This window comes from Streptomyces yokosukanensis, from assembly GCF_001514035.1.
In the GTDB taxonomy this organism is placed as follows: Bacteria; Actinomycetota; Actinomycetes; order Streptomycetales; family Streptomycetaceae; genus Streptomyces; species Streptomyces yokosukanensis.
Genome location: NZ_KQ948209.1, coordinates 152,142 through 256,644, shown reverse-complemented (window position 1 = coordinate 256,644; position 104,503 = coordinate 152,142). Strand labels below are relative to the sequence as shown.

Below are 104,503 nucleotides of genomic sequence, written 5' to 3'. Positions count from 1 at the left end.
CCGAGACCGCGCGGCTGGACGCCCTGCTGCAGGACTTCGGGGACGCCGAGTGGCATGCGCCGGTGCGGCTGCGGTGGTTCGAGGACGACACGGCGAGAAACCGGCGTACGACGGTGGCCGGGGTGATCGCGCATCTGCTCTCCGTGGACGGGCTGATCGCGACCGCGCTCGGCCTGGAGGACCCGCTGGCCGAGGTCGCCGGGGCGACGGCGGAGCAGCGGGCGCTGGGCCCGGCCGGACGTACCGAGGCGTTCTGGCGGACCTCCCGCTTCCCGCCCACCCGCTCGGTGCGGGGGCCCTGGCGGGAGCAGAGCCACAGCCTGGTGCGGACGGTGTCCTTCACCGGCGGCCACGCGGGCGGACTCGCCGTGTCGTACGGCGACTTCGAGCTGTCGCTGCACGACGCGATGCTGGACCGGGCCTTCGCCTGCTGGGTGCACGCCGACGACATCGCGGACGCGGTGGACTATCCGTACCGGCCGCCCGCGCCACGGCACCTGAACAAGATGATCGACCTCGCGGCCCGGATGCTGCCGGGCGCGCTCGCCGAGCGGCGCCGGGCCGGGCTGTCCGCGCCGCAGTCCCGGATCCCGCACCTGGTGGCGGCGGGCGCGCCGGGCCGCAGCCTGCGCCTGGAGATCGAGGGCGCGGCGGGCGGCGAGTGGCTGATCCCGCTGGACTCACCGGCGGCGGTGGGCTCCGCGGACTTCGAGGTGGCCCATGTGGCCCTGGACGACACGGAGTTCTGCCAGTTGGCCGCGGGCCACATCCCCCCGGAGGAGGCCGCGGTGGGACAGGTCGGCGACCGGGAGGCGATCAGGGACGTGCTGTTCGCCGCGGCGGGGTTGAGCCGGATGTAGGGATGGGCCGCGACCGCCGACAGGACCTGTGCCCTGGGGCCTGCCCGATGGGTCCTGCCGGGCACGCGGGGTCCGGCACGCCGAGAAGGCACCGCTCCGACACCCGGCCGGACCCATCGGACAGACCCTAGGCGAACACGACCGTCCGTCGGCCGTTGAGCAGGATGCGCCGCTCCGCGTGCCACTTCACGGCCCGCGCCAGCGCCTGGCACTCCACGTCCCGCCCGATCGCGACCAGCTGGTCCGGGGTGACGTCGTGCCCCACCCGCTCGACCTCCTGCTCGATGATCGGCCCCTCGTCCAGGTCGGCGGTCACGTAGTGCGCGGTCGCCCCGATGAGCTTGACGCCCCTGGCGTGCGCCTGGTGATACGGCTTCGCGCCCTTGAAGCTCGGCAGGAAGGAGTGGTGGATGTTGATGATCCGGCCGCTGAGCTGCTTGCACAGGTCGTCCGAGAGGACCTGCATGTAGCGGGCGAGGACGACCAGTTCGACGCCCTCCTCGCGGACGATCTCCAGCAGCTTCGTCTCGGCCTCCGACTTCGTGTCCCTCGTCACCGGAATGCGATGGAAAGGAATGTTGTAGGAGCCCACCAGCTCCTCGAAGTCGGTGTGGTTCGAGACCACGCCCACGATCTCCACCGGGAGCGCGCCGATCCGGGCCCGGAACAGCAGGTCGTTCAGGCAGTGCCCGAACTTGCTGACCATCAGCAGGATCCGCATCTTCTCGTCGGCCCGGTTGATCTGCCAGTCCATGTGGAAGGAGTCACCGATCGCCGCGAAGCTCGCCCGCAGCTTCTCCACGGTCACCGGCGCCTCGGCCGAGAAGTGGACGCGCATGAAGAACAGACCCGTGTCGTGGTCGCCGAACTGCTGGCTGTCCTCGATGTTGCAGCCGGTCATGAAGAGGTAGCTCGACACGGCGTGCACGATGCCCTTTTTGTCGGGGCAGGAGAGGGTGAGGACGTACTGGTCGGCCGGTGCGGCGGCGGGCGCGGACTGCTCGTTCATGCACCACAGGGTCTCATGTCCGCACCGCCCCAGCGCTGAACGTCCGCTACGCGGACCTGGTCATGATGCGCAGCACTTCCAGGCTCCGGGGCGGTGTGTCCGGGTCCTCGCCGTCGCTCGCCGCCATCCGCACATGCGCGTCCCGCGCCGCCCGCACCGCGTCCGGCCACCCCTGGTGCTCGAGATACGCGGCGACCGGCGCGTCGGGGCCGACCTGGTGCACGATCCGCAGCACCCGCAGCACGGCGGTGTCCACGAGCGCCGCTTCCTGCGAGTCGCGGAAGATCGTGCCGACGTATTTCTCCGCGGACCAGTTGTCCAGCCAGGTGTCCTCCACCAGTCGGTAGACGGCGTCGGTGACGTCGCCGTATCCGTCCACGCCGACCAGCCAGACGTCCCGCTGGAACGCCGGGTCGGAGAGCATGTGCAGCGCCGAGCGCACATTGCTGCGCCAGCGCCACCACGGCATGTCGCTTAGAGGCATGCCGCCCATGGTGGAGGAGCGACGGCCGCGACGGGAAGAGTTCTCCGAACCTTGCACGGTCATCGATCGTACGATCTCTTCTTCACAGATCCCACCCGCCCCCGCAATTCACCTGGGCGTCACCTTTGGTTGAACTCAGATCACTCCCCGGTTAGTGGTGTGAGGGAATCGTGCGTGTCCATGACCGGCAGGCGACGCACCATGAGTACGCTCTTCCACGCCACCCCCCGCCCCGGCAGAGCCACCGCCCTGACCGCGGGCGCCGTGGCCCTCTGTGCGTCGCTCACCGCCGGATGCGGGGCCATCCCGGGTGTGACGGCGGGCTCCGGGGACGACACGGTCAAGGTCATGACCTGGGCCCCGCAGGACACCGACGCCACCAACAAGCCGGGCATGCCCGCGATGGCCCTCGCCTACGCCAAGTGGGTCAACGCGCACGGCGGCATCCACGGCCACAAGCTCCAGGTCCTGACCTGCAACGACCACAACGACGCCGTGGGCGCCGCCAAGTGCGCCCGGCGCGCGGCCGACGAGGACGTGGTCGCGGTCGTCGGCTCCTACAGCCAGTTCGGCGACTCCTACCTCGCCCCGCTGGAAGGCGCCGGGATCCCCTACATAGGCGGCTACGGCGTCACCAACGACGAGTTCACCGGCCAGATGTCCTACCCGGTCAACGGCGGCCAGCCCGCCCTGCTGGCCGGTCTCGGCAAGGCCCTCGCCGCCACCTGCGGCAACATCTCCCTGGTCCGCCCGGACAGCATCGCCGGCGACGAGCTGCCGGTGCTGCTCGACTCCGGGCTGAAGGCGGGCGGGCACGTCGACGCGGACGACCACCTCGCCGCCGAGGACGCCACCGAGTACAGCGTCCAGGCCGACCAGGCGCTCCAGTTCGCCGCCAAGGGCCTGCTGAAGAAGGGCTGCGTGGTGCCCGCGCTCGGGGACCGTACCGACACCTTCATGGACTCCTTCCGACGGGCCCGCGAGAACTACCCCGCCGTTCGACTCGGGACCGTGCTCGGCAATGTCGACCAGACTGTGATCAACGCCACAGGCGGCGCGTCCGGGCCGTACGAGGGGGCGTACATCAGCGGCTGGTACCCGCCGGCCTCCGACGCCCGCTGGAGCGCGATGAAGAAGGTGATCAACGAGGAGGCCTTCGGCGACAACCGCATCGACCCCGCGGACGCCGGAGTGCAGACCACCTGGATCGCCTACACCGTGCTGAAGGCCGCCCTGGAGAAGATCGGCGACGGCGAGGTGACCGCCGACAGCGTGCGGCACACCCTCGACGACGGTCTGCGGGTCTCCACCGGCGGACTCACCCCGACCCTGCACTGGCCCTACGAGGGCGCGCTCGCCGGGGTCGGCTTCCCGCGCATGGTCAACGCCGACGTCACCCTCCAGGTGGTCCAGGACGGCCAGCTGGTCTCGGCCCGCAAGGGCATCGGCGGCCTCAACGGCATCACCGACATGACGCAGACGCTGGAGAACGCCGACGTGCAGTGACGCCGGCGTGCGGTGACGCCGGCGCCGTACCGCCTCAGAGCTGGGTGGGCTGGCGCTGGGTCAGACCGTACTTCTGCGCGATCGTGTTCCACAGCGCCGCCGCCTTCACCTTCTGCGCGCTGGCGTTGCCGCTCTCCCGGTTGCCCGCCTGCGCCTCGTTCGTGGTGCGGGCGTGGCCCTTGCGGCAGACCTTGTGCGCCTTGGCCTGGCCGGCCCAGGCCGCGTAGTGGTTGTCGGCCGCGGCGGACGCCTGCCAGGCCTTGGTCAGCGCGGCGGTCAGGTCGCCGCTGCTCGGCAGCTTGTCGACGGACAGCTTGCCGAGCCGGGTGACCAGCTGGTTGCGTTGCTTGGCCGCGTCGCGCAGGTTCGAGCCGGCCTCGTCGAGGTTGTCGCAGCCCTTGACGTCGGCCACCGCCTTGATCACCGAGGCGCGGCTGCTGCCGCTGTCGGCGAGCAGCTTGTCCAGCTCGACCGCCTGCGCGCGGGCCGGGTCGGCGGCCGCGGAGGAGCCCTGGCCGGGGGCCGGGGACGCGGCCGCGACGGTCTTGCCGTCGTCGCCCGGGCTCTTGCCACCGCCGTCGCTGAGCAGCACGCCGGCACCCACACCGATGACGACGATGCCGACACCGACGGCGGCGATCAGCGGCACCCGCGAGCGGCGGGGCGGCTCGTCGTCGTAGCCGTGGTCGTACGACGGCTGGGGCGCGCCGTAGGAGGGCTGCTGCCGGTTGTACGACGGCTGGGCGGCGCCGGGGTGGGCGTCCGGCTGCGGGACGCGCGGCATCTGCTGGGTGGACCCGGCCGGGCCGTCACCGCCCGCCGGGCCGCCCCGGAAGAGGTTGTCGAACTCGGCCGGCGGCTGCCGGTCCCCGCCCTGCGCCTGCGCGGTGTACGGCGGGATGTACTGGGTGGCCTCCGCGTCCGGCGACACGGGCGCCGGCGCCTGCCGGTGCGGCGCGTGGCCGAGGTAGCGCGTCTCCTCGCCGGCCGACTCGGGCGGCAGCGCGCCGGGCGCCACCGGCGGGATGTACTGGGTCGCGCCCTCGTCGGCCGGGGCGGCGGCCGGCACCGGCGGAAGGTACTGCGTCGCACCCTCGTCGGCCGGGGCGGCCGGAACCGGCGGAAGGTACTGGGTGGCTCCGTCGGCGGACGGGGGCAGCGGGGCGGCGGCCGGATAGGCGTCCGGCAGGGCCGGCGGCAGCGGCGCGGCGGAGCCTGCCGGCTGCGCGTACTGCTGCTGGTGGGCCTGCGGCTGATGCGGATGCTGCGGCTGATGATGCTGCGGCTGCTGCTGGTACAGCTCGGGTGCCGTGGCGTACCCGGGCTGCTGGGCGGCGCCGTAGCCACCGCCGAGGTCGCCGGGCTGGTCGTACGACGACGCCTGGCCGTACGCCGGAGGCTGACCGTACGACGGGGCAGGGGCGCCCTCCGGCGGCAGCGGGCCGGGGTTCGCGGCGGGCGGCTGCTGGTTCGGGGCGTCCGGGGTGTGCCACTGCTGGGCCGCCGCCGGCGGCCAGCCCTGGCCCGACTGCGGCGGCTGCTGCTCGGGCCCCCACGAGCCGCCCCAGGCCTGCCCGCCGGTCGGGGCCGCGGGGGCGGGCGCGCCGGTCATGCCCGGCAGCAAGGGCTCGCCTCCGTCGGAGGGCAGCACGATGCCTTCGCGCGCGGGCTGCGCCGAGGGCTCCTCGCCCTGTCCACTCTGCGTCACCGGGACTCCTACTAATGGGGGACCTTGTGAATCGGGCTCACGCTACCGGGTCCCCCGAGCCGGGTGCCACGCAGCTCAGGGCACTGCCTTCCGCTCTGTGACAGCGGTAACAAAACCGCCCCGCGGCACGCTGGTATATGGCACCCTCGCGCCTCCGGGTGCCGTTCGCCGTGCGTTCACGCAACCGCGGGGCAGGTGTTCAGGCTGCCTGCTGGAGATCGAGGCGCGCCCCGAACTCCCTCACCACCGCCTCCTCCCGGAAGGGTTCCAGGCGTTGCTGCAGGTCCTCCAGATATTCGGCGCCCCGGTTGGAGCGGAGCGTCTCCAGCAACTCCACCGCTTTCAGGCCGGTGTTGCAGGCCTGCTCGACCTCGCGCTGCTGCACCTGGGCCGTGGCGAGCAGCACATAGCCGATGGCGCGGCGGCGGGCCCGGGTCTCGGGGTGTCCGGCCAGCGACTGCTCGGCGTACCGGGCCGCCTGCTCGGGCTGCCCGAGATCGCGGGCGCAGTGCGCCAACTCGTCCGCCAGATAGGCCTCGTCGAAGTGCCGGATCCACACCGGGTCGTCGCCGCTGGAGTCGTCGGCCCGCTCCATGGCCGTGACCGCCCGCCCGGTGGACGCCTGCGCGGAGCGCGCGTCGCCGAGCAGGGCGTGCCCGCGCGCCTCCGCCGCGTGGAACATCGCCTCGACACGCGGGGTCACCTGGCCGCGCGCCCCCTCCTGCGCCGCCCGCGCCAACTGGGCGATCTCGCGCGGGTTTCCGAGCTGCGCCGCGAGGTGGCTCATGGACGCGGCCAGGACGTAGCCGCCGTATCCGCGGTCCCCGGCGGCCTGTGCGAGCCGCAGCGACTGGATGTAGTACCGCTGGGCCAGGCCGGGTTGCCCGGTGTCCACGGCCATGTAGCCCGCCAGCTCGGTCAACCGGGCGACCGCGGCGAACAGTTCCCGCCCGACCGTCTCCCGGTACGAACCCGCGAGCAGCCCGGAGACGACGCTGTTGAGGTAGTGCACGACCACCGGGCGGACGTGCCCGCTGCCGAACTGGTGGTCCAGGTCGGTCAGCGCCTGCGTCATGGACCGTACGGCCGCCACGTCGGCCTGGCCCACGCGCGGGCCCGCCTGCCGGGCCACCTGGGCGTCCGGCGCCGAGATCAGCCAGTCGCGGCTGGGCTCGACCAGCGCGGAGGCGGCGACGGAGGAGCCGGACAGGAAGTCCCGCCGGCCCACGTCGCTGCGCCACAGCTCGCAGACCTGCTCGATGGCCCCCAGTACCGTCGGCGAGAACTGGAGACCGACCCCCGAGGCGAGGTTCTTGCCGTTGGCCATGCCGATCTCGTCGATCGTGACCGCACGGCCGAGCTTGCGCCCGAGCGCCTCCGCGATGATCGCCGGGGCGCGGCCCCGCGGCTGCTGTCCGCGCAGCCAGCGGGCCACGGACGTCTTGTCGTAGCGCAGGTCGAGCCCGTGCTCGGCGCCGCACATGTTGACCCGCCGGGCCAGCCCGGCGTTCGAGCACCCCGCTTCCTGGATGAGTGCCTGCAGCCGTTCGTTCGGCTGCCTCGCCACGAGAGGCCTTGCGGCCATGTGCTACCCCCTGCGAACCCCTGGAGTGTGACGTTCCGGCCGAGATCGTCGGTGCTGATTCCGGGTACTGATCCGAGTGACGGTCCGGCCGGGAAGATCACTGCCCCGTTGACATACTGTCAATGCGTGACATGTGCGGTTTGCCGGGGTAAAAGCGGATGCCAACCCCATCTCTGGCTACCCACCTCACGCCCTGCTTCCCCCTGCGCGCCCCCGGACGTGCACCCATGCGCCCCGGCTGACGAATCGATGCTCCTCCCCCGCGCGCGCTACAGCCGTAACTCCAGGTGGGTGCGGGAGTTGAGAGGAGCGTGGAAGAGACGATCGCGGGCGCCCAGAACACTCAGATTGCCGGTCAGATTCCGCAGCAGCGCGGGGAATCGCTGCTGGAGACCGCCGTACGCTACGCCGAGGAGCGGCACTGGGACGTGTTCCCGGGCACCTGGCTGGAAGCGGTCGCCGGAATGCAGCGCTGCTCGTGCGGCGACGCCTCCTGCCCTGCGCCGGGTGCGCACCCCGCGCGCCCCGACTGGGCGGCGCAGGCGACCGGCAGCGCGACCGTCGCGCGCCGGATGTGGCAGAAGCAGCCGACGGCGTCGATCCTGCTGCCGACGGGGCGGACCTTCGACGCGCTGTCCGTCCCGGAGAGTGCGGGGTTCCTGGCGCTGGCCCGGATGGAGCGGATGGAACTGACGCTGGGACCGGTCACGCTGGCCCCTGATCGGCGGATGCAGTTCTTCGTGCTGCCCGGTGGCTGCGCGAAGGTGCCGGAGCTGGTGCGCAAGCTCGGATGGACGCTGTCGTCCCTCGACCTGCTGGCCCTGGGCGAGGGGGCGTACGTGGCCGCTCCGCCCACCCGCTTCGGGTCCCGTGGGGCCGTGCAGTGGGCCTGTCGGCCGACGCCCGCCAATCGGTGGCTGCCGGACGCGGAGGAATTGATCTCGCCGCTCGCCTATGCGTGCGGTCGGGATCGTTGACGTGCGCGGTTCCGCGCGCCCCTGAAGAAACCCGGCCTCGCCTACTGTGCAGGCATGACCGAAGCTGCAGTACGCGTGCAGGGACTCTGGAAGCGGTTCGGGCAGCAGGTTGCTGTCGGGGGGATCGATCTGGAGTTGCCCGCCGGGAAGTTCATAGGACTGGTCGGGCCGAACGGGGCCGGCAAGACCACCACCCTGTCCATGGTCACCGGACTGCTGCGGCCCGACGAGGGCAGCGTGGAAGTCGTCGGGCACGACGTGTGGCGGGATCCGGTGGCCGTCAAGGCGCGGATCGGGGTGCTGCCCGAGGGGCTGAGGCTGTTCGAGCGGCTGTCGGGGCGGGAGCTGCTCGGGTACTCGGGACGGCTGCGCGGGCTGCCCGGGGCCGAGGTCGACAAGCGGGCCACGCAGCTGCTGGACGTCCTGGACCTGGCCGGGGCCCAGCACAAGCTCGTGGTCGACTACTCGACCGGCATGCGCAAGAAGATCGGGCTCGCCGCCGCGCTGCTGCACAACCCCGAGGTGCTCTTCCTGGACGAGCCGTTCGAGGGGGTCGACCCGGTGTCGGCGCAGTCCATCCGGGGCGTCCTGGAGCGCTACACCGCCTCCGGCGCCACCGTCGTCTTCTCCTCCCACGTGATGGAGCTGGTCGAGTCGCTGTGCGACTGGGTGGCGGTGCTGGCGGCGGGCCGGATCCGGGCGACCGGATCGCTGGCCGAGGTGCGCGGGACGCACTCGACGCTGCAGGGGGCGTTCCTGGAGCTGGTCGGGGCGAGCGGCCGGGACGCCGGGTCCGATCTGGACTGGCTGGGCGGCGGGGCGGCCCGATGACGAGCCTCACCTCCACCGTCGTACGGCTGAAGCTGTCGCTGCTGCGCAACGGGCTGCGGCAGTCCGGGGGCCGGCGGGCCGCGTTCGTCGTCTCGGCGGTCGTCACCGTCCTGTTCGCGCTGCTGATGCTGCTGGGGATGCTCGCGCTGCGCGGGCACGCACACGCCGACGCCGTCGTCGTACCGGGTACGGCCGTGCTGGCGCTGGGCTGGGCGGTGCTGCCGCTGTTCTTCCCGACCGGTGACGAGACGCTGGACCCGACCCGGCTGGTGATGCTTCCGCTGCGGCCCCGGCCGCTGGTCAGGGCGCTGCTGGTGGCCTCCCTGGTCGGCACCGGCCCGCTGTTCACCCTGCTGGTGCTGGCGGGATGCGCGGTGGCCGTGGCGCACGGGGCCGCCGGGTACGCCGTCGCGGTGCTCGCCGTCGCCCTCGCGCTGCTGGTCTGCGTGGCGCTCGCGCGGGCCGTGGCCACCGCCAACGTACGGCTGCTGACCAGCAGGAGGGGCCGCGACCTGGCCGTGCTGAGCGGGCTGGTGATCGCGGTCGGGGCGCAGCTGGTCAACTTCGGTGCGCGGCAGCTGGGCTCGGCCGGCCTCGGGCGGCTGCAGCCGGTCGCGGACACCCTGGGGTGGGTGCCGCCCGCGTCCGCGGTGGCCGCGGTGCGGTCGGCGAGCGAGGGCGCGTACGGCACGGCCGCCGCGCAACTCGTCGTCACCGCGGCCGGGTTGGCGGCGCTCGTCGCCGTGTGGGCGCGCAGCCTGACCCGGCTGATGACAGCGCCCGACGGGTCCACGCTGCAGGCCGCCGACGCAGGCGCCCAGGACCGCGCGTCGGGCGGGCTCGGGCGGCTGCTGCCGGGCGGGCGCACCGGTACGGTCATGGACCGCAGCCTGCGCTACGTCTGGCGGGATCCGAAGACCAAGGCCGCCTGGGTGACCTCGCTGGCGATCGGGCTGATCGTGCCGGTGTTCAACGCGGCGCAGGGCACCGGGTCCGTCTACTTCGCGTGCTTCGCCGCCGGGATGCTCGGCATCCAGATGTACAACCAGTTCGGGCAGGACACCTCCGCGTTCTGGATGGTGGCCACGACCATCTCCTCACCCCGGGACGCCTACACCGAACTGCGCGGCCGCGCCCTGGCCCTGCTGCTGATCACCCTGCCGTACACGGCCCTCGTGACGGTGGCCACGGCGGCCGTGCTGGGCGCGTGGTCGCGGCTGCCGGAGGTGCTGGGGCTGTCCTTCGCGCTGCTCGGGGCGATGCTCGCGACCGGCGCCTGGACGTCGGCGCGCTTTCCCTACTCCATCCCGCAGGAGGGCCACAAGAACGTCGCCCCGGGCCAGGCGGGCCTCGCCTGGATCTCGATCTTCGGCGGCATGGTCTCCGCGGCCCTGCTCTGCTCCCCGGTCATCGCCCTCACCATCGGGCTCCATGTGAGCGCGGACGGGGAGGCCTGGCAATGGCTCCTGCTCCCGGTGGGCGTGGTGTACGGCGCCGTCCTGACCCTTGCGGGTCTGCGCCTGGCGGCCCCGAGAACAGCAGCGCGGCTGCCGGAGATCCTGACGGCCGTCAGCAAGGGGTAGTGCAGTTCCCCGAAGGGGCGCGGGGAACTGCGCGGACAACCACACACAACCCGCAGCCGCCGTCCGAACCGCGACCCGGCGGACGAGAAGGCGCTCAGTCCCCGAGCGCCTGATCGAGAAACGGCCCGACAGCCTCCCGCCAGGCCCCCGGCAGGTCATAGTGCGCGAGGTGCCCCGCGTCCGGCACCTCCGCGTACTCCCCCGCCGGCAGCACTCGCACCATCTCCTGCGCCTCGGCCCGCCCCAGCTCCCCGTCCACCCCGCGCACCACGAGCGTCGGACAGCGCACCTGGGCCAGCTCCTCCCAGTGCGCGTCGTACACCCAGCTCTCCCGGGTCCGGAGCATCTGCTCCGGCTCGAAGACGGGGCGCCAGCCGTCGGCGGACTCGTGCATGACCTCGGCGTAGAAGGCGCCGCGGGCGGGGCTCGGGCGCTCCACCCAGGGGTCGTCCTCACCGAACCACTTGCCGACGTCGGCCAGCGTCGCGAAGGGAACGGGCCAGGCCCTGAACCACTGCGCCCACTCGCGCTGTGAGGCCGCTCCCAGCGCGGAGGCCCGCATGTCGCAGATGATCAGGCCCCGGACCAGGTCGGGGCGTTTCGCGGCGAGCTGCCAGGCGGTCAGGGCGCCCATGGCGTGGCCGACGAGGACGGCGGGGGCGAGGCCGAGCTGTTCGAGGGCGCCCTCGGCGTCCTCGACATAGGCCTCCCGGGTGTAGGCGGCCTCCGGGTCCTTCTCGCTCTGGCCGTGACCGCGCTGGTCGAGGGCGACGGCGCGGTGGCGGGCGGCGAGCCAGCGGGCGGTCGAGGCCCAGTGGGAGGCGCGGCCCATCAGGCCGTGCAGTAACAGCACGCCCGGAGCGCCGGGTCGCGCATCCGCCCGGCCCTCCGCCGGGTCGGACCCCGGTTTGGGAGGGTCGGCGAACTCCCAGGCGGCCAGGCGCAGCCCGCCCGCTCCCGTCACGTCGATCCGCCGTGCCATGGGCCTGGCACCCCCAGCTCCGCCTGCCTCGTACCGGTGTACTGCCGTACTCGCTCGTACTCGCTGCTGTCGCTGTCGTGCTCGTCCTGCCGCAGACTATCGAATACCCATTCGAAAGATCCGTCTCCGCGGACAACACCCCTCATTCGAGTGACACCCCTCGAGGAATGATCGCCGCCGCCCAGGGGATCTCTACTGGCGGGAGGCGGACCGCTCGGGGAAAAGCGGTCCGAGGGGGATGACCCTGGGAGCTCGGGGCTCCGGGTCAGCACAGGGGAGGACAGGCCCCGGCGCCACAAGGGCGCCGGGGCCCTCACATGCTCAGCGCTTGGCGACGAACACGTGCGAGGCGACGTCCGCCTCCAGCTCGGCCGCCTCGCCGCCGCTGCCCACCAGGACACCGCCGGCCGACTCCGTCACGCTCACCACGGAGCCGGGCTGCACACCCGCGCGCCGCAGCGTGTACATCAGCTGCGCGTCCGTCTGGATCGGCTCGCCGATCCGGCGGACGACGACCGTCTTGCCGTCCGAGCCCGGGTCCAGGTCGGCCAGCGAGACCATGCCCTCGTCCAGGAACGGGTCGGCGCCGTCCTTCTCGCCCAGCTCCTCCAGGCCCGGGATCGGGTTGCCGTACGGCGACTCGGTGGGATGCCGCAGCAGTTCCAGGACGCGGCGCTCCACGGCTTCGCTCATCACGTGCTCCCAGCGGCAGGCCTCCGCGTGCACCTGCTCCCACTCCAGGCCGATCACGTCGACGAGGAGACACTCGGCCAGCCGGTGCTTGCGCATCACGCGCGTGGCGAGCCTGCGGCCCTCGTCGGTCAGCTCCAGATGGCGGTCGCTGGCCACGGACACCAGGCCGTCGCGCTCCATGCGCGCCACCGTCTGGCTCACCGTCGGCCCACTCTGGTCCAGCCGCTCCGCGATGCGGGCGCGCATGGGCACGACGCCTTCCTCTTCGAGTTCGAGGATGGTGCGGAGATACATCTCCGTGGTGTCGATCAGTCCGGACATACGTGCCCCTCGATTACCTCTGCCGGCACCCCGGCGCGTGCGCTGGCCCTGTCACCAATTCTGCCGGATCCCACTGACAAGCGGGGGCCGCCGGGAAAACGGGGCCGTCGGCGCGGTGGTGCTCGGCATCGGCCGTATTGACACCGCACTGGTCCAGACCGCACGGTGATCCGCGACACAGACGCTGCGAAGGGGCACCGCATGAGCGACGGCACGCCTGCCGACCTGTTCTTCGACGCCGCCATCAACCTGCTGCAACGGGTCCGCGAGGAGGAGGCCGAGTCGATCGGCGCGGCCGGCGCCCTGCTCGCCGACACCGTGGCCGCCGGCGGCCGGCTGTTCGCCTTCGGCGCCGGGCACTCCTCGCTGGCCGCCCAGGACGTCGTCTACCGCGCCGGCGGCCTCGCCCTGATGAACCTGCTCGCCGTACCCGGCGTCGTCGGCGTCGACGTCACCCCGGCCACCCTCGGTTCCGCCCTCGAACGCGTCGACGGCCTCGCCGGCGCCGTCCTGGACACCTCGCCGATCCGCTCCGGCGACGCCCTCGTGATCATCTCCCTGTCCGGCCGCAACTCCCTGCCCGTGGAGATGGCCTTGAACGCACGCGCCCTCGGTGTGCGGGTCATCGGCGTCACCTCGGTCGCCTACGCCTCGCAGACCACGTCCCGCCACTCCTCCGGCACCTTCCTGAAGGACCACTGCGACATCGTCCTGGACTCGAAGATCGCGGTCGGCGACGCGGAACTCACCCTCGACACCATCCCGGCGCCCTTCGCCCCCGCCTCCACGGTCGTCACCACCGCCCTGATGCAGGCCGTCATGGCGACGGCCGCCGCCGCCCTCGCCGACCGGGGCGTCGAACCCCCGCTGCTGCGCTCCGGCAACGTCGACGGCGGACACGAGTGGAACGGCCGTGTGCTGCGGGAGTACGGCGACCGGATCTTCTACCGGCGCTAGCGCCCCAACAGGCCCTGGCCCCCGCGGGCTCCCTACTTCGGCCCTCCGCGCGCCGCGTTCCGGCCGCCCTGCGCGCCGCGCACCGCCTCCGCCAGGTCCAGCGCCGCCGCGATGCGGACCGCCACGTCCTCCGCGTAGGCCGTGTCGGACCGCTCGAAGCGGTGGCGGCCGGAGCCGCGCAGGAAGGTCACCACGCCCAGCGTCCGCCCCCGGCTGCGCAGCACCGCGCACAGGGCGTGCACCGCGTCGCCGGGCCACTGCCGGGCGAGCGCCCACTCGCGCGCCCGTTCCGCGGGCACCGAACCGGCGTCCGCGCGCACCGCACCGGCCCGCTCCACGCACTGCAGCGCCGGATGCCCCGGTTCGTAGCGCACCGGCAGCCCGGCCGCCCCCGTCAGCAGGCTCGGCCCCGGCGCGCCCGCGGGCGTCGCGGCGAGCCGGACGAGCCGGACGGCGGTGTCCGCACCGTCCTCGAACCCCTCCTCGGCCCCGTCCGCGCGGCCGTCCTCGCGTGCCTTCGCGCGCGGGGAGGGCATCACCCGGTCGATCAGCGCGTGGTCGGCGAATCCGGCGAGCGCGAAGTCCAGATGGACGGTGGCCACCTCGAGGGGGTCCTCGCACTCGGCGGCGGCACGCGCGGCGCGGTGCAACTGGTTGCCGCGGAACCGCAGCAGGGCCGCCTCCTGCTCGCCCTGCTTGACGTCGGTGACGTCCTGGAAGAGCCAGCCGACGCCGAGCGGCACCGGTTCCTCGGCGAGCGGCGAGGCCAGCCGCACGAACCCGCTGCGCCAGCAGCGCCGCTGCTCGCCCTCCGCGGTGCGCAGGGTCACCCACATCTCGGCGGGCGCGGGCGGCGCGCCCTCGGCCAGCACATGGGTGAGCACGGCCTCCAGCTCCTCCACGCCCTGCGCGAGCAGCTCGCCGAGCGGCCGGCCCAGCGCGGACGTGCGCCCGATCCCGAGGGCGCGGGCCGCGTGCGCGTTGACGACGGCGGGCCGCAGATCGGCGTCGATGAGGACGACCCCCCAGGCGGCGTCCTCGAACAGCGCCTCGCTCAGCGCGATCGACCGCTCCAGGTCGATCTGCGCGTGCACCTCGCTGAACGCGCAGTACACCCCGGCCGGCTTGCCCTCGGGCCCGCGCACGGCGGCGGACTGGGTCCGTACGAGCACCCGCCCGCCGTCCTTGGTGACCAGGGCGAACTCGTTCACCTGCCGTCCGGGCGCGTGCATCGCCGACATCAGCCGGGCCTGCACCTCCTCGGCGTCGGCACTGCGCACCGCCCACCCGGCGAACCCGTGCCGTCCGACCGCCTCGGCGGCCGTCCACCCGAGGATCCGCTCGGCCTCGCGGTTCCAGTGCGTGACGACGCCGTCGGCGTCGAAGGCGCACAGGGCCGCGTCCATGCCGTCGAGCAGCGCGGCGAGCAGATCGGAGCCGCCTGGCTCCTCCGGCTCACCGGGCTCGTCCGGCCCCAGTTCGTCGGTGGTCCCACTCCGCCGGGAAGCACTCACCTGGACCCCCTGCAGGCTGTGTCGGCGCGCATGCGCCGCGCGACTCGCTCACTGGCCTCTCACTTGCCTTCATTCAACTGGAACGTGACCCAGCACACATCCTGTTCCCGAGAAAAAAAGAGGTTGAGCGCCGCCCGTCGATTTCCTAGGGTGTCGGGTACACGAGAAGGGAGGTGGTTCGGCAGATGTATGAGAACCGGACGCGTGAGGTGACTGCGGGCTAGCGGCCCGCCACCACACCGAGTGCGGTGCCGGACCAGCACGCCGACGTCAGGCGCGCAGCCGGCCCAATCCCAGCAGTCACCCGACCCGCGAGCTCGCCGGTACGTCCGGCCGGCTTCTGCGCCGAGAGGCGCAGGAACCCGAGCTCGCGGGTCGTCTGCGTGCCGGGCCCCTGCCGGCGTCCGGCTCAGGGGCTGAGGCGTTCGACCTGCCATGTGCCGTCGGGCCGGGCGAGGTAGCGCAGACGGTCGTGGAGGCGGTTCTCGCGCCCCTGCCAGAACTCGACGGTCTGCGCGGTGACGCGGAAGCCGCCCCAGCGCGGCGGGACCGGGACCTGCTCGTCCTCGGGGTAACGGGCCTCCAGATCGGCGTAGGCGGCGTCGAGTTCGACGCGGGAGGCGATCACCGAGGACTGGTCGCTGGCCCAGGCGCCCAGCTGGGAGCCGTGCGGGCGGCTGCGGAAGTAGGCGGCCGTCTCGTCGCGGCCGGTACGGCGGGCGGTGCCGGTGACGATGACCTGGCGGGCGAGCGGGTGCCAGGGGAAGAGCAGGGCGATGTGCGGGTTCTCGGCGAGGTCGCGGGCCTTGCGGGAGTCGTAGTTGGTGAAGAAGACGAAGCCCTCGGTGTCGAACTGCTTCATCAGGACGGTGCGCGAGCTGGGGCGGCCGGCCGCGTCCGCCGTGGAGACGATCATCGCGTTGGGCTCGTAGACCGTGCCGTGCAGGGCCGCCCGTGCGGCGTCCTCGAACCAGCGGGCGAACTGGTCCATGGGGTGGGTGGCGAGATCCTGTTCGGCGAGGCCCTCCGCACGGTACTGCTTGCGCATGGCGGCGGGATCGAGGACGGGGTCCAGGAGCGGGTCGCGGTCGGTCACGCGGTCATCTTGCCGTACGAGCGGTGCGTCCCGTCAGGCCGCGGGACATGGCGGAGCCCCGGTCCTCGGCGAAACCGGCTGGCACTCAGTGCCGTGAAGACTCCCCACGGATGGCACCGGGGGATATCGTGCTGGTTCCCCCGCGGTTTGGGTGACCACCTGCCGATCGGGGCATCACCGGGGTGACCACCGCCGACCACATCACGAGGAGCCGCCTGATGTCCGATTTCGTACCCGGACTCGAGGGAGTCGTCGCGTTCGAGACGGAGATCGCCGAGCCGGACAAGGAGGGCGGCGCCCTGCGGTACCGGGGCGTCGACATCGAGGACCTGGTCGGGCACGTCTCGTTCGGGAACGTGTGGGGGCTGCTGGTCGACGGTGCCTTCAACCCCGGTCTGCCGCCCGCCGAGCCGTTCCCGATCCCGGTGCACTCCGGGGACATCCGGGTGGACGTGCAGTCGGCGCTCGCCATGCTGGCCCCGGTGTGGGGACTGAAGCCGCTGCTCGACATCGACGAGCGGCAGGCACGGGACGATCTCGCGCGGGCCGCCGTGATGGCGTTGTCGTACGTCGCCCAGTCCGCGCGCGGGCAGGGGCTGCCGATGGTGCCCCAGCGGGAGATCGACAAGGCGGGTTCCGTGGTCGAGCGGTTCATGATCCGCTGGCGGGGCGAGCCGGACCCGAAGCATGTCGCGGCCGTGGACGCGTACTGGACGTCCGCCGCGGAGCACGGCATGAACGCCTCGACCTTCACGGCCCGGGTGATCGCCTCCACCGGGGCCGATGTCGCCGCCGCGCTCTCGGGTGCGGTGGGGGCCATGTCCGGGCCGCTGCACGGGGGAGCGCCCTCGCGGGTGCTCGGCATGATCGAGGAGATCGAGCGGACCGGGGACGCCGAGGCGTACGTCAGGCAGGCCCTGGACCGGGGTGAGCGGCTGATGGGGTTCGGGCACCGGGTGTACCGGGCCGAGGATCCGCGGGCGCGGGTGTTGCGGCGCACGGCACGGGAGTTGGGGGCGCCGCGGTTCGAGATCGCGGAGGCGCTGGAGAAGGCCGCGCTGGAGGAGCTGCACAGCCGGCGGCCGGATCGGGTGCTGGCCACCAACGTGGAGTTCTGGGCCGCGATCATGCTGGACTTCGCTCAGGTGCCGGCGCACATGTTCACGTCGATGTTCACGTGCGCGCGTACGGCCGGGTGGTCGGCGCACATCCTGGAGCAGAAGCGGACCGGTCGCCTGGTGCGGCCTTCCGCTCGCTATGTGGGGCCGGGGACGCGGAGTCCGCAGGACATCGAGGGGTACGCGGACATCGCCCACTGACCGGAGCGCGTACGGGGCGCGGGCGGCTGCGGACCGTTGCGGCCCCTCGTGCCCCTGGGGGCGGCGCCGCATGTCGGCGCCGCCGCCGGACAGTTCACGCCGCCGGTGTCAGCAGGGTCGCGTGGTGCCGCTCCGCCACCAGCGGGTGGGCTCGGAGCTTGCCCTTCAACTCGTTGTAGCCGTACTCGGCGTACAGGGGGTTCGCCGGGTCGGTGGTGATGCCCGGGGCCTCGGCGGCGTGCGGGAAGGGCAGGGGGGCCGTCCGGGCGTCAAGGCGGGGGTTGTAGAAGAACGGGACCGAGAAGCGCTCGGTGGCTCCCGGTGGGCTGACCACGCGGTGGTTGGTGGCGAGGAGGTAGCCGTTGGTGGCGACCTCCAGGAGTTCGCCGAGGTTGACCACGAAGGCGCCCTGAAGGGGCGGGACGTCGTGGAAGCGGCCGTCCTCGCGATGGACCTGGAGGCCGCCGACCCTGTCCTGGAGCAGGAGCGTCAGGAAGCCGTAGTCCTTGTGGGCGCCCACGCCCTGCTCGGTGCCGTCGCCCGCGCTGCCGGGGTAGCGGACGAGCTTGAGGTGCGGGTGGGCCCGGTCGCCGAAGATCGGGGCGTAGAAGTCGGCGGGGGCACCGATCGCGGCCAGGAGTTCGCGCAGGAGCCGCTCGGCGACCGCGCTGAGCCTGTCGATCCAGGTCAGGGCCGCCGTGCGCAGCTCGGGAAGGGCGGCGGGCCACTGGTTGGGGCCCTGCAGCCACCAGTACGGCGGCTCGTCGGGGCCGGGGACGCGGGCGGGGCGTTCGGCGCCTATGTCGAGCTGGTCGCGCCAGTCGCGGGCGCCGCCGGTGCGTTCGTCGCCGGTGCGGGTGTAGCCGCGGAAGTGCGGCGAGTTCACATTGTCGAGGGCGAGCCGGTCGGCCTCGGGGAGGGCGAAGAAGGCGCGCATGGCGCTGAGCAGCGCATCGGTCTCGGCCCGGGTCACACCGTGTCCGACGAGCTGGAAGAAGCCGACGTCGTGGGCGGCGCTGTGCAGTTGGGCGTGGAGCAGGGCGCGAGCCTGGGGGCCACGGTCGGCGGCCGACAGGTCGATGATGGGGAGTTGGTCGTACGACGGGGTCGTCGTCGTGGTGTGCATGGTCATGGATGCGTCCACAGGGGTGTGTGGGCCACGGGCAGGCCGCCGAGGGTAGGGCGGCGCCCACGATGCCGTAAGAAGAGGGAGAAGAAAGGGGCTGAATCAGGCCGAAAGGCGACAGCCCATGCTCGTGACGCGCACGTAGTCCACGTGGCGACGGCGAACGAGCATCGGAAGCATGCGGCAAGGGTACTGCGCCGGTCCGGATACGGATGTGGCCGGTCTCACCGGATCAGAGCCCTTGCGCACCGGGACCGCGCGGTCGACCCGGGCGGCGCCCGCCGAGAACCGTCCGACGGCCTGGCCGCGCTCACCCTCGAACGTCCGGAAATGATCCCCCAGGCCCGCGACCGTGGCCGCCGGCACCGGCAACGGGGTCAGCCGAGCGCCTCCTCCAGCAGCGCGGCCCACTGGGCGACGACCCGCTCACGGCGGGCGGTGTCGTCGGTGAGGAGGTTGGCGAGACCGAGGCCGCGGGCCATGTCCAGGAAGCCCTGGACGGTCTCGCGGACGCCGGGGCGGGACTCGTCGGCGCCGAGGAGGTCGACGGCGATGCGATGGGTCTCGCGGCCGACGCGGGCCTCCAGCTCGGTCACCCGCGAGCCCAGCTGGTCCTCGTTGGAGGCGGCGACCCACAGGTGCAGGGCGGCGCGGAAGAGGGGGCCGGTGTAGAGGTCGACGAGGGCGGCGAGGACGGCGCGGCGGTCGGCGGCGCCCTCCGGGAAGAGGGCGCGCAGGGCCGTGGAGCGCTCCTCGGCGACGTACTCGACGGCGGCCGTGAACAGGTCCTCGCGGGTCGGGAAGTGGTGCTGGGCGGCGCCGCGCGAGACACCGGCGCGTTCGGCGACCACGGCGACGGTGGAGCCCGCCCAGCCGTGCTCGGCCAGGCAGGCCACGGCGGCCTCCAGGAGCCGCTGCCGGGTGGCCCGGCTGCGGTCCTGCTTGGGCACGCGGTCGCGTTCCGCCGTCGTGCTCATCCGGTCACACCACCCATGCCGCGTCCCGTCTCTCCAGGAAGGCCGTCATCCCCTCCCGGGCGTGGTCGGAGGCGAACAGCCGGGCCGAGAGGGCGGTCAGGTCCGCCGCGTCCCGGTCGAATGTCTCCAGCACCCTAGCCGTGAGCAGCCGTTTCGTCTCGGCGAGGGCCTGTGGGGCGCAGCGGCGCAGTCCGTCGAGGATCGGGGCGAGTGCCTCGTCCACGTCGTCGGCCGTCGTCGTGAGCAGTCCGAGGCGTACGGCTTCCGCCGGGTCGAAGCGTTCACCGGTGAGGTAGTGGCGGGCGAGGGCGCGGGGGTCGGTGCGCGGGATCACCGGCAGGGAGATCACGGCCGGGGCGACGCCGATGCGGACCTCGGTGAAGGCGAAGGTGGCGGTGGTGGAGGCGGCCGCGATGTCGCAGGCGGCGAGGAGGCCGAGGCCGCCCGCGCGGACGTGGCCGGTGACCCGGGCGACCACCGGTGTGGGCAGCTCGACGATCTGCCGGAGCAGGCCGACCAGGGCGTCCGGGGGCGGGGGGTCGCGCAGGTCGGCGCCCGCGCTGAAGGTGCCGCCGGTGTGGGTGAGGACGACGGCCCGTACGTCCTGGTCCTCGGCGCAGTCGGCCAGGGCGCTCGCGAGTTCGGCGACGAGGGCCGCCGAGAGCGCGTTGCGGGTGTCGGTCGCGTCGAGGCTGAGGGTTTCGACGGCACGCGCGCGCGTGCGGCCGATCAGTGTGCTCACGGGTGCTCCCTGAGGTCGCGCAGTTCGCGGCGGAGGATCTTGCCGGAGGCCGCGCGCGGGACGGTGTCGACGAAGGTGATCCGGCGGACGCGCTTGTAGGGGGCGACGCGTTCGGCGACGTGGAGGAGGACTTCGTTCTCGGTGAGGTCCTCGGCGGCCTGGGGGTGGCGGACGACGAAGGCGTGCGGGACCTCGTTGCCGTCGTCGTCGTAGGTGCCGATGACGGCGGCGTCGGCGATGCCGGGGTGGGTGAGCAGCAGCGCCTCCAGTTCGGCGGGGGCCACCTGGAAGCCCTTGTACTTGATGAGTTCCTTCACCCGGTCCACGACGAACAGCCAGCCGTCGGCGTCTACGTGTCCGACGTCCCCGGTGTGCAGCCAGCCGTCGGCGTCGATCATGGCGGTGGTGGCGTCGGGGCGGCCGAGGTAGCCCTTCATCACCTGGGGGCCGCGGATCAGGATCTCGCCGGACTCGCCGGCGGCGAGGTCCTTGGCGGGGTCGTCCAGGGACACGATCCGCATCTCGGTGCCGGCGATGAGCTTGCCGACCGTGCCGGCGGGTGCGGCGTGCAGCCGGTCCAGCGGGACGACGTGGGTGCCCGGTGACAGCTCCGTCATGCCGTAGGCCTGGCCTATCGGGGGCAGGCCGAGGCGCTGTGCGCAGGCGCGGGCCAGCTGGGCGTCCAGCGGGGCGGCGGCGCTGATGACGTACTTCAGCGAGGACAGGTCGTACTCGCTGACCACCGGATGCTTGGCGAGGGCGAGGACGATCGGCGGGGCGACGTACAGGCCGGTGATGCGGTGGTTCTCGATGGCCGCGAGGAAGGTCTCCAGGTCGAAGCGGGGCAGGACGACGACCGTGGCGCCCTTGCGCAGCGGCGCGTTCATCAGGGCGGTGAGGCCGTAGATGTGGAAGAACGGCAGGACGGCCAGGATGCGGTCGCCCGGTGCCATGGCGGCGGCGGGTTCCAGCTGGGCGAGGTTGGTGGCGATCTGCCGGTGGGTGAGCATCACGCCCTTGGGGACACCGGTGGTACCGGACGAGTACGGCAGCACGGCGATGTCCTCGACCGGGTCGAGGGCGGGCTGCGGCTCGGGGGCGGTGGTGGCGAGCATGTCGATGAGCGACCGGTGTCCGGGCGCGCCGTCGCAGACGAACATCTCCCGCACCCCGCCCGCGAGTTCGGCGGCGCGGCGGGCCGTCTCCAGCAGGGGCGAGACGGTGACGATCCAGCGGGTGCCGCTGTCGCGCAGCTGTTTGGCGAACTCCTCGGGCGTGGCGAGCGGGTGCACCGTGGTGACGGAGGCACCCGCGCGCGTGGCCGCGTAGAACGCGGTCGGGAAGGCGATCGTGTTGGGGCTGTGCAGGGCGAGGACGTCGCCCTTGCGGACGCCCGCGGCGGCGAGACCGGCGGCGACGCGCCGGTGGAACCGGTCCACCTGCTCGTACGTGAGCGTGGTGCCGTCCGTGCCGTCGATCAGGGCCGGGCGGTCGCCGAAACCGGCGGCATGGCCCAGGACGGCCTCGTGGATGGGCAGTTCTACGGGCGGGACGTCTGCGTACTCGCTGCGGAACACGGTTCCTCCAGTGCGGTCGCTAGTACGACTTGGGCAGGCCCAGAGTCTGGTGGGAGACGTAGTTGAGGATCATCTCCCGGCTCACCGGCGCGATACGAGCCACGCGCGCGGCCGTTATCAGCGAGGCGAGCCCGAACTCGCGCGTGAGCCCGTTGCCGCCGAGGGTGTGCACGGCCTGGTCGACGGCCTTCACACAGGCCTCCCCGGCCGCGTACTTCGCCATGTTGGCGGCCTCGCCCGCGCCGATGTCGTCGCCGGCGTCGTAGAGATGAGCCGCCTTCTGCATCATCAGCCGGGCCAGCTCCAGGTCGATGTGCGCCTGCGCGAGGGGGTGCGCGACGGCCTGGTGGGCGCCGATCGGGGTCTTCCAGACGGTGCGGTCGCGGGCGTACTCGACGGCCTTGGCGAGCGCGTAGCGGCCCATCCCGATGGCGAAGGCCGCGGTCATGATGCGTTCGGGGTTGAGGCCTGCGAACAGCTGGAGCAGCCCCGCGTCCTCTCCCTCGCCGACAAGCGCGCCGGCGGGCAGCCGTACGTCGTCCAGGACCAGCTCGAACTGCTTCTCCGCGGCGTTGAGCTCCATGTCGATGGGGCGCTTGTGGAAGCCCTCGGCGTCCGTCGGGACGATGAACAGGCAGGGCTTGAGGCGTCCGGTGCGGGCGTCCTCGGTGCGGCCGACGATCAGGACGGCGTCGGCGATGTCGACACCGGAGATGAAGACCTTGCGGCCGGTGAGCAGCCAGTCGGTGCCGTCGCGACGGGCGCTGGTGGTGATGCGGTGGGAGTTGGAGCCGGCGTCGGGTTCGGTGATGCCGAAGGCCATGAGGCGGCTGCCGTCGGCGATGCCGGGGAGCCACTGCCGCTTCTGCTCCTCGGTGCCGAAGCGGGCGATGACCGTGCCGCAGATGGCGGGTGAGACCACGAGCATGAGCAGGGGCGAGCCCGCCGCGCCCAGCTCTTCGAGGACGATGGAGAGTTCGGTGATTCCGCCGCCTCCGCCGCCGTGCTCCTCCGGCAGGTTGACGCCGAGGTAGCCGAGTTTGCCTGCCTCGGACCAGAGTTCGGCGGGGGGTCTGCCCTCGGCGACGGCCCGGACGAGGTAGTCGCGGCCGTAGCGCCTGCCGAGGGCCGATACTGCGGCTCGCAGGGCTTTGTGTTCTTCGGATTCGATGTGGGTGGTCATGCGAGTCCTCCGAGTGCGGCTGGTGTGTGGTTGCTCGCGCAGTTCCCCGCGCCCCTAGGGGCGGTCGCCCTCGACGACGGCCAGGAGCGTCCCCATCTCCACTTGCTGTCCCACGGAGACCGGGAGGGCGCTGAGCGTGCCCGCGACCGGCGCCGAGATCTGGTGCTGCATCTTCATCGCCTCCAGCCAGATCAGCGGCCGGCCCGCCTCGACGGCTGCCCCTTCGGCCAGGTCCTCGGCGATGCGCACGACAGTGCCCGGCATCGGGGCCAGCAGGGAGCCCGGGGCCGACTGGGCGGTGGGGTCGGGGAAGCGGGGCAGGGCGGTGAGACGGATGGCGTTGACATGGACCTGGTCGCCGTACGCGGAGACCTCGAACCGGCGCCGCACACCGTCCACTTCGAGGACGACCAGGCGCGCGCCCGCGTGCACGACGCACACGCCGTCCGCCGCGAGGCCGGCACGCGTGTGCGTGTAGCGGACCTCGTGCTCCTCCCCCGCCATCGCGTACCGCTTGACCTGCGGCTGCGAGGGCAGGTTGCGCCAGCCGCCGAAGCGGGAGCGGCCGTGGGCGTCGGCCAGGGCCGCGGCGAGGGGGGCGTACGGGTCGGGGGCCGGGGCCGTCAGGGCGGGCAGATGGCGGTCGTAGAAGCCGGTGTCCATGCGGCCGCTCGTGAACTCCTCGTGGCGCAGCGAGCGCACGAGCAGCTCCCGGTTGGTGACCGGGCCGTGCAGTTCGGCCCGCTCCAGGGCGCCCGCCAGCGCGCGGATCGCCTCCGCGCGCGTGGGTGCGTGGGCGACGACCTTGGCGAGCATCGGGTCGTAGTGGACGCCGATGGTGTCGCCGTCGGTGTAGCCGGTGTCCAGGCGGACGCCGGCCGGTACGGCGAGGTGGTGCAGGGTGCCGGTCTGCGGGGCCCAGTCGCGGGCGGGGTCCTCGGCGTACAGGCGGGCCTCGATCGCGTGGCCACGCGCGCGTGGCGGGTCCTTCTCCAGGGCGTGGCCCTCGGCGACACGGATCTGCTCGGCGACCAGGTCGACGGCGAACACGGCCTCCGTGACGGGGTGTTCGACCTGGAGGCGGGTGTTCATCTCCAGGAAGTGCGCCCGGCCGTCGGCGACCAGGAACTCGACGGTGCCGGCGCCGACGTAGGAGACGGCGCGTGCGGCGTGTACGGCCAGCGTGTACAGCTCGTCCGCGAGCCCCCCGCCGAGGCCGGGCGCCGGGGCCTCCTCGACGACCTTCTGGTGGCGGCGCTGGAGCGAGCAGTCGCGGGTGCCGAGCGGCCAGACGGTGCCGTGGGTGTCGGCGAGGATCTGCACCTCGACATGGCGGCCGTGCTCCAGATACGGCTCCACGAAGACCTCGCCGTCACCGAAGGCGCTCGCGGCCTCGGCGCGCGCGCCCTCCAGTGCGGCGCTCAGCTCCTCCAGACGGCGCACGATCCGCATCCCGCGCCCTCCGCCGCCCGCGGCCGCCTTCACCAGGACCGGAAGGTCGGCCTCGGTGACCTCGGACTCGGCCAGGGACGCGATCCCCATCAGATCCTTCGCCCGCGTCTTGGACGCCATCGCCTCGATGGCCTCCGGGGGCGGGCCGATCCAGGTCAGGCCGGCGTCGAGGACGGCGCGGGCGAAACCGGGGTTCTCGGAGAGGAAGCCGTAACCGGGGTGCACGGCGTCCGCGCCGGCGGCGAGGGCCGCCTTCACGATCAGGTCGCCGCGCAGATACGTCTCGGCGGGCGCCGCGCCCGGCAGCCGTACCGCCGTGTCGGCCACGCGCGCGTGGAGCGCGTCCGCGTCGGCGTCCGAGTGCACGGCGACCGTCCGGATTCCCAACTCACCACAGGTGCGGAAGATCCGGCAGGCGATCTCGCCGCGATTGGCGACCAACAGGGTCTGGATCATGGACCTCACATCCGGAAGACGCCGAAGCCGCCGCGGGCGCCCTCGTAGGGGGCGGTGTGGATCGCGGACAGGCACAGGCCGAGAACGGTGCGGGTGTCGCGCGGGTCGATGACGCCGTCGTCGTACAGCCGCCCGGACAGGAACATGGGCAGCGACTCGGACTCGATCTGCTGCTCCACCATGGCGCGCAGGGCCGCGTCCGCGTCCTCGTCGTACGGCCGCCCCTTCGCCGCGGCCGACTGGCGGGCGACGATGGACAGCACGCCGGCGAGCTGCTGCGGGCCCATGACGGCGGACTTGGCGCTGGGCCAGGCGAACAGGAAGCGCGGATCGTACGCCCGCCCGCACATCCCGTAGTGGCCGGCGCCGTACGACGCGCCCATCAGCACCGACAGATGCGGGACCCGGCTGTTGCTGACCGCGTTGATCATCATCGAGCCGTGCTTGATGATCCCGCCCTGCTCGTACTCCTTGCCGACCATGTAGCCGGTGGTGTTGTGCAGGAACAGCAGCGGGATGTCCCGCTGGTTGGCGAGCTGGACGAACTGGGCGGCCTTCTGCGACTCGGCGCTGAACAGGACGCCCTGGGCGTTGGCCAGGATGCCGACCGGATAGCCGTGCAGGGCGGCCCAGCCGGTCACCAGGCTGGTCCCGTACAGCGGCTTGAACTCGTCGAAGTCGGAGGCGTCCACGATCCGGGCGATGACCTCGCGCGGGTCGAAGGGGGTCTTCAGATCGCCGGGGACGATGCCCAGCAGCTCCTCCGGGTCGTACGCGGGCGGCTCGGCGGAGCCCGGGTCCGGGTACGCCTTGCGGTGGCCCAGGCGGGCGACCACCCGGCGGGCCTGGCGCAGCGCGTCCGGCTCGTCGACGGCGAAGTAGTCGGCGAGGCCCGACACGCGCGCGTGCATCTCGGCGCCGCCCAGGGACTCGTCGTCGCTCTCCTCGCCGGTGGCCATCTTCACCAGCGGCGGCCCGCCGAGGAACACCTTCGCGCGCTCCTTGACCATGATCACGTGGTCGGACATGCCGGGGATGTAGGCGCCGCCCGCGGTGGAGTTGCCGAAGACGACCGCGACGGTCGGGATGCCGGCCGCGGACAGCCGGGTGAGGTCGCGGAAGATGGCGCCGCCCGGGATGAAGATCTCCTTCTGCGAGGGCAGGTCGGCGCCGCCGGACTCGACCAGGCTGATGCAGGGCAGCCGGTTGGCGAGCGCGATGTCGTTGGCACGCAGGGCCTTCTTCAGACTCCACGGGTTGCTCGCGCCGCCGCGCACGGTCGGGTCGTTGGCGGTGATCAGGCACTCCACGCCCTCGACCACGCCGATGCCGGTGACGAGCGAGGCGCCGACCGTGTGGTCGCTGCCCCAGGCGGCGAGCGGCGACAGCTCCAGGAACGGCGTGTCGGGGTCGAGGAGCAGCTCGATGCGCTCACGCGCGAGCAACTTGCCGCGCTCGCGGTGCCGTTGGACGTACTTCTCGCCGCCGCCCGCGAGCGCCTTGGCGTGCTCGGCGTCGAGTTCGGCGAGCTTGGCGAGCATGCTCTCGCGGTGGGCGCGGTGGGCGCGGTGGGCGGGTCCGCCCGGGTCCAGGGCCGAGGTCAGGGTGGTCACAGCAGAGCCTCCGGGATGTCCAGACGGCGGGAGCGCAGCCATTCGCCGAGGGCCTTGGCCTGCGGGTCGAAGCGGGCCTGTGCGGCGACGCCGGCGCCGAGGATGCCCTCGACGACGAAGTTGACCGCGCGGAGGTTCGGCAGCAGGTGCCGGGTGACGGGCAGGTCCCGGCTCTCGGGGATCAGTTCGCGGAACCTCTCGGCGGTCAGCTCGTGGGCGAGCCACCGCCAGGCGTCGCCGGTACGGGCCCAGACGCCGACATTGGCGTTCCCGCCCTTGTCCCCGCTGCGGGCCCCGGCGATCAGCCCGAGCGGCGCGCGCCGGGTCGGCCCGGAGGGCAGCGGGTCGGGAAGGGCCGGTTCCGGTACGGCGTCCAGGGGCCGGGTGTCCTGTGGCGGTGCCACGGGGACCCGGCGTCCGTCATGGAGGACCGCCCTATGGTCTACGGCACCATGGGGGACGTACACATCCTCGAAGACCCCATAGGGGGCGCCCTTTCCGGGTGGGGACAGCACATGGAAGCCGGGGTAGCTGGCCAGCGCCAGCTCCACGGCGGCCCCGGTCAGCGCCCGTCCGACGACCCGTTCGTCCGCGTCGCGCACGACCAGCCGCAGCAGGGCGCTCGCGGTCTCCTCGGTGTCGGCGTCCGGCCGGTCGGTGCGGACCAGCTCCCAACGGACCTCGGCGGGCGGCGTCTTGGCGAGCGCGTCGGCGAGCTGGCGCCGCACGAGGTCGGCCTTGGCCTCGATGTCGAGTCCGGTGAGGACGAAGGCGACCTCGTTGCGGAAGCCGCCGAGCCGGTTTTGGCCGACCTTCAGCGTCGGCGGCGGCGCCTCGCCCCGCACCCCCTCGATCCGCACCCGGTCCGGCCCGTCCTGGCTCAGCCGTACGGTGTCCAGCCGGGCGGTGACATCGGGCCCGGCGTACCGGCCGCCGCCGGTCTCGTACAGCAGCTGCGCGGTGACCGTGCCGATGTCGACCAGGCCGCCGGTGCCGGGGTGCTTGGTGATGACGCTGCTGCCGTCGGCGTGGATCTCGGCGAGCGGGAAGCCGGGCCGGTGCACGTCGCCCTCCCGGAAGAACGCGTAGTTCCCGCCGGTGGCCTGCGTGCCGCACTCCAGCACGTGTCCGGCGACGACGGCGCCGGCGAGCCGGTCGTACTCCCCGGGCCGCCAGCCGAAGTGGGCGGCGGCCGGCCCGGTGACGAGGGCCGCGTCGGTCACACGCCCGGTGACGACGACGTCCGCGCCGGCGCGCAGGCACTCGGCGATGCCGAAGCCGCCGAGGTAGGCGTTGGCGGCGAGGACCGTGGGGTGCTCGGCGGCGAGGTCGTCGCCCTCGACGTGCGCGACCCGGACGGGGATGCCCAGCCGGCCGGCCAGCTCCCGTACGGCGGCGGCGAGTCCGCCCGGATTCAGGCCCCCGGCGTTGGTGACGATCTTCACCCCGCGCTCGTGGGCGAGGCCGAGGCAGTCCTCCAGCTGGCGCGGGAAGGTGCGGGCGTATCCGGCGCCGGGGTTCTTCAACCGCTCGCGGGCGAGGATCAGCATGGTGAGTTCGGCGAGGTAGTCGCCGGTGAGGACGTCGAGTTCGCCGCCGGTGAGCATCTCGCGCAGGGCGCTCGCGCGATCGCCGTAGAAGCCGGAGAAGTTGCCGATGCGCAGGGCCCTCACCGCTCGGACCCCTGGGGTGAGCGGCCGGTACCGGGCGGGCCCGCGAAGGCCTGCGCGATGTCCAGCCAGTGGTCGGCGTCCGGGCCGGTGGCGATCAGGGCGAGGTCGGCGCGGTGGGCGCGCTGGGTGACGAGCAGGCAGAAGTCGAGGGCGGGACCGGTGACACGCTGCGCCGCGCCCTCGGGGCCGTACGTCCACAACTCGCCCGTGGGCGAGGTGAGTTCCACGCGGAACGCGTCGGCGGGTGGTGTGCTCCCATGGACGGTGTAGGCGAAGTCCCGGGTGCGGACGCCCAGTCGGACCACATGCCCCAGCCGGTCGGTGGGTGTGCGGACCACACTCAGCGCATCGGCGATGTCCAGGCCATGGGCCCAGGTCTCCATGAGTCGGGCAGTTGCCATGGAGGCGGCGGACATGGGCGGGCCGTACCAGGGGAATCGGGCGCCGGGCGGTGCGGCGCGCAGTGCCTGTTCGAGGGCCTGGCGTCCGGAGCGCCAGGTCCGCAGCAGCTCGGCGGGGGCGAGCCGGGCGCCGTCCTCCGCGCCCTCGTCCACGAACGAGTCGGGGGCGGCGAGCGCCTTCTCGACCAGGGCCCGGAAGGCGGCCTCGTCGGTGACGGCGAGCAGCGCCGAGCGGTCGGTCCAGGCGAGGTGCGCGATCTGGTGGGCGAGGGTCCAGCCGGGCGCCGGGGTGGGCAGCGCCCATTGCTCCGGACTCGACTCGGCCACGAGCAGGTCGAGTTCCTCGGTCTCGGCACGCAGGTCGTCGATGACGGGCGTCGGGTCGGCCATGGGGGGAGCATGGCAGCGGACCTAGAAACAATCAAGCACGCTTGCATGAATTTGGCCGACACAAGACGGGCGCCCTGCCCGGCGCGGGCGGGGAGCCGCCCGCGCCGTCCGTCACACCGCTTCCACCGCCGGATACACCGGCTCCCAGCGCGCCTCGCGCACCGCCGCCTCGACGTCTCCCGGGGTGTCCGCGAGGTCGGCTCGGGCGACGCCGTCCGCGAGCGCCGCGCGGACCACGGCCACGGCGACCGCCTCCGATGTGCCGCGCAGCTCGCGGATCGGCGGCAGGACCGGCGCGTTCGGCCGGGCGGCGTCCGGGTCTGCGGTCCGGTGGGCCACGGCGTCCGCCGCCGCGCGGAGCATGCGGTCGGTGACACGGGCGGCGCGTGCGACGATCGCGCCGAGACCGAGACCGGGGAAGACCAGGGCGTTGTTGGCCTGTCCGATCTCGTACGTCGTCCCGTCCCGCTCGACCGGGGCGAAGGGGCTGCCGGTGGCCACCAGCGCCGCGCCGTCCGTCCAGTCGAGGAGGTCGGCGGGGGTGGCCTCGGCGAGGTCGGTGGGGTTGGACATGGGCAGGATGATCGGGCGCGCGGTGTGCGCGGCCATCGCGCGGACGATGCTCTCGGTGAAGGCACCGCCCTGACCGGAAGTACCGATGAGGATGGTCGGGCGGACCCGCCGGACCACCTCGTCGAGGGGGATGCCGGGCAGGCGGTCGTCGCGCCGCCAGCCGTCGGCCTCGGCGGCGGGGCGGGCGTAGGGCCGCTGGAAGTCGCGGAGCCTGTCCCCCTGGTCGCTGGTGAGCAGCCCGTAGCGGTCGACGCACCAGAAGCGCGCGGTGGCCTCGGCCGGGGACAGCCCCTCGGCGACCAGGGCGTCCCGGAGCTGGTCGGCGACGCCGACACCGGCCGTGCCCGCGCCGAACACGACGATCCGGTGCTCGGGCAGGGGCACGCCCGCGGCGTGCGCGCCGGACAGGACGGCGGCGAGATTCACCGCGCCCGTGCCCTGGATGTCGTCGTTGAAGGTGCACACCCGGTCGCGGTAGCGGTCGAGGATGCGGCGGGCGTTGGCGGGGCCGAAGTCCTCCCAGTGCAGCAGGGCGTCCGGGAAGAGCGCGGTCGCGGTGGTCACGTAGGCGTCGATGAAGGCGTCGTACGTCTCGCGGTCGGCACGGGGGTGACGATTGCCGAGGTAGAGGGGGTTGTCGAGGAGTTCCACGCGGTTGGTGCCGACGTCGAGCATGACCGGCAGGGTGCGGCGCGGGTCGATGCCGGCGGCGGCCGTGTAGACGGCGAGCTTGCCGACCGCGATGTCGATGCCGCCCACGCCCCAGTCGCCGATGCCGAGGATGCCCTCGCCGTCGGTGGCCACGATCAGGTCGACGTCGCCCGCGCCGAGGCCGCTCGCGCGCAGGGAGCGCTCGATGTCCTCGGGGGCGTCCACGGAGAGGTAGATGCCGCGCGGGCGGCGGAACTCGGTGCTGTAGCGGCGGATCGCCGTGCCCACGGTAGGGGTGTAGACGATGGGCAGCATCTCTTCGAGGTGATCGCCGACGAGCCGGTAGAACAGCACCTCGTTGCGGTCGTGCAGGGCGGTCAGGTACACGCTCTTGGCCAGGTCGCCCGACTGGTCCCGGAACTGCCCGTAGGCGCGCTCGGCCTGCTCGTCCTGGCTGAGCACGCGCGGCGGGACCAGTCCGACGAGGTCCAGCTCGCGGCGCTGCGCCTCGGTGAACGCCGTACCGCGATTGATCCGGGGGTCGGCGAGCACCGCCCGGCCACGAGCGGCGATCCTCAGCGGACGAGGGGCGGTCTTGCCGGTGCCGGTGCCAGTGCCGGTCAGGGGATCCACGGGATCCACGTTTCCACAGACATCCCGAAGGCGCGCACGCAGTTCGCCCTCCCGGTGAGGGCGGTGTTCCACGTGCCTGGCTCCGGAGGGGGCCGGTGCCGCGCGTGGACCGGGGCGCGCTCAGGCCTCCGGCACCGGTTCCACCTTGGCCCTGCCCCGGCCCACCTGGGTGCGGACCGCGCCGATGCTCGCCGCGATGACCAGGGCGATGGCTCCCGCCTCGGCCGTCGACAGGGACTGGCCGAGGACGAGGAAGCCGGCCGTCGCCGCCACCGCCGGTTCGAGGCTCATCAGGATCGCGAACGTGGAGGCGGGCAGGCGGCGCAGGGCGAGGAGTTCGAGGGTGTAGGGCAGGACCGAGGAGAGCAGGGCCACCGCCGAGCCGAGGGCGACCGTCGTGGGGTTCAGGAGGCGGCTGCCCGCCGCGGCGACGCCGATGGGGAGGAAGAGCAGGGCAGCGACCGCCATGGCCAGGGCCAGGCCGTCCGCCTGCGGGAAGCGGCGGCCCGTACGGGCGCTGAAGACTATGTAGATCGCCCACATGGCGCCGGCCCCCAGGGCGAATGCCACACCTATGGGGTCGAGATTGCCGAAGCCTCCGCCGCCCAGCAGGAAGACACCGAGCAGGGCCAGCCCCGCCCACACCGCGTTGACCGCGCGGCGGGAGGCCAGCACGGACAGGGCGAGCGGGCCGAGGACCTCCAGCGTGACCGCCGCGCCCAGCGGGATGCGGGTGAGCGCCTCGTAGAAGAGGCCGTTCATCGCGGCCATCGCGATGCCGAAGGCGATCACCGTGCCCCAGTCGGCGCGCGAGTGGCCGCGCAGCCGGGGGCGGCAGACCAGCAGCAGGACCACGGCCGCCGCGAGGAGGCGGAGGGCGACGACACCCGGCGCGCCGGCCCGGGGCATCAGGGTCACCGCGAGCGCGCCGCCGAACTGGACCGAGATGCCGCCCGCCAGCACCAGGCCCACCGGGCCGAGGGAGCCGAAGCGGCGCGGTGCCCCGCCCGGGGCGCCCGGGGTCGGTGTCGTGGCACTGGAGGTGCTGGAAGCGCTCGAAGCGCTGGAGGCGGTGGTCACGGGCAGTCCTGGGCTTGATCGAGTACGTCCATCGCGATGTACTACCAAGTCCAGGGTAATGGACTTCGACAGGAGCGTGAACCCTTTTAGGGACTGTCCCGGATGATGGAATCCTCCGACGGTCACCCGCCCGGCCAGGCCTCCTCGCCACGGAACAGGGGACGGCCGTCGGGGAGGTACCCGGACACGGTGCCGTACGGCTCATGGGCCGGCCGGGGCAGCGCCTCCCCCCACAGCGGCATGCGCAGCTCGCCGGTGTCCGTCACCGCGTTGTTCTGCGAGCGGTGCAGCCGGGCGTACGCGCCGCCCCGGGCGAGGAGTTCGTCGTGGCGGCCGGTCTCCACGATCCGGCCCCGGTCCACGACGAGAATGCGGTCGGCGTCGGGGGCGAGGTTGAGATCGTGGGTGATCATGATCGTCGTACGGCCGGTCATCAGGCGGCGCAGCGGTTTGACCACGCGGCGGGCGGCCATCGCGTCCAGGCCGGTCGTCGGCTCGTCCAGGACCAGGACGGGCGCGTCGCGCAGGATGGCACGGGCGATGGCCAGCCGCTGGAGCTGACCGCCCGAGAGGCGGGCCGAGTTGGGGTCCACCCGGGTGTCGTAGCCGTCGGGGAGGCGGACGATGAAGTCGTGCGCGTCGGCCGCCCGTGCCGCCTCCTCGATCGCCTGGCCGCTGGCGCCGGGCCGGCCGCAGGCGATGTTGGCGCGGACCGTGTCGCGCAGGACGAGCGTCTCCTGCGGCAGGAGCGTCACATACGCGCGCAGGCGGGCCAGCGGGAAGTCCCGCAGGGGTACGCCGTCCAGGAGTACGTCTCCGAAGTCCGGGTCGTAGAAGCGCAGCAGCAGCTTGGACACCGTGGACTTGCCGGCGCCGCTCGGGCCGGTGACGATCACCAGCTCGCCGGGGCTGACCGCGAAGGAGAGATCCTCGAGGGCGGCCTTCTCGGCGCCCGGGTAGCGGAAGGTGACGCCGCGGACCTCGACGGTGCCGTCCGGGCGGCCGGCCTCCGTGGCCCTGCGCGGGTCGGAGACCGAGGGGCGGACGTCCAGGATCTCGATGAGCCGCTCGGCACCGGCCGTGGCGGCGGTGACGGTGAGGCCCAGCTGGGCGAGGCCGCGCACCGGCGGATAGAGGTAGCCGAGGAAGGCGGCGAAGGCGAGGAGCTGCCCGAGGGTCATCCGGCCGGTCGAGATCTCCCAGGCGCCGATGCCGATCACGGCGAGCACGCACACGGTCTCGATGACCTGGACGAGCTGCTCGTACGCCTCGTTCAGACGGGTGGAGCGGACGGAGGCACGGAACCAGGCGGAGGCCTCCTCGTGCAGCCGGCGGCGTTCGGCGTCCCTGCGGTCGTACGCCTGGGTGAGCACGATGTTGCCGAGGGACTCCTCCACCACGGAGGTGATCGCGCCGTCGGCGACCCGGCCCTCGCGCGAGACGTCCTTGATGGAGCCGGAGAAGCGGCGGGCGGCCAGCCAGAACAGGGGCGCGAGGACGAAGGTGGCGGCGGCCAGGTCCCAGCGCAGCCAGAACGCGGCGACCGCGTAGAAGAGGGCGGAGAAGGCGGCCGAGGCGGCGCCGACCAGGCCGGACACGACCATCGTCTCGATCGCCTCGACGTCGCCGGTCAGCCGCGAGAGCAGATCGCCCTGGCGGTGGCGCTGGAAGAAGTGCGGGGGCAGCTGCTGGACATGGTCGAAGACGTGCTCGCGCAGCCGCATCACGAACCGTTCGGTCACCCAGGCGGCGAGGGAGTTGCCGGCGTAGGCGACGACGGCGCCGACCACCGCGATCACCAGCCACTTGCCCGCCGGGCTCCAGAACGCGGCCGGTGAACCCTTCTGCAGGGCATGGTCGGTGAGGTCGCCGAACAGCAGGACGGCCTCGGTCTCGGCGAGCGCGGCGAGCACCGTGCACAGCCAGACCAGCAGCAGCCAGCGGCGCAGCCCCCTGGTCAGCGGCCAGAAACGACGGAACGCGGTACGGGCCGGAACGGTCGGGGTCGAGGCGTACTCGTATTCCAGTTCCTCGCCGTCATCGTATTCCATGCACATCCCCTCCGCTTTCCATCACGCATCTGCGGCACGCATCCACGGCACACATCCGCGACTTTCGCCCCGGATTTCTCCCCGGATTTCGCCCCGGATTTCGGATGCGGAAAATCCAAGAAAGGAGAAGGGGGCCGACGGTGCACCATCGGCCCCCTTTCACTTCACTGCTCGCTCAGCCGGTTCAGCGGTGCTGGCCGGGCAGCGGCTTGGGCAGCGGCTTCGGGCCGTGCTTCTTCTTGGGCTTCGGCGGGGGCGGGGGCGGGAGCTGCTTCTTCGGCTTCGGGGGCAGCGGGGCGAGCTTCCTGAGGCTCATTCCGACTCCTAATGTCGCACTGTTCTCATGGATGTCGAATTCCGTTTCCGGAACCCGACGACGAAGAACTTACACGCCACCACGGAGCCTGAACGGCAAAATTGGCAAAGGGCCGCTGTGAAAACCTTGGCGGTTCCTGAGAGACGGGCACGGGGCTGAGAATTCTCTTATGAAGCTGAGAGGAGCCTTATGAAATGTCCAGGGCCTCCGCCAGCACCTCCGCCAGATGGCGTCCCCGCACTTCGGCCAGCTGTTGCAGCTGGGTACGGCAGGAGAAGCCGTCGGCCAGGATCACCGCCTCCTCGGGCGCCTGCCGGACCGACGGCAGGAGCTGTTCCTGCGCACAGGCCCTGGACACCTCGAAGTGGCCCTTCTCGAAGCCGAAGTTGCCCGCGAGTCCGCAGCAGCCGCCGCTCAGCTCGCCGGTGAGGCCCGCGGCCTCGCGCAGCCGGCGGTCGGGGCCGTCGCCGAGCACCGCGTGCTGGTGGCAGTGCGTCTGGCCGGCGACCGGGCGGTCCACGGCGGGCGGTGTCCAGTGCGGGGCGTACCGCTGCACGGCCTCGGCGAAGGTGACGACGGCCGCGGCCAGCCGCGCCGCGCGCGGATCGTCGTGCAACAGCTCGGGCAGGTCGGTGCGCAGGGCGGCCGCGCAGCTCGGTTCCAGCACGACGACGGGGACCTCGGCCCGCAGCACCGGCTCCATCAGGTCCAGGGTGCGGCGCAGGACCCCGCGGGCGCGGTCGAGTTGGCCGGTGGAGAGGTAGGTGAGGCCGCAGCAGACGCGGGCCCGGCGGGCGGTGAGCAGCGCGGCGGCCGAGCGGGTCCGGCCGTCGGCGATCCCTCCCCCGCGCACCAGCAGCGTCGGCGGCAGGGCCACACGCAGCCCGGCGGCCTCCAGCACCCGGACGGCGGCCCGGCCGACGGACGGGGACAGATGCTCGGTGAAGGTGTCCGGCCAGAGCACCACCAGGCCCCCGGCCCCCGAGCCGCCTGCACCCGAGTCGGAGCCGCCCGACTCCAAGCCGCCCGCCCCCATCCCCGTCGCCCCCGCCGTCCCCCCGTCCCCCCGGACCGTCTTCCTCCCGCGCCACCAACCGGTGAACGTCCGTGTCGCCAGCCGGGGGATCTCCCGCTCGGCCGCGATGCCGCCCAGGCGTTTGCCGACGCGGGCCAACGGCCCCACCGCCGCGAGGGCGTTGAACAGTGGAGCGGTGTGCGTGAGGGCGATCCAGCGCAGCCACTGCGGCAGTCGGCCCATGCTGAGGTGCGCGGCGGGGCGGCGGCGGCCGGCGTAGTGGTGGTGCAGGAACTCCGCCTTGTAGGTGGCCATGTCGACGCCGACCGGACAGTCGGAGCGGCAGCCCTTGCAGGACAGGCACAGATCGAGGGCGTCGCGGACCTCCGTGGAACGCCAGCCGTCGGTGACCAGTTCACCGGCGAGCATCTCGTGCAGCAGCCGGGCCCGGCCGCGCGTGGAGTGCTCCTCCTCGCCGGTCGCGCGGAAGGAGGGGCACATCACGGCGGGCCCGGCCGCCGTGGTCGTACGGCACTTGGCGACGCCCACGCAGCGGCGGACGGCGGCCCGGAAGTCGCCGTCGTCGGACGGGTAGCCGAAGGCCACGTCCACCGGGCGGCGGGGCAGGACGGCGAAGCGGAGGTTCGCGTCCAGCGGGGCCGGACGGACCAGCATGCCGGGGTTGAGCAGGTCGTCGGGGTCCCAGACCGCCTTGGCTCGCTCGAAGAGCCGTACCGTCTCGTCCCCGTACATGCGTGACAGCAGCTCCGCGCGGGCCTGCCCGTCGCCGTGCTCCCCGGACAGCGAGCCGCCGTGGGCCACCACCAGGTCGGCCAGTTCCTCGGAGAAGCGGCGGAAGCGGCCGACGCCCGCCTCGGTGAGCAGGTCGAAGTCGATACGGACGTGGATGCAGCCGTCGCCGAAATGGCCGTACGGCGTGCCGCGCAGGCCATGGGCCGACAGCAGCGCACGGAAGTCCCGCAGATACGCGCCGAGCCGGGCGGGCGGCACCGCGCAGTCCTCCCAGCCGGGCCAGGCCTCACTGCCGTCGGGCATGCGCGTCGCCGTGCCGCTCGCGTCCTCGCGGATGCGCCACAGGGTCCGCTGGGCGGCCGGGTCCGTCACCACCAGGGAGCCGACCACGTCGGCGCCCCGGACGATCTCCTGCGCACGCGCGCGTGCCTCGGCCGCCGTCTCCCCGCCGGTCTCCACGAACAGCCAGGCGCCGCCCTCGGGCAGTCCGACCGGAGAGCGCACCAGGTCGGCCGCCATCCCCTCCACCGTCAGCGGGCCGAAGGGCAGCAGACCGGCGGCGGCCTCGGCGGCGGCGCTCTCGTCGGCGTAGCCCAGCACCGCCAGGGCGCGCGCGTGCGGGGCCTCGACCAGTTGCACGACCGCCTCGGTGAGGATGCCGAGCGTGCCCTCGGAGCCGCAGAAGGAGCGGGCGACATCGGTGCCCTTCTCGGGCAGCAGCGCGTCCAGCGCGTATCCGGAGATGCGGCGGGGCAGGTCCGGGAAACCCGTGCGCAGCCGGGCCAGATCGCCCTCCACCAGCTCGCGCAGCCCCTCGGGAGCGTCCGTCCAGCCCCGCCCGAGCCGCAGCCGCCGTCCGCGCGCGGTGAGGACGGACAGTTCCCGCACGCTGTCCGCGGTCGTCCCCCAGGCCACCGAGTGCGAGCCGCAGGAGTTGTTGCCGATCATTCCGCCGAGCGTGCACCGGCTGTGCGTGGAGGGGTCCGGGCCGAAGCGCAGACCGTGCGGGGCGGCGGCCTCCTGGAGGCGGTCGAGGACGAGGCCGGGCTGCACGACCGCCGTGCGCGTGCCCGGGTCCAGCTCCAGCAGGCCGTTCATGTGCCGGGTGAAGTCCAGCACCACACCGGCGCCGGTCGCCTGCCCGGCGATCGACGTGCCGCCGCCGCGCGCCACCACCGGCACACCGCGCGCCCGGCAGACCTCCAGTACGGCGGCCACGTCGTCGGCGTCTCCCGGGGCGACGACGCCCGCGGGGACACGCCGGTAGTTCGACGCGTCCATGGTGACCAGCGCCCGGGAGGTGACGTCGAAGGCGACGTCGCCCCGGACGACCTTACGAAGCTCGCCCGCAAGATCTGCCATACGTCCAGCAAACCAGCCGACCGCGTCGGACGGGCAGCCGGCCGGGGATCCCGGGGCCGGGGGACAGCGCCCCCGGCGACGGCGACACGGCGACACGAACCCCGTCTCATCCGACGGACGAGGCTTCGCCCCGGTTTCCCCCACCGGCTAACCTCACTTCCGTGGCCGACATCCAGATTCCTGCTGACATCAAGCCCGCCGACGGTCGTTTCGGCGCGGGCCCCTCCAAGGTGCGCACCGAGGCGCTGGACGCCCTCGCCGCCACCGGTACGTCCCTGCTGGGCACCTCCCACCGCCAGGCGCCGGTCAAGAACCTGGTCGGCGAGGTCCGTGAGGGCATCTCCGAGCTGTTCTCGCTGCCCGAGGGCTACGAGGTGGTCCTCGGCAACGGCGGCTCCACCGCCTTCTGGGACATCGCCACCCACGGTCTGATCGAGAACAAGTCCCAGCACCTGAACTTCGGCGAGTTCTCCTCCAAGTTCGCCAAGGCCGCCAAGCTCGCCCCGTGGCTGGCCGAGCCCACCGTCATCGCCGCCGACCCCGGCACCCACCCCGAGGCGCGGGCCGAGGCGGGCGTCGACGTCTACGCGTTCACGCACAACGAGACCTCCACCGGTGTGGCCATGCCGATCAAGCGGGTGGCCGGCGCCGACGAGGGCGCGCTCGTCCTGGTCGACGCCACCTCGGGCGCGGGCGGCCTCCCGGTCGACGTCGCCGAGACCGACGTCTACTACTTCGCCCCGCAGAAGTCCTTCGCCTCCGACGGCGGCCTGTGGATCGGCGTCTTCTCGCCCGCCGCGATCGAGCGCGCCGAGCGCGTCCACGCCTCCGGCCGCCACGTCCCGGAGTTCTTCTCGCTCCCCACGGCGATCGACAACTCCCGCAAGAACCAGACGTACAACACCCCGGCCCTCGCCACCCTGTTCCTGCTCAACGAGCAGCTGAAGTGGCTCAACGGCCAGGGCGGGCTGGCCTGGTCCACGGCCCGCACGAAGGACTCCTCCACCCGGCTCTACACCTGGGCCGAGGAGAGCAAGTACGCCACCCCGTTCGTCACCGACCCGGCCAAGCGCTCCCAGGTCATCGGCACCATCGACTTCGCGGACGAGATCGACGCCGCCGCCGTCGCCAAGGTGCTGCGCGCCAACGGCATCGTGGACACCGAGCCGTACCGCAAGCTCGGCCGCAACCAGCTGCGCATCGCGATGTTCCCGGCGATCGCCCCGGCGGACGTCGAGGCACTGACGAAGTGCGTCGACTACGTGATCGAGAAGCTCTGACTTTTCGAGTTCGGCGGTGAGGGGCGCCCGGTGATCACCGGGCGCCCCTCGTCGTTGCGTGCGCCGTCTACGTGAAGTGCGTGTGGGCGCGGTTCACGCTCGCGGAGAGGTGGGGTGGGGGCCCATGTCTCGTACGTCTCGTGCGGGATGCCCCGCGCCCAGAGGGCCTCGAAGGCGTCCGAGCACTGCTTCACGACGCTCGGCTCGGCGCGCGACCCGACGGTCGCGTCAGCCCAATCGCCGGCGCCTGTGCGGTGATTGAGGAGCACCTGCCGCCCTTCGAAGATCCACAGATCGGATCCCGGCAGCATCAGGGCGACATCGAGCGCGACGGCAGACGCCTGGCCGCTCTGGTGACCTGTTCCCGGGCATCGCCGGAGCCCCGAACTCCCATGCCCTGTCGCTCGGTGAAGGCGGCTCACCGCCGGCGCCGCAGCCGCCGCACCCCGAACAGCGCGGCCACCCCCGCCGCGACGACGACGGCGCCGAGCTTCAGGCTGCTGCCGGTCGAACCGGTCCCGTCGCTCGGACCACCGCTCGCGGAGGGGGACTTGGAGGCGGGCGGGTCGGGTGCGTCCTTCGCCACGACCTCGCTGTCGGCGCCCTCGCTGCTGTACAGCAGCTTGGTTCCGTCGACGGAGTAGCTGACGCCCTCGCCCTGGCCCTGCAGGGGCACGTCGAGACGGCCCTTGCGGCTGATCCGGCCGTCGTTCCAGTCGTAGTAGATGCCGCCGAGGTAGCCGCGCACGGCGAGGTGCCGGCCGTCGGGGGAGAAGGCCGCGTCCGTGGCCCACAGGTCGACGGGGGCGATCGGCTTGAAGATGTTCGCGCCGGAGGTGGAGAGGGCGGCCGGGCCCTCGTACAGGTGCCCGCCGTCCTCCTTCTTGTCGATGATGTAGACCCGCCCGGTCTTCGGGTGGACGATCAGCGACTCGGCGTCGCGCGGCCCGTTCGCGTACTTCACGACGTACTGCGTGGCGGTGACCGTCTGGTCCTTCAGCTCCTTCGGCTCGGGCAGCCGGTAGATCCACACGTACGGCCACTTGCCGCCGAAGTTGTCGCCGATGTCGCCGAGGTAGATCTCGTCGTGCGGGCCGATGGAGATGGCCTCGACATCGCGCGGGGACCCGATGCCGCGCAGGGTGATCCGGGCGACGGTCTTCCCGGTCCGGCTGTCGACGGCGTAGATGTACGGTCCGTCACCGCTGTCGTTGTGCGTCCAGTAGACGCCGGGGTGGAGACGGGAGGCGGCGAGCCCGCTCGACTCGGTGATCCTCGGGTCCTGGAGGGTGAAGCCGTGGTCGCCGGCACCGTCGGCGGCGGAGGCGGGCAGCGCGCAGGCGCCGGTGAGCAGCACCCCGGCGAGGACGGCGAACGATCGACGCATGCCCCAAGCCTGCCACTGCCTCCGGAGGTTCGGCCGCGGCGCTGCCGCGGGGCGCACCGGACGTGGTGGGCCTCACATCCCACGACTGCGTGTGATCGTCCATCATGAGCGGATGCTCAGATTCATGCCCGTAGGTGACTCCATGACGATCGGGAGCGCGGGCGAGCACACGTGGCGATACCGGTTGTGGCGGCACCTGTGCGCGACGTACGACGGCCCGTTCACCTTCGTCGGACCGCGCGAGGAGCTGTACGACAAGTCGGCCGACGCGCCGGCCTCGTACGCGTACGCCGAACCCGACTTCCCCCGCCGGCACCTGGCGGGCTGGGGCGAGGGCTGGCTGCACATGGCGCCGCTGATCGGCGAGACGGTACGCAGCCACCGTCCGGACGTGCTGCTGGTCTCCCTCGGCCTGATCGACCTGGGCTTCTACACGAACGCCGAGCAGACCGCGGAGAACGTAAGGGCGTTCGTCACGGCCGCCCGGGAGACCGACCCGCGCATCCGCATGGTCCTGCTGCCGGTGATCCCGAACATCCGCACCGAGACGGACGAGCCGTTCGCCGCCCAGGTGGACCTCTTCAACGTCCTGCTCGCCAAGACGGTGGCCGACCTGGACGAGCCCCGCTCACCACTGCTGCTGGCCTCGCGCCCCGAGCCGTACGACATCCACACCGACACCTACGACGGCACGCATCCCAACGCGAGCGGGGAACACCGGATCGCGGCGGCGTTCGCGGGGGCGATGTGGGAGGCGTGGGGAGTCGGACGGGCGTACGCGGCCGGAACAAGTTGACCGATTTCCGGCGACTCCTGGTCACCCTGCGTATCGTTGTTCTGCGCGGCTGTACCTGTCCGTGGGGCGGCCGGGGAGGAGCGCCACGATGACCGTCCTTGAAGACAGGATCGAGATGGCCGAGCAGAGCGGCGAGCTGACTCTGGACGTCATGTTCGAGTGCCTCGAGAAGATGCCCATCCCCGAGGGAACCAAGGTTGAGATCGTCGGGGGGAACATCTTCATGTCGCCGCAGGGTCAGACCCACTGGGAGATCATCGCTGACATCTATGAGCAGCTCCGCGCAAGGTACCCGCGCAAGGCGGATGGCCTCCGACGTGCGGATCGACTTCCCGGGGCGCCTGAACGGTTTCGCATGTGACGTCGCGGCGATGGCCGAGCGGTCGGTGAAGGACAGCAATGGCCGCTGGCGGTACCAGGACGTCGAATTCGTGGCCGAGGTCATCTCCAAGGACACGGCGGCGAACGACTACGGATCCAAGAAACTCGCCTACGCCCTCGCCGAAGTCCCCGTCCACCTCATCGCCGACCCCTACGAGGGTCTGTGCCGCATCTACACTCAGCCGCACGACGGCGACTACGCCACCGAGACGAAGGCACACTTCGGCGACCCCCTGGACCTCACCCACACGGTTGTCGACCTCACCCTCAAAACCGACGAATTCCCCCGCGACTGACCCCCGCAACCGCTTGCATAGAGCGCACTTCAAGCCGTTGGCTTGTGGACCATGAAGTACACGCAGCTAGGACGCACGGGACTCAAGGTCAGCCGACTCGTCCTCGGCACCATGAACTTCGGCCCGGTGACGGAGGAGCCCGACAGCCACGCGATCATGGACGCGGCGCTGGACGCGGGCATCAACTTCTTCGACACCGCCAATGTGTACGGCTGGGGCGAGAACAAGGGCCGTACGGAATCGATCATCGGCAACTGGTTCGCCAAGGGCGGCGACCGCCGCGACAAGGTCGTCCTCGCCACCAAGGTCTACGCCAACATGGCCCCCGACGGCCAGGCCGCCTGGCCGAACCACGACAAGCTCTCCGCGCTGAACATCCGGCGGGCCGTGGACGCCAGCCTGAAGCGGCTGCAGACCGACCACATCGATCTCTACCAGTTCCACCACGTCGACCGGGACACCCCGTTCGAGGAGATCTGGCAGGCGATCGACACCCTGGTCCAGCAGGGCAAGATCCTCTACGCGGGATCCAGCAACTTCCCGGGCTACAAGATCGCCCAGGCCAACGAGATCGCCGCCCGCCGCGGCGGCACCATCGGCCTCGTCAGCGAGCAGTGCCTGTACAACCTCGCCGAGCGCCGCGCCGAGATGGAGGTGATCCCGGCCGCACGGGAGTACGGCCTCGGTGTCATCCCCTGGTCGCCGCTGCACGGCGGTCTGCTCGGCGGCATCCTGGAGAAGGAGGTCCAGGGTGGCCGCCGCGCCTCCGGCCGGGCCGCCGACACTCTCAAGGACCCCGCCGCCCGCGCCCAGGTCCAGGCGTACGAGGACCTGGTCGGCAAGCACGGGCTGGAGCCCGGCGAGGTGGCCCTGGCCTGGCTGCTGACCCGGCCCGGCGTGACCGGCCCGATCGTCGGCCCGCGCACCGCCGAACAGCTGGACTCCGCGCTGAAGGCGGTCGAGCTGGAGCTGGACGACGAGCTGCTGAGCGGCCTGGACGAGGTCTTCCCCGGTCCGGGACCGTCCCCGGAGGCCTTCGCCTGGTAGGTCCGAAGCGGCAGCCGACGACAGAACCTGGGGGCGCGGGGAACCGCGCGACCGAACCGTGGCGGCCGGCGTCCGGCGGCCGCCGGACGGCGCGCGCGCCCCGCCCCCGAGGTGGCCGGAGGCAGCGGCTACCTGACGGCCGAAGCCAAGGCCACCACCACAAACATGAGAACGAGCGCACCGGCCATGATCCGGTTCCGGGTTTTCGGGTCCACGGCGTCGAGCCTAACCGGCGCCGTCCAGGGACCAGCGGCCGACCACCTCGTACCGCGGCTGCTCCCCCCTCACCCCGGACCGCGGCAGATTGCTGCGCACCAGCACCAGGTCGTCCACCGTCCACGCGCTGCTGGTGAAGTCCGCCAGCGCGTCGACGTACGGCCGGGTCTCGAAGGCGTCCCGGCTGCGGGCCACGGTCAGATGCGCCTTGTACCGCCGGTGCTCCTCCATCGGCACCCCCGCCTTCCGTGCCGCCGCCTCCGCCCGCTCCGCCAGCAGGCGCAGGTCCGCGACGTCTCCGGACGCCCCGGCCCACAGCGCGCGGCCGTGGCCGAACTGGCCGCCGCCGCAGACGGCCAGCCCGAAGGGGGCGGTGCGGTGGGCCGCGCGGGCGAGACGGTCCGACAGGGCGGGTACGACGTCGTCGGCGACCTCGCCGTAGAAGGCGAGCGTGAAGTGCCAGCCGGGGCGGCCCGTCCAGCGCAGCGCGTCCGCGCCGGGCAGCCTCTTCAACTCGGCCACCTCGGCGGCGAGTTCATGGACGACATGCTCCGCGGGGAGCACCGCGGCGAAGAGTCTCATGCCTTCACCTTCGCAGACGCCTGTGGGCATGATGGCTTTCATGACGATCACCATTCGCGAAGGCGGACCCGCCGATCGCCCCGTGATGCTCGGCATGCTCGACAGCGCTGTGGAGTGGCTGGTCTCACAGGGGCGCACCCGCCAGTGGGGCACCGAGCCGCTGTCGACGAAGCCGACGGTGGTGGATTCGGTGGCCGGATACATGGCCAGGGGCACGGCGTACATCGCCGAGGTCGACGGCGTGCCGGCCGCCACCCTCATCCTCACCGACGCTCCCGGCGACTACCTGTCCCACCTCCCGTCGCCCGGTGAGCCGGAGAAGTACATCCACTGGCTCGCCTCCGACCGCCGTTTCAAGGGGCAGGGCGCCGGTGCCGCCCTGCTCGCCCACGCGGCCGAGGTGACCCGGCAGGCCGGGGGCGCCCTGTTGCGCGTGGACTGCTACGCGGGCGACGACGGCAGCCTCGTCGCCTACTACGAGGCCAACGGCTTCACCCCGACGCAGGCGTACACCGCCGGCCCCGAGAACGACTGGCCGGGGCAGGTGCTGGCCCGGAGGGTGAGTTAGCACACCCCGCACACCCCGCGCCCCCTCCGGGAGCCGGGTGGCTCACGCGGCCGTCACCAGCTCCTCCCGCTCGCGCGGGACGAACCGGACCCGCGGATGACCGCGGTGCCAGCCCACCGACAGCCGCAGCCCGCCGATGCGGGCGAGGACCAGGCCGACGGTGGCGGCCGCCACGGCGGAGATGACGCCGCCGAGGACGAAGCCGACCCGGGGGCCGTAGGTGTCGGTGATCCAGCCGACGACCGGCGCGCCCAGCGGTGTGCCGCCCATGAACACCATCATGAACAGGGCCATCACCCGGCCGCGCATGGCCGGGTCGGTGGCCATCTGGACCGCGGTGTTCGCCGTGACGTTCACCGTGAGGCCGAAGATCCCGATCGGGACCATGAGCAGCGCGAACAGCCAGTACGCCGGTGCCAGCGCGGCCACGACCTCCAGCACGCCGAAGGCCAGCGCGGCGGCGATCAGGAGGCGCAGCCGGGCCGTGCCGCGCCGGGCGGCCAGCAGGGCGCCGACCAGGGAGCCGGCGGCGATCAGGGTGTTGAAGAGGCTGTAGCCGCCGGCACCGGCGTGGAAGACGTGCTCGGCGTAGGCCGACAGCCACACCGGGAAGTTGAAGCCGAAGGTGCCGATGAAACCGACGAGGACGATCGGCCAGATCAGCTCGGGGCGACCGGCCACGTACCGCAGGCCTTCCCGCAGCTGGCCCTTGCCCCGCGGCGCGCGCCGGACCACGTGCAGCTCGCGGGCGCGCATCAGCAGCAGGCCGGTGATGGGCGCGACGAAGGACAGGCCGTTGGCGAGGAACGCCCAGCCGGTGCCCACGCCGGTGATCATCAGACCGGCGACGGCCGGGCCGACCAGGCGGGCGGACTGGAAGTTCGCCGAGTTCAGGCTGACCGCGTTCTGCAGCTGCTCGGGGCCGACCATCTCGGAGACGAAGGACTGGCGGGCCGGGTTGTCGAGCACCGTGGCGAGGCCGACGGCGAAGGCGGCGACGTAGACGTGCCAGACCTGGACCTGGCCGGTGAGGGTCAGCGCGGCCAGCGCGAGGCCCGAGAGCGCCATGGAGGCCTGGGTGGCCAGCAGGGTGGGGCGCTTGGGGAGGCGGTCGACCAGGACACCGCCGTAGAGACCGAACAACAGCATCGGCAGGAACTGCAGGGCCGTGGTGATACCGACGGCCGCGGAGGAGCCGGTGAGGCTGAGGACGAGCCAGTCCTGGGCGATGCGCTGCATCCAGGTGCCCGTGTTGGAGACGACCTGGCCTATGAAGAACAGGCGGTAGTTCCGGATCCTCAGCGAGCTGAACATCGAGGACTTACGAGGGTTGTGGGCGGTCGGTGCGGGGGCGGAAGGTGTTCCGGATCCCGTACTCAAACGAGTTCGCCTCCTTGGGTGGCTTGCTTACAGGTGTGCGAGCTTCTCCAGCACGGGGGCGGCGGCGCGCAGTGCGGCCCACTCGTCCTCGTCGAGGCCCTCGACCAGGCCGGCCAGGAAGGCGTTGCGCTTGCGGCGGCTCTCCTCGAGCATCGCCTCGGCCTGCTCGGTCTGGGTGACGACCTTCTGGCGCCGGTCCTCGGGGTGCGGCTCCAGCCGGACCAGTCCCTTGGCCTCCAGCAGTGCGACGATGCGGGTCATCGACGGCGGCTGGACGTGCTCCTTGCGCGCCAGCTCGCCCGGCGTGGCCGAGCCGCAGCGGAAGAGGGTGCCGAGCACCGACATCTCGGTGGGGCTCAGCGACTCGTCGACCCGCTGGTGCTTGAGCCGACGGGACAACCGCATCACGGCGGAGCGGAGGGCGTTCACGGCGGCAGCGTCGTCGCCATGGGTGAGGTCCGACATGTTCTTTAGCGTAACTCATTACTCTCGCTAAAGACCACCGCGACACGGGTGCGATGCCCGTGACCCTGGCCACGGAACCCATAGATCACCCATATGAGTGAGCCGGTTCCGGAAAGTGACGCATCGGGTGGCCGGATGTGGCGACCCTCATAGGCATGGGGACCAGTGTGCTCAGCCTGCGGATAGACGGGGAGCTGCTCGAAAGGCTCCGGCACCACGCGGCGAAAAGAGGAATGAGCGTGCAGGACTATGTGGTCCGCACGCTCATCCGGGACGACTTCGACGAACGGTTCTCGGCCGCCGTCGAGGAGACGGAGAGGTTCTACGGGGTCACCTGAGAGACCCCGTGGACGCTCAGGTCAGGCCCAGGGCCGGCATCAGGTAGTAGAAGGCGAAGACCGCCGAGACGATGTACATCGCGACCGGGACCTCCCGGAACCGGCCGGCGGCCAGGCGCAGCACCGTGAAGGTGATGAAGCCCATGCCGATGCCGTTGGTGATCGAGTAGGTGAACGGCATCATCAGCATCGTGACGAACGCCGGGATCGCGACGGTGTAGTCGGCCCAGTCGATCTCCTTGATGGAGTTCGACAGGATCAGGAAGCCGACCGCGATCAGCGCCGGGGTGGCCGCCTGGGAGGGGACCATCGTGGCGACCGGGGTGAGGAACAGCGCCGCGGCGAAGAGGCCGCCCGTGACGACGTTCGCGAGACCCGTCCGGGCGCCCTCGCCGACACCGGCCGTGGACTCCACGAACGCGGTCGTGGCCGAGGAGGAGCTGACACCGCCCGCCGCGACCGCGAGGCCGTCGACGAAGAGGACCTTGTTGATGCCGGGCATGTAGCCCTGGGCATCGGTCAGCTTGGCCTCGTCGCTGATGCCCATGATCGTGCCCATCGCGTCGAAGAAGCACGACAGCAGGACCGTGAAGACGAACAGGATGCCGGTCAGCACGCCGACCTTGGAGAAGCCGCCGAACAGGCTGACCTGGCCGACCAGGCCGAAGTCCGGGGTGGAGACCGGGTTGCCCGGCCACTTCGGGACCGTCAGCCCCCAGGACGAGACGTGGGTGACCGCGTTGATGATCACCGCGAGGACGGTCATGCCGACGATCGAGATCAGGATCGCGCCCGGCGTCTTGCGGACGATCAGCGCGAAGGTCAGCAGCGCACCGAGGATGAAGACGAGCACCGGCCAGCCGTGCAGATGGCCGCCGACGCCGAGCTGGAGCGGGACGGTGGTCTGGGCGGCGTCCGGCATCCGCGTGACGAAGCCGGAGTCGACCATGCCGATCAGCATGATGAACAGGCCGATACCGATCGAGATCGCCTTGCGCAGGCTGAACGGCACGGCGTTCATCACGCGCTCACGCAGGCCCGTGGCGACCAGCAGCATGACCACGAAACCGGCCAGCACGACCATGCCCATGGCGTCCGGCCAGGACATCCGGGGCGCCAGCTGCAGCGCGACGACGGAGTTCACGCCGAGGCCGGCGGCGAGCGCGATCGGCACATTGCCGATGACGCCCATGAGCAGCGTGGCGAACGCGGCGGTCAGCGCGGTCGCCGTCACCAGCTGGCCGTTGTCCAGGTGGTGGCCGTACATGTCCTTCGCGCTGCCGAGGATGATCGGGTTCAGCACGATGATGTACGCCATCGCGAAGAAGGTGGCGAGACCGCCACGGATCTCCCGGGCGACGGAGCTGCCCCGTTCGGAGATCTTGAAGTAGCGGTCGAGCGCGCCGTGGACCGGCGCACCGCCCGGCATTTCGGGGGTGGGGACCTTGGCGGGTGCCGGCGTGGACATGCGGATCCTCATCACCGAAGGGGTTCCCCCGAGCCCCTTTGGAGTTTCATACGAGCAGAAGTGGACAAAGACAAACGGTTTCAGTATGAACGTATGAGTCGGAGATCGCTATCTCCGCGCGTAGACCTGATCACCTCGTAAGCTGGCCCCATGGCCAAGTGGACCCCCAAGCACGAGGCGCCCGAGCCCCTGGAGGGCCCCGTGGTCGCCACCATCATCGGCGGCACGATCGCCTGGTTCGTCCTGTTCCTCGTCCAGCTGCCGTTCTACGGCTGGCTCGACGACCACGGGCATCTGTGGTGGCTGTGGACCTGCCTGGCCGGGGCCGGACTGGGGCTGATCGGCATCTGGTACGTCAGGAAGCGCGACGCGGCGATCAAGCGCGACGCGGCGCTGAAGGCCGCCGGGGTGAAGTAGCCGTACAACCAGCGCAGGATCCCGGTCCTCCGCAGGTCGGAAATCGGCTCCGCTCGGCAGGTGAACGGGCAAAACCGCACGTACCGTCGATGGCATGAGCCATATAGACGCGGGTGCCGAACTCGACCCCGTGCATCCCGTGGCCCTGCCGAGGAGTCCGTCGGCCGGGTTGACCGGTGCCGAGGTCGCGGACCGCGTCGCGCGCGGCCAGGTCAACGACGTGCCCGTGCGCAGCAGTCGGTCGCTCGCGGAGATCGTGCGGGCCAACGTCTTCACCCGGTTCAACGCGATCATCGGCGTGCTCTGGGTGATCATGCTGTTCGTCGCGCCGATCCAGGACAGCCTGTTCGGCTTCGTGATCCTCGCCAACACGGGCATCGGCATCGTCCAGGAATGGCGGGCCAAGCAGACCCTCGACTCGCTCGCGGTCATCGGGGAGGCCCGGCCGACCGTGCGGCGGGAGGGTGCGGCCGTCGAAGTCGCCACCAACGAGATCGTCCTCGACGACCTGATCGAGATCGGCCCCGGCGACAAGATCGTCGTGGACGGCGTGTGCGCGGAGGCCGACGGGCTGGAGATCGACGAGTCGCTGCTCACCGGCGAGGCCGACCCCGTCGTCAAACGCCGCGGCGACCAGGTCATGTCCGGCAGCTTCGTGGTCGCGGGCGGCGGTGCCTTCACGGCGACCAAGGTCGGCCGCGAGGCCTACGCCGCCCAGCTCGCCGAGGAGGCCTCCCGCTTCACGCTGGTCCACTCCGAGCTGCGCACCGGCATCTCCACGATCCTCAAGTACGTGACCTGGATGATGGTCCCGGCCGCGATCGGCCTGGTCGTCACCCAGCTCGTGGTCAAGAGCAACGGCTTCAAGGACGCCGTGGCCCGCACCGTCGGCGGCATCGTCCCGATGGTCCCCGAAGGGCTGGTGCTGCTCACCTCCGTCGCCTTCGCGATCGGCGTCATCCGGCTCGGCCGCAAGCAGTGCCTGGTGCAGGAGCTGCCGGCGATCGAGGGGCTGGCCCGCATCGACACCGTCTGCCTGGACAAGACCGGCACGCTCACCGAGGGCGGCATGGACGTCACCGAGCTGCGGATGCTGGACGGGGCGGACGAGAGTTACGTACGCAAGGTGCTCGGCGCGCTCGGCGAGTCCGACCCGCGGCCGAACGCCTCGCTCCAGGCGATCATCGACGCCTGCCCGGACAGCGAGGACTGGCGCTGCGTGGAGTCGCTGCCCTTCTCCTCGGCCCGCAAGTACAGCGGGGCCGCGTTCAGCGAGGCCGACGGCGAGATCACCACCTGGCTGCTCGGCGCCCCGGACGTCCTCCTCGCCGAGAAGGACCCGGCCCTGGCCGAGACCGGGCGTCTGAACGAGCAGGGGTTGCGGGTGCTGCTGCTGGCCCGCGCGACCCGCGACCTGGACGCCCCGGAGCCCGCCCACGGCGCCCGCCCCACCGCCCTCGTCGTCCTGGAGCAGCGGCTGCGGCCCGACGCGGCCGACACCCTGCGCTACTTCGCGGACCAGAGCGTGCGCGCCAAGGTCATCTCCGGCGACAACGCGGTGTCCGTGGGCGCGGTCGCCGCGAAGCTGGGCCTCGAAGGTACGACGGTGGACGCGCGGCAGCTGCCCGCCGACCCGGCCGGGATGGCGGACGCACTGGATCGGGGGACCGTCTTCGGACGGGTCACCCCGCAGCAGAAGCGGGACATGGTCGGAGCGCTGCAGTCGCACGGGCACACGGTCGCGATGACCGGCGACGGCGTGAACGACGTGCTCGCGCTGAAGGACGCCGACATCGGGGTCGCCATGGGCTCGGGCTCGGAGGCGACGCGGGCGGTGGCGCAGATCGTGCTGCTGGACAACAGCTTCGCGAGCCTGCCGTCGGTCGTCGGCGAGGGCCGCCGGGTGATCGGCAACATCACGCGCGTGGCGACGCTGTTCCTGGTGAAGACGGTCTACTCGGTGCTGCTGGCGGTGCTGGTGGTGTGCTGGCAGGTCGAATACCCCTTCCTGCCCCGGCACTTGACCCTGCTGTCCACCCTCACCATCGGCGTCCCGGCGTTCTTCCTGGCGCTCGCCCCCAACAAGGAGCGGGCGAAACCCCACTTCGTGCGCAGAGTCATGCGGTACTCGATCCCCGGTGGTGTGGTGGCCGGCGCGGCGACCTTCGTGATGTACCTGATCGCCCGTCACTCCTACTCGGGGCCCGGCCAGTTGAACGCCGAGACGAGCGCGGCCACCCTGACGCTCTTCCTGGTCTCCATGTGGATCCTGGCGATCGTCGCCCGGCCGTACACCTGGTGGCGGGTGACGCTGGTGGCGGCGATGGGCGTGGCGTTCCTGCTGGTGCTGGCCGTACCGGCGCTGCAGGGCTTCTTCGCGCTGAAGCTGGTCGGGGTGACGATGCCGTGGACTGCCGTCGGCATCGCCGTGGTGGCGGCGGCCGCCCTGGAGTTCCTGTGGAAGTGGGTCGACCGCCGCTTTCCCGACTAGGCGGTGACTACTTCACGCCGACGTACACGCCCGTGGCGCTGACCCCCGGGGTGGTGGAGGCGCCGTCGTAGCTGTAGCGCCAGTAGCCGCTGGTGCTCGCGGTCGCGGTGGCCTTCACGTTGCCGGACGAGTCCGAGGTCACCGTCTTGATCGTGGTGTACGTGGTGGTGCCGGACTTGCGGAACTGGAGCTTGACCGACTGGCCGCCGACCGTGTTGTAGGTGTGCTTCTCCCAGTCGGCGCGGGTCAGCTTGCCCGACGCGGTGAAGGTCTTGCCCTTGGCGACGGACGTCGCGCTGACCGTGGTCGTCAGCTTGGAGTAGCGCTGGACGAGGGAGGTGCCGAGCCCGCTCTGGTCCTTGAAACCGACCTTGCTCATGTCGGGGTTCTGCTGGTCCTGGCCGTTGAAGGCGACGGCTTCGGCGGCCACGCTCCAGCTGCCGGCCCAGGTGTTCTTCAGGTCGCCGTCCGCCGGGTAGATGTTGATCGAGCCCTTGCAGGTGGCCGTCGTCGACGAGGTGGCGGTGCAGGTCGCCGGGTTGTCGCCGTACAGCTCGGGCGCGGTGTCGCTGTAGGTGCCGTGGTAGAGGAAGGCGTCGGTGATGAAGTCCTTCGCGGCGATGTTCACGTCGGCGCCGTGCGTCAGCGTGTACGAGTACGAGACGCTGACCTCGTTGGTGGTGCCCACCTTGACCGCCTTGGCGATCGAGACGGTGGAGAAGCTCGCGTTCAGCGTGTACGGGGCGCCCGAGTCGGTGACGGCCTGCGCGGCCGGGACTGCGAGGGCGGAGAGGGCCAGGGCGCCGGAGACGGCGGCCACGGTGGCACGTATGCGCATGCGTTCCCCTGGAGGGAGAAGTGATCGTGGAGTCGGTTGACTCAGGCGATCAGATCCGTGACCCCCGGGACTGGTTGTACGGCAACAGCCGTTTCCGGCCAGATTTGAGGCGGGCATTGCCTGTCCATGACGTAAGCAATGCCCACCTCGGGCGGGCGTCTACTGCACGTCGACGAAGTCACCCGTGGCATTGACCGCCGGGGTGGTCGAGGTGCCCGCGAAGGAGTAGCGGTAGTAGCCGTCGACCGTGGCCTTGGTCGTCGTCCTCAGGTTGCCCGTGGAGTCCGTCGTGACGGTCTTCAGGGTGGTGTAGGTGCTGGAGCCCTTCTTGCGGAACTGCAGCTGGACCGGCTGGCCGGTGTAGCCGTGGTACTTGTGGTCCTCCCAGTTGGCGCGGGCGAGCTTGCCCGTCACCGTGACGGTGGCGCCCTTCTTCACCGGCTCCGGGGCGGCGTTGACCGTCAGCGTGGAGTTGCGCTGCACCAGGGTGGTGGCGAGGCCGAACTGCGCGGCGGAGGCCTTGGTGCTGTAGACGAGGGCCAGCGCGCCGGCGTGCCAGGTACCCGCGTCGGAGTTGACCAGCTCCGGCTCGCTGCCGCCGGGGTAGATGTCGATCAGGCCCTTGCAGGCGGCGGTGGTCGCCGACGTCGCGGTGCAGGTGGCCGGGTTGTCCCCGAACAGCGTGTTGCCCATGTCGCTGGGCGAGCCCTTGTAGATGAAGGGGCCGGAGGCGAAGTCGCTGGACTTGATGTCGACGTCGGCGCCGTGGGTCAGCGTGTAGGTGACGCTGGTGGAGACGTGGTTGGTCGTCCCGACCTTGACCGCCTTGGCGATCTTGAGGTTGGAGAAGCTGACGTCCAGGTCCGCCGCGCCAAAGACGCTGCTGAATGCGGTCTTGCCGGACGCGGTGTGCGAGACGGCCTGCGCGGCATCCGCGCGGAAGGACGACGAACCCGCGTCGGCGGCCTGGGCGGCCGGCACGACGAAGGCGGAGAGGGCCAGGGCGCCGGAGACGGCGGCCACGGTGGCACGTATGCGCATGTGCTCCCCTGCGTACAGAGTGATCGGTGAGCCTGTTGGCTTCAGCCGGTCAGACCCGGCACGCAGGGGGACGGTTGTACGTAAGTTGAAATCTATACGAGAGAAGTGTGGAGGCCGCGGTTTCGGCGTGCCGTCAGTCGAACCAGCGGTCCCTGGCCAGTTCCTCGGTCCGGGACGGGTCCTCCAGCAGGGCCGCCACCTCGAAGCGGCGCGGCCACTGGCCCGCCGCCCACGCCAGACCCGCCGCCACGCCCTCCAGCGTGGCCGCGTGCAGCACCCCGTCGTCGGTGAGCCGCCAGTCGATCTCCACGCCGTCCACGACCAGTTCCTCGTGCTCGACGTACGTCTGCGGCGTCCGCGGCCCGAGCAGCACCCGCACCGACTCCGGCACCTCGTGCTCGGCGCCCTCGGAGTGCACCTCGCCGGTGACGGACTCGCTCAGCCGCCGCACCTGGAACAGCTCCGCCAGCTCGGCCGCGCGGGCCGGCCGGACCGGCAGCAGCGGCATCCCCGAGGTGAAGGGCAGCAGATCCGGCGAGTCGACCACCACGGCGTCGGCGGCGTCCACGACCTCCACCCGCCCGTCGACCACGGCCCGCAGCTCGTCCGGCAGGGTCACCTGATCCGGGTCCAGCTCGGCCAACGCCCCGTACAGACCGTGCAGTTGGGCCGAGGTGACCGGCCGATCGGGGTCGGCCAGCCGGTCCAGCAGCTCGGCCGCGCCGCCCGGCTCGTCCAGCAAGGCCGCCACCGAGGTCCGCACACCCAGCGCCCGCAGCACCTGCTCGTCCTCGAACCCGGTCGCGTCGGCCTCGTCGTACAGACCGTGCAGGAGCGGGTCCCCGCCGGCGGCGAGGAGACCGGCGGGGCGCCGGCCGTCGAGCACCGGGTGCCCGCGCAGCCACCAGGCCGTGTAGGGCCGTACGACCTCGTGGGTGCCGTCGGGCAGCAGGATCCGCACGGGCTGGGTCAACGCGTCCCGCAGCGGCGGCTGCGCGAGCAGCGTGAGCACCTGCGGCCAGTGCGCGTCGTCCACCAGGTCCAGATCGCGTACGGCGACCAGCTCGGTGGCGACCGGCGGCACCGGGCTGTCCGGGAAGCGGTCCAGGAGGTCCTCGCACCACACGTCGACGGCGTCGAGCAGCCCGGCGTCGTCCGGCTCGGCGAAGTCGCCCTCCCGGGGCTCCAGTTCGTCCGGGTCGAGGACGACGTCGGTGGCGCGGACGAGCGCGAAGTTCGCGAGCACGCCACAGGCGGCCAGCGGCTGCTCGCCCCACTTCTCCGCCAGGTCACGGTCCACGGCGGCCAGCTCGTCCCCGCGGATCACCCGGGCGAAGGCACTGCCCGGAAGGACCAGTTCACCGGCCGGCGCCGGTTCCCCGTCCTCGTCGGGCAGCGCCAGGGCGCCCAGCCAGGGCTCCTCACCGGGCTCCAGACCCGCGTCCCGGACCAGCGCCAGGACGGTGTCCGCCAGCTCCTCGGCGTCCGGCGCGTCCTCCTCCCAGCCCCCGATCGCGCCCTCCTCGTCCAGCGAGGCGGCGACGGCGGCCCGCACCTGCGGGGTGGTGAGCACCGCGCGCGGAGTGGCGGGCAGCGCGCCCAGCTTCTCCAGCAGCGGATGCGCGGCGTCCTCGTGGACGACCTTCAGCCCGAGCCGCCCGAGGACGTCCACGTCGATCCAGGCGGCGTCCGGGCTTGGCAGCAGCACCTGCCGGGGCCCGATCGTCGTCCTGCCGTCCGCGAGCGGCACCGGCAGCCCCGACAGCCGGTCGGGGTCGACCCCGGCGAGGCTGTCGTAGAGCCGCCACCACCAACCGGGGTCCTTTTCCAGCCCGGCGAGCCGGTCGACGGCATCGGCGAGCGGCAGCCGGGCGACCCCGAGGGTGCGCAGCTCGGCCCGCCGCTCCAGACCGGCCGGGAGCAGCGTGGGCAGCACCTCGGCGAGCACCCGTACGGTGTCCGCCCCGGCGCCTTCCACGACCTCGGCGTCGCGGGGCCGGACGGCCTGCGGCAGCTCGTCCTCGCCCTCCGGTACCTGGACGGCCGGCGGCAGGAACGCGGTTCGCGGCAGCCGCGCGAGGACGGCCTGCCGCAGCGCCCCGTCCAGCTCGCCCTTGCCGAGCGGTCCGGGCACGAGGTCGATGATGCCCTCCGTCACCGGCCGCCAGTCGGCGAGCAGCTCGGCGTAGGCGTCGGCCGCGCGCTGCACCAGGAAGTCGGTGAGCGCGCCGGGCGCCGTGTGCCGGCGGGTGGTGTCGAGAGGGAAGGAGGCGATGAGGAGGGCGGGCACGCCGAGGGGCTCGTCACTGGGGGTGGGCGCGTGCACGACGGCGCTGGTACGAGGCCGTACCGGGCGCCCCTGGCCGTCCTCGGGCACGGCCCAGGTCACCGACCAGTGGGGGCGCAGCCGCTCCTCCACGGGACGGTCGGCGAGCAGTTCCGGGGTGAGCGGCCCGTGCGCGGAAGCGGTACGCCACCGCGTGGCCCCCGCCCGCGAGTCCTCCACGACGGTCACGGCGCCCTCGCTGCGACGGCGAAGGACACGCACCTCGTCCCCGACCTCGACGACGACCTCCTCCAGCCCCGGCAGGGCGAGGACCAGCGCGTCGTCGACGGCGTTCAGCAGCCGCTCGGCGAGATCGGCGGCGGCCGCGTCCCGCAGCGGCAGGATGACGGCGGTGTCGTAGGGGTCCGGAGCGGTGCCCTCGGCAGCGAACGGCAGCCGGAGCAGCGGCACATGCCCGTCCCGGCGCCGGACCTCGTCGCCCAGCCCCGGGCTGTGCCGGGCGGTGTCGGCGGCCAGCTCCCGCGCCTCGGCGAGGGACCAGCGGACGCCCCCGTGCCGCCCCACGATCGCGGGCTCGTCGGTCACCGCGAGCACGGCGGCGAAGCCGACCCCGTACCGCCCGACGGCCCCCTGGGTGGACTCGGCGTCCCGCTTGGCGGAGGCCCGCAGCGTAGACAGCGACTCGACGCCGGTCGCGTCCAGCGGAGCACCGGTGTTGGCGGCGACGAGAACCCCGTCGCGGAGGGTGAGCCTGAGCCGCCCCGTCGCCTTCGCCCGCGCGGCGGCGTCGGCCGCGTTCTGGGCCAGCTCGACGACGAGCCGGTCCCGGTAGCCGCCGAGGACCAGGTCCTCCTCGGCGTTGGCGTCCTCACGGAACCGGGCGGGGCTCGTCGCCCAGGCGTCGAGGACCCCGCGGCGCAGCCGGGCGGTCCCGAAGGGGTCGGCGCCCTCGGCCGCCGGCCGCACGTACTTACTCACGTTCACTCTCCTCGTCGGCGACGACTGAAGGTACCGCGCCGCGGCAGGACCGCAACTTGAACAGCTGCGCGGCGACGGAGTGACCGCACGTCGATCGGTTGACCTGCGACGAAGGCGACACCTTGGCCAGAAGCCCGTTGGTCCGGCGACAGCCGGGCTGATAGGGATGGAGATCCCGTTGTCAGTGGCGGTTGCGATGCTGGTGGCGGCTGGAGGAACGTATCGGCGGGGGATGGGCGGGGGTTGGTGTGACGGGGTGGGACATTGCGCCCGAAGGCGTGCGGTCGGTGATATCCCGGGTGCGGAAGGCCGCCGATGACATGGACACCGGAATAGGGCTGTACGGGCGGAGCGTGCAGGGCGCGATGGAGGCAGCGGGCACGTTGTCCCTCGGCGGGGAGAGCACGGGAGGTTCCGGTTCCGGCCGGGCGGCCGGGCTGGTCGCGGTGGCATTGGGGCAGTTCGCCGAGGACACGGAGAAGGACGTCGCCTTCCTGCCGCTGCGGGCCAGCGACTCGGCGAACGGCGCGATCGAGGCGACCAACGCCTACCTGGCCGGGGATCTGGAGCAGGCCTGGAACGCCCAGCACCACGCGACGCTGCCCCCTGACGTGACGGCGTTCCTGGAGAAGGCCCGCAAGAAGGCGGACGGCAAGCGGTGATCAGCCCGGAGAAGATACCGGCGTTCACCGGCGACCTTGTCGAGCTGCACCGGGAGATCGTCTCCCTGCGGCAGGCGGCGAAGGCGATCAGCGAGCACGGCGACGCCGTCCACACCCGTTTCCAGCACCTGGACGCCTTCTACAAGGCGCCCGAGGCGGCACAGCTGTTCGCCACCACACAGGCGGTGCAGGACACGTCGGGAAGCTTTGCCGACAAGCTGAACACGGTGGCCGGTGCGCTGGAGACGTACATGGTCGAGGCCGCCGAGATCGTCAAGCAGCTGGAGACGCTGCGCGGGCGCGCCCGGGTGTTCGTGGAGTCGGTCAAGGGCCACGACAGCGGTATCGAGACCTGGCGCAAAGACCCGGACAAGGTCGCCGAGCACCAGGCGATCTGGGACGGGGTGAACGCGGCAGTCACCTCCTTCGAGCAGGCCGAGGTGACCTGCGCCGACAAGATCACCGCGCTGGTGGGCGGCACTCAGTGGCACATCGACAACGACAAGCCGGGACAGAAGAACGCCTACGGTTTCAGCGCCGGACAGCTGGCTCAGGCCGATTCCCTGCCGTGGGGGCGCCCGGAGCACGAGGAGATGCTGCCGTTCGGGATCGACTACCACCTCAAGCAGGTGGGGATCAGCATCTGGGACAACGCCAAGGGCTCGGTCACGGGGCTGATCGACCTCTTCAGCCCCGGTGACGAGGGCCACGCCAGTCGCGAGGGGCTGGTCCGGGTCATCGTCGGCGCGGAAGGCTACCTCCTCGACCCGTACGGCGACCGGAACACCCATCTCGGCCCGGCGTCGGACCAGTTCATGGAGGACAGCAAGCCCTACGCCAAGGAGTTCGCCAAGTCCTTCGTCGCCTGGGACGACTGGTCCACCAACCCCGGCAAGGCACTCGGCACGGTCATCTTCAACGGCATCACCCTGAGTTCCGGACCTCTGGGTGCCGCCTCCAAAGCGGGCGCCGCAGCGGGCGAGGCGGGCGCCGCCGCACGCGTGCTCGGCACCGTGGCCAAGGTCGGCGAGGTCCTGGACCCGATCGGCGCGGCGACCAAGGCGGTCGGTGTCGCGGCGCGCACCCTGCCGAAGGTCTCCGACCTGGTCTCGGGAGTCCGGGCAGCCACGGAGGCGGCGGCCACCGCGGACAAGGCGCACAGCTTTCTCCGTCTGTCCGACGGGTCCCATCTTGAGATCTCCGACGGGGAGTTCATCCCCGGCAAGCACGGCGTCACCGACGCCACCCCGGCCCAGCCGGAACCGTCGGCCGCGGACCGGACACCATCGATCTCGGCGCCGGACCGCCATCACGAATTGGTGGGTGCCGGTGCGCACACACCTGAGGCCACCGCTCACGCGGGCGAGCACCCATCAGCATCTGCCAGCCACAAGGGCGCCGGCGGGGGTACAAGCAGTGCCTCGCACGATCCAGGCGAATTGCCAGGCAAAAAGGGAACACACGGCGACACACACTCAGGAACCGAGTCGGGACACACCGATCCTGGCGAGCATCCTGGGGCAGGAGGATCAGCACATGGCGGTGGTGGTCATGGCTCTGACCCGTCTCCCGCAGCCGGAGCGTCAGGTGGCGAACCAGATCGTCTGCGCGCCGCAACTGATCGCAACATAGATCTGGACAAGCTAGGCATACCCCCGGTGTGGCGCGAGGGGCATGAGCCTCTCTATCGCAGCGATAACCGTTCCCCGGATGCCGTCTTCGAGCATGGCTTCGAGCCGAAAGACCCGTCGAACACAGATCTCAAGAAATACGTGGAAGAGGACGATCCTTCAGCATTTGTCAGCACCTCCTACCGCGATGACATCGGTGACGACTTCGGTGGAAAATTCACGTACGTGATCGATGCGCCCGGCGGGATCGACATCAACCGCACCCTTGGGGATCATCCGCTATCTTACGAGGAAGAAGTAGCCTTTCCCGGCGGGATTCGCAGCGAGTACATCAAGGGGGCATACTCCTACGATTATGCAACTGGAGAACTCGGCGAATTCGTCCCGAATCCCAACTATATCCCCGAGGGCCAACGTGTCGAATGAGACGGAGATTCTTTACGACAAGGAGATCATCCTGGTCTCGGAGGCGGGTGATGTCCCTGGGCGGCTCGTGGCAGAGTTCTCAGGAACCGACTACACCGTGCGCATCACGCATGGATCACAGTCGGCCACTCGCACGGCCTGGAATCTCTTCAATGCGCTCATGCAAGTGAGACGGCTCCTGGAGCCCGAGGGCTTGACGCCTGCGCTAGAGGGGGCCTGCCTGGACGTCTACCCCAGCAGGATGGCCCTTGAGATGGGTGGTGGGCGACGAGCGTATCGTTGGCCACAAGCAGGCCGCCCTCAGACGGTGGAAATTTTCGAGAATGTTCCCTCTGAAGATCGTTGGCGACTCGCGAGCGTGGACGAGCAAGAGGTCGCAAATAAGCAACGCAGGGGGCGCAGAAATGAATGAATCCCGCCTGTCAGTGCCGCCGGTGTCAGGTGCAGTACGCGCACAGGCCGCCAAGATGCCAGGTTCCTGGGTCTACGCCATCGACCCCTACTTCGACCCAGCCGGAAAGGTTCCACCATACGGAATCATCGGAGCATGGAAAGTCGATGACCACGGGAACGTCACAAAAGAATTCCGACACAATCCAAAATATCGCCCATCGCCTCGAGCTCACGGCATGAAGGAGCCAACGGATCATCTGGACTCTGTCATCCAGCTTGCTTCGACGGGCTACGCCTCTGAACTCGACATGCAGAATGCCATTTTGAACTCGGTCGTGTACATGATTCCGCCGTCAGCCGGGATTGCAGAGCCCTGCGTTCAGGACGGCAATCGCTCCGCCGTTGGGATCTACACAAGCCCAGCGCATGCACCGAATACCGTTCCGGAAGTTCAGCGAGTGCTGTTTCGGGAATTGCTGCGCGATCTGCCGGAGCATGCCATTCTGAAGCTGAATCCCCATAGCTCGGTATCCGCCGAAGTGGCCGTTGCCGATATCCGTCGGGCAGCAGATCAGTGACCACTGACGTAATCACCGGTGAGCTTGAAGTGCGGACAAGTCGGAGTGCGCCGACATGTGATCCCCGACAGCAAGCTCGACCTCGAGGAACACCGTGACCCATGACGTAGTCGCCGTCACCCCGAAAGGGCCGGACGCCCGGACCATGCTCGCCGGGCTGTACGCCGGTGGCTCCGACCTTCGGGTGGACAGAGTCTCCGACGGCGCCGCCGTCCAGTTGTGTACAGCTGATGGGCAGCCCCTGGTTACCGTCGAGGTGCCCGTCTTCATCCAAGTACCGGGCGAGGTAGGCCGCTTGCTCGGGCCGGACGTGCGGGCCGAGGCGCCGGTGTGGTGGACCGAGGTGCGGGCGACCACGGCGGTCGCGGAGGCGGGGCGGCTGGCCGGGTCCGTCGGCGGGCGCATTGCGGCAGTGTTGGGCGGTACCACCTGGCCGGCGGACGCAGCGCATACCGATGTTGTGCCCATTCCTTCCACCGGCGGGCGCAGTCCTGACAGCGGCGCGCTCGGCGTCGACGTCCTCACCGACCAAGCAGCCCTAGTCATCCAAGACCGCCCCGTGATCGCCGCGACCACCTGGCTCACCGACCTCCTGCAGACCACCGTCCCTTCGGGACGCGAACTGCAGATCGTCACCCCGCCCCGCACCCGGCTGACCCTGCCCACCCGCTCCCTGATGACCAACGTGCCCGCCCGCTGGGTCGTCCTCGACCCCGCCTGCGGCTATTACGACGGTCTCACCGGCGCCGTACTCCACTGGCACGAGGGCCGCTTCGCTCCCGTACCCACGGCGGACGGCCGAGCCTCGGTCGCGGATGCCTTCGAGGCGGGCGCCGCCACGCAGGGCGAACAGCAGCTCCACCTCTCCATCCGCACCACCCACCCCGCCGACGAGAACCTCCTTCTCGGCGGCGCCCTGGAAGCCGTGTGGCAGGCGCTCACCGGCGATGTACCCACTGGCTGGTCCACCGCCGAACCCGTCAACCTTCCCTGGTCACGACGCCAGTTGACCGAACTGGCCCGCGCCCGAGCCGAGAAGTCCGCGCCCACCTGGCTGGTCGCCGTCGGAGCCCCCGACCGCCCGGGGATCGCCACCTGCCGTGTCGTACGGACTCCGGCCGGAGTGGAGGAACAGATCACGCTCGCCTTCGGCTACACCGACGGCCAGGCTCCGCTCCACTCTCTTGCCGAGCTGGCCGAGACGCTGGCCACCCGCCACCGCCTCACTTCCATGCTCACCTACCTCCGGACCGCCCGCGCCGACCTGACCACTCCGCCGCACCGTGAGGCGCCGCTCGTTCCGCTCTCCTTCACCCTGGGCTGCGACGCGGTACGTCTCGTCGGTTCTGCGGTTGCCGAGTCGGCCCCGGGCTGTCGCCCCGTCCGCCTCGGTCCCATGGCGCGGCCCGCCCTGCACTACCCGCTCGGGGACGGCGCCGATCTCAGCTCCTGGCAACGCCTCAAGCAGCTCGACGATCACCTCAAGGCGTGCCGATGACCACAACTGGTCGCGGGGGGGGAGGAGGCTCAGTCCCCGGCCGCGTACGACACGAAATTGGCCCAGGCTTCCGGCCTGAGCGCCAGCTGGGGGCCGGTGGTGTGCTTGGAGTCGCGGATGTGGATGGTAGCGGGGGTGAGGGTGGGAGCCATGTCCCAGTCCAGGGCTACTTCGACGCAGGAGTCGCCTTCGCTGCTGCTGCTGTAGCTGCTCTTGAACCAGCGGATCATGTTGCCCCCAACAGCTGCTTGATGAAGGTCGTCGACTCTCGGGGAGTAAGCGCCTGAGCCCGGATGATGCCATACCGCAGCTCCAGGATACGGATGTGTTTCGGCTCTTCGACCGTACGTCCGTTGGCCACTGCAGGCGAACGTCCGACCACCGAGCCATCGGCGAACTTCAGCACCTCGATCCCACCGGCCAGTCCCGCATGCTCTTGGCGGTCCATCGGCATCACCTGAAGTTCGACGTTTCGCAACTGCGCAATCTCCAGGAGGTGTTCGAGCTGGTGGTGGAGCAGCTCACTCCCACCGAGCGGGCGTCGCAGCGTCCACTCCTCAAGAACGAACCCGACTTCGGGCGCCGGATCCCGTTCGAAGACCGACTTACGAGCCATCCGAGCGGCGAAGAACCGCTCCACTTCAGCCACCGTGTAGGCAGGGCGTCGCATGACGAGAAGCGCACGCGCGTACTCCGGCGTCTGGAGCAGGCCGTGGATGTTCAGCGGGTCGTACAACTGAATCTCCACCGCCTTGGCCTCCACCTCTGCCAGATCCCGCACCTTCTTCGGATACCGGACCTTCTCCACGTCCTCCTTCATCGCCCCCAGCAACCCACCCGCGTTCAGCACCCCGTCCGCCTTGTCGAGGTACTCCGGCCTCGGGATCCGCTTGCCGGACTCCAGCTTGTAGACCATGTCCTCGCCGTACCCCATGGCCTTGCCGAAGTCGGCGGCCCGCATCCCGGCCGCCTCGCGCCTCAGCTTCAACTGCCGTCCCACCATCGCGACGACGGCCACGCCCCACTCGTCGTCCGGGTCGACCTCCCACCCCGGCTCCTCTTCCTCGCTCACGCCACGCCCCCTTCTCGACAGACCGTGACCGTACGCAACCGCGTCATCACTCTTCACAGTTAGCAGGCGCAGCCACTCTGAGTGACATGAACGAGGGAATCTCCACCCCTGCCCCGCGCTCGCACCGGCACCCGGGGATCCGTGCTCCGGTGCCGCGGGCGGTCTCCCCAAGAAGAACTCCGGGGCTAAAGGACCCGACCCAACCCCACCCCTCCCTCCCGGCGCGCAAACTCACCCACGAGGGTGAAATGCACCAACTGGGTTGGCATGTCGGATGGTTGTGCGCTTTAGGCTCAGCGCGACAGAACGACCGCCGCAGAAATGCGACGGCCCCCGCCGGGAGTAGCGAGCTCCCATTGGCGAGGGCCTGACCACCCAGGAAGAAAGCACCTTCCCGATGGACACCCAGAACCCTAGCGCGCCCCCGCGCTCCCGGTCCCGACTTGCCGCAAACAACCACCCGAACCGGCGGTGCGAATCCGGCGTCGGCGGCCTGGTGCACGACAACTCCCGGCACACCGCTCGCTTCACGGTGATCGGCAACCACCTCGCCCAGCACCCGGAGTTGTCCGGGCTCGCGATCGGGCTCGGTGTGTACATCCAGTCGCTTCCAGCGGGCGCCCGGGTCGACATCAAGACGCTGACGGCCCGCTTCCCCGAAGGCGCGACCCGTATCGCCGCCGCGCTGCGGGAGCTGGAGGCGCACGGCTATCTGCGCCGGGAGCGACAGCGGATCCCGGGCGGCCGTATCGTCACCCGCACCGTCTCCTGCAATCAGCCGGGGAGCCGTACGGGGGACGCCCCCGAGCCCCGGGCCGTGACGAGGAAGCAGGAGCGGGCGCCCCGGAAGCAATTACCCGCGGTGCCGCGTCCGGTCTGCCCCTCCCCCAAGCTCCTCCGGATGGCCACGGACCTGCTCGCGGGCCTCCGCCGCCATGACTCCCGGCTGCTGCTCAGCGAGAGCGACACGGCTCACCTGGCGCCGGGGGTCGCCGCCTGGCTGGAGCGGGAGGTGAGCCCGACGGCCGTACGCGAGGCCCTCACGGCCGAACTGCCGCGCGAGCCCCTGCACCGCCCGGCAGCCCTCCTCGCCCACCGTCTGGCCTCCGGTCTGCCACCCGCGCCGCCCTTCCGGCCTGCGGCCCCGCCGCCACCGGTCCGGCATCGCCTCCAGAACTGCCACGGCTGCGACCGGGGCTTCCGGTCCCCCCTCCCAGGACTCTGCCGTGACTGCCGCCTCGACAGAGCCCTCTGAGCCCCGTGCAGAGCTGGGTCCTGGCCTGGCCGAGGGACATAGAGATCGCCCGTCCGCCCGACCCCGGTCAGCCGCCGAGGACCGGCAGGGTCAGGTCGCAGTCGACAGGCTCGGCGTGGGCCGGATCGAGGGCGTTGCGCACGAGTTGGGCGGCGTTGGAGTCGTACGCCATCGAGACGTGCTCGGAGAGGTCGTGCGGGCAGACGCTCTGGATCAGGATGTTCTTGACGGTCGCGCCCGGTCCCGGGGTGAGGAACTGGTGCGTGTAGGGCGTGACGACCTCGTCGAACCTGGTGACGATGGTGGTGTACTCGACCCCGGGCTGGGTGTCCCCGTCCCGGTCCAGCGTCGTGTTGACCTCGGAGCCGACCAGCTGGTCCGTGGCCGCCTCGCCGAGGAGGAGGCCCGCGGGCTTGCCGAGGCCGAGCTTGGTGACCAGGGTGCCGACGCCGTCGGCGGTCGTGCCGTGGTTGGACGGCGCCAGTCCGACGAGGCTGTGCACCTTGTTCCGGTCCGGGTGCGCGGGGTCGGTGCCGCCCGCGAACCGCAGATACCAGCGAGGGGTCAGACCGCCGCCCTGGGAGTGCCCGACGAGGTCGACCTGGTGGGCGCCGGTGGCCTTGAGCACGCGGTCGACGTAGTCGGCGATCTGCCGCGCGGACACCGGGACGTGTGCGGTGGCCTTGATCGGATTGCCGGGCGTACCGCCGTAGTTGACGGCGAAGACGCAGTAGCCCAGCTGCTTCAGGTACGGGGACATCAAGCCCCAGTTGTCGTAGGCGTTCGCCCAGGTGCCGTGCACCAGGACGACCGGCCGCGGATGCTCACGCGTGGGCTTGCAGCTCCAGTCGTCGGCCCCGGCCGGCGGCGCCTCCGGGTGGAGGAGCCCCCCGACCCCCGCGAGGGGAAGGGCGAGAATCCTCCCCCTCGGCACCGGGGGCTCGGGGGTGCCCGCCGCGGCCGCGACACCCTGCCCCGTGCCCAGCGCGAGGGCGAGCCCCGCGCAGAGCGCGGCCCATCTGCCGCGCCGTCGGTTCGACCGTCTTGGGGAACTGCTCCGATCCGCCACCGAACCACTCCTCGCCTCAGGGCCGGCCGAGCGCCGACGCGGCGATGATCGAGGAGCGGTCCCCGTGCGGGTGGTCACCGACCGGGCGGAGCACCCCCTATGGAGCAGCCCGGTTCATCCGTCCAGCCCGTTTCTCTCCCAGCGGGCGGCGACGGGCGGATCCGGGCCGACGCACCCCCAGTCCCCGCTGGGAGTCGGCCGGGAGTCGACTCGCCGACGGACTCGTGCCGCCGGTGGTGAACAGCCCTTCCCTCATGGCTGGTTGGGCAGGCGGACAGGAGGCGCCGAGGGTGCAGGGCTCGTTCTCGCGGCACCGCAGCGCCGCGAGTGACCGCGACGAGTGACCTCTACGAATGGCCCAGTTCGGCCGTCTCCTCGTCGCCCGCCTCCGAGACCGAGCCCGAGTCGCGGGCGGGGCGCAGCGGGAACGGGTCGACCCGCGTCTCGTCAATGACCGGCGGGGCCGGCTGCGGCGGCTTCGGCATGACGGCGGCCTCCGAGTGGCCGCCGCAGCCGTAGGAGAGGGAGACCACGCGGCCGTCGGCCGGTGAGAACTCATTGGCGCACACGCCGAAGGCCTGGCCGAGGGAGCCGCCGATCGGGTTGAGGAAGCCGCAGGTCAGGCAGGTCGCCGGGGCGGCCTGGGCCATCGCGGTCCTGGGACCGTACGACTCCTCCCAGCGGTCCGCCGCGACATGCAGGCCGTAGCGGGACAGCACACGGGCGCGGCGCATGCCCAGTTCCTCGGCGACGGCGGCGATCGAGCCCCGGGACGGGGCCGTGGGCTGGACGGCCGGTGCGCCGGGGGTGACGTCGGCGTCCTCCGCCTCGGCCAGTTCCGCCATCTCCTGCGAGACCGCCGCGTTCGACGGCGGTTGCTCCTCGCCGCTGTAGCCCGGCTCCAGGCGCAGGTCCTCCTGGTCGGTGGGGAGCAGGTCGCCGGGGCCGAGGTCGCCGGGGCGCAGGCGCTCGCTCCACGGGACCCACTCGGGGGCGAGCAGCGCGTCGGCGCCGGGGAGGAGGACCACCTCGTCGAGGGTGACGACCTTGGCGCGGGAGGCGCGGGCCACGGTCACCGCCCAGCGCCAGCCGCGGTAGCCCAGCTCCTTGCACTCGAAGAAGTGCGTGACAACACGGTCGCCCTCGGACACCAGGCCGGCGTGCTCGCCGACCACGCCGGGCGCGGCGGCCTCCTCGGCGGCGGCGCGGGCGAGATCGACCGCCTCGGCGCACAGACGGTCGGGGGTGCGGCTTCGCGTTGTCGCTGCGCTCACAGGTATCGCTTCTCTCCTACGCCGTCTCGTCGAGTGCGGCTGCCTCCGACGGGTTGGCCGACGGAGCGGACCGGTGGACCGCATCGACGTCGGGCATCCGCGCGCTCGGGCGCACCTCTGCCATCCATTCTGCGTTATGGCTGAGATACGCACGCTACACCGAACGAGATTCGTCGCTGCTACGCGGCATTGTCTCCCATCCGCCGACCCGCCGCTGCCGCCGGGCAGGGAGGCGTCGCCGTACGGCACGGTTCGCCGTCATACGTGCCGTACCGCACTATCCGGCCGCTTCTCAGGGCACTATGAAGCACGTGGCGACCGCGGACAGGCGTGGTGTTCGGGGTGGCGGTGCGAGCCGGGTCGGCGGCGCCGTCCGTTCCGTCGGGCGTGCCCTGCACTTCCCGGTCACCGGGGCCGCGCGGGGCATCCGCAGGGCCACGCACGCGCACGGGGCGGGCGAGTCGGGCCTGGGCAAGCTGATCGAACTGCACGCGGTGAACGGCGCCGGCGATGTCATGATCACCGTTGCGCTCGCCTCCACCGTGTTCTTCTCCGTGCCGACCGACGAGGCCCGGGGGCGGGTCGCGCTGTATCTCGCCATCACCATGGCGCCCTTCACCGTCCTCGCGCCCGTGATCGGTCCCCTGCTGGACCGGCTGCCGCACGGCCGCCGCGCCGCGATGGCCGGGGCCATGCTGGCCCGTGCGCTGCTCGCGCTGGTGATCTCGGGCGCCGTGGCGAGCGGCAGCCTGGAGCTGTATCCCGCGGCGCTGGGTGTGCTGGTGGCGTCGAAGGCGTACGGGGTGGTCCGCAGTGCCGTCGTACCGCGGCTGCTGCCGCCCCGGTTCTCGCTGGTGAAGGCCAACTCGCGGGTCACCCTGGCCGGGCTGCTGGCCACGGGTGTCGCAGCCCCGGTCGCGGCGGGGCTGCACAAGGTCGGTGATCCCTGGCCGCTGTACGGCGCCTTCGCGATCTTCGTCGCGGGAACGTTCCTGTCGTTCTCCCTGCCGCCCAAGGTGGACTCGGCCAGGGGCGAGGACGTGGCACTGCTCGCGGCGGACGAGCGGCATCTGCACGGGCCGCGCAGGAAGGCGCTGAAGGAGCGGAGGGAGCAGGGGGAGCAGGGCGAGGAGAGGGAGCAGAAGGAGCCGGGGAGGCGGCCGGGGCTGCGGACCGTGGGGCCTGCCGTCACACACGCGCTCGGCGCCAACGCCGGTCTGCGCTGCCTGTCCGGCTTTCTGATCTTCTTCCTGGCCTTCCTGCTGCGCGAGCATCCGCTGACCGGGGAGAGCGCGGCGGTCTCGCTCGGGATAGTCGGTGTCTCCGCCGGGGTGGGCAACGCGCTGGGGACGGCCGTCGGGGCCTGGCTGAAGTCGCGCGCGCCCGAGATCATCATCGTGACCGTCGTCGCGGTGGTGCTCGGTACGGCGATCGTGGCCGCCCTGTTCTTCGGGGCGTTCCTGGTGGCCTGCCTCGCCGCCGTCGCCGGGTTCGGCCAGGCGCTGGCCAAGCTGGCGCTGGACGCGCTGATCCAGCGGGACGTGCCGGAGCTGGTGCGCACCTCGGCATTCGCCCGTTCGGAGACGTTGCTGCAGATGGCGTGGGTGTTCGGCGGCGCCGTCGGCATCGTGCTGCCACTCAACGGGAGGCTCGGCCTGCTGATCGGCGCGGCGTTCGTGGCCGTCGGCTGGCTGGCCACGCTGAAGGGGCTGCTCGCCTCGGCCCGGCACGGCGGCCGTCCCCGCGTGGCCTGAGCCGCCACGGCATAACGAACCGGACACGGTTTCCCCGCGCCGGGCACGGCTGGCGTAACGAACCGGGGCACGCCGCACCCCACGTGGGCGGACGGCTCCGGGCGCCCGATAGCCTTCGGCCATGACCACGCTGCAATCCGCTGTGCGACGCCGCCGCGCCGTCGCCGCCGCCGGCGCCGTTTCCGCCGGACTGCTCGTCCTGTCTGCCTGTGACAAGCCGACGCCCGTCTCGACGGTCACCGTCGGCACTAGCTCGGTCAACTCCGAGGCCATGTGCTACAACGACGGCGACACGCTGGACGCCAAGTCTCTGGCGACCTGCGTCAAGAACGTCGACAAGGCCAAGTCGATCAAGGTCGACCAGGACGAGACGGTCCGCTTCGGTGTCGACCCGAAGATCGCGGACGCCGGCTGGGTCATCCTGGTCAACGGGCAGCAGTTCACCGACGTCAGCAAGAAGACCTACCGCACCATCCCTGGCAGCGCGTTCTTCAACCAGCAGTACGGCACCCAGGGCGACACCAACACGGTCACGATCCGCATGGGCGAGAAGTCCAACCAGGGCATGTGGTCGTTCAAGCTGAAGAAGGCCTGATCACGGCCTCCCCACGCATCCTCGTGGCCACCGCGGTCCCGCCGGAACGGGACGCGGTGGCACGGGCCTTCCCCCGAGCAGCGACCGAGGTACGGCTCCCCGGCGCACTGCTGTGCCGCACCGGCACCGGCTGGGATCTGCTCGCCGCCGGTGTGGGCCCGGCCCTCGCCGCCGCCTCCACCGCCGGCGCCCTGACCGCCGCCGCCCTCGAAGACGCCCCGTACGACCTGGTCGTCTGCGCCGGGATCGGCGGCGGCTTCGCGCCCGGGGCGCCCGTCGGCTCGCTCGTCGTCGCCGACGCGATCACCGTCGCCGACCTGGGCGCCGAGACCGCCGACGGCTTCCTCCCGGTCACCGAACTCGGTTTCGGGACCGTCACCCACCGACCGCCGCACACGGCCGTACGCGCCGCGTCCGAGGCGACCGGGGCCCGCACCGGAACGATCCTCACCGTCTCCACCGTCACCGGCACCGCCGCCCGCGCCACCGCCCTGCGCGAACGGCATCCCGGGGCGCTCGCCGAGGGCATGGAGGGCTTCGGGGTGGCGGAGGCGGCCGCCGCGCACGGGGTGCCGGCGCTGGAGATCCGCGCGGTCTCCAACCCGGTCGGCCCCCGCGACCGCGCAGCCTGGCGCATCGGCGACGCCCTCACCGCCCTCACCGAGGCGTTCGGGAAGCTCGGCCCCGCATTGGAGAGTTGGAACGCACATGACGACCAGTGAGCAGCGGACCCTGCGGACCGCGTACTCCCCCTGCCCCAACGACACCTTCGTCTTCGACGCCCTTGCCCACGGCCGCGTGCCCGGCGCCCCCGCGCTGGACGTGACCTTCGCCGACATCGACATCACCAACGGCATGGCCGAACGCGGTGAGTTCGACGTCCTGAAGGTGTCGTACGCCGTCCTGCCCTACGTCCTTCGCGAGTACGCGCTGCTGCCGTGCGGCGGTGCGCTGGGCCGGGGTTGCGGGCCGCTGGTGCTCACGCGGGAGGCCGAAGTCGACCTGGTGGGGCGTACGGTCGCGGTGCCGAGCGAGAAGTCGACCGCCTATCTCCTCTTCCGCCTCTGGGCGGCCGACACCCTCCCGGGCCCGGTCGGCGAGATCGTGGTCATGCCGTTCCACGAGATCATGCCGGCCGTGCGGGACGGCAAGGTGGATGCCGGTCTGGTCATCCACGAGGCCCGGTTCACCTACCAGAACTACGGGTTGCACAAGCTCGCCGACATGGGCGAGCACTGGGAGCGGACCACCGGGCTGCCGATCCCGCTCGGCGCGATCATCGCCAAGCGCTCGCTGGGCGCCGAGACCCTGGGCCGGCTCGCCGACGCCGTCCGTGCCTCCGTGCGGGCCGCCTGGGACGACCCCGAGGCCTCCCGGCCCTACGTCATGGCCCATGCCCAGGAGATGGATCCGGCCGTGGCCGACCAGCACATCGGCCTGTACGTCAACGAGTTCACCGCCGACCTCGGCGAGGACGGCTACGCCGCCGTCCGCGGGCTGCTCACACGTGCGGCGGCCGAGGGGCTGCTGCCGCCCCTCGGCCGTGACGCGCTCGCCTTTCCCTGACAGGACAGGGCTCGGACGGGTCCTACACGTCCAGTTGGTCGGCGACCGCCCGCAGCAGGCCGGCGATCTTCTTGCCGGAGACCTTGTCCGGGTAACGGCCCTTCTCCAGCATCGGCGTGATGTTCTCGAGGAGGGTCGTCAGGTCCTGCACGATCGAGGCCAGCTCGTCCGGCTTCTTGCGCTGGGCGGCGGCGACCGACGGCGTCGGATCCAGGACGGTCACCGACAGCGCCTGGTCACCGCGCTGACCGGCGACGACGCCGAACTCCACGCGCTGTCCCGGCTTGAGTACGTCGACTCCGGCGGGGAGGACAGAGGAATGGACGAAGACGTCACCGCCGTCGTCGCGGGAGAGAAAGCCGAAGCCCTTCTCACTGTTGAACCATTTGACACGCCCGGTCGGCACCGTCTGTCCTCGTCCTCATACTAGTTGGGGAAGCTGCTACTGCTCGTAAAGTGCTCTTGATAGCACTAGAGCGGGTCGCCCGTGACCCGCCGCTACCAAGCGTAATGGTCTCGGGGCGGGTGACAAGACGTCCCCCGGTTGTTCTCTCGGGCTGGGAACTACCCTGGTCCGGTGCGTGACAAAACCCAAACGAATTCCGCCGCACCCGGTGACCGTCTGATCCGTGCCGGTGCGATCGTCTTCTTCGTCGGCGCCGTGGCCACACTCGTGACCGTGGCCCCGCTGTTCTTCGGCGCAAAGCCTTTCCCGACCTACATGTTCGGTCTGAGCATGCTCATGGCCGTCGGATTCCTCGTCGCCGGTGCGGGCGTCCTGCGGTCGATCACCGCCGGCCGGCGTCAGGCGCGCGGCGCCTCCGCCTCGCGGTAAGCGGCCTCGCGCGGGCCGGCCTCGCGCGGGCCGGCCCCGCGGGGAGCGGCCTCGCGGGGAGCGGCCTCGCGGTGGCCGGTCAGCCAGGCCGGGAAGGCGGACAGGCCGTCGAGGACGACGTCCGCTCCGGCGGCGCGCAGTTCGTCGGCGGAGCAGGGACCGGTCGCCACGGCGACGGACAGCGCACCCGCCGTACGAGCCCCGCGGATGTCCCCGACATGATCACCGACGTAGACACCCGCCCCGTACTCGCGCAGTGCCTGCGCCTTCTGCTCGGCCCACAGGTCGCCCACGACCACGTCCGGCTCGATGCCGAGGTGGGACAGGTGCAGCCTGGCGTTGGGCTCGTACTTCGCCGTGACCACGATCGTCCGGCCGCCGGCGGCGCGTACCGCTGCCATCGCCTCACGGGCGCCGTCCATCGCGGGGGTCGCGGCGATGGCGATCGACGGGTACATCTCCCGGTACAGGTCCGCCATCGCGGGGACCTCCTCCCGCGGGAACCAGTTGATCAACTCGTCCGCGAGCGGCGGGCCGAGCCGGGTCACCGCCAGATCGGCGTCGATGTACGTCCCGGTCCGCTCCGCCAGGGCCAGGTAGCAGGCGCGGATGCCGGGCCGGGAGTCGATGAGGGTCATGTCGAGGTCGAAGCCGACGGTGAAAGTCATATGGGCCATTGTGCCGGGTGCCTCGGCGGCGCAAGCGGGCTCCGCGCCCCTCCGGGAGCTGCCGTTCCGTCGGCTCCCGACGGCTCTCACCTGCGTCGTTGGGAGCGCCACAGCAGGAACAGCGCCGAAGCGACCGCCGCGCCCCGGACCACCCACGGCCACGTCTGCGCGATCGCGTCGTTCATGTGGCCCTGGGCGATCGGCTCGCCCCAGCGGCCGTCGTCCCTGCCCCACAGCCACACCAGCCCGGCCGCGACCGCCGTACCCGGCAGGATCATCACCGCCCACTTGGTCTCCGCTGGGCTCAGCCGTCGGGAGCCGTAGGCGATCGCCCAGCCGAGCAGCAGGGCGAACCAGTTGCCGAGCACCGCACCGGCCACCAGCGCCGCGGCGGCCAGCAGCAGAAGCGGGTTGGTCCAGCCGGCGGTGGGACGGGGCAGCAGACGGCGGCGCCGCACGGTCCGTGACTCGGACTCGGGCGCGGAGTCGGACTCGGACTCGGGCGCGGCCTCGACGGCGTCCGCAGCTCCCCGTGCCGTCTCCTCCGCCGGCAGCGGGGGCCGCTTGAGCAGCTCCGGGATCTCCACGCCGCCGACGAATCCCGGGACCGCGTCGGTCGTCTCCGCGGCGGCGCCGAAGGGGCTGCCGCTCACCCGCCACCAGTCGGGCTGTACGGCACTGTCCCCGAGTTCGTGCGGGCCGGCGAGGTGCGGCGGGGCGGGGACGTCGCGCGGGGCGGCCGGCTCCGGCTCGGCGGAGCCCGGACGGGGACGGGACCTGGGCAGGGGGACGACCCGGCGCAGGCCCTTGCCCTTCGTCCGTTCCGCGTCCGCCGGCCTCGGCGTCGGCGTCCGCTCGCGCGGCGCGGGCAGCGCGGGCACGGCGGCGGCGGGCCGCGCGGCCCGGCCGCCCGTGCCGCCCGCCGCCTCGACGACCTCGTCGGGCGTGCCCAGGCGGTCCAGGATGCGGCGCACCGCGGCGGGATTGTCCACCGTCGCGTCGGCCCGGTGCCGCTCGATCTCGCCCCGCAGCTCCGACACGAGCCGCATCCGCGTGGACGACGGCAGCTGCCGTTGCTGAGCGATGTCCCCGACACGGCTCAGGTACTCGTAGACGACCTGGTCGCTCTCGATCCCCAACGGAAAACCCCTCCGGGGTGCCGGTGATGAAACCCCGGTGAGGACGGTACCGCGTCCTTGCCCGCCCGCCGCCCCACTCACTCGGCTGGAGCGTACTCACCCGCTACCGTGGGTCAGATGAGCCCAGCGGCCCGCCCAGCCCCCCGTTCCCTCGCCGAAGCGCTCCGCGCGCGGGACGACGTCTCCCTGGCCGCGCTGCTGCGCAGCCGCCCCGACCTCATCACGCCCGTCCCGACCGACCTCACCCAGCTGGCCACCCGCGCCGGCACCCGTGCCTCGGTGCTGCGCGCCCTGGAGCGGCTGGACCGGTTCGCGCTGCAGACGGCGGAGGCGCTGGCCGTGGCCCCGGACCCGACGTCGTACGACACGCTGCTCGGGCTGATGGCGGGCGACGCCGATGACGAGACCGTCGCCGGCGCGCTGCCACGAGCCCTCGCGACCCTGCGCGAGCAGGCGCTGGTGTGGGGCGACGACGAGCGGCTGCGGCTGGTGCGCACGGCCCGTGAGCTGCTCGCGCCGTCCCCGCAGCACCCCTCCCCGACCGGGCTCGGGCCCAGCGTGCAGGAGGCCGCCTCGGGCATGTCGCCGGGCCGGATCCAGGAGATCGTCACGGCCGCCGGGCTGCCCTCGACGCACGACTCGGTGTCCGCCGCGACCGCCCTCACCGGGCTGTTCGCCGACCGGAAGAACATGGCCGAGCTGCTCGCCGGCGCCCCGGAGCCGGCCCGCGAGGTGCTCTCCCGGCTGGTGTGGGGGCCGCCGTACGGGCAGGTCACCGCGGACCCGGCCGCGCATCTGCGCTGGCTGCTGGACCGGGGGCTGCTGCTGCCAGCCGCGCCCGGCACGGTCGTGCTGCCGCGCGAGGTGGCCCTGCATCTGCGCGAGGGCCGCGCGCACCGCGCGGCCGAGCCGCTGCCACCCGCCGCCGAACCGGCCGCGACGCACTCACCGCAGGTGGTGGACGCCACGGCGGCCGGGCAGGCGTACACCGCGCTCGCCACCGTCGAGGAGCTGCTGAAGGACTGGGACGAGGGCGGCCCGGCCGTGCTGCGGTCCGGCGGCCTGAGCGTGCGCGATCTGAAGCGGACCGCCGTCGCCCTGGACGTGTCCGAACCGGTCGCCGCGTTCTGGGTGGAACTGGCCTACGCGGCCGGTCTGATCGCCTCCGACGGCGAGGCCGACGAGCGGTACGCGGCCACGCCCGGCTACGACGAGTGGCTGGAGCGGCCCGCCGCCGAGCGCTGGGCCCACCTCGCCCAGGCCTGGCTGGCGGCCACCCGGACACCGGGCCTGGTCGGCGGGCGCGACGCGAAGGAACGCACGCTCGCCACGCTCGGGCCGGGCCTGGACCGCTCGGCCGCGCCCGAGGTACGGCACCGGGTGCTGGCCCTGCTGGCCGGGCTCCCGGCGGGCGCCGCCCCGGACCCCGAATCGGTGCTGGCCCGGCTGCGCTGGGAACGGCCGCTGCGCGGGCCCCGGCAGGGCGGCGAGGAGGACCTGCGCTCCCGGCTCGCCCGCTGGACCCTCACCGAGGCCGAGCTGCTGGGCGTGACGGGGCGGGGCGCGCTCTCGGAGCACGGACGGGCACTTCTGGGCGCCCCGGCCCCGGCCGGATCCACCGCCACCGCACCGGCCGCCGAGCCGTCCGCCGGGTCGTCCGCCGGGGCCTCCACCCGATCAGCCACCCGCCCGGCCGGCGAGCCCGTCGGCCCCGGTGACAAGCTGCCCGTGCACCACCACCCTCGGCCGGCCGCCGTCCCCGCCGCGCTCTCCCCCGCCGAGCAGGCCGTGGCGACGGCCGCCGCCGGACGGCTGCTGGCGCCGCTGCTGCCCGAACCGCTGGACCACGTCCTGCTCCAGGCCGACCTGACGGCGGTGGCACCCGGGCCGCTGCGGCGCCCGCTCGCCGATCTGCTGGGCGTGCTCGCGGACGTCGAGTCCAAGGGCGGCGCGACCGTGTACCGCTTCACCCCGGGCTCGGTGCGGCGCGCCCTGGACGCCGGCCGTACCGCCGCCGAGCTGCACGCGTTCCTCACCGAGCACTCCCGCACACCGGTGCCGCAACCGCTCGCCTATCTGATCGACGACGTGGCCCGCAAACACGGTCATCTGCGGATCGGTGCGGCCTCGGCGTACGTCCGCTGCGACGACGACGCCCTGCTGAACGAGATCCTGGCCGACAAGCGCGCGGCGGGCCTCGGGCTGCGGCGCCTCGCCCCGACCGTGCTGGCCGCCCAGAGCGACCCGGCCACACTGCTGGAGGGCCTGCGCGCGATGGGCTGTGCACCGGCCGCGGAGTCCGCCGAGGGGGACGTCCTGATCGCCCGCGCGCACGCCCACCGCACCCCGCCGCGCACCGCGCCCGAGCCGGTCCCCGACGGCCCGCCGGCGCCCGACGCCACGCTGCTCACGGCGGCGATCCGGGCGATCCGGGCGGGCGACCTGGCCGCCACCACCCCGCGCAGGCCCGTCGGCGAGTCCGGCGCCGACTCCTCCCGTGCGCCGCAGACCGGCGGCGCACTGCCCCGCACGTCCTCCGCCGAGACCCTGGCCACCATGCAGGCCGCCGTGCTGACCGGCGAGTCCCTCTGGATCGGCTACGTCAACGCCGAGGGCACCGCCAGCCAGCGCGTCATCGCCCCGGTCCGGGTGGAGGGCGGCTTCGTCACGGCGTACGACCACACGGCGGACGAGGTACGCACCTATCCGCTGCACCGGATCACGGGAGTGGCGGAGCTGGCGGAGGACTGACCTCGTTCCCCGGCCGCCCGGCCCCGTTCCCCGGCGGATGCGGCACACTGGAGGTTTGGCCGGAGTGGAAGGCCGTAGTGGAAAGGGTGTGCCGCGCGTGAACGGACCGCTGATCGTCCAGTCCGACAAGACCCTGCTCCTGGAAGTCGACCACGAGCGGGCGGACGAGTGCCGTCGGGCCATCGCGCCGTTCGCCGAGCTGGAGCGGGCGCCGGAGCACATCCACACCTACCGGGTCACGCCGCTCGGGCTGTGGAACGCGCGGGCGGCCGGGCATGACGCCGAGCAGGTCGTGGACGCGCTGGTGCAGTACAGCCGGTATCCGGTGCCGCACGCACTGCTCGTGGACATCGCCGAGACGATGGACCGGTACGGGCGGCTGACCCTGAGCAAGCATCCGGCGCACGGGCTCGTCCTCAGCACCACCGACCGGCCGGTGCTGGAGGAGGTGCTGAAGTCCAAGCGGATCGCCCCGCTGGTCGGCGCCCGCATCGATCCGGACACCGTCGTCGTGCACCCCTCCGAGCGCGGGCAGATCAAGCAGACGCTGCTGAAGCTGGGCTGGCCGGCCGAGGACCTCGCCGGGTACGTCGACGGTGAGGCGCATCCGATCGAGCTGCTGGAGGACGGCTGGGCGCTTCGGCCGTACCAGAAGCAGGCCGTGGAGAACTTCTGGCACGGCGGCAGCGGTGTGGTGGTGCTGCCGTGCGGCGCCGGGAAGACGCTGGTCGGCGCCGGGTCCATGGCGCAGGCCAAGTCGACCACCCTCATCCTCGTCACCAACACCGTCTCCGCCCGGCAGTGGAAGCACGAGCTGGTGAAGCGGACCTCGCTGACCGAGGACGAGATCGGCGAGTACAGCGGGACGAGGAAGGAGATCCGCCCGGTCACCATCGCCACCTATCAGGTGCTGACGACCAAGCGGAAGGGCGTCTATCCGCACCTGGAGCTGTTCGACTCCCGGGACTGGGGGCTGATCGTCTACGACGAGGTGCATCTGCTGCCGGCCCCCGTCTTCAAGTTCACCGCCGATCTGCAGGCGCGCCGCCGGCTGGGCCTGACGGCGACCCTGGTGCGCGAGGACGGCCGGGAGTCGGACGTGTTCTCGCTGATCGGGCCGAAGCGGTTCGACGCGCCGTGGAAGGAGATCGAGGCGCAGGGGTACATCGCGCCGGCCGACTGCGTGGAGGTCCGGGTCAACCTCACCGACTCCGAGCGGCTGGCGTACGCCACCGCCGAGACGGAGGAGAAGTACCGCTTCTGTGCGACGACGGACACGAAGCGGAAGGTCACGGAGGCGATCGTGCGCCGGTTCGCCGGGCAGCAGATTCTTGTGATCGGCCAGTACATCGATCAACTCGACGAGCTGGGCGAGCACTTGAACGCCCCGGTCATCAAGGGCGAGACCTCCAACGCCCAGCGCGAGAAGCTCTTCGACGCCTTCCGCGAGGGCGAGATCAGCGTGCTGGTCGTGTCGAAGGTCGCGAACTTCTCCATCGACCTGCCCGAGGCCACCGTGGCCGTCCAGGTGTCCGGCACCTTCGGCTCCCGCCAGGAGGAGGCCCAGCGGCTCGGCCGAGTGCTGCGCCCGAAGGCCGACGGCCATCAGGCGCACTTCTACTCGGTGGTCGCCCGCGACACCATCGACCAGGACTTCGCCGCCCACCGCCAGCGCTTCCTGGCCGAACAGGGCTACGCCTACCGGATCGTGGACGCGGACGAGCTTCTGGCGGAGGGCTAGGACCTTCCTAGAAGAAGGCGTAGCTCTCCATCCAGCCGTAGGTGTTGCCGAACTTGCCGTAGTACCAGCTGCTGTGGTCGGCGGTGCAGTACACGCGGACCTTGTTGCCCATGTAGATGGACTTCTTCACCTTGTACTTGTTGCTGGGGCCGGTGTGCATGTCGGCGTGGTCGTACTGGATGACGGTGTAGGTCGCGTCCTTGATGTTCTTCGTGCACCCGGAGGATCCGACGGATCCGGCCGCGGAGGCGCTCGGCGCGGCCACGAGGGTGGCGCCGAGGGCGAGCGCCGCGGCGGCGGTCAGACCGCTCACGGCCTTGCGGACCGGAAGGGACGAGAAGGGCATGCTGATTTCCCCGTTTGCTCAGTCGACGTCTGCCCAGTCGAACGGACCGGACAGTCGATCATGCTGCCACACGCCACGGCCGGCATGAGCGCCAGGAGGGGGCGGGGCGCCGCCAACGGCTGCTGCCACCAGCGTAGTTCGAGGTCGAGGGCGTACCAGGGCCGCGAGCAGGAGCGCGTTGCCCGCGAGGCAGGCCGCGTTCAGGGCCGGGCGGGGGAGCCGGGCGGCCGGGACGGACGGGGTCGCAGCGGATGCGACTCCATGGCGTCACTTACGGCGTATGCCCGCTTCCTCACCGTACTCGCCGAGGATGACCACGCTGAACGCGGCCTCCACGAACACCTTGACGGCGCGCAGGGCGTTGCCGAGGGGGTGGTGATGGGGGCCGTCCGTCGCCGTGGCACCGGAGGGTGGTCGGACAGGGGACGAGGGGGAGATGGTTGCTGCGCTCATGTCTCCATGGTGGCTCGCCGGGCACGGGACGCGCATCGGTCTGCGGGGCCAATCCCGGACGGCTCCGCGTAGGCCTCCGGGTGGACCACGCCCCCTACTGCGGGGGCCCGCATCCCCTAGGGGTCGGAAAATCCATTGGCCTCCACCCCACCCGCTCACCTAAAATCTCCGCTCTTGCCCGCCTCCCTCACGGAGTGCCGTCGTCCGCACGGAAACCGGACGGCCCCAGCCATGCGTCATGCGAGAGCAGATCCGGAGGCACCCCCTTGTCCGCGCCCGCCCACGAACCACTCGAAGGCCCTGCCGGCGACCTCGGCGACCTCGCCGATCCCCTCGCCCGAGAGCGCTCCCACCTCGCCTCCTCCCGTGCCGCGCTGCGGGCCATGCGCGAGGACGTGGAGTCGCTGGACATCCGGGACGTCACCGCGAACTGGGTCAACGCCGAGGTGCTGTCCCGCCAGATCGACGAGCGGATCAAGGCACTGGCCGACCTCAGCGACACCCCGCTGTTCTTCGGCCGGCTGGACTATCAGCGGGCTCCCGGCGCGGACCGGGCCGAGGGCGCCGAGGGCGAGCAGTTCTACATCGGGCGGCGGCATGTGCACGATGCCGGCGGCGACCCCATGGTCATCGACTGGCGCGCGCCGGTCTCGCAGCCGTTCTACCGGGCGTCCAAGAAGGACCCGATGGACATCGGGCTGCGCCGCCGCTTCGGCTACACCGGTGGCGACCTGACCGCGTACGAGGACGAGCGCCTGTCCGACCCGGCCGATCCGGCCGATCCGTCGGCCGCCACCACCAGCAAGCTGCTCCAGCAGGAGATCGAACGGCCGCGCGTCGGCCCCATGCGGGACATCGTCGCCACCATCCAGCCCGAGCAGGACGAGATCGTCCGCTCCGGCCTGTCCGGCACGGTCTGCGTCCAGGGCGGCCCCGGCACCGGGAAGACCGCCGTCGGCCTGCACCGGGTCGCCTACCTCCTGTACGCCCACCGGGAGCGGCTCGCCCGCACCGGCACGCTCGTCATCGGACCGAACCGTTCCTTCCTGCACTACATCGAGCAGGTCCTCCCGGCGCTGGGCGAGCTGACCGTCCAGCAGGCCACCGTGGACGACCTGGTCGCGCATGTGGAGGTGCGCGGCACGGACGACGCCGCCGCGGCCGTGATCAAGGGCGACCCCCGGATGGCCGAGGTGCTGCGCCGGGCCCTGTACTCCCAGGTGACCCTGCCGACGGAGGCGGTCGTGGTGGTGCGCGGCTCGCGGCGCTGGCGGGTGCCGTCGTACGAGCTGGAGGACATCGTCCGCGAGTTGCTGGAGCGGGACATCCGCTACGGCGCCGCCCGCGAGGCCCTGCCGCAGCGGATCGCGCACGCGGTGCTGGTGCAGATGGAGCGGGCGGGGGAGGCCCCGGACGACCGGGTGCAGGACGCCGTCGCCCGCAACAGCGCGGTGAAGGCGGCGGTGAAGGCGGTCTGGCCGGTGGTGGACCCGGCGAAGCTGGTCCTGCGGCTGCTGACGGACGCCGGTTTCCTCGCCGAGCACGCCGCCGGGCTCCTGGACGAGGACGAGCGGGAGACGATCCTGTGGGCCAAGGCGGTGCGCAGCGTGAAGTCGGCCAAGTGGTCGGCGGCGGACGCGGTGCTGATCGACGAGGCGGCGGATCTGGTCCGGCGCACGCACTCGCTGGGTCACGTCGTCCTCGACGAGGCCCAGGACCTGTCCCCCATGCAGTACCGGGCCGTCGGGCGCCGCTGCACCACGGGCAGTGCGACCGTCCTCGGCGACCTGGCGCAGGGGACGACTCCCTGGGCGACCCGCAGCTGGGACGAGGCGCTCGCCCACCTCGGCAAGCGGGAGGGTGTGATCGAGGAGCTGACGGCCGGTTTCCGCGTGCCCACCGACGTCATCACCTACGCGTCCCGGCTCCTGCCGCACATCGCGCCGGGTCTCACCCCGGTGGCCTCCGTCCGTGAGAACCCGGGCTTCTTCGAGGTCCGGGCGACCACGCGGACGGAAGAAGTCGTCGCCGCCTGCGCGGAGTTGCTGCGGCACGAGGGCTCGACGGGTCTGATCGCCGCCGACGCCCGTGTCCCGGCGCTGGCCGAGGCCCTGGCGGCGGCGGGGATCGCGTATCTGGCCCCCGGCGAGGAGACCACCCACGAGACCCGCCTCACGCTGGTCCCGGCGTCCCTCGCCAAGGGGCTGGAGTACGACTACGTGGTCCTGGACGAGCCGCAGACGGTGGTGGACGGCGAGCCGGACGAACGCACGGGCCTGCGCCGCCTGTACGTGGCACTCACCCGAGCGGTCTCAGGCCTGATCGTGACCCACATGGCACCACTCCCCGCCCAGCTGGGGTGAGCCGGCGCCAGGGGGGTGGGTAGGCTCCGGTGCCATTGTGACAGGCCTGTCATGTCCCCCTCGGAAAGGCCATCGTTGAGCACGCCACCGCCCCCACCGCACCCTGCGTACCAGCAACCCGGGCCGTACCAACAGCCCGGGCCTTACCAACAGCCCGGGCCTTACCAACAGCCCGGGCCTTACCAACAGGTGCCGGGGGGCTACCACCAGGCTCCGTACCAGCAGCCTCCCGCCGGCCACGGCCAGGCTCCGTACCAGCAGGCTCCCGCCGCCTACCCGGCCGCCCCCGGCGTCGGGTGCCAGGTGTGCGGTGCCTCGCCCGCCGCGCCGATGACGATCCGTGGCCACCAGGGCATGCTGGTCATGATGCGGTTCCTGCGGCGGCACGGCACCTTCTGTCACACCTGCGGGCTCGCCGTCTTCCGGAAGATGCAGGCGGACACCCTGGTGCAGGGCTGGTGGGGTCCGGGGTCGTTGCTCATCACGCCCATCACGCTGCTGATGAACCTCGCCACCCTGTCCCGGATCCGCAAGCTCCCCGCAGCGGCGCCCGTCCTGCGCCCCCCGCTGGACCCGGGCCGCCCGGTGTTCCGGCGGCCGACCGGAATGGTGGGCCTGGTCCCGCTCACCGGCTTCGTGCTGATGTTCCTGCTCGTACTCGTCGGGGTCGCGGCCTCCTGACCGCACGGGCCGGCCGGATCCCGGGGCCGGCCCGCCGGCAGGCCTCAGGCGGTGAGCCCGTCCAGTACCGACCGCCAGCCGGCCACCGCCTCTGCCGACACCGGGCCCGCCCATCCCGCGGAGCGGGCGGCTCCGCCGATGTGGAACGCGTCGACCCCGGCGTTGCACAGGGGTCGTACATGCTCCAGGCGGAGGCCGCCGCCGACGAGGAGGGTCTGGTCGTAGCCGGGCTCGCCGCGCCGCGTCACCTCCGCGACCAGCGTCGGCAGGCCGTCGTCCACGCCCGTGGCGGAGCCGGCGGTGAGGTAGGTGTCGAGGCCGGGCAGGTCGGCGAGCTGCTTGCGCAGGGCGTCCCGGTCGGCGGCCCGGTCGATCGCCCGGTGGAAGGTCCACGCGCAGCCGTCCAGCGCGCCGGCCACCCGCTCCACCGCCGCCAGGTCCACCTCGCCGTCCGCGTCGAGGAACCCGAGCACGAACTGGTCGGCGCCGGCCTCCCGCAGCTCCCCGGCCACCCGCACGAGCCGCTCCACGTCACCGGCCGCGAACCCGTCCGCGAGGCGGAGCATCACGCGCAGGTCGATGTCGACGGCGGCACGGATCCCGGCGACGGTGGCGGGCGCGGGGCTGAGCCCGTCCGCCGCCATGTCGGTGACCAGCTCCAGGCGGTCCGCGCCTCCGGCCTGGGCGGCGACCGCGTCCTCGACGTCGAGCGCGATCACCTCCAGGACTGCACGCTTGCTCATGGCACCCCATTTCTCGGCGTTCCCCGGCGCGTACCGGCGACGACTACAGGTCTAGTCCAATTCCAAGACTACGCCTGTACGGGAGCCCCCTCACCCGAAGACGTCGAGTTCCCCTTCCCACGGCGGCAGAATGGCGCCATGGCCGACCTGGACGACTTGCGTTCCCGCTGGTTGCGTGCGCTCCTCGCGGCACGGAACGACGACTCGTGCGCCCCGGATCCGTACCGCTACGCCGATGCCCTGCTGCGCCGCTGGCAGGAGCCGCAGCGCCGCTATCACACCGTCGAGCACCTGGCGGCGGTCCTCGACCGCATCGACGTACTGGAGGAGTACGCGGACGACCCGGACGTCGTGCGCCTCGCCGCCTGGTTCCACGACGCCGTCTATCTGCCCGAGCGGTCGACGAACGAGGAGCGCTCCGCCCGCCTCGCCGAACGCGCGCTCCCCGAGGCCGGGGTCCCGCCGGAGGGGACCGCCGAGGTCGCCCGGCTGGTCCGGCTCACCGTCACGCACGACCCGGCGGACGACGACCGCGACGGCCAGGTGCTGTGCGACGCCGATCTCGCGATCCTGGCCGCGCCTCCTTCGGCGTACGCCGCGTACACCGCCGAGGTGCGCGAGGAGTACCACTTCGTGCCGAACGACGCCTTCCGGGAGGGGCGTTCGGCGATTCTGCGCCAACTCCTCGCCCTGCCCCGACTGTTCCGCACCCCGTACGGGCAGCTGCACTGGGAGGCCACCGCCCGTTTCAACCTCTCGGCCGAGCTGGAAATGCTGTCGACCTGAGAGAGGAGCACCTCTAGGGTTCGCCGCATGCGACTGACAAACGGGGATGACGTGACCGAGGCCGTGGCGGGCTGCACGGCGGTGCTGCGCACGGTCGTGGACCGGGACTGGACGGCCGTGCGGGCCGGGCGGCTGGAGTGGGACTGCCGTGCCACCGCCGTCCATGTCGCCGACGACCTCATCGCCTACGCCGCCAATCTGGCCGGAGGCGCGCAGGACGCCTACGTCCCCTTCGAGCTGACCCTCGACGAGGGCACCGACAACGCGGGCCTGCTGCACGTCGTCGAGACGACCGGCGCCCTGCTCGCCGCCACCGTGCGCACCGCACCGCCCGGCGCCCGCGCCTTCCACCCCTACCCCTTCCGCAGCGCCGACCGCGTGGGCTTCGCCGCGATGGGCATCGCCGAGGTGCTGCTGCACACGCACGACATGGCCGAGGGGCTGGGGATCGCCTACGAGCCGCCGGGCGACCTCGCCGCGTCCGTCCTGGCCTGCCTCTTCCCGCACGTCCAGCCCGGCCCCGCCCCATGGCCGACCCTCCTGTGGGCCACCGGCCGCGGCGAACTGCCCGGCCGCTCCCCGGTCACCGAGTGGCGCTGGAACAACAACCTCGCCGTCCCGGCCGAGCGCCTCACCCTGGTCGGTGTCCGCCCGGCCGCCGCGCACGATCTGCGCCTCGGCGGCTCCGGCGGCTTCGACTGGCTGGGCGGCGGCCCGTACGAGGGCACCCGGGACGCCGCCTCCTTCCTGATGAAGGCGTACGAGGCCGGTGTGCACCGGCCGGAGTTCGGGGTCTTCGCACTCGTACGGCACGAGGACGGCCGGGCGATCGGCGGCATCGGCTTCCACCGCGCCCCGGACGAGGACGGCCGGGTGGAGATCGGCTACGACCTCGTCGAGGACGCCCGGGGCCAGGGGTACGCCACCGAGGCCGTACGCGCGCTGGCGCGGTGGGCGCTGGCACGCGACGACATCAGCTCGCTGTTCGCCACCGTCGAGCGGGACAACGCCGCCTCCCATGCCGTGGTCGGCCGGGCCGGGTTCGTGCGGGTGAGCGACGAGGGCGAGGCGGCCGAGGAACTGGCCTACGAACTGCGCGGCTGAGCCGGCAGCCGCGCGCCGGGCCGCTGCGCGAGCCCCTTGGGCCTGCGCAGCCCCGACTCCCGCAGCAGCCGCACCACTTCGCGGCTGCGGACCTCCACCGCCCCGGCCGCCACCGCGTCCGCGTACCGGTGCGCCGGAAGGTCGTAGTGGTCGCGGTCGAAGGCGCGCCTCGGCACGTCCAACCTCTCGGCGAACGCGTGCAGTTCGTCGTACGACACATCGCTCACCAGATGGGACCAGAGGCGGCCGTGTCCGGGCCAGGCGGGCGGGTCGATGTACAGCGTCACGAGGAGGCCATCCCACCCGTCGCCGAGCGCAGCGCGCCCACCGCCGCGACCTTCACGCCCGCCTTGTGGCACACCCAGTGCGGGTCGGGGCCCAGCTCGGGCTCCACGTCCAGCGCGTGCGGATCGCCGGTGCCGCACACCGGGCACAGCGGCCAGCGGCCGTACCGGTCCAGCAGTGCGTCCTGCACGTCCTGGGCGATCAGCCCGGCGACGTAGGCCGCGCCGTCCGGCCACTGCTCCACCCACCAGCGCCGCTCCGCGACGGCGTCCTCGACCAGCGAGACCACGTCCGCCTCGGCGACCTCGCCCGCTACCAGATCGGCGAGCACAAGGGCGCGCGCGGCATGCAGGGCCTGCTCGAGGGGAGTGACGGGTTCCATGGAACCCATTGTGCGCACTCTTGACCACAAGACCGAGCCGAAAATATCTTTCATATGTGACCCAGGACGTGAAGGAAATTTTCGGCAGTCCGGGCGGCTCCCTCGCCGCCAAGGTGCGCACCCTCGCCCCTTCCATGACCCGGTCCATGCAGCGCGTCGCCGAGGCCGTGGCGGGCGACCCGGCCGGCTGCGCCGCCCTCACGGTCACCGGCCTCGCCGAACTCACCGGCACCAGCGAGGCCACGGTCGTCCGCACCGCCCGCCTCCTCGGCTACCCCGGCTACCGCGATCTGCGCCTGGCCCTCGCCGGGCTCGCCGCGCAGCAGCAGTCGGGACGCGCGCCCGCGATCACGACCGACATCGCGGTGGACGACCCCATCGCCGACGTCGTCACCAAACTCGCCTACGAGGAGCAGCAGACCCTCGCCGACACGGCCGCCGGGCTCGACACCGTCCAGCTCGGTGCCGCCGTGGCCGCGCTGGCCGGGGCCCGGCGCACCGATGTGTACGGCATCGGCGCGTCCGGGCTCGTCGCCCAGGACCTCACGCAGAAGCTGCTGCGGATAGGGCTCATAGCCCACGCCCACAGCGATCCGCACCTCGCGGTGACCAACGCGGTGCAGCTCCGTTCGGGCGACGTGGCGATCGCCATCACCCACTCCGGCTCGACGGGGGACGTCATCGAGCCGCTGCGGGTCGCCTTCGAGCACGGAGCCACGACCGTGGCCATCACCGGCCGGCCGGACTCGCCGGTCACCCAGTACGCCGACCACGTGCTGACCACGTCCACCTCACGGGAGAGCGAGCTGCGACCCGCCGCGATGTCCTCGCGGACGAGTCAACTGCTCGTGGTGGACTGCCTGTTCGTGGGAGTGGCCCAGCGGACGTACGAGACGGCGGCGCCCGCGCTGGCCGCGTCGTACGAGGCGCTGGCCCACCGGCATCGCACCAACCCCAGGTGAGCAACAGCACGCGAAACGGCACCCAGACCTGAGAGAGCCACCCCCCATGACCTCCCATGACCTGCGCAGTCAGTTGGCTTCCCTGACCACCGAGGCCTTCCGTCCCGAACTCGCCGACATCGACCGCCTGCCCACCCTCGACATCGCCCGCCTGATGAACGGCGAGGACGGCGGCGTGCCCGCCGCCGTCGCCGCCCAGCTTCCCCGGATCGCCACCGCCGTCGACGCGATCGCCGAACGCATGGCCAAGGGCGGCCGGCTGATCTACGCCGGTGCCGGCACCGCCGGACGGCTGGGCGTGCTGGACGCCTCCGAGTGCCCGCCCACCTTCAACACCGAGCCCGGACAGGTCGTCGGCCTGATCGCGGGCGGCCCCCCGGCCATGGTCACCTCGGTGGAGGGCGCCGAGGACTCCGAGGAGCTGGCCCGCCAGGACCTGGACGCGCTGAAACTCGTCCCCGATGACACCGTTGTCGGGATCTCCGCCTCCGGCCGCACCCCCTACGCGATCGGCGCCGTCGCCCACGCCCGCGCCCTGGGCGCCCTGACGGTCGGCCTGTCCTGCAACGCGCACAGCACGCTCGCCGCCGCCGCCGAGCACGGCATCGAGGTCGTCGTGGGTCCCGAGCTGATCACCGGGTCCACCCGGCTGAAGTCCGGTACGGCTCAGAAACTGGTCCTCAACATGCTGTCGACGATCACGATGATCCGGCTCGGCAAGACCTACGGCAATCTGATGGTCGACGTCCGGGCCTCCAACGACAAGCTCCGGGCCCGCTCCCGCCGTATCGTCTCCCTGGCCACGGGCGCCTCGGACGAGGAGATCGAGAAGGCGCTCACCGAGTCCGGCGGCGAGGTGAAGAACGCGATCCTCGCGCTCCTCGCCGACATCGACGGCCCGACGGCCACCCGCCTTCTGGAGGAGTCCGGCGGGCATCTGCGTGCCGCGCTGGCGCACGCGCCCCGCTGACCCGCACGCTCGGGGCGTGCGCAACGACCCCGTCTCCAGCGACCCCGCCGCCACCGCGGCCGCCGTCCTCACCCGGGTCGGCGGCCCGGCCAACGTCACCTCCGTGGCCCACTGCATGACCCGCCTGCGGCTGTCCCTCGCCGACCCGGCGGCGGCGGACCTGGCGGGGCTGCGGGTCCTGCCCGGTGTGCTGGCGGTGGTGGCCGACGGACCCGCCTGGCAGATCGTGCTCGGGCCCGGCGTGGTCGACCAGGTCACGTCCGAGGTGGCCGCACGGGTCACCGCCGGGCGACCGTCCACCCCCGGCACCGAGCCCCTGGACGACGCCGGGCAGCATGCCGGCACAGGACCGCTGGAGGACGCCGAACCGCCGGACGGTGCCGCAGTGCGGGAGCGGCTGCGGCGGCGCAACGCCACCCCGGCCAAGACCGCCCTGCGCCGGGTCGCGAACGTCTTCGTGCCGCTCATCCCCGCCCTGATCGGCTGCGGCATCCTGTCCGGCGTCGACGGGCTGCTGCTGAACACCGGCCTGCTGCCCGCCCTGACCCCGGCGCTGTCCGCCGTCGCCGCCGCCTTCCTGGCGCTGATCGCGGTGTTCGTCGGCATCAACACGGCGAAGGAGTTCGGCGGCACACCCGTGCTGGGCGGCGCGGTCGCCGCCGTCGTCGTCTACCCGGGCGTGGCGAAGGTGACCGTGTTCGGGACACAGCTGGCCCCAGGGCAGGGCGGGGTGCTCGGCGCGCTCGCGGCGGCGCTGCTCGCGACCCGTGTGGAGAAGTGGGTCCGGGGCCGGGTGCCGGGCGCGCTGGACGTCCTGCTCACCCCCACGGTCACCGTCCTCGTCTCCGGCCTGGTGACGCTGTACGGCCTGATGTACGCGGCCGGCGCGGTGGCCTCCGCGATCGGCGCGGCGGCCACCTGGCTGCTGGCCACCGCCGGCGCGGTCGCCGGGCTGGTCCTCGGCGGCCTGTTCCTCCCGCTGGTCATGCTGGGCCTGCACCAGGCCCTCATCCCCATCCACACCACCCTCATCGAGCAGCAGGGCTACACCGTCCTGCTCCCGCTGCTGGCCATGGCGGGCGCCGGCCAGGTCGGCGCGGCGCTCGCGGTGTACGTCCGGCTGCGCCACGACGCCTCCCACGGCTCCCTGCGCACGACGATCCGCTCGGCCCTGCCGGCCGGGCTGCTGGGAGTCGGCGAACCGCTGATCTACGGCGTCTCCCTCCCCCTGGGCCGCCCCTTTTTGACGGCCTGTGCGGGCGGGGCGGCGGGCGGGGCGTTCGTCGGCTTCTTCGCGATGCTCGGGACCCGGGTGGGGGCGACGGCGATCGGCCCGTCGGGCTGGGCCCTGTTCCCGCTTCTGGCCGGGAACAGGGGCCCGGCGACCGCCGCCGCGATCTACGCGGGCGGCCTGCTCACCGGGTACGCGGTCGGCTTCGCGGCGACCTACCTCTTCGGCTTCCCCCGCCGCCCCCGTGTGGCCGCACCGGCGTGACGTAGCGACCGACCGGTCGTTCCCCGGGCATGATGAAGAAGCTCCTGACCACCGCCTTCCTCGCCGTGTCCGTCGCCGCCCTGGCCGTCCCCGCCCACGCCGACGACCGCGAGATCGAATCCGATGCCATGAGGTGTGCCGAGAACCTCTCCCTGCTCCCCGTGCTCCAGCCCGCCTCGCCCCTGTCCCTGGCGGCCGGTGCCCTCGCCGCCGTCCCCGTGTGCGGGGCGGGCACCGCCGTCAACCAGCTGCACGGCTGACGGCCGGGCGGCGGGAGTCCGGCCGCCGGTTCGGGGGGTGGACGGTGTCGAAGCGGTGGGGAGCCGCGGCCGGTCGGCTCGGCAGCAGGCCCGTGCCCCCGTTGTCACACGGACGCGCTACCGTCGAACACCATGAACCACGCCCAGCTCGCCGCCCTCGGAAGGGCGCTCCGGTTGCTCGGGGAGCACGGGGAAGCCCTGACCTCCGACACCCCGGACGCCCGGCTGCACGAGATCAAGGCCGATCTGCGCAGGGCGCTCGACCTCGTGGAGGAGAGCGCCACGGGCAGCGCGCCCAGCACCCGGTGCCCGGAGCATCCGCAGGGCCCGGTCGACGAGAGCGCGCCCGATCTGTGCCTGCTCTGCGAGACCCGGCGCCGGGCCGCTCGCCGCTCGGAGTTCCAGGGCCGGCCGAGTCCGGCCGAGCCGGTGGCCGGCGCGCCGTCCCGCTACGGCGTCCGCGCCGACCGGCCCCAGCCGCAACAGCGCTGGCTGCCGGAGTCGTGGAGCGGGCAGGAGTGGCAGCTGTGCGGGACCCCGCGGCGCGACCGGCACGAGGCCGAGGCCTATCTCGCCGCCCAGCGGCGCGGTTCGCGGCCCGCGATGGCCTACCGGCTCGTGCACGAGTTCACCGACTACGAGGTGCTGCGGGTGTGGGGCACCCCGGTGCACGTCGACATCGAGCCGATGGGGAACCTGGGGAATCCGTAGCCGTAGCCGCCGCCGTCAGCGCAGCAAGCGGGAGGGCGTGAAGTCGTACCCCTCCCAGATGAGCCTGGCGCGCTCCCCCGGGTACGGCGCCACCTGCGGCTCCGCGTCCAGGACCTGGACCAGGCGGGAGTGCGGGTCGTGGGCCGGCCAGCCGGGGTCGCCGGTGCGGGCGAACGTCGTCCAGGCGCGGCGGAAGAAGGACGTGAGCCGCTCCGCCTGCGGGGTGGGTCTGCCGCCGGGGAAGAGCAGCGCGCCGAGGTCCGCGCCGTACGTGCCGAAGAGCAGCGGGATGTCCAGGGCGTGGCAGGCGCCGAACTCGCCGTCGCTGCCCGGGGCCGGCCAGGCCAGTTCGTAGACGTGGGCACGGCCGCCGCCGGTGTGCTGGGCCTCGGCCAGACGCAGGCTCGGCATCGCGAACAGCCAGTCGGTCTGGACGCGTTCGAAGAGCTGCTCCGCGGTGGCGTCGGGGAACGCCGACCGGTAGGCCAGCTCGCCCGCCTCGCCGCCCGGCGCGTACAACCGCAGGGTCGCCGACGCCAGCTCTTCGGTGATCTTGTCCTGCAGGCCAGCCATGACCATGAACAGGCGGTATTCGTCGCGGTTGTGTCCGACCAGGAGGTCGATGTCGCGGGCCGCGCCGGAGGCGAGCGCCTGCCAGGGCGTGCGGGGCAGGATCTCGCCGTCGACGACCGGGGCGAAGGGGACGGTGGTCGGGGCCACCTGGCCCCAGCGGTCGGTGTACCGGGCCATCTTGGTGCCCAGTGCCGCGCCCGCCTCGGTGAGCCGCTGCGGCGCCACCGTCGCCAGGTCGGCCGCCGTGGGCTCGCGGCCCGCCTCGGCCGCCAGTGCCGCCGCCAGGTCCCGGGCGAGGTCGGCGGAGAAGAACGTGCCCGGCACGCTCTGGGCCACGGCGCGCCGGAACAGACCGCGCGCCCGGTCCATCGCCAGCAGTGCGGCGACGGAGCCCGCGCCCGCCGACTCGCCGAAGACCGTGACCTGGTCCGGGGCGCCGCCGAACGCGGCGATGTTCTCCTGGACCCATTGCAGGGCGGCCACCTGGTCCAGCAGGCCGCGGTTGGCCGGGGCGTCCGCCCACAGGGCGAAACCCTCCATGCCCACGCGGTAGTTGAGGGTGACGACCACGACGTCGCCCTCGCGGGCGAGGTGCTGTGCGTCGTACCCCGGCTGGCCGGCGTGGCCCAGTTTGAACGCGCCGCCGTAGATCCACACCATCACCGGACGACCGGCGGCGGGGTCGGGATCCGGGGTCCAGACATTGACCGTGAGCCAGTCGTCGTCCTTCGGGGCGGGAAGCTGGGCCGTGCGTCCCAGGAAGCCGGTCTCCTGCGGGGGCGGCGTCCCGAACGCGTAGGCCTCCCGGACGCCGTCCCAGGGGTGGGGCGGGCGGGGCGCCCGGAAGCGGTCCTCGCCCACCGGGGGCCGGGCGAAGGGGATGCCCCGGAACACGGACAGGCCCCGCTCGCGCAGGCCGCGCACCGCGCCGGACGCGGTGCGCACGACCGGGCCCGTGCCGTCGGTGTCCGGGGTGGCCGCGGACTCGCTCGTCGTCATCTCGCTCCTCGCTCGCTCACTGCCTCGACCTTCATCGGGGGGAACGCGCGGCGACGATCACAAGTGCCCGCCCGGCGAGGTCAGCTGAGGGTCTTCACGGCGCTCGCGTCGTACGCCTTCAGCTCGTCGAAGCGGCCGTCGAGCACCTTGGCCGCCCACTGCGGGTCCTGGAGCAGCGCACGGCCGACGGCGACCATGTCGTACTCCTCGCTCTCCAGCCGGTCCAGGAGGTCGTCGATGCCCTTGACCGGGGAGCCCTCGCCCTGGAAGGCGCCCACGAAGTCGCCGTCGAGGCCGACCGAGCCGACCGTGATGACCTGCTTGCCGGTGATCTTCTTCGTCCAGCCGGCCAGGTTCAGCTCCGAGTCCTCGAACTCCGGCAGCCAGTAGCGGCGGGTGGAGGCGTGGAAGACGTCGACACCGGCCGCGGCGAGCGGGGTCAGGATGGCCTCCAGCTCCTCGGGGGTCTCGGCGAGCCGGGCGCTGTAGTCCTGCTGCTTCCACTGCGAGTAGCGGAAGAGGATCGGGAACTCGGGGGACACCGCCGCGCGGACCGCCGCGACGATCTCCGCCGCGAACCTGGCGCGCGCCACCGGGTCGCCGCCGTAGGCGTCGCTGCGGCGGTTGGTGCCCTCCCACAGGAACTGGTCGAGGAGGTAGCCGTGGGCGCCGTGCAGCTCCACGCCGTCGAAGCCGATGCGCTCGGCGTCGGCGGCGGCCTGGGCGAACGCGCCGACGACGTCGTCCAGGTCGGCCTGCGTCATGGCCTTGCCGGTGGGCTCGGCGCCCGCGGTGACCAGGCCGGAGGGGCCCATCGCGGGGGCGTCCGGGAAGGGGGCGTCGCCGTCCTGGCGGACCATGCCGATGTGCCACAGCTGCGGGACGATGGTGCCGCCCGCCGCGTGCACGTCCTCGGCGACCTTCGCCCAGCCCGCGAGCTGCTCCGCACCGTGGAACCGGGGGACGCGGTCGCTCTGGCCCGCCGACTCGTGGCCGACGTAGGTGCCCTCGGTGACGATCAGGCCGACCCCGGCGGCGGCCCGGCGCGCGTAGTACGAGCGCACGTCCTCGCCCGGGATGCCGCCCGGGGAGAACATCCGGGTCATCGGCGCCATCACGATCCGGTTGGGGACGGTGAGGCCGTTGAGCGCGATCGGGCGGGACAGGATCTGGGCCGCGCGGGAGGCGGAGGTCGTGACGGTCACGTGGGGGGCTCCTTGTGAGTGGCGGGTTGATCCCGCCGGTAAGAGTCAACCGGTCGGTATGTGAGCACGCATTGTTGCAGCTCCTTAAGTAATCGCCTATGCGCTGCCCCACATTCCGCACCCGACGGAAGTCGTCATGTGACGCCGGTCACCTCAAGCGGCGCCAGAGCTGAATCGCCGTCTGTTCGGCGAAGTCCGTCGGTGAGGGATGCGTCGGCAGCTGCGCGGGCACGGTCATGCCCTTCTTCCCGCCCGGCTTGTCGGCGAAGAGCGCGACGCTCAGGGTGAGCCGGGCGTCGTAGGCCACGGTCCACACCGTGCGCCGGGTGATGCCGCCGCCCGCGCCCGTCGTGAACAGGGCCGCCGGAGGGCCGGCGGCCACCGCGGCCACCGCGGGAGTCGCCTTGCCGGGCAGGACCCGGTGGCGGTCGGGGTGCGCGGTGTAGACCGTCCGGCCGTCGCGGGTGATACGGGAGACGGTGTACGGCGTGGCGTACACGCCGCCGGCCGCGACCGCCGCGTAGGCCGACGTGAGCCTCAGCGGTGTGGGCGCGGCCGTCCTCGGGAACCCGGCGAGCGGCGCGCCGAACCGGAACCTCGCCAGCGGCTTCAGCGCCGTGCCCGCCTCCACCGCCCCGCTCACCGCGTCGTTGAAGGGCTGCCGGGCGTAGTCCGACCCGCCGTACAGCACCCGCACCGCACCGTCGCCGGGCGCCATGCCCACGACGGCGGTGTGGAGCCGTACGCCCTTGCCCGCCTTCTGCCCCTTGACCAGCTCCGCCGCGGAGTCCTGCAAGGTGAGGTCGAAGGTGGTGTGCACGGTGTAGCCGCCGCTCGCCAGCTGGTCCTGGGTGATGCCGAGCCGGTCGGCGGCCTCCTTCGCCGCCGCGTCGATCAGATACTGCCGCTGCCCGTCGGTCGCCCCCGGCGGATAGAACCGGAACGCCGGGAAGCGGGCCTCGGCCCGCTGTTTCGCCGTGATGTTCCCGCTCGTCGCCATCGCGCCCAGCACCCATTCCCAGCGGCGCTGGAGCGTCGCCGTCACCTTCGGGTCCGAGCCGGCCTTCTCGTAGTAGGAAGGGAGGTTGATGATGGCCGCCAGGGCCGCGCCCTGGGAGACGGTGAGGTCCTTGGTGTCGACGCCGAAGTAGTTGCGGGCGGCGGCCTGGATGCCGGCGGCGCCCCGGCCGAAGTACACGGTGTTGAGGTAGCCCTCGAGGATCTGGTCCTTGGAGCGGGTGCGGTCCAGCTTGACCGCGATCAGCGCCTCGCGCGCCTTGCGTGACAGCGTCTGCTGGGGACTGAGCAGCGCGTTCTTGACGTACTGCTGGGTGATGGTGGAACCGCCCTGCCGTTCGCCGCCGGTCAGCGCCGCCGCGACGGCACGGACGAGGGCCTTCGGGGAGACGCCGGAGTCGGTCCGGAAGGAACGGTTCTCGGCGGCGATCACCGCGTCCTGCGCATACCGCGGAACCTGTGACAGCGGCACGTCCTGGCGGTCGACCGGACCCCGGCGGCCCAGGTAGTCGCCCTTCTCGTCGAGGAAGACGGTGCTCTGGACGACGGTCTCCGGGTGGGGCTCGGGAATCACGGTGAGCTTGTAGGCGACGACGACCGCCCCGCACAACAGGACCACCAGGGCCAGGAGGGCGGCCAGCAGCCGGCGCGCGATACGGCCCCGGTTGCGGCGCAGACGGACACGGAACGGGATGCGGCGCGAAGGTACGGTCATGCCCGCCGCCCCCCGCTCCACAGCCGGGCCACGACGGCGCCCGCGGCGTCGTACACCCTGACGCCCGCGCGGTCCCCGGCGTTCCCGGTGCTCCGGGGCTTCCCCATGGCCTCGACGATGAGCGTCTCGGTGTCCTGCGCGGACAACGACGTACCGGCGTACCAGACGCCCCAGCCGGGGCTGCCCGCCAGGGTCAGCACCCTGGCGGCGACCTCGCCGCGGCCGGTGCTCAGCTCGACACGTCCCGGGTCCCCGGTGACGCCGTAGTACAGGCCGGACAGGAAGTACCCGCCCCTCACCGGCGCCGCCCGCATGGACACCCCCGGTTCGTGGCGTGGGCCGGTGTCCAACCCGTGGAACTGGTTGGCCTGTTCCGGCGTCGACCAGTGACCGCCGTCCGCGGTCAGCCACATCTCCACGCCGGGGGCCGCCTGCACCCGCTCCCCCGGCGCCACGATCCGTACGGACCCCGACGCTCGGGCCGCCGCGCCGGACGACCCGCCGTTGCCGGTGCCGCCGACCCGGCCGGCGGCGAGGAGGCCCCCAGCCGCCAGCACCGCCGCACAGCCACCCGCGACCACCGCGGTCCGACGCCGCCGCCACGCCCGCCCCCGCCAGGTCACCGCGTCCAGCGGAAGCGGGCCGGGATCGACGTCGCCGGACAGGGCGGCGAAGGACTCGCGCAGCCGCCGCTCCTCGCCCCCGGCAGCCTTCACCCCACGCTTGGCGAAGTGGCGCACCGCGCCCCGGGAGATGCCGAGCAACTGGCCGATCTGCGCGTCCGGCAGCCCCTCCCCGTACCGCAGCACCAGCACGACGCGCTGCTTGGCGGCACGCCGCACGAGCGGCCACGGCCGCCGCAACCAGCTCCGCACCAGCCGGCGCCGTACGTGGAAGTCCACGTCGTTGCGCGGGACGCGGCGCCAGCCCGCGCACACCCGTATCAGCGTCCGCCTCGCCAGATCGTCCGCCTCGGGCCGATCCCCGGTGAGCAACCACGCCGTGACGAGGAGCCGGGGCCAGCAAGTGCGCGCGTAGGCGGCGAAGTCGTCATGGATCCCGGCACCCGTCCGCATCGTCTACTCCTTGGGTCACGTGTGTTTCGATGTACGCCGCACACGCGGCCCACGCGACCTGTACGCACGGACGGGGCGGGCGGGTTGCACGGGAAATCGAAAGACGCAGAAAGACTCAGCAAGACTCCGGCGGAGGGCATGACCGAGGACGAGTTCGACGCTTTCTACACGGCCGCGTTCCCCCGCCTGACCGGGCAGCTCTACGCCTTCACCGGAGACCACGGCGAGGCCCAGGACGTGGTGCAGGAGGCGTTCGTACGCGCCTGGGACCGGCGGAAGTCCTTCCTGGCCGACAGCGCCCCCGAAGCCTGGATCCGCACGGTCGCCGTGCGGCTCGCGATCAGCCGCTGGCGTCGCGCCAGGCGCTGGCTGGAACTGGTACGCCGGCACACCCCGCCCGAGTCGACCCCGGGACCCGGACCGGAACACACCGCGCTGGTGGCCGCGTTGCGCCAATTGCCCCACGCACAGCGGTTGGCGATCGTCCTGCACCATCTGTGCGACTTGAGCGTCGAGCAGGTAGCCTCCGAGACCGGCGCGCCGGTCGGCACCGTCAAGGCCCGGCTGTCCCGGGGCCGGGCGGCGCTGGCGAAGCAGCTGGGCACGGACGAGGCCGATGAGCCGGTACGGAAGGAGGGCGGCCGTGTCGGATGACCTCACCACGGACGAACTGACGACCGCGCTCCACGGGTTGGCCGCGCGGAACGAGACCCAACCGTCCGTCGCCGCCGTCGAGATCCGCCGCCGCGCCCGCCGCCGAGGCCTGCGCCGTCGCGCGAGCCTCACCGTCGGCGCGGGCGCCGCGGCCCTCGCCCTGGCGGTGTGCGCACTGACCCTGAACACGGGCGACGCTCCGGAACACCGTCACGCTCCGGCCGCCACCGCTCCCCGACCCCCGTCGCCCTCGCCCTCGCTCTCGCCCACGCCCTCGCTCTCGCCCACCCCCAGTGCGATCGCGGTCACGGGCACGGTGAACTTCGAGAAGCAGACCCTGACCATCGACGACCGGGTCATGCGCGTCACCTCGGGCTTTCCCACCCTCATCGCCGCCGGCCCGCTGACCGTCTCCGCGAAACGCGACCTCAACCAGGAGACGATCGGCGACACCCCCAAGGGCGCCTGCCAGGTGGCGAACCCCTACGTGCTCGAACTCCGTGACGCCGACAGGAAGACCGGCAGGCCCGTCCTCTATGTCGGCGCCCTGACCTGCACCGCCCGAAGCGGCGCCTGGATCGGCCTCGACGTGCCCGACGCCGCCTGGCTCTACAACAGACTGAACCCGGGCGACCCGCTGTCGGTGGTCAAGCCCCAGGCCCAGGGGGTGTCCCGGTCCGGCGCCCCGAAGCCGATCCTCTAGCGTGCCCGCATAACGAACAACCCCCGCCAGGTGCTACCAACACCTGCGGGGGTCTGACCGACGAGATCGAAACAGGCGATCCCATGGCTGATGCCAAGCTTAGTGTCGTCCTCCCGTCCGCGCACGTGCCCCCGCACCCGATGGCCGATCCGGGTTACGGCAAGCGTTCGACACCTGCCCAACGCCCCCGCACCAACCACGACTTCGCGCACCTCCCGCCGCGCGAGGCGGCCGTCGCCGCGTACGTCGACCGCCTGCCCGAAGGCGCCGACATCTCGGTGAAGACGCTGGCCAAGCACCTCCCGTACGGCCAGTGCGCACTGCGCACGGCCCTCAACCGCATCCAGGCGGCGGGTCACTTGCGGCGCGGCAGGGAGCGGCTGGAGACGGACGCGGGCGGCTCGCGCTGGATCACCCGATCGTGGTGGTCCCGTAGCGCGCATGACGACGCCTGGTGGGCGGCGTTCACGCGCGGCGACGTACCCGAACCGGAGCAGCCGCCGGACGGACGCTCCCGCCCCACCCGCTCCCGCGCCCACATCCCCCGGAACCACCCCCTCGCCCACCCCGCCGAGTCCTGGAGTGCGCGGAGTGCGGAGTGCCGGGGCGCCCGGAAGCACTGCCGGGGGGCGTGTGCGGCGGGTGCCGGGGCGAGCGCGCCCCTGCGCACCCCGGCACGCCCCTGTCCGCCCCCGCGGTGCACACCCGCGCGGGCGAGATCCGGGCCGCGATGTCCGTACGACGACGCGAAACGGCACCCGTACGACCGCCGCCAGCCGCCGTCCGTCTGTCGATCGACCGGGACGACGGCACGCTCGTCGTCCACCGAAAACGCCCGAGGGCGGCACCCCCAGCCAGAAGCTGGACGTACCGCCCTCGGTCCGTAGGACAGGCGATCAACCGTCAGGTCGATCAGAAGTCCATGTCACCGCCCGGCATGCCGCCCGGAGCGGCCGCGGCGGCCTTCTCCGGCTTGTCGGCGATGACGGCCTCGGTGGTGAGGAACAGCGCGGCGATGGAGGCGGCGTTCTGCAGGGCAGAGCGGGTCACCTTCGCCGGGTCGATGATGCCTTCGGCGATCATGTCGACGTATTCGCCCGTGGCGGCGTTCAGACCGTGGCCGACGGCCAGGTTGCGCACCTTCTCCACGACGACGCCACCCTCGAGACCACCGTTGACGGCGATCTGCTTCAGCGGGGCCTCGAGCGCGATGCGCACGGCGTTGGCGCCGGTCGCCTCGTCACCCTCGAGCTCCAGCTTCTCGAAGACACCGGAGGCCTGCAGCAGGGCCACGCCACCACCGGCGACGATGCCCTCCTCGACGGCCGCCTTGGCGTTGCGGACGGCGTCCTCGATGCGGTGCTTGCGCTCCTTGAGCTCCACCTCGGTGGCGGCACCGGCCTTGATGACGGCCACGCCGCCGGCCAGCTTCGCGAGGCGCTCCTGGAGCTTCTCGCGGTCGTAGTCGGAGTCCGACTGCTCGATCTCGGCGCGGATCTGGTTCACGCGGCCCGCGACCTGCTCGGAGGAGCCGGCACCGTCGACGATGGTGGTCTCGTCCTTGGTGATGACGACCTTGCGGGCGCGGCCCAGCAGGTCCAGGGAGGTGTTCTCGAGCTTGAGACCGACCTCCTCGGAGATGACCTCGCCGCCGGTGAGGATGGCGATGTCGTTCAGCATCGCCTTGCGGCGGTCGCCGAAGCCCGGGGCCTTGACGGCGACGGACTTGAAGGTGCCGCGGATCTTGTTGACGACCAGGGTCGACAGGGCCTCGCCCTCGACGTCCTCGGCGATGATCAGCAGCGGCTTGCCCGACTGCATGACCTTCTCCAGCAGCGGGAGCAGGTCCTTGACCGAGGAGATCTTGGAGTTGGCGATGAGGATGTACGGGTCGTCGAGCGACGCCTCCATCCGCTCCATGTCGGTGGCGAAGTACGCCGAGATGTAGCCCTTGTCGAAGCGCATACCCTCGGTGAGCTCCAGCTCCAGACCGAAGGTCTGGGACTCCTCGACGGTGATGACGCCTTCCTTGCCGACCTTGTCCATGGCCTCGGCGATCAGCTCGCCGATCTGGGTGTCGGCGGCGGAGATGGACGCGGTGGAGGCGATCTGCTCCTTGGTCTCGACGTCCTTCGCCTGCTCCAGCAGGGCGGCGGAGACGGCCTCGACGGCCTTCTCGATACCGCGCTTCAGGGCCATCGGGTTGGCACCGGCGGCGACGTTGCGCAGGCCTTCCTTGACCAGGGCCTGGGCGAGCACGGTCGCGGTGGTCGTACCGTCACCGGCGACGTCGTCCGTCTTCTTGGCGACTTCCTTGACCAGCTCGGCGCCGATCTTCTCGTACGGGTCCTCGAGCTCGATCTCCTTGGCGATGGAGACACCATCGTTGGTGATCGTGGGGGCGCCCCACTTCTTCTCGAGGACGACGTTGCGACCCTTGGGGCCGAGCGTCACCTTGACGGCGTCCGCGAGCTGGTTCATGCCGCGCTCGAGGCCGCGCCGCGCCTCCTCGTCGAACGCGATGATCTTGGCCATGTGAAGTGGTCCCTCCAGGACTGGGGGTGATTCCTTCGGACCGCGCCCGCGCCCGCGACGGACGGCTCACCGGCCTGTGGTTCCTTGCCCCACGTGGCCCGCGGGCCTCACCGACCCGGTCCTTCTTTGTCACTCTCACCTTCAGAGTGCTAACGCCAATGATTAGCACTCGACCCTGCCGAGTGCAAGCGAGTCGGGGCGATCCGCGAGCGCCCGCCGCCCCCACCGCCCCGGGGCAGGCCGAAGGGCCCGCACCCCAGGGGGTACGGGCCCTTCGAAGATGAACAGAAGAACGTCGCCGTCAGCCGACGCGTGCTTCAGCCGGCCGCCAGCCGGACCATGTCCGCCTGCGGACCCTTCTGGCCCTGCGAGATCTCGAAGTCGACCCGCTGACCCTCTTCCAGGGTGCGATAACCGTCCATCTGGATCGCGCTGTAGTGGACGAAAACATCCGCACCACCGTCGACCGCGATGAAGCCGTACCCCTTCTCCGCGTTGAACCACTTGACGGTGCCCTGAGCCATGCCTAACTCCCCTATTACTGGCCCTTGCACAGATCCACACTTCGCGGACCCGGGTCAGACCTCACCCCCCATCGGACGGGGGCGTGCGCCGGAACGCGTCGACCGCGGCTGAATGTATCTGTCCAACTGCCGTCTGCAACAGGTCAATCGGACGAGAATTCTGGACGGGAACGGTCCGGAATCTGGTGAGAATTCACCCGACTTCAGGGCAAGTCGGGCCGTACAAAGCCCACAAAAGCCGCATAAAGCCCGCGCATTTTGGCTACTTCTTGTCGGGCGTACGGGCATCAATCCAGGGCTCACAACCCGAAGGGCGCGACCAGGTTCCCCAACTGTACCGCGCTCAATCACACAGAATTGCCCCCTCCGCTTCTCTCGCGGAGGAGGCAATTCGATGAACAATGGGTGACTGAAGTTACCCTAGGTAACGATCAGCCGCCGGCGACCGCCGGAATGATGGAGACACCGGCGCCGTCCGGGGTCGCGGTCTCAAGGCCCTGCTCGAAGCGGACGTCGTCGTCGTTGACGTAGACATTGACGAACCGGCGCAGCTTGCCCTGGTCGTCCAGAACACGCGCGGCGATCCCGTTGTGGTTCTTCTCCAGGTCCTCGATGACGGCGGCGAGGGTCGCGCCGTCGGCGGTCACCTCGGCCCGGCCGCCGGTGTAGGTGCGCAGGATGGTCGGGATGCGAACGGTCACGCTCATGCGGTGAGACCTCCGGTCGGATTCACAGGTGCGGCGAGGCGGCGCCCCAGGGGCGCGGGGAACTGCGCGACCAGCCCCCACCGGCCCGCAGGTTGTACTCGGTCTCCCGGCGGAGCCCCCGTCATGCGAGGCCGGCCTCTCGGAAGGAGTCCAGGGTCGGGCGGATGGTGGCGCTGAGGCCGGTGCCGGCCACCGCGTCGAGGGTCTTCAGGCCGTCGCCGGTGTTGAGGACGACCGTGGTCTTCGTCGGGTCCAGCAGGCCGTTCTTGATCAGCTTGCGGGTGACGCCGACGGTCACCCCGCCCGCCGTCTCCGCGAAGATGCCCTCGGTGCGGGCCAGCAGCTTGATGGCGTCGACGATCTCCTCGTCCGTGACGTCCTCCACGGCACCGCCGGTGCGGCGCGCGATGTCCAGGACGTAGGGGCCGTCGGCCGGGTTGCCGATGGCGAGGGACTTGGCGATGGTGTTCGGCTTCTGCGGGCGGACCACGTCGTGGCCGCCCTTGAAGGCGGTCGACACCGGCGAGCAGCCCTCGGCCTGCGCACCGAAGATCTTGTACGGCTTGTCCTCGACCAGGCCCAGCTCGATCAGCTCCTTCAGACCCTTGTCGATCTTGGTGAGCTGGGAGCCGGAGGCGATCGGGATCACGATCTGGTCGGGCAGCCGCCAGCCGAGCTGCTCGCAGATCTCGTACGCGAGGGTCTTGGAGCCCTCCGCGTAGTACGGCCGCAGGTTGACGTTGACGAAGCCCCATCCCTCGCCGGCCGGGTCACCGATCAGCTCGGAGCAGAAACGGTTCACGTCGTCGTAGTTGCCCTCGATGCCGACCAGCTCGCCGCCGTAGACCGCGGCCATGACGACCTTGCCCTGCTCCAGGTCGTGCGGGATGAAGACGCAGGAGCGGAGGCCGGCGCGGGCGGCGGCGGCGCCGACGGCACCGGCGAGGTTGCCGGTCGAGGAGCAGGACAGGGTGGTGAAGCCGAAGGCGCGGGCGGCCTCCAGGGCCTGGGCGACCACGCGGTCCTTGAAGGAGTGCGTCGGGTTGCCGGAGTCGTCCTTCACGAACAGGCCGCCGGTGACGCCGAGTTCGCGGGCGAGGTGGTCGGCCTGGACGAGCTTGGTCCAGCCCGGGTTCAGGTTCGGCTTGTCGGCCACGTCCGCCGGGACGGGCAGCAGCGGGGCGTAGCGCCAGATGTTCGCCGGGCCGGCCTCGATGCGGCGGCGCAGCTCTTCGGTGTCGTGGCCGGAGAAGTCGTAGGCGATCTCCAGCGGGCCGAAACACTCCTCGCAGGCGAACACCGGGCCGAGCGGGACGCGGTGACCGCACTCGCGACAGCTCAGGGCCGCGGCGGGACCGAGGTCGATGGTGGAATCGCTGGAGCTTGCAACTGTCTGCACAGCCATGGAGGCGAGGCCCTTTCTCCTCATCTTCCTCATGGCGCATCTCGCCATGAGACGGATTTGGCACCTTCCCTAGCCGGGAGCCTCGCTTCGAGAACGAGACCGGCTGGAGGGTTGCCGGGGCTTCATCGGGCCGTGTCCCTCTGCCCCTCTGGATGAGCGGTATTCGATTGTGAACGCGCCGGTGCCGCCGACATGCGATGGTCATCGGGCGTTGTTCAAGACTGTAACCGACGGACAGGACAGTTGAGATAGTCGTCCGAACCGCGAGATGGATCACACAGCCGCAGCCATGTGATCACGAACAGTGAGGAGCCGCGACCGTGCTGGAAGAAGTCGAGCGCTGGCTGGCCACCCGCTCCTGGTCCGTGACCGATCGCCCGCTCCACCGGATCCTGGCCGCCAAGCAGCGCACGGGCCGGACCATCAGCGTGGTGCTGCCCGCGCTCAACGAGGAGGAGACGGTCGGCGACATCGTCTCGGTCGTCCGTCACGACCTCGTGGAACAGGTTCCGCTGGTCGACGAGATCGTCGTCGTCGACTCCGGCTCCACCGACCGCACCTCCGCGGTCGCCGCCGCGGCGGGCGCCCGGGTCGTTCACCGCGACGAGATCCTCCCGCGCATTCCCGCCGTCCCCGGAAAGGGTGAAGTGCTCTGGCGCTCCCTGCTGGTGACCAGCGGGGACATCCTCTGTTTCATCGACGCCGACCTGAAGGAGTTCTCCTCCGACTTCGTCTCCGGGATCGTCGGCCCGCTGCTCACCGAGCCGGGCGTCGACCTGGTCAAGGCCATGTACGACCGCCCGCTCGCCGGGACGGCGGGGCAGGGCGGCCGGGTCACCGAGCTGATGGCCCGCCCGCTGTTGAACATGCACTGGCCGCAGCTGGCCGGTTTCGTCCAGCCGCTGGGCGGTGAGTACGCGGCCCGCCGCACCCTGCTGGAACAGCTCCCCTTCCCCGTCGACTACGGCGTGGAGCTGGGCATGCTCGTGGACGCGCTGCACCTGGTGGGGCTCGACGCGCTGGCGCAGGTGGACGTGGGCGTGCGCAGGCACCGCCACCAGGACGGGCAGGCGCTGGGCCGGATGGCCGCGGCGATCTACCGCACGGCGCAGCTCCGGCTGGCCCGCGGCCACCTCGTCCGACCTGCGCTGATCCAGTTCGAACGGGGCGAGGACGGCTTCGAGCCGCGCACCTACTCGGTGGACAGCGAGGAGCGGCCGCCGATGGCGGAGATCGCGGAGTACGCCGAGCGCAAGGTGGCCTGACCGGCCGTCTCACGGGTGGCGTGAACGGGTCGTATACGGCCGCGTGCCGGTCCCGGCCGTACGTTTGATTGTTTCCGGGCCGGGCTAGGTTGAGGACCATGGCTTCCACGCGGGGTGCTGCCGAGAAGGCTCAGGTGCTGGTCGCGTCCAACCGCGGCCCGGTTTCGTACACGGTGCACGACGCCGAGGAGGCCGGCGGGGCCGGTGCGCTGCGCGCCAGGCGGGGCGGCGGAGGGCTGGTCTCGGGGCTGTCGGCCATCGGGTCGGACGCGGACTCGGTGTGGGTGTGCGCGGCGCTCGGCGACGGCGACCGCGTGGCCGTGGGGCGGGCCGCCGGCGGGCTGCTGCCGGCCGAGGACACCGGCGGGCAGCGGGTGCGGATGCTCGACATCGACGCCACGGTGCACGCGGACGCCTACAACGGCATCGCCAACTCGGTGCTCTGGTTCGTCCACCACATGCTGTACCAGACCCCGCTGGAGCCGGTCTTCGACGCGGAGTTCCGGCGGCAGTGGGCGTCCTACGAGACCTACAACCGGGCGTTCGCCGAGGCACTGGCCGAGGAGGCGGCCGAGGGTGCGGCGGTGCTGGTGCAGGACTACCACCTGTGCCTCGTCCCCGGCATGCTCCGCGCCCTGCGCCCGGACCTCAGGATCGGCCATTTCTCGCACACCCCGTGGGCACCCCGGGAGTACTTCGAGCTGCTCCCCGAGGACATCCGCGAGCGGCTGCTGACGGGCATGCTCGGGGCGGACCGGGTGGCCTTCCTGACCTGGCGCTGGGCGACGGCCTTCCAGAAGTGCGCCGAGGGCCTGGATCCCGAGCGGTACCGCGTGGCCTGGGCGTCGGGCGCCCCCCGGTCGATCGAGCAGGTGCGCGAGGGCCGCCGGACCCTGATCGGCGTGCACTCCCTCGGTGCCGACGGCGACTTCCTGCGGGCCCGCGCGCACCAGCCGGACGTCGAGGAGCGGCTGGCGGCGTTGCGCGAGGAGATCGGCGAGGACCGCAGGACCGTCGTACGGGTCGACCGCACCGAGCTGTCCAAGAACATCGTGCGCGGGCTGCTGGCGTACCGGCAGCTGCTGGACGACCACCCCGAGTGGCGGGAGCGGGTGGTGCACGTCGCGTTCGCGTACCCCTCGCGGCAGGACCTCGCCGTGTACCGCGACTACACGGCCGAGGTGCAGCGGGTGGCCGAGGAGATCAACGCGGCCTACGGCACCCCTGGCTGGACTCCGGTCGTGCTGCACGTCAAGGACGACTTCGCCCGCTCGCTGGCCGCCTACCGGCTCGCCGACGTGGCCCTGGTCAACCCCATCCGGGACGGCATGAACCTGGTCGCCAAGGAGGTGCCGGTCGTCTCCGAGCAGGGCTGCGCGCTGGTGCTGTCCCGGGAGGCGGGGGCGCACGAGGAACTGCGCGCCGACGCGTTCGTGGTGAACCCCTACGACGTGCTGGAGACCGCGCGGGCCCTGCACGAGGCGCTGTCCCTCGGGCCGCAGGAGCGGGCGGACCGGGCCAAGAGGCTGGCGGCGGCGGCCACCGCGCTGCCCCCGGCCCAGTGGTTCCTGGACCAGCTGCGGGCCCTTCAGGAACTTCAGTCCAGCTGAGCCGCGAGCGCCCGCAGCAGGTTCACGACACCGGCCGGGCCGTTCACCACCATGTCCGCGCGCTCCGCCAGTTCCGTGACCTCCGTGCTGCCGCTGCAGACCAGCAGGCCGGGGACGCCGTCGGCGCGGAGTTCCTCGACGGCGGCGAAGGCGGGCAGGTCACCGAGGTCGTCGCCGGCGTAGAGGACCGACTCGGCGCCCATCCCGCGGACGTACTCGGCGAGCGCCACGCCCTTGTCCATGCCCGGCGGGCGCAGTTCCAGGACCATGCGGCCGGGCTCGACGATCAGGCCGTGCCGGGTGGCGAGGTCGGCGAGGGGACCGCGCAGGGCCTCGAAGGCGGCCTGCGGGTCCTCGGCCCGGCGGGTGTGGACCGCGACGGCCCGGCCCTTCTCCTCGATCCAGGTGCCGGGCCAGGCGCCGGCGCGGTCCAGGACGCCCGGCAGCTCGGCGCGGACCGCCGCGACCCCGGGGTCCGGGGCCGGGGCGGTGACGGTGCCCGTGACCGCGTCCCAGCGTTCGGCGCCGTAGTGGCCGAGGACGGTGAGGTGCTCCAGGCCGGGGACGCCGGCGAAGCCGCCGTAGCGGACCGCGACCCCGGCGGGGCGGCCGGTGACCACGGCGACGGAGGCCACCTTCGGGGCGAGGGCGGCGAGCGCGGGTACGGCCTCGGGGTGGGCGCGGGCCTGTTCGGGGTCGGCGACGATGGGGGCCAGGGTGCCGTCGAAGTCGAGGCCGATGATCGCTGCGGTGGGCTTCGCCAGGAGGGCGGCGAGTCCGTCTCGGCCGGGCTGGGTCTTCGGGGTCGGCAGAGGGTCCATACCCCCGACACTATCCAGGCTGGACCGGCGTCACTCCTGGGACCGCGCCCCAGACCCCGCCTTCCCACCCACCACCCGACTCGGTCGGTCGAGAGGGCGCCCGGCCCGCGCCGGTCGGCTTCAGCGTTCCGTCCGTCTGGCCTGCCGCACCCGGCGCAGGCGGTTCACCGTCACCGGGTCGTGGGCCAGTGCCCTCTCGTCGTCCAGCAACGCGTTCAGCAGTTGGTAGTAGCGGACCGGGGGCAGGCCCAGCTCCTCGCGTATCGCTCGCTCCTTCGCGCCGGGGCCGGCGAAGCTCCGGCGCTCCAGCGCGAGGATGGCTTGTTCGCGGTGGCCGAGTTCCATGGGAGCCACCGTAGCGCCGGGCACGGACAGCCGGGTCAGCTCTTGCTGCTGCTGTCCGCCGCGGTCGCCGTCGCCTGCAGCCCGGTCAGGACGCCGGAGGGGCTGCCGTCGGGGGCGACGGCCCGGCCGATGTTCTGCTTCACGGCCGCGCTGACCGCCGCCCAGGAGGTCTTGCCGACGGGGTACAGCTCGGAGG

The 104,503-nt window shown here is 72.0% G+C and carries 94 protein-coding genes, 1 pseudogene and 1 riboswitch (1 of these 96 running past the window's edge); of the genes and pseudogenes, 41 read left to right on the top strand and 54 right to left on the bottom strand.

The features are described 5' to 3' along the window. Positions 1 to 860, top strand: an 860-nt coding sequence (locus AQI95_RS11030; protein WP_067120902.1) for an MDMPI N domain containing protein, incomplete at its 5' end; no start/stop codon positions are given. Positions 861 to 987: 127 nt separating this feature from the next. On the opposite strand, the gene purU is transcribed toward AQI95_RS11030, so the two are convergent. Continuing rightward, positions 988 to 1,869, bottom strand: a complete 882-nt coding sequence (gene purU / locus AQI95_RS11025; protein ID WP_067120900.1) for a formyltetrahydrofolate deformylase — start codon at positions 1,867 to 1,869, stop codon at positions 988 to 990. 46 nt (positions 1,870 to 1,915) lie between these two features. Further along, a complete protein-coding gene (locus AQI95_RS11020; RefSeq protein ID WP_067120897.1) occupies positions 1,916 to 2,416 on the bottom strand; it encodes an SCO4402 family protein in 501 nt (166 codons plus the stop codon). Positions 2,417 to 2,533: 117 nt separating this feature from the next. On the opposite strand from AQI95_RS11020, the gene AQI95_RS11015 reads away from it, so the two are divergent. Then, a complete protein-coding gene (locus AQI95_RS11015) occupies positions 2,534 to 3,859 on the top strand; it encodes an ABC transporter substrate-binding protein (protein ID WP_067120895.1) in 1,326 nt (441 codons plus the stop codon). A 34-nt stretch (positions 3,860 to 3,893) separates the two neighbouring features. Here the strand turns inward: AQI95_RS11015 and AQI95_RS11010 are convergent, their stop codons facing one another. After that, positions 3,894 to 5,567, bottom strand: a complete 1,674-nt coding sequence (locus AQI95_RS11010) for a hypothetical protein (protein WP_067120893.1) — start codon at positions 5,565 to 5,567, stop codon at positions 3,894 to 3,896. A 199-nt stretch (positions 5,568 to 5,766) separates the two neighbouring features. Next, complete coding sequence (locus AQI95_RS11005) at positions 5,767 to 7,152, bottom strand: NsdA family TPR-like regulatory protein (protein WP_067120891.1); 1,386 nt, start codon at positions 7,150 to 7,152, stop codon at positions 5,767 to 5,769. A gap of 311 nt (positions 7,153 to 7,463) precedes the next feature. On the opposite strand from AQI95_RS11005, the gene AQI95_RS11000 reads away from it, so the two are divergent. From AQI95_RS11000 to AQI95_RS10990, 3 genes are read left to right on the top strand one after another with little or no spacing between them, the layout of a single operon-like run. Next, on the top strand, positions 7,464 to 8,129 hold the full coding sequence (locus AQI95_RS11000; protein WP_067120889.1) for a bifunctional DNA primase/polymerase: 666 nt from the start codon (positions 7,464 to 7,466) through the stop codon (positions 8,127 to 8,129). A 54-nt stretch (positions 8,130 to 8,183) separates the two neighbouring features. Next, positions 8,184 to 8,960, top strand: a complete 777-nt coding sequence (locus AQI95_RS10995; RefSeq protein ID WP_067120887.1) for an ABC transporter ATP-binding protein — start codon at positions 8,184 to 8,186, stop codon at positions 8,958 to 8,960. After that, positions 8,957 to 10,543, top strand: a complete 1,587-nt coding sequence (locus tag AQI95_RS10990) for a transporter (RefSeq protein ID WP_067120885.1) — start codon at positions 8,957 to 8,959, stop codon at positions 10,541 to 10,543. Before AQI95_RS10995 ends, AQI95_RS10990 begins: the two co-directional genes overlap by 4 nt. Positions 10,544 to 10,637: 94 nt before the next feature. Here AQI95_RS10990 and AQI95_RS10985 read toward each other — a convergent pair whose 3' ends face one another. Together AQI95_RS10985 and AQI95_RS10980 are read right to left on the bottom strand one after the other, a co-directional pair. Further along, positions 10,638 to 11,525 carry an alpha/beta fold hydrolase gene (locus AQI95_RS10985; protein ID WP_067120883.1) on the bottom strand — a complete coding sequence of 296 codons (888 nt, stop codon included), beginning with the start codon at positions 11,523 to 11,525 and terminating at the stop codon, positions 10,638 to 10,640. Between the two features lie 321 nt (positions 11,526 to 11,846). Then, positions 11,847 to 12,539 carry an iron-dependent transcriptional repressor DtxR gene (locus tag AQI95_RS10980; protein ID WP_067120881.1) on the bottom strand — a complete coding sequence of 231 codons (693 nt, stop codon included), beginning with the start codon at positions 12,537 to 12,539 and terminating at the stop codon, positions 11,847 to 11,849. 201 nt (positions 12,540 to 12,740) lie between these two features. On the opposite strand from AQI95_RS10980, the gene AQI95_RS10975 reads away from it, so the two are divergent. Then, entirely contained in the window at positions 12,741 to 13,496 is a 756-nt protein-coding gene (locus AQI95_RS10975; RefSeq protein WP_067120879.1) for an SIS domain-containing protein, read from the top strand. A gap of 32 nt (positions 13,497 to 13,528) precedes the next feature. Here AQI95_RS10975 and AQI95_RS10970 read toward each other — a convergent pair whose 3' ends face one another. Together AQI95_RS10970 and pdxH are read right to left on the bottom strand one after the other, a co-directional pair. After that, positions 13,529 to 15,010 (bottom strand): PAS domain-containing protein, encoded by a 1,482-nt coding sequence (locus tag AQI95_RS10970; RefSeq protein WP_067120877.1) that lies wholly within the window; start codon positions 15,008 to 15,010, stop codon positions 13,529 to 13,531. Positions 15,011 to 15,419: 409 nt separating this feature from the next. After that, positions 15,420 to 16,106: a pyridoxamine 5'-phosphate oxidase gene (pdxH, locus tag AQI95_RS10965; RefSeq protein WP_067120875.1), complete on the bottom strand. Its 687-nt coding sequence runs from the start codon at positions 16,104 to 16,106 to the stop codon at positions 15,420 to 15,422. A 218-nt stretch (positions 16,107 to 16,324) separates the two neighbouring features. On the opposite strand from pdxH, the gene AQI95_RS10960 reads away from it, so the two are divergent. Further along, positions 16,325 to 17,425 carry a citrate synthase 2 gene (locus tag AQI95_RS10960; RefSeq protein ID WP_067120873.1) on the top strand — a complete coding sequence of 367 codons (1,101 nt, stop codon included), beginning with the start codon at positions 16,325 to 16,327 and terminating at the stop codon, positions 17,423 to 17,425. Positions 17,426 to 17,519: 94 nt separating this feature from the next. Here the strand turns inward: AQI95_RS10960 and AQI95_RS10955 are convergent, their stop codons facing one another. The 14 genes from AQI95_RS10955 to AQI95_RS10890 form a co-directional block, all read right to left on the bottom strand. Next, positions 17,520 to 18,551 (bottom strand): isopenicillin N synthase family dioxygenase, encoded by a 1,032-nt coding sequence (locus tag AQI95_RS10955; RefSeq protein WP_067121541.1) that lies wholly within the window; start codon positions 18,549 to 18,551, stop codon positions 17,520 to 17,522. 377 nt (positions 18,552 to 18,928) lie between these two features. Continuing rightward, positions 18,929 to 19,528 (bottom strand): TetR/AcrR family transcriptional regulator, encoded by a 600-nt coding sequence (locus AQI95_RS10945; RefSeq protein WP_067120869.1) that lies wholly within the window; start codon positions 19,526 to 19,528, stop codon positions 18,929 to 18,931. Positions 19,529 to 19,532: 4 nt separating this feature from the next. Beyond that, a complete protein-coding gene (locus AQI95_RS10940) occupies positions 19,533 to 20,270 on the bottom strand; it encodes an enoyl-CoA hydratase family protein (RefSeq protein WP_067120867.1) in 738 nt (245 codons plus the stop codon). Beyond that, a complete protein-coding gene (locus AQI95_RS10935; RefSeq protein WP_067120865.1) occupies positions 20,267 to 21,847 on the bottom strand; it encodes a 4-coumarate--CoA ligase family protein in 1,581 nt (526 codons plus the stop codon). Before AQI95_RS10935 ends, AQI95_RS10940 begins: the two co-directional genes overlap by 4 nt. Positions 21,848 to 21,866: 19 nt before the next feature. After that, the gene (locus AQI95_RS10930; RefSeq protein WP_067120863.1) at positions 21,867 to 23,030 is read right to left on the bottom strand and encodes an acyl-CoA dehydrogenase family protein; all 1,164 of its coding nucleotides are present in this window, start codon (positions 23,028 to 23,030) and stop codon (positions 21,867 to 21,869) included. A gap of 54 nt (positions 23,031 to 23,084) precedes the next feature. After that, positions 23,085 to 24,938, bottom strand: a complete 1,854-nt coding sequence (locus tag AQI95_RS10925) for an acetyl/propionyl/methylcrotonyl-CoA carboxylase subunit alpha (RefSeq protein ID WP_067120861.1) — start codon at positions 24,936 to 24,938, stop codon at positions 23,085 to 23,087. A 5-nt stretch (positions 24,939 to 24,943) separates the two neighbouring features. Beyond that, positions 24,944 to 26,551 carry an acyl-CoA carboxylase subunit beta gene (locus tag AQI95_RS10920; protein ID WP_067120859.1) on the bottom strand — a complete coding sequence of 536 codons (1,608 nt, stop codon included), beginning with the start codon at positions 26,549 to 26,551 and terminating at the stop codon, positions 24,944 to 24,946. Then, a complete protein-coding gene (locus AQI95_RS10915) occupies positions 26,548 to 28,224 on the bottom strand; it encodes an acyclic terpene utilization AtuA family protein (RefSeq protein ID WP_067120857.1) in 1,677 nt (558 codons plus the stop codon). The genes AQI95_RS10920 and AQI95_RS10915 overlap by 4 nt, the downstream gene beginning before the upstream one ends. Next, positions 28,221 to 29,015 carry a TIGR03084 family metal-binding protein gene (locus AQI95_RS10910; protein WP_067120855.1) on the bottom strand — a complete coding sequence of 265 codons (795 nt, stop codon included), beginning with the start codon at positions 29,013 to 29,015 and terminating at the stop codon, positions 28,221 to 28,223. Before AQI95_RS10910 ends, AQI95_RS10915 begins: the two co-directional genes overlap by 4 nt. Positions 29,016 to 29,126: 111 nt before the next feature. Further along, positions 29,127 to 30,863: an NAD-dependent malic enzyme gene (locus tag AQI95_RS10905; RefSeq protein WP_067121539.1), complete on the bottom strand. Its 1,737-nt coding sequence runs from the start codon at positions 30,861 to 30,863 to the stop codon at positions 29,127 to 29,129. A gap of 129 nt (positions 30,864 to 30,992) precedes the next feature. Continuing rightward, the gene (locus AQI95_RS10900) at positions 30,993 to 31,952 is read right to left on the bottom strand and encodes an EamA family transporter (RefSeq protein ID WP_067120853.1); all 960 of its coding nucleotides are present in this window, start codon (positions 31,950 to 31,952) and stop codon (positions 30,993 to 30,995) included. 122 nt (positions 31,953 to 32,074) lie between these two features. Then, positions 32,075 to 34,003, bottom strand: a complete 1,929-nt coding sequence (locus AQI95_RS10895; RefSeq protein WP_067121537.1) for an ABC transporter ATP-binding protein — start codon at positions 34,001 to 34,003, stop codon at positions 32,075 to 32,077. Positions 34,004 to 34,187: 184 nt separating this feature from the next. Next, positions 34,188 to 34,319 (bottom strand): hypothetical protein, encoded by a 132-nt coding sequence (locus tag AQI95_RS49810; protein WP_279617001.1) that lies wholly within the window; start codon positions 34,317 to 34,319, stop codon positions 34,188 to 34,190. A 187-nt stretch (positions 34,320 to 34,506) separates the two neighbouring features. After that, a complete protein-coding gene (locus AQI95_RS10890) occupies positions 34,507 to 37,449 on the bottom strand; it encodes an FAD-binding and (Fe-S)-binding domain-containing protein (protein ID WP_067120851.1) in 2,943 nt (980 codons plus the stop codon). 161 nt (positions 37,450 to 37,610) lie between these two features. Between AQI95_RS10890 and serC the strand changes: the two genes are divergently transcribed. Then, positions 37,611 to 38,729, top strand: coding sequence for a phosphoserine transaminase (serC, locus tag AQI95_RS10885; protein WP_067120849.1), 1,119 nt, complete (start codon positions 37,611 to 37,613; stop codon positions 38,727 to 38,729). Here serC and AQI95_RS50110 read toward each other — a convergent pair. Next, entirely contained in the window at positions 38,708 to 39,040 is a 333-nt protein-coding gene (locus tag AQI95_RS50110; protein ID WP_067120847.1) for a DUF6879 family protein, read from the bottom strand. The two genes, serC and AQI95_RS50110, sit on opposite strands and share 22 nt — an antisense overlap. A gap of 107 nt (positions 39,041 to 39,147) precedes the next feature. Then, complete coding sequence (locus AQI95_RS10875; protein WP_067120845.1) at positions 39,148 to 40,116, bottom strand: hypothetical protein; 969 nt, start codon at positions 40,114 to 40,116, stop codon at positions 39,148 to 39,150. 112 nt (positions 40,117 to 40,228) lie between these two features. Here AQI95_RS10875 and AQI95_RS10870 point away from each other — a divergent pair, with 112 nt between their 5' ends. The 3 genes and pseudogenes from AQI95_RS10870 to AQI95_RS10860 all read left to right on the top strand — a co-directional run bounded on the left by AQI95_RS10870 (position 40,229) and on the right by AQI95_RS10860 (position 42,636). Continuing rightward, positions 40,229 to 40,912 carry a GDSL-type esterase/lipase family protein gene (locus AQI95_RS10870; protein WP_067120843.1) on the top strand — a complete coding sequence of 228 codons (684 nt, stop codon included), beginning with the start codon at positions 40,229 to 40,231 and terminating at the stop codon, positions 40,910 to 40,912. Positions 40,913 to 41,000: 88 nt separating this feature from the next. After that, positions 41,001 to 41,589, top strand: a pseudogene (locus AQI95_RS10865) (Uma2 family endonuclease). A gap of 51 nt (positions 41,590 to 41,640) precedes the next feature. Beyond that, positions 41,641 to 42,636 (top strand): aldo/keto reductase, encoded by a 996-nt coding sequence (locus AQI95_RS10860; protein WP_067120840.1) that lies wholly within the window; start codon positions 41,641 to 41,643, stop codon positions 42,634 to 42,636. 225 nt (positions 42,637 to 42,861) lie between these two features. Here the strand turns inward: AQI95_RS10860 and thpR are convergent, their stop codons facing one another. After that, positions 42,862 to 43,434 (bottom strand): RNA 2',3'-cyclic phosphodiesterase, encoded by a 573-nt coding sequence (gene thpR, locus AQI95_RS10855; protein ID WP_067120838.1) that lies wholly within the window; start codon positions 43,432 to 43,434, stop codon positions 42,862 to 42,864. 40 nt (positions 43,435 to 43,474) lie between these two features. On the opposite strand from thpR, the gene AQI95_RS10850 reads away from it, so the two are divergent. Continuing rightward, positions 43,475 to 44,002, top strand: coding sequence for a GNAT family N-acetyltransferase (locus tag AQI95_RS10850; protein WP_067120833.1), 528 nt, complete (start codon positions 43,475 to 43,477; stop codon positions 44,000 to 44,002). A gap of 42 nt (positions 44,003 to 44,044) precedes the next feature. Here the strand turns inward: AQI95_RS10850 and AQI95_RS10845 are convergent, their stop codons facing one another. Beyond that, entirely contained in the window at positions 44,045 to 45,316 is a 1,272-nt protein-coding gene (locus AQI95_RS10845) for an MFS transporter (protein ID WP_067120831.1), read from the bottom strand. 93 nt (positions 45,317 to 45,409) lie between these two features. Beyond that, the gene (locus AQI95_RS10840; protein ID WP_067120829.1) at positions 45,410 to 45,847 is read right to left on the bottom strand and encodes a MarR family winged helix-turn-helix transcriptional regulator; all 438 of its coding nucleotides are present in this window, start codon (positions 45,845 to 45,847) and stop codon (positions 45,410 to 45,412) included. Positions 45,848 to 46,002: 155 nt separating this feature from the next. On the opposite strand from AQI95_RS10840, the gene AQI95_RS10835 reads away from it, so the two are divergent. Continuing rightward, positions 46,003 to 46,185 carry a ribbon-helix-helix protein, CopG family gene (locus tag AQI95_RS10835; protein WP_208614134.1) on the top strand — a complete coding sequence of 61 codons (183 nt, stop codon included), beginning with the start codon at positions 46,003 to 46,005 and terminating at the stop codon, positions 46,183 to 46,185. 16 nt (positions 46,186 to 46,201) lie between these two features. Here AQI95_RS10835 and AQI95_RS10830 read toward each other — a convergent pair whose 3' ends face one another. Further along, a complete protein-coding gene (locus tag AQI95_RS10830; RefSeq protein ID WP_067120827.1) occupies positions 46,202 to 47,653 on the bottom strand; it encodes an NCS2 family permease in 1,452 nt (483 codons plus the stop codon). A gap of 150 nt (positions 47,654 to 47,803) precedes the next feature. Here AQI95_RS10830 and AQI95_RS10825 point away from each other — a divergent pair, with 150 nt between their 5' ends. Then, on the top strand, positions 47,804 to 48,070 hold the full coding sequence (locus AQI95_RS10825) for a DUF2530 domain-containing protein (protein WP_067120825.1): 267 nt from the start codon (positions 47,804 to 47,806) through the stop codon (positions 48,068 to 48,070). A 94-nt stretch (positions 48,071 to 48,164) separates the two neighbouring features. Continuing rightward, entirely contained in the window at positions 48,165 to 50,561 is a 2,397-nt protein-coding gene (locus AQI95_RS10820; protein WP_067120823.1) for an HAD-IC family P-type ATPase, read from the top strand. Positions 50,562 to 50,568: 7 nt separating this feature from the next. Here the strand turns inward: AQI95_RS10820 and AQI95_RS10815 are convergent, their stop codons facing one another. The 3 genes from AQI95_RS10815 to AQI95_RS10805 form a co-directional block, all read right to left on the bottom strand. Beyond that, on the bottom strand, positions 50,569 to 51,399 hold the full coding sequence (locus AQI95_RS10815; protein ID WP_067120821.1) for a hypothetical protein: 831 nt from the start codon (positions 51,397 to 51,399) through the stop codon (positions 50,569 to 50,571). Positions 51,400 to 51,558: 159 nt separating this feature from the next. Next, complete coding sequence (locus AQI95_RS10810) at positions 51,559 to 52,440, bottom strand: hypothetical protein (protein ID WP_067120819.1); 882 nt, start codon at positions 52,438 to 52,440, stop codon at positions 51,559 to 51,561. Positions 52,441 to 52,573: 133 nt separating this feature from the next. Beyond that, positions 52,574 to 55,705 carry a sacsin N-terminal ATP-binding-like domain-containing protein gene (locus tag AQI95_RS10805; RefSeq protein WP_067120817.1) on the bottom strand — a complete coding sequence of 1,044 codons (3,132 nt, stop codon included), beginning with the start codon at positions 55,703 to 55,705 and terminating at the stop codon, positions 52,574 to 52,576. A gap of 248 nt (positions 55,706 to 55,953) precedes the next feature. Here AQI95_RS10805 and AQI95_RS10800 point away from each other — a divergent pair, with 248 nt between their 5' ends. From AQI95_RS10800 to AQI95_RS10790, 4 genes are all read left to right on the top strand, one after another. Further along, positions 55,954 to 56,367, top strand: a complete 414-nt coding sequence (locus tag AQI95_RS10800; protein ID WP_067120815.1) for a DUF6507 family protein — start codon at positions 55,954 to 55,956, stop codon at positions 56,365 to 56,367. Beyond that, a complete protein-coding gene (locus tag AQI95_RS10795) occupies positions 56,364 to 58,424 on the top strand; it encodes a scabin-related ADP-ribosyltransferase (RefSeq protein WP_067120813.1) in 2,061 nt (686 codons plus the stop codon). The genes AQI95_RS10800 and AQI95_RS10795 overlap by 4 nt, the downstream gene beginning before the upstream one ends. 404 nt (positions 58,425 to 58,828) lie before the next feature. Next, the gene (locus AQI95_RS44700) at positions 58,829 to 59,395 is read left to right on the top strand and encodes a type VII secretion system-associated protein (protein ID WP_244188698.1); all 567 of its coding nucleotides are present in this window, start codon (positions 58,829 to 58,831) and stop codon (positions 59,393 to 59,395) included. Between the two features lie 94 nt (positions 59,396 to 59,489). Further along, positions 59,490 to 60,893, top strand: a complete 1,404-nt coding sequence (locus AQI95_RS10790) for a DUF6177 family protein (RefSeq protein ID WP_067120812.1) — start codon at positions 59,490 to 59,492, stop codon at positions 60,891 to 60,893. Positions 60,894 to 60,922: 29 nt separating this feature from the next. Here AQI95_RS10790 and AQI95_RS10785 read toward each other — a convergent pair whose 3' ends face one another. Further along, on the bottom strand, positions 60,923 to 61,123 hold the full coding sequence (locus tag AQI95_RS10785; RefSeq protein ID WP_067120810.1) for a DUF397 domain-containing protein: 201 nt from the start codon (positions 61,121 to 61,123) through the stop codon (positions 60,923 to 60,925). Continuing rightward, positions 61,120 to 61,965, bottom strand: a complete 846-nt coding sequence (locus AQI95_RS10780) for a helix-turn-helix domain-containing protein (protein WP_067120807.1) — start codon at positions 61,963 to 61,965, stop codon at positions 61,120 to 61,122. The genes AQI95_RS10785 and AQI95_RS10780 overlap by 4 nt, the downstream gene beginning before the upstream one ends. A 397-nt stretch (positions 61,966 to 62,362) precedes the next feature. Here AQI95_RS10780 and AQI95_RS10775 point away from each other — a divergent pair, with 397 nt between their 5' ends. Next, a complete protein-coding gene (locus AQI95_RS10775; protein WP_067120806.1) occupies positions 62,363 to 63,220 on the top strand; it encodes a DNA-binding protein in 858 nt (285 codons plus the stop codon). A 67-nt stretch (positions 63,221 to 63,287) separates the two neighbouring features. Here the strand turns inward: AQI95_RS10775 and AQI95_RS10770 are convergent, their stop codons facing one another. Both AQI95_RS10770 and AQI95_RS10765 read right to left on the bottom strand, forming a co-directional pair. Next, on the bottom strand, positions 63,288 to 64,289 hold the full coding sequence (locus AQI95_RS10770) for an esterase/lipase family protein (RefSeq protein WP_067120804.1): 1,002 nt from the start codon (positions 64,287 to 64,289) through the stop codon (positions 63,288 to 63,290). A gap of 347 nt (positions 64,290 to 64,636) precedes the next feature. After that, positions 64,637 to 65,563, bottom strand: coding sequence for a DUF3027 domain-containing protein (locus tag AQI95_RS10765; protein ID WP_067120802.1), 927 nt, complete (start codon positions 65,561 to 65,563; stop codon positions 64,637 to 64,639). A 302-nt stretch (positions 65,564 to 65,865) separates the two neighbouring features. Here AQI95_RS10765 and AQI95_RS10760 point away from each other — a divergent pair, with 302 nt between their 5' ends. From AQI95_RS10760 to AQI95_RS10745, 4 genes are all read left to right on the top strand, one after another. Next, on the top strand, positions 65,866 to 67,317 hold the full coding sequence (locus tag AQI95_RS10760) for an MFS transporter (RefSeq protein WP_067120800.1): 1,452 nt from the start codon (positions 65,866 to 65,868) through the stop codon (positions 67,315 to 67,317). Between the two features lie 121 nt (positions 67,318 to 67,438). Beyond that, complete coding sequence (locus AQI95_RS10755; protein ID WP_067120798.1) at positions 67,439 to 67,912, top strand: DUF2771 domain-containing protein; 474 nt, start codon at positions 67,439 to 67,441, stop codon at positions 67,910 to 67,912. Further along, positions 67,885 to 68,634, top strand: coding sequence for a futalosine hydrolase (locus tag AQI95_RS10750; protein WP_208614133.1), 750 nt, complete (start codon positions 67,885 to 67,887; stop codon positions 68,632 to 68,634). The genes AQI95_RS10755 and AQI95_RS10750 overlap by 28 nt, the downstream gene beginning before the upstream one ends. Then, complete coding sequence (locus AQI95_RS10745) at positions 68,621 to 69,478, top strand: 1,4-dihydroxy-6-naphtoate synthase (protein ID WP_067120796.1); 858 nt, start codon at positions 68,621 to 68,623, stop codon at positions 69,476 to 69,478. Before AQI95_RS10750 ends, AQI95_RS10745 begins: the two co-directional genes overlap by 14 nt. A 22-nt stretch (positions 69,479 to 69,500) precedes the next feature. Here AQI95_RS10745 and AQI95_RS49805 read toward each other — a convergent pair whose 3' ends face one another. Next, positions 69,501 to 69,884: a cold-shock protein gene (locus AQI95_RS49805; protein WP_067120793.1), complete on the bottom strand. Its 384-nt coding sequence runs from the start codon at positions 69,882 to 69,884 to the stop codon at positions 69,501 to 69,503. A 171-nt stretch (positions 69,885 to 70,055) separates the two neighbouring features. Here AQI95_RS49805 and AQI95_RS10735 point away from each other — a divergent pair, with 171 nt between their 5' ends. Then, positions 70,056 to 70,313: a hypothetical protein gene (locus AQI95_RS10735; RefSeq protein ID WP_067120791.1), complete on the top strand. Its 258-nt coding sequence runs from the start codon at positions 70,056 to 70,058 to the stop codon at positions 70,311 to 70,313. On the opposite strand, the gene AQI95_RS10730 is transcribed toward AQI95_RS10735, so the two are convergent. Then, positions 70,283 to 70,981, bottom strand: a complete 699-nt coding sequence (locus tag AQI95_RS10730) for an HAD family hydrolase (protein WP_425264874.1) — start codon at positions 70,979 to 70,981, stop codon at positions 70,283 to 70,285. The genes AQI95_RS10735 and AQI95_RS10730 overlap by 31 nt on opposite strands. A gap of 86 nt (positions 70,982 to 71,067) precedes the next feature. Beyond that, positions 71,068 to 72,120, bottom strand: coding sequence for a hypothetical protein (locus AQI95_RS10725; protein ID WP_067120789.1), 1,053 nt, complete (start codon positions 72,118 to 72,120; stop codon positions 71,068 to 71,070). Positions 72,121 to 72,237: 117 nt separating this feature from the next. On the opposite strand from AQI95_RS10725, the gene AQI95_RS10720 reads away from it, so the two are divergent. After that, positions 72,238 to 74,871, top strand: a complete 2,634-nt coding sequence (locus AQI95_RS10720; RefSeq protein WP_067120787.1) for a helicase C-terminal domain-containing protein — start codon at positions 72,238 to 72,240, stop codon at positions 74,869 to 74,871. 97 nt (positions 74,872 to 74,968) lie between these two features. After that, positions 74,969 to 76,612, top strand: coding sequence for a DNA repair helicase XPB (locus AQI95_RS10715; protein ID WP_067121531.1), 1,644 nt, complete (start codon positions 74,969 to 74,971; stop codon positions 76,610 to 76,612). Between the two features lie 7 nt (positions 76,613 to 76,619). Here AQI95_RS10715 and AQI95_RS10710 read toward each other — a convergent pair whose 3' ends face one another. Continuing rightward, the gene (locus AQI95_RS10710; RefSeq protein ID WP_067120785.1) at positions 76,620 to 76,958 is read right to left on the bottom strand and encodes an SH3 domain-containing protein; all 339 of its coding nucleotides are present in this window, start codon (positions 76,956 to 76,958) and stop codon (positions 76,620 to 76,622) included. 267 nt (positions 76,959 to 77,225) lie between these two features. Further along, positions 77,226 to 77,411 (bottom strand): hypothetical protein, encoded by a 186-nt coding sequence (locus tag AQI95_RS10705; RefSeq protein WP_067120783.1) that lies wholly within the window; start codon positions 77,409 to 77,411, stop codon positions 77,226 to 77,228. A 266-nt stretch (positions 77,412 to 77,677) separates the two neighbouring features. Here AQI95_RS10705 and AQI95_RS10700 point away from each other — a divergent pair, with 266 nt between their 5' ends. Both AQI95_RS10700 and AQI95_RS10695 read left to right on the top strand, forming a co-directional pair. Then, on the top strand, positions 77,678 to 79,774 hold the full coding sequence (locus AQI95_RS10700) for a HelD family protein (RefSeq protein WP_067120781.1): 2,097 nt from the start codon (positions 77,678 to 77,680) through the stop codon (positions 79,772 to 79,774). Positions 79,775 to 79,963: 189 nt separating this feature from the next. Then, on the top strand, positions 79,964 to 80,455 hold the full coding sequence (locus tag AQI95_RS10695; protein WP_067120779.1) for a hypothetical protein: 492 nt from the start codon (positions 79,964 to 79,966) through the stop codon (positions 80,453 to 80,455). 44 nt (positions 80,456 to 80,499) lie between these two features. Here AQI95_RS10695 and AQI95_RS10690 read toward each other — a convergent pair whose 3' ends face one another. Beyond that, positions 80,500 to 81,198, bottom strand: coding sequence for a copper homeostasis protein CutC (locus AQI95_RS10690; RefSeq protein ID WP_067120777.1), 699 nt, complete (start codon positions 81,196 to 81,198; stop codon positions 80,500 to 80,502). Positions 81,199 to 81,336: 138 nt separating this feature from the next. Here AQI95_RS10690 and AQI95_RS10685 point away from each other — a divergent pair, with 138 nt between their 5' ends. Both AQI95_RS10685 and AQI95_RS10680 read left to right on the top strand, forming a co-directional pair. Beyond that, complete coding sequence (locus AQI95_RS10685) at positions 81,337 to 81,984, top strand: HD domain-containing protein (RefSeq protein ID WP_067120775.1); 648 nt, start codon at positions 81,337 to 81,339, stop codon at positions 81,982 to 81,984. 27 nt (positions 81,985 to 82,011) lie between these two features. Next, on the top strand, positions 82,012 to 83,088 hold the full coding sequence (locus tag AQI95_RS10680) for a GNAT family N-acetyltransferase (protein WP_067120773.1): 1,077 nt from the start codon (positions 82,012 to 82,014) through the stop codon (positions 83,086 to 83,088). On the opposite strand, the gene AQI95_RS10675 is transcribed toward AQI95_RS10680, so the two are convergent. Beyond that, a complete protein-coding gene (locus AQI95_RS10675; protein ID WP_067120771.1) occupies positions 83,070 to 83,375 on the bottom strand; it encodes a DUF4031 domain-containing protein in 306 nt (101 codons plus the stop codon). The genes AQI95_RS10680 and AQI95_RS10675 overlap by 19 nt on opposite strands. Beyond that, the gene (locus tag AQI95_RS10670) at positions 83,372 to 83,755 is read right to left on the bottom strand and encodes a hypothetical protein (RefSeq protein ID WP_067121529.1); all 384 of its coding nucleotides are present in this window, start codon (positions 83,753 to 83,755) and stop codon (positions 83,372 to 83,374) included. Before AQI95_RS10670 ends, AQI95_RS10675 begins: the two co-directional genes overlap by 4 nt. A 56-nt stretch (positions 83,756 to 83,811) precedes the next feature. On the opposite strand from AQI95_RS10670, the gene AQI95_RS10665 reads away from it, so the two are divergent. From AQI95_RS10665 to AQI95_RS10645, 5 genes are all read left to right on the top strand, one after another. Beyond that, complete coding sequence (locus AQI95_RS10665; protein ID WP_067120769.1) at positions 83,812 to 84,717, top strand: MurR/RpiR family transcriptional regulator; 906 nt, start codon at positions 83,812 to 83,814, stop codon at positions 84,715 to 84,717. Between the two features lie 46 nt (positions 84,718 to 84,763). After that, positions 84,764 to 85,687, top strand: coding sequence for an N-acetylmuramic acid 6-phosphate etherase (gene murQ / locus AQI95_RS10660; RefSeq protein ID WP_067120767.1), 924 nt, complete (start codon positions 84,764 to 84,766; stop codon positions 85,685 to 85,687). Positions 85,688 to 85,703: 16 nt separating this feature from the next. Beyond that, positions 85,704 to 87,182 carry a PTS transporter subunit EIIC gene (locus tag AQI95_RS10655; protein ID WP_067121527.1) on the top strand — a complete coding sequence of 493 codons (1,479 nt, stop codon included), beginning with the start codon at positions 85,704 to 85,706 and terminating at the stop codon, positions 87,180 to 87,182. A gap of 29 nt (positions 87,183 to 87,211) precedes the next feature. Beyond that, a complete protein-coding gene (locus tag AQI95_RS10650) occupies positions 87,212 to 87,442 on the top strand; it encodes a hypothetical protein (RefSeq protein ID WP_067120765.1) in 231 nt (76 codons plus the stop codon). Positions 87,443 to 87,574: 132 nt separating this feature from the next. Then, positions 87,575 to 88,153: a hypothetical protein gene (locus AQI95_RS10645; protein ID WP_067120763.1), complete on the top strand. Its 579-nt coding sequence runs from the start codon at positions 87,575 to 87,577 to the stop codon at positions 88,151 to 88,153. Positions 88,154 to 88,168: 15 nt separating this feature from the next. Here the strand turns inward: AQI95_RS10645 and AQI95_RS10640 are convergent, their stop codons facing one another. The 4 genes from AQI95_RS10640 to AQI95_RS10625 form a co-directional block, all read right to left on the bottom strand. Next, positions 88,169 to 89,725, bottom strand: coding sequence for a carboxylesterase/lipase family protein (locus AQI95_RS10640; protein ID WP_067120761.1), 1,557 nt, complete (start codon positions 89,723 to 89,725; stop codon positions 88,169 to 88,171). 80 nt (positions 89,726 to 89,805) lie between these two features. Continuing rightward, the gene (locus AQI95_RS10635) at positions 89,806 to 90,930 is read right to left on the bottom strand and encodes an NADH:flavin oxidoreductase (RefSeq protein ID WP_067120759.1); all 1,125 of its coding nucleotides are present in this window, start codon (positions 90,928 to 90,930) and stop codon (positions 89,806 to 89,808) included. Positions 90,931 to 91,078: 148 nt separating this feature from the next. Beyond that, positions 91,079 to 92,662, bottom strand: a complete 1,584-nt coding sequence (locus AQI95_RS10630; RefSeq protein ID WP_067121525.1) for a transglycosylase domain-containing protein — start codon at positions 92,660 to 92,662, stop codon at positions 91,079 to 91,081. Beyond that, on the bottom strand, positions 92,659 to 93,738 hold the full coding sequence (locus AQI95_RS10625) for a sigma factor-like helix-turn-helix DNA-binding protein (RefSeq protein ID WP_067120757.1): 1,080 nt from the start codon (positions 93,736 to 93,738) through the stop codon (positions 92,659 to 92,661). Before AQI95_RS10625 ends, AQI95_RS10630 begins: the two co-directional genes overlap by 4 nt. Before the next feature lie 138 nt (positions 93,739 to 93,876). Here AQI95_RS10625 and AQI95_RS10620 point away from each other — a divergent pair, with 138 nt between their 5' ends. The 3 genes from AQI95_RS10620 to AQI95_RS50345 all read left to right on the top strand — a co-directional run bounded on the left by AQI95_RS10620 (position 93,877) and on the right by AQI95_RS50345 (position 95,982). Beyond that, the gene (locus tag AQI95_RS10620) at positions 93,877 to 94,392 is read left to right on the top strand and encodes a SigE family RNA polymerase sigma factor (RefSeq protein WP_067120755.1); all 516 of its coding nucleotides are present in this window, start codon (positions 93,877 to 93,879) and stop codon (positions 94,390 to 94,392) included. Further along, complete coding sequence (locus AQI95_RS10615) at positions 94,382 to 95,095, top strand: hypothetical protein (protein ID WP_067120753.1); 714 nt, start codon at positions 94,382 to 94,384, stop codon at positions 95,093 to 95,095. The genes AQI95_RS10620 and AQI95_RS10615 overlap by 11 nt, the downstream gene beginning before the upstream one ends. An 83-nt stretch (positions 95,096 to 95,178) precedes the next feature. Continuing rightward, positions 95,179 to 95,982 (top strand): hypothetical protein, encoded by an 804-nt coding sequence (locus tag AQI95_RS50345; RefSeq protein ID WP_425264873.1) that lies wholly within the window; start codon positions 95,179 to 95,181, stop codon positions 95,980 to 95,982. A 25-nt stretch (positions 95,983 to 96,007) separates the two neighbouring features. Here AQI95_RS50345 and groL read toward each other — a convergent pair whose 3' ends face one another. From groL to thrC, 4 genes are all read right to left on the bottom strand, one after another. Beyond that, positions 96,008 to 97,630 (bottom strand): chaperonin GroEL, encoded by a 1,623-nt coding sequence (groL, locus tag AQI95_RS10610; RefSeq protein WP_067120751.1) that lies wholly within the window; start codon positions 97,628 to 97,630, stop codon positions 96,008 to 96,010. A 317-nt stretch (positions 97,631 to 97,947) separates the two neighbouring features. Further along, positions 97,948 to 98,154 (bottom strand): cold-shock protein, encoded by a 207-nt coding sequence (locus AQI95_RS10605; protein WP_016436693.1) that lies wholly within the window; start codon positions 98,152 to 98,154, stop codon positions 97,948 to 97,950. Between the two features lie 431 nt (positions 98,155 to 98,585). Then, positions 98,586 to 98,861 carry a MoaD/ThiS family protein gene (locus AQI95_RS10600; RefSeq protein WP_067120750.1) on the bottom strand — a complete coding sequence of 92 codons (276 nt, stop codon included), beginning with the start codon at positions 98,859 to 98,861 and terminating at the stop codon, positions 98,586 to 98,588. Positions 98,862 to 98,982: 121 nt separating this feature from the next. Beyond that, a complete protein-coding gene (thrC, locus tag AQI95_RS10595; protein ID WP_067120748.1) occupies positions 98,983 to 100,266 on the bottom strand; it encodes a threonine synthase in 1,284 nt (427 codons plus the stop codon). Positions 100,267 to 100,283: 17 nt separating this feature from the next. Continuing rightward, positions 100,284 to 100,425, bottom strand: a riboswitch (SAM riboswitch). A gap of 161 nt (positions 100,426 to 100,586) precedes the next feature. On the opposite strand from thrC, the gene AQI95_RS10590 reads away from it, so the two are divergent. Together AQI95_RS10590 and AQI95_RS10585 are read left to right on the top strand one after the other, a co-directional pair. Then, complete coding sequence (locus tag AQI95_RS10590; protein ID WP_067120746.1) at positions 100,587 to 101,531, top strand: glucosyl-3-phosphoglycerate synthase; 945 nt, start codon at positions 100,587 to 100,589, stop codon at positions 101,529 to 101,531. A gap of 98 nt (positions 101,532 to 101,629) precedes the next feature. Then, entirely contained in the window at positions 101,630 to 103,141 is a 1,512-nt protein-coding gene (locus AQI95_RS10585; protein WP_208614132.1) for an alpha,alpha-trehalose-phosphate synthase (UDP-forming), read from the top strand. On the opposite strand, the gene otsB is transcribed toward AQI95_RS10585, so the two are convergent. The 3 genes from otsB to AQI95_RS10570 all read right to left on the bottom strand — a co-directional run. Further along, positions 103,129 to 103,962, bottom strand: coding sequence for a trehalose-phosphatase (gene otsB / locus AQI95_RS10580; protein WP_067120744.1), 834 nt, complete (start codon positions 103,960 to 103,962; stop codon positions 103,129 to 103,131). The genes AQI95_RS10585 and otsB overlap by 13 nt on opposite strands. A gap of 120 nt (positions 103,963 to 104,082) precedes the next feature. Then, entirely contained in the window at positions 104,083 to 104,307 is a 225-nt protein-coding gene (locus tag AQI95_RS10575; protein ID WP_067120742.1) for a DUF3263 domain-containing protein, read from the bottom strand. 35 nt (positions 104,308 to 104,342) lie between these two features. After that, positions 104,343 to 104,503: the end of an extracellular solute-binding protein gene (locus AQI95_RS10570; protein ID WP_482255583.1), read on the bottom strand. Its footprint extends 1,126 nt past the window's final position; 161 of the gene's 1,287 nt are visible here — the last part of the coding sequence; its start codon lies off the right edge, out of view; it ends in the stop codon at positions 104,343 to 104,345.

What these genes read in the sequence shown, in the direction of transcription:
- purU (WP_067120900.1), bottom strand. Translation starts at nt 1,869, where the DNA reads ATGAACGAGCAGTCCGCGCCCGCCGCCGCACCGGCCGACCAGTACGTC.
- AQI95_RS11020 (WP_067120897.1), bottom strand. Translation starts at nt 2,416, where the DNA reads ATGACCGTGCAAGGTTCGGAGAACTCTTCCCGTCGCGGCCGTCGCTCC.
- AQI95_RS11015 (WP_067120895.1), top strand. Translation starts at nt 2,534, where the DNA reads ATGACCGGCAGGCGACGCACCATGAGTACGCTCTTCCACGCCACCCCC.
- AQI95_RS11005 (WP_067120891.1), bottom strand. Translation starts at nt 7,152, where the DNA reads ATGGCCGCAAGGCCTCTCGTGGCGAGGCAGCCGAACGAACGGCTGCAG.
- AQI95_RS10995 (WP_067120887.1), top strand. Translation starts at nt 8,184, where the DNA reads ATGACCGAAGCTGCAGTACGCGTGCAGGGACTCTGGAAGCGGTTCGGG.
- AQI95_RS10990 (WP_067120885.1), top strand. Translation starts at nt 8,957, where the DNA reads ATGACGAGCCTCACCTCCACCGTCGTACGGCTGAAGCTGTCGCTGCTG.
- AQI95_RS10985 (WP_067120883.1), bottom strand. Translation starts at nt 11,525, where the DNA reads ATGGCACGGCGGATCGACGTGACGGGAGCGGGCGGGCTGCGCCTGGCC.
- AQI95_RS10980 (WP_067120881.1), bottom strand. Translation starts at nt 12,539, where the DNA reads ATGTCCGGACTGATCGACACCACGGAGATGTATCTCCGCACCATCCTC.
- AQI95_RS10975 (WP_067120879.1), top strand. Translation starts at nt 12,741, where the DNA reads ATGAGCGACGGCACGCCTGCCGACCTGTTCTTCGACGCCGCCATCAAC.
- AQI95_RS10960 (WP_067120873.1), top strand. Translation starts at nt 16,325, where the DNA reads ATGTCCGATTTCGTACCCGGACTCGAGGGAGTCGTCGCGTTCGAGACG.
- AQI95_RS10955 (WP_067121541.1), bottom strand. Translation starts at nt 18,551, where the DNA reads ATGCACACCACGACGACGACCCCGTCGTACGACCAACTCCCCATCATC.
- AQI95_RS10945 (WP_067120869.1), bottom strand. Translation starts at nt 19,528, where the DNA reads ATGAGCACGACGGCGGAACGCGACCGCGTGCCCAAGCAGGACCGCAGC.
- AQI95_RS10930 (WP_067120863.1), bottom strand. Translation starts at nt 23,030, where the DNA reads ATGACCACCCACATCGAATCCGAAGAACACAAAGCCCTGCGAGCCGCA.
- AQI95_RS10925 (WP_067120861.1), bottom strand. Translation starts at nt 24,938, where the DNA reads ATGATCCAGACCCTGTTGGTCGCCAATCGCGGCGAGATCGCCTGCCGG.
- AQI95_RS10910 (WP_067120855.1), bottom strand. Translation starts at nt 29,015, where the DNA reads ATGGCCGACCCGACGCCCGTCATCGACGACCTGCGTGCCGAGACCGAG.
- AQI95_RS10895 (WP_067121537.1), bottom strand. Translation starts at nt 34,003, where the DNA reads ATGGAATACGATGACGGCGAGGAACTGGAATACGAGTACGCCTCGACC.
- AQI95_RS49810 (WP_279617001.1), bottom strand. Translation starts at nt 34,319, where the DNA reads ATGAGCCTCAGGAAGCTCGCCCCGCTGCCCCCGAAGCCGAAGAAGCAG.
- AQI95_RS10890 (WP_067120851.1), bottom strand. Translation starts at nt 37,449, where the DNA reads ATGGCAGATCTTGCGGGCGAGCTTCGTAAGGTCGTCCGGGGCGACGTC.
- AQI95_RS50110 (WP_067120847.1), bottom strand. Translation starts at nt 39,040, where the DNA reads ATGCTGCCGGGATCCGATCTGTGGATCTTCGAAGGGCGGCAGGTGCTC.
- AQI95_RS10875 (WP_067120845.1), bottom strand. Translation starts at nt 40,116, where the DNA reads ATGCGTCGATCGTTCGCCGTCCTCGCCGGGGTGCTGCTCACCGGCGCC.
- AQI95_RS10870 (WP_067120843.1), top strand. Translation starts at nt 40,229, where the DNA reads ATGCTCAGATTCATGCCCGTAGGTGACTCCATGACGATCGGGAGCGCG.
- AQI95_RS10860 (WP_067120840.1), top strand. Translation starts at nt 41,641, where the DNA reads ATGAAGTACACGCAGCTAGGACGCACGGGACTCAAGGTCAGCCGACTC.
- thpR (WP_067120838.1), bottom strand. Translation starts at nt 43,434, where the DNA reads ATGAGACTCTTCGCCGCGGTGCTCCCCGCGGAGCATGTCGTCCATGAA.
- AQI95_RS10850 (WP_067120833.1), top strand. Translation starts at nt 43,475, where the DNA reads ATGACGATCACCATTCGCGAAGGCGGACCCGCCGATCGCCCCGTGATG.
- AQI95_RS10845 (WP_067120831.1), bottom strand. Translation starts at nt 45,316, where the DNA reads ATGTTCAGCTCGCTGAGGATCCGGAACTACCGCCTGTTCTTCATAGGC.
- AQI95_RS10840 (WP_067120829.1), bottom strand. Translation starts at nt 45,847, where the DNA reads ATGTCGGACCTCACCCATGGCGACGACGCTGCCGCCGTGAACGCCCTC.
- AQI95_RS10835 (WP_208614134.1), top strand. Translation starts at nt 46,003, where the DNA reads ATGGGGACCAGTGTGCTCAGCCTGCGGATAGACGGGGAGCTGCTCGAA.
- AQI95_RS10830 (WP_067120827.1), bottom strand. Translation starts at nt 47,653, where the DNA reads ATGTCCACGCCGGCACCCGCCAAGGTCCCCACCCCCGAAATGCCGGGC.
- AQI95_RS10825 (WP_067120825.1), top strand. Translation starts at nt 47,804, where the DNA reads ATGGCCAAGTGGACCCCCAAGCACGAGGCGCCCGAGCCCCTGGAGGGC.
- AQI95_RS10820 (WP_067120823.1), top strand. Translation starts at nt 48,165, where the DNA reads ATGAGCCATATAGACGCGGGTGCCGAACTCGACCCCGTGCATCCCGTG.
- AQI95_RS10815 (WP_067120821.1), bottom strand. Translation starts at nt 51,399, where the DNA reads ATGCGCATACGTGCCACCGTGGCCGCCGTCTCCGGCGCCCTGGCCCTC.
- AQI95_RS10810 (WP_067120819.1), bottom strand. Translation starts at nt 52,440, where the DNA reads ATGCGCATACGTGCCACCGTGGCCGCCGTCTCCGGCGCCCTGGCCCTC.
- AQI95_RS44700 (WP_244188698.1), top strand. Translation starts at nt 58,829, where the DNA reads ATGAATGAATCCCGCCTGTCAGTGCCGCCGGTGTCAGGTGCAGTACGC.
- AQI95_RS10785 (WP_067120810.1), bottom strand. Translation starts at nt 61,123, where the DNA reads ATGATCCGCTGGTTCAAGAGCAGCTACAGCAGCAGCAGCGAAGGCGAC.
- AQI95_RS10775 (WP_067120806.1), top strand. Translation starts at nt 62,363, where the DNA reads ATGGACACCCAGAACCCTAGCGCGCCCCCGCGCTCCCGGTCCCGACTT.
- AQI95_RS10760 (WP_067120800.1), top strand. Translation starts at nt 65,866, where the DNA reads ATGAAGCACGTGGCGACCGCGGACAGGCGTGGTGTTCGGGGTGGCGGT.
- AQI95_RS10755 (WP_067120798.1), top strand. Translation starts at nt 67,439, where the DNA reads ATGACCACGCTGCAATCCGCTGTGCGACGCCGCCGCGCCGTCGCCGCC.
- AQI95_RS10745 (WP_067120796.1), top strand. Translation starts at nt 68,621, where the DNA reads ATGACGACCAGTGAGCAGCGGACCCTGCGGACCGCGTACTCCCCCTGC.
- AQI95_RS10730 (WP_425264874.1), bottom strand. Translation starts at nt 70,981, where the DNA reads ATGACTTTCACCGTCGGCTTCGACCTCGACATGACCCTCATCGACTCC.
- AQI95_RS10720 (WP_067120787.1), top strand. Translation starts at nt 72,238, where the DNA reads ATGAGCCCAGCGGCCCGCCCAGCCCCCCGTTCCCTCGCCGAAGCGCTC.
- AQI95_RS10710 (WP_067120785.1), bottom strand. Translation starts at nt 76,958, where the DNA reads ATGCCCTTCTCGTCCCTTCCGGTCCGCAAGGCCGTGAGCGGTCTGACC.
- AQI95_RS10705 (WP_067120783.1), bottom strand. Translation starts at nt 77,411, where the DNA reads ATGAGCGCAGCAACCATCTCCCCCTCGTCCCCTGTCCGACCACCCTCC.
- AQI95_RS10690 (WP_067120777.1), bottom strand. Translation starts at nt 81,198, where the DNA reads ATGAGCAAGCGTGCAGTCCTGGAGGTGATCGCGCTCGACGTCGAGGAC.
- AQI95_RS10685 (WP_067120775.1), top strand. Translation starts at nt 81,337, where the DNA reads ATGGCCGACCTGGACGACTTGCGTTCCCGCTGGTTGCGTGCGCTCCTC.
- AQI95_RS10680 (WP_067120773.1), top strand. Translation starts at nt 82,012, where the DNA reads ATGCGACTGACAAACGGGGATGACGTGACCGAGGCCGTGGCGGGCTGC.
- AQI95_RS10670 (WP_067121529.1), bottom strand. Translation starts at nt 83,755, where the DNA reads ATGGAACCCGTCACTCCCCTCGAGCAGGCCCTGCATGCCGCGCGCGCC.
- murQ (WP_067120767.1), top strand. Translation starts at nt 84,764, where the DNA reads ATGACCTCCCATGACCTGCGCAGTCAGTTGGCTTCCCTGACCACCGAG.
- AQI95_RS10650 (WP_067120765.1), top strand. Translation starts at nt 87,212, where the DNA reads ATGATGAAGAAGCTCCTGACCACCGCCTTCCTCGCCGTGTCCGTCGCC.
- AQI95_RS10645 (WP_067120763.1), top strand. Translation starts at nt 87,575, where the DNA reads ATGAACCACGCCCAGCTCGCCGCCCTCGGAAGGGCGCTCCGGTTGCTC.
- AQI95_RS10640 (WP_067120761.1), bottom strand. Translation starts at nt 89,725, where the DNA reads ATGACGACGAGCGAGTCCGCGGCCACCCCGGACACCGACGGCACGGGC.
- AQI95_RS10630 (WP_067121525.1), bottom strand. Translation starts at nt 92,662, where the DNA reads ATGACCGTACCTTCGCGCCGCATCCCGTTCCGTGTCCGTCTGCGCCGC.
- AQI95_RS10625 (WP_067120757.1), bottom strand. Translation starts at nt 93,738, where the DNA reads ATGCGGACGGGTGCCGGGATCCATGACGACTTCGCCGCCTACGCGCGC.
- AQI95_RS10620 (WP_067120755.1), top strand. Translation starts at nt 93,877, where the DNA reads ATGACCGAGGACGAGTTCGACGCTTTCTACACGGCCGCGTTCCCCCGC.
- AQI95_RS50345 (WP_425264873.1), top strand. Translation starts at nt 95,179, where the DNA reads ATGGCTGATGCCAAGCTTAGTGTCGTCCTCCCGTCCGCGCACGTGCCC.
- groL (WP_067120751.1), bottom strand. Translation starts at nt 97,630, where the DNA reads ATGGCCAAGATCATCGCGTTCGACGAGGAGGCGCGGCGCGGCCTCGAG.
- AQI95_RS10605 (WP_016436693.1), bottom strand. Translation starts at nt 98,154, where the DNA reads ATGGCTCAGGGCACCGTCAAGTGGTTCAACGCGGAGAAGGGGTACGGC.
- AQI95_RS10600 (WP_067120750.1), bottom strand. Translation starts at nt 98,861, where the DNA reads ATGAGCGTGACCGTTCGCATCCCGACCATCCTGCGCACCTACACCGGC.
- thrC (WP_067120748.1), bottom strand. Translation starts at nt 100,266, where the DNA reads ATGGCTGTGCAGACAGTTGCAAGCTCCAGCGATTCCACCATCGACCTC.
- AQI95_RS10585 (WP_208614132.1), top strand. Translation starts at nt 101,630, where the DNA reads ATGGCTTCCACGCGGGGTGCTGCCGAGAAGGCTCAGGTGCTGGTCGCG.
- otsB (WP_067120744.1), bottom strand. Translation starts at nt 103,962, where the DNA reads ATGGACCCTCTGCCGACCCCGAAGACCCAGCCCGGCCGAGACGGACTC.
- AQI95_RS10575 (WP_067120742.1), bottom strand. Translation starts at nt 104,307, where the DNA reads ATGGAACTCGGCCACCGCGAACAAGCCATCCTCGCGCTGGAGCGCCGG.